We start from the raw sequence: 115343 nt of genomic DNA on the forward strand, positions 1-115343 counted from the left end.
CTGTTGATTGATTTACCGCTAGATAAACGGTTCATAGAAGTGTTCATTTTGTCTTGGTTTTGTCGCATGTACTCTTGCGTACGCATGCTATTAATATTTGTATTAATTCTCATGTTAAGAACCCCCATTTTTTTATATTGATTTTTCTGTTAATTGTTAAACGTAAATATGCAAAAAAATCAATTTCGAGATTAATTGTAATCCTTGGTATATATCGTGTCAACGAATAATTGTAATTAATGAATATAAAAAAATGATAATTTCCTATTTGTTCATTTTTTTATTACAATATTATCAAAAGGATTATTGCAAACTTTAAAAAAAAACTCTAATATTAGATTATCTTTGTTTACCGAAAAGGTGATATTATGATAGTTGGAAATATAGTAAAAGAAGTGCTTGCATATAAAAAAGGGCAAATTCAGCAAAAGTTAAGTAGTCCACAAGCATTTGTGAGTAGTCGTTTTCAAGAGAAGTTGCAAAGTGAACCTGCGAAGGAGACGAAAGAAACTACGCAGCCGGCAAAAGTAGAAGATATGAGTCAGCCGGTACAATCTACGAAAATAGAAGCGGTTGTTAATAAGCCGGTAGAAACTATTAATAAAGTAGAGGAAGCGAGTAAGTCTGAAGAAAAGGCTGAAGCGAAGAAAGCAGATGAAGTGCAAGTTGCGCAAAAAGAGTTTGAACGACGTTTCCCAGAAACGAAAAATGAGGCTGTTGATACGTGGGAATTAACGAAGAAGTATAATATTCAAAAAATACGTTCTTCCAATGAAGGGAAGTATGAGGATATTATTGATCGTGTAAGTCGTACATACGGAATTCCGAAAACGTTAATTCAAAAAATGATTGAAGTAGAGTCTAATTTTAATCCGAAAACGGTGTCACATGCCGGTGCGATGGGTCTTATGCAGCTTATGCCAGCGAATGTGAAGGAGATGGGTGTGAAGAATCCATTTTCACCAGCTGAAAGTATTGAAGGTGGCGTAAAAGAGTTAAGCGGTTATTTAAAGAAAAATAACGGCGACTTAGTATTGGCGCTTGCTTCTTATAATGCTGGTCCTGGGAATGTGAGGAAGTACGGAGGCGTACCGCCATTTAAAGAAACGCAAGGATATATTAAAAAAATATTAAATATCGACGTTTCAAAATAAGAAGTTTCATATATAGAGAGAACATGAAATTTTCGTGAACATGATATGGGAGTTGGCTAGATTTGAAATTACAAGATGATATTCCGTTAACAATTTATTTTGAAATCGGAAATACGAAAAAGAAAATTGAAGATCTGCTTCATATTACGAAAGGTACATTGTATCGTCTTGAAAATTCAACGAAAAATACGGTGCGTCTTATGCTTGAGAATGAAGAGATTGGAACCGGAAAGATTTTGACGAAGAATGGGAAGATGTACGTTGAAATCGTTGAATTGAAAAGGTAGGGAAGGGGATTGTCATGAGTGGCGAAAAATTAAGCCAAGAGCAAATTGATGCCCTGCTGAAGGCGGTAAATGAAGGCGAGGAAATGCCAGCTTTCGCACAAGAAGCAGGAAAGCAAGAGAAATTTCAAGAGTATGATTTTAATAGACCAGAGAAGTTCGGTGTTGAGCATTTACGTAGTTTGCAAGCGATTGCTTCTACGTTTGGAAAACAGACGTCACAGACGTTATCAGCGCGTATGCGTATTCCAATTGAACTAGAGCCTTCGACAGTTGAGCAAGTTCCATTTACGAGTGAGTATGTGGAGAAAATGCCGAAAGATTATTATTTATATTGCGTGATTGATCTCGGTTTACCAGAGCTTGGAGAAATTGTTATTGAGATTGATTTAGCATTCGTTATTTATATTCATGAATGTTGGCTTGGCGGAGATAGTAAGCGTAACTTTACGATGCGCAGACCGTTAACAGCATTTGAGTTTTTAACGCTTGATAATATATTCTTGCTTCTTTGTAAAAATTTAGAGCAATCATTTGAAAGTGTTGTTGCGATTGAACCAAAATTTGTAACGACGGAAACAGATCCGAATGCATTAAAGATTACGACAGCGAGCGATATAATTTCATTACTTAACGTAAATATGAAAACAGATTTCTGGAATACGACGGTGCGTATCGGGATTCCGTTCTTATCTGTTGAAGAAATTATGGATAAGTTAACGTCTGAAAATATTGTCGAACATTCTTCAGACAAACGTAGGAAGTATACGTCTGAAGTGGAAGTGAAAGTAAATCAAGTGTACAAACCTGTTCACGTTGCGATTGGTGAGCAGAAAATGACAATGAGTGAGATTGAACAAATTGAAGAAGGCGATATTATTCCGCTTCATACGAAAGTTTTGGATGAATTACTTGGTTATGTAGATGGAAAGCATAAATTTAATTGTTTTATTGGAAAAGATGGAACGCGTAAGGCGCTCCTATTTAAAAGTTTTGTAGAGTAGGAGGATCCATATGAAGCATGAAGTATCTCCTGTGTCATTAATGGGATTAGAAGATTTTGCAGGAAAGCGAAATGAAGCAGGCAAAGCACATATCGATACTGTTTCAGATATTTCGATTGAACTTGGTGTAAAGCTTGGAAAGTCATCTATTACGCTTGGTGATGTAAAGCAGTTAAAAGTTGGCGATGTTCTTGAAGTAGAGAAAAACTTAGGACATAAAGTAGATGTGTATTTAAGTAATATGAAAGTCGGCATCGGTGAAGCAATTGTAATGGACGAGAAATTCGGTATTATCATTTCTGAAATTGAAGCTGATAAGAAACAAGCGGCGCTTATGAAAGCGCAAAGTCAAATGCAAGATAAAGAGTAGAGGAGGAGTCATATGTCGTATATGACGACCTTATTTCAAGTCGTTTTACTGTTTGGTGCGCTCGGTTACGGTGCATATTATATGACGAAAAAGACGCGCAAACAGCAGTTTTTTAAGCAGGGTGAAAATGGCCATATTCAAGTAAAAGACGGCGTGTATTTAAATCATCAAACGAGTGCCTTTTTATTTGAAGTGGACGGAAAGCAAGTGTTCACTGTTATTAGTAATAACGGTGTACAGTCTGTGCAATTAACCGGAACAGGAAATCAGTTTCAACAAGCACTAGAAGACGCGGTGAAGACTGAAACGAAAAAAGTAGAGGATCCATCATGAGAATAAAGAGACAGTTATCATTATTAGCCGTTATTTTCGTATTTTCTATCGTTTTTTCAATTATTTTTGTAAATCCAGCGTATGCGGCCCCGAACGGTTTTATTAATTTCGAAAATGGAAAAGAGTTTACGAGTAATTCAAGTGTACAACTATTTGCGCTCGTTACCCTTTTATCATTATCTTCTTCTATCGTTCTATTATTTACACATTTTACTTATTTTATGATCGTTCTTGGGATTACACGTCAAGGACTTGGGGTAATGAATTTACCACCAAACCAAGTGCTTGTTGGACTTGCATTATTTTTGTCACTCTTTACGATGCAGCCTGTACTCGGGCAACTGAAGAGCGATGTGTGGGATCCGATGACGAAAGAGAAAATAACAGTAAGCCAAGCTGCGGAAACGACAGCTCCTATTATGAAAGAATATATGTCAAAGCATACGTATAAGCATGATTTAAAAATGATGCTGAAAGTACGCGGAGAAGAGTTGCCGAAAGATTTAAAGGATCTTTCCTTATTTACACTCGTACCATCCTTTACGTTAACGCAAATTCAAAAAGGGTTACTTACAGGGATGTTCATTTATTTAGCGTTTGTATTTATAGATTTGATTATTAGTACACTTTTAATGTACCTCGGGATGATGATGGTACCGCCGATGATTTTAAGTTTACCGTTTAAAATACTCGTTTTCGTATATTTAGGTGGATATACAAAAATCGTCGATATTATGTTTAAGACGGTCGCCTGAAGCGCTTGATGCTATGTGATAGGAGTCATATAAATGAATACGTCACCAATTATAGATATTTTCCAAACCTTTTTTTATAAAGGGGTTATGATTTTAATGCCGATTGCCGTTGTAAGTCTGATTGTCGTTATTATTATCGCGGTTATTATGGCAATGATGCAAATTCAAGAGCAAACGCTGACGTTTTTACCGAAAATGGCGAGTATTGTGCTCGTTATTATCATTTTAGGTCCGTGGATGTTCCAAGAGTTAACGATGCTTATTTTAGATTTATTTGATAAAATCCCATCGCTATTGCGTTCGTACTAAGATAGGTGAACTGAAATGAATATGGAATTATGGGCGGCGACGTTTTTTGCGTTTTGTCGCATTACTTCATTTTTATATTTTTTACCGTTTTTCTCAGGTCGATCAATTCCGGCGATGGCAAAGGTTACATTTGGACTTGCCCTTTCAATTACAGTGGCCGATCAAGTGGATGTCTCTCACATCAAGACAGTTTGGGACGTTGCAGCTTATGCAGCAACGCAAATTGTAATTGGTTTATCACTTTCAAAAATTGTAGAGATGCTGTGGAACATTCCGAAAATGGCAGGGCATATTTTAGACTTTGATATCGGTTTATCACAAGCAAGTTTGTTTGATGTAAATGCGGGCTCACAGTCTACTTTACTATCAACCATTTTTGATATATTTTTTCTTATTATTTTTATTTCACTTGGCGGCATTAACTATTTCGTTGCCACGATTTTAAAGTCGTTTCAATATACAGAGGCGATTTCAAAATTGTTGACGACTAGTTTTTTAGATAGTCTACTCGCAACGTTATTATTTGCGATAACATCAGCGGTTGAAATTGCTCTGCCGCTTATGGGAAGTTTATTCATCATTAACTTTGTTCTTATTTTAATTGCAAAAAATGCTCCGCAATTAAACGTTTTTATGAATGCATACGTAATTAAAATTACATGTGGTATTTTGTTTATTGCGATGAGTGTACCGATGCTCGGTTATGTGTTTAAAAATATGACGGATGTATTACTTGAAGAATATACGAAACTATTTAACTTTTTCTTAACGAAGTAGGGGGACGCGCATGGCAAAGGATAATAAAACAGAAAAGGCCACCCCGCAGAAGCGTAAAAAATCGCGTGAAGAAGGGAATATTGCCCGGAGTAAAGATTTAAATAATTTATTTTCCATTCTCGTATTAGCAGTTGTCGTTTACTTTTTCGGAGATTGGCTAGGTTATGAGATTGCAAATTCCGTAGCGGTGCTGTTTGATCAAATTGGAAAAAATACAGATTCAACCGAGTATTTTTATTTAATGGGGATTTTATTACTGAAAGTATCGGCTCCGATATTAATACTCGTATATGCTTTTCATTTATTCAATTATATGATTCAAGTCGGCTTCCTATTTTCTTCTAAAGTCATTAAACCGAAAGCGTCACGTATTAATCCGAAAAACTATTTTACGAGATTGTTTAGTCGTAAAAGTTTAGTAGATATTTTGAAATCACTGTTCTATATGGGATTAATCGGTTACGTTTCGTACGTTCTTTTTAAAAAGAATTTAGAGAAAATCGTCAGTATGATTGGTTTTAACTGGACTGCGTCACTTACTGAAATTATTAGGCAAATTAAATTTATCTTCTTAGCAATTTTAATTATTTTAATCGTTCTTTCTATTATCGATTTCATTTATCAAAAATGGGAGTATGAACAAGATATTAAGATGAAAAAAGAAGAAGTGAAACAAGAGCATAAAGATAATGAAGGGGACCCGCAAGTAAAGGGGAAACGAAAAAACTTTATGCATGCGATCTTGCAAGGGACAATCGCGAAGAAGATGGATGGTGCAACGTTTATTGTAAACAACCCGACGCATATTTCAGTGGTGCTTCGGTACAATAAACAAGTTGATGCGGCGCCTATTGTCGTTGCAAAAGGGGAAGATGAGCTCGCATTATATATACGAACGCTTGCCCGTGAATATGAAATACCAATGGTGGAAAACCGTCCGCTTGCTCGTTCTTTATATTATCAAGTCGAGGAAGATGAGACAATTCCTGAAGATTTATACGTAGCTGTAATTGAAGTTATGCGCTATTTAATTCAAACGAATGAACTTGAAGTATAATAGCGCGTTTGGAGGGGATCTCTTTGTTTAAGATGGATTCTGCAAGAACCTATTTTTCTATCTTTTTAGCAGCGTCATTCGTTGTGGCGCTCTTAATTCCACTTCCACCATTTATACTTGATATCGTTATCGTTTTTCTACTAAGTATGTCAGTGCTTATTTATATGCGAGCGACAAGTATTAACGAGTGGGATGAGTTAAAGTCATTTCCGACGATGTTGTTATTAATCGGGATTTTCCGCGTATCGATTAACGTTTCGACGACGCGAGCGATTTTAACAGACGGAAATGCGGGTCATGTTATTGAAGAGTTTGGCCAGTTCGTAATTGGCGGGAACTTATTAATTGGTATCGTTATTTTTATAGTTTTAATCATATTCCAGTTTATCGTTGCAAACGGTGCATCTCGTACAGCTGAAGTAGCAGCTCGTTTTACACTTGATTCTTTACCAGGGAAACAAATGTCTATCGATGCTGATTTAAACCAGCGTATTATTTCAGAAAAAGATGCACAGGCAAAACGTAAAAAATTAAATATGGAAACAGAGTTTTACGGAGCGATGGATGGTGCCGGGAAGTTCATTAAAGGGGACGTTATTTTCGGGATTGTCATTTTATTCGTAAACATTATTTTCGGTTTAATTGTCGGCATGATGCAGCAAAGAATGAGCTTTGCAGATGCAGCTCTTCATTATACACAGTTAACTGTCGGTGACGGAATCGTAAACCAAATCGGTTCGTTAATGCTTGCAATTTCAACAGGTATTATCGTAACGCGTGTATTTGACGGCTCACCGGATACAGTAACAGAAGGTATCTTTAAAGAGTTATTAGCACATGAAGTCGTTGTATATGCACTTGGTGGTTTATTTATTGCAATGGGTATTTTTACTCCGCTACCGTTTTTACCATTCGCACTCGTTGGTGGAACGATTATCTTCTTAGGCATTCGTAATAAAAATCGAATAAAGAAAGAAAAAGAAGACGAGCTTCAAAAAGAATTAGAAATGATTCAAGGCGAAGATGAGCAACTGCAACAAGTGGAAGATTCATTCGGAGTATTTACGGATAAATATCCGATTATTGTAGAACTCGGTTTAGATTTAGCAGCACTTGTAAAGCAGAAAATTAACGGGGAAACAGCTCGTGATAAAGTTGTTCTTATGCGGAAGTCGATTATTACTGACCTTGGTATTAACGTTCCTGGAATTAACTTTAAAGATAATACGAGCTTTAGACCACGTGGTCGTTACATTATTCGTATTAAAGGTGCGAAGGCGGCTGAAGGTGTTTTAAAATCAGGTTATTTATTAGCACTAAAAACACCGAACGTAATGGCTGATTTAGATGCAGAACCAGCGAAAGATCCAATTTTCGGCGAAGATGGATATTGGATTTTAGAGCATATGGTGCAAGATGCACAAATGAAAGGCTATCAAGTGTTAGAGCCACTTAGCATATTAATTACACATTTAGATGTTGTCGTAAGGCGTAATCTGCATGAATTAATTCAGCGCCAACATGTAAAAGACTTAATTAACTCGCTTGAAAATGATAATGGCGTTCTATTAGAAGAGATTAAGAAGAAAGAAATTGATTTATCACTCGTTCAAAATGTTATTAAACAACTTCTAAAAGAAGGTATTTCTATTCGTGATTTACCAACAATTATTGAAGGTATTATTGACGGAAAAGAAGTGTATCAAAATCACGTTGATGGTGTGACATCATTTGTTCGTGAATGTATTTCAAAAGTTATTTGTGAAAATGCGAAAAATCCGGACGGAAAAATTTATGCAGCGCTCTTCTCTGATTCAATTGAGTTAGATGCGGATGTTGTGAATAATTCATATCAAGGTTACTTATTAAACTGGGATTTAGATTTAGAAACACGTGTCGTTGAGCAAGTGCAGCGCGTCTTTAAGCAAGCACGTTTAATGGGAAGAGAACCAGTGTTATTAACACGTAGAAAAGATTTTAGATTTGCAATTGTAAGACTGCTAGAACGTTATCAAGTAGAAGCACAAGTACTTTGTATTAGCGAATTAGCACCAGAAATTGTTGTGGATCAAATTGCCTATATTGAATAGTAGGGGGTGAAGTAATGGAAAGTACAGAAAAGAAAGAAGCGTTAATGCGAATAAAAGCAGCTTCGAAAAATGAATTGTATCGAAAGTTATTTGACCAATATGGTACAGATTATTATTACGTTGTCGATGAAAGTGTAAAACGAAATATACCGTTTTTCTGGAAAAAGGATTATGAAATGTTAGTTGCTTTTCCAGAAGAAAAACAGGAAGAAGTGAATGAAGGTACAGCTCAATTTCATGAACAGTTAATGGATGTTGTGAATGATCCTTCAGAACAAATTGTGAAGGCGAATGGAATTCAATCAGTACTGCACAATTTAGAAAACGTAACGACTTCTATGTCATACGCGGCAATGCAAACAGGAAATAGTGAAGAATGGGCAAGAAAAAAAGAAAAACTATTAAAGCTGTTTGAAAAAGGAATTGTCGTGGTGAAACAGACGAAAGAAACGGAAGTACCGAAAAAGAAAAAAGTTGTGAAACAAGTCGTTCCGGTAAAGAAAGAAGAAGTAGTTCCAAAGAAAGAAAGTCAAGAATCTGTACCGTTTATTATTCAAAAGGTAATTCGGATGCTAGAACAAAACGATGTGGAACAATATTTCATTTATGCATATGCTGAAAAGTTAAAAATAAAGTTTGAAAATGCAACGATGATTACGGAAGAAGAAGTTATTAGGTACATATTGGAAGATATGAAATCTCATTTCAATACGGAAAACGTCTTTGAAAAAGAAGTACAAACAATTGCATTAATCGGTCCAACTGGTGTTGGTAAAACGACGACGCTTGCGAAAATGGCATGGCAATTTCACGGTAAGAAAAAAACAGTTGGTTTTATAACGACAGATCATTCGCGCATAGGGACAGTGCAGCAATTGCAAGATAACGTAAAGACAATTGGATCGGAAGTAATTGCTGTGCGTGATGAAGCTGCAATGACAAGAGCACTTACGTATTTTAAAGAAGAAGCGCGCGTCGATTATATTTTAATTGATACAGCCGGAAAAAATTATCGTACGACAGAAACAGTAGAAGAAATGATTGAAACGATGGGACAAGTAGAGCCAGATTATATTTGTTTAACGTTATCAGCTTCGATGAAAAGTAAAGATATGATTGAAATCATTACAAACTTTAAAGATATTCATATAGATGGTATTGTGTTTACAAAATTTGATGAAACAGCAAGTAGTGGTGAATTGTTGAAAATTCCAGCAGTATCATCAGCTCCTATTGTATTAATGACAGACGGCCAAGACATAAGGAAAAATATACATATCGCTACAGCTGAACATTTAGCGAAACAAATGTTACAAACATCGTAGAAAAGAGGTGAAGAATAAGGCGCTTGCCTTATTCAAACGAATATGAACGGTCTTTATATAGGTTCTATGGGTATGATGAACTACATGCAGCGAATTAATGTTCATTCGAATAACGTTGCAAATGCTCAAACGACAGGATTTAAAGCAGAAAATATGACGTCTAAAGTATTTGATGTACAAGACACATATCGCCGCGGAGATGGGGCGGTAACAAATATCGGTTCGGTCGATTATGCTGTAGTACCAGCTGCAACACATGTGAATTTAGTACAAGGAAATATACAAATGACAAATAGCGCTACAGATTTCTTTTTAGATGACGGCGCAGCCGGCACAACATCATTTTTCGTTACTTCTAAAAATGATGAAACGTTTTTAACGAGAGATGGTAGTTTCACATTAAATAGTGATCGTTATTTACAAACATCTTCAGGTGCTTTCGTAATGGGAGAGAATAATGAGCGTATTCGTATTCCGGAAGGAGCAAAGGTTGCTGTACAAGCAGACGGTACATTATATGATGAAGTAACACAAAATAATATTGCTCGTTTGCAAACAAAAACAGTAGATGCAGAAACGAATGCACGTCTCGTGCAACGTGAAAATAAAAGCTTTACACTAGCAGAAGGAAACATTGCTAATTTACCGAACGGAACAGGAATAGTAAAAAATCATATGCTAGAAAATTCAAATGTAGATATGACGAAAGAGATGGCCGATCTTATGACGGATCAAAAGATGATTCAAGCATCACAGCGCGTTATGACGTCATTTGATAAAATTTATGAAAAAGAAGCGAATGAAATATTGAGATAAAGGACTTCCAAAAGTGGGAGTCTTTTTTGTTATTGCTTTTATTACAGTTACACCATAAAATGATAATGATTATCAATATCATTTTATCCATTTTCATAAGAATAGAATTTCATAATGACAGCAACATTTGTTTAACTAAGTGAATTAAAAACAAGGGGATGGTGTATATATGTCTACAAAGAATCAACTTTGCATTGGATTATGTTTAATTTCTAGAAAGAAAGAAGATGGGAATGAGTTTAATTCCGGAATTGATGAACAAGTAGAGTTGGCACTACAGGCAGAAAAGGCTAAGTTAGATTTTGTTTTTAAAGCCGATTATTTAGTGGCGCACCCAGATTTAATTGCTCGTAATAAAGGGAGTGTCATTTTAGACCCGACGTTACTGTTTACTGCTATTGCTTATGCGACAGAAAAAATTGGAGTCGTTACAACTGCTTCAACTTCGTTTTATCCACCATATATATTAGCAAGGCAATTACAATCGTTACACTGGATTAGTAACGGCCGAGTAGGGTGGAATATTGTTACATCCATTGACGGTGCTGAAAACTTTGGTGAGGAAGGGATGCCATCATCTGAGGAACGATACGCGAAAGCGGCAGAATGTACAGAGTTAGTAAGAAAACTTTGGAGGAGTCACCCTAATGAAATATTGAAAGTAGATAATCCTGATGTTATTAGAGAGATGGTAAAGCCTATTGAGCATAATGGTGAGTACTTTAAGGTAAAAGGTCCACTGAATATCCCACAGCATATATCAGGAGAAATGCCATTATTTCAAGCCGGTGCTTCAGAGTCTGGTCGGAATTTTGCTGCTTCTGTTGCTGATGCAATTTTTGCCGCAACGCCTGATATAGAGTCAGGAATTGAACTTCGTCAAGATTTAAGAAGAAGAGCAGAACAGCATGGCCGCAAGCAAGATGCTATACGTGTATTACCTGGATTATATTTCTTTATAGGTGATACATATGAAGAAGCGTTAGAAATGCATAGGCAAGCTCATCAACATCTCACAAAAGAGAAGAGATATACGTTACTTGAAATGGTTCTCGGATTAGATGCGAGAGGGATTCCGCTAGAAAGTAAAATTACGGAAGAGATGCTGCCAAGTCGGAATCAAACTGTACGTAGTAAAACTCATGCCGAGTTATTACGGAACTTCATTATTAAAAATGAACCAACAGTTGAACAAATACTAGAACGACCAGAAGTTGTTGGATCGGCTCATTGGGTTGCGGTTGGTACACCAAAAGACGTTGCGAAGCAAATTATGGATAGGTTTGAGGCAGGGGCGTTAGATGGATTTATTGCCATTCCAGGAGGACCTCCAAAGTCACTAGATCTATTCTTTAGTGAAGTCATCCCTTTATTTGTGAAGGCGGGTGTATTTAGGGAAGAGTATACAGGTTCTACTTTACGGGAGCATTTGGCGGGGAACATATTAAATACTTTACAGTTAAAATAAATAATAGTATGTAGAAAAAAGCCTTATTGTAAAAGGCTTTTTTTGTTTAAAATTAAAAATTCTGAAATATAAGTTGACTGTATGAATGTTATTTTTTATATTAGTAGGTATAACTATAACTACTAAAGAGGTGAGAGTATGACAACGGCATTATATTTAGAAGATGCATACAAAACGAGTTGCGAAACAGAAGTGATAAAAGTAGAAGGGAATAAAATATTTCTAAAAGAAACAGTTTTTTATCCAACTGGTGGAGGGCAGGAATGTGATACGGGTGTCATTGTACAAGATGGGTCTGTATTTGAAGTTGAAAAAGTAAAGAGGGAGCAGGGAGAAATAGTTCACTATATAAAAGATGAAGCTCAAGTAAAATTAGGTCCAGTTAAATTAGAGATGAATTGGGAAAGACGTCATAATTTAATGCGTCATCACTCTTTACTGCATCTTATCGGAGCTGTGGTTTATGAAAAGTATGGAGCACTATGCACCGGAAACCAAATTTATCCTGATAAAGCCCGTATCGATTTTAATGAGTTACAAGAGTTATCGAGCGTGGAAGTAGAAGAAATTGTTGAGGAAGTGAATAAACTTATTGAGCAAAATAAAGAAATTTCCACTCGCTATATGAGCCGCGAAGAAGCAGAAAATGCTGTAGGAATGATTAAAACAGCAATAAATCTCCTGCCAACTACTATCCAAGAAATCCGCATTGTTACAATTGAAAATTTAGACGAACAAGCTTGTGGAGGCACACATGTGAAAAATACGAGTGAAATAGGAACACTTGTTATTGATAAAGTAAAAAGTAAAGGGAAGCAAAATCGTCGTTTTGAAGTAAGGGCGATTTAGATTGTGAGGGGTTACCGATGGATGAAATTATAAAGGAATTACAAAAGTTAGGATTTTCCCAGTATGAATGTAAAGCGTATATTGGATTGTTAAAACACTCCCCAGTAACAGGCTATGAAGTGAGTAAACAAACAGGAGTACCTCGTTCTATGATTTACGAGGTACTCGGTAAGTTAATGGATAAAGGAGCGGTGCATATTGTACCTTCTGAACCAGTTAAATATGTACCAGTACCAGCTACCGAATTAATGAATCGAATGCGAAAAGACTTTGAAAAATCCTTTGAATTTTTAGATGAGAAACTAAATTGTTTAGAACAAGAGCGACAAATAGATGTAATTTCGCATATTCGCTCAAATGATCGTGTTTTAAAAGAAATATGCAATATAATTAATAGGGCAAAGGAAGAATTATGGATTTCTGTATGGGAAGATCAAGTGCATGAAATTGAGCCATACATTCATCAAAAGAAAGAGGAAGGCGTACATATATTTTCAATCTTATTTGGAGCTCCAGAAACAAAAATAGGAGCGACGTTTCATCATAATTATATGACGCCCCACGTTGTTGAAAAGAGAATGGGTGGTCATTTAACTGTTATTGCTCGTGATGGAGAGGAAGTATTAATTGCGAACTTCTCAAATGATAGCACTTCATGGGCCGTTACAACGTATGACCCAGCGCTAGTTCTCGTTGCGACAGAGTATGTGCGGCACGATATTATGGTTGAAGAAATCACAAAGGAATTTGGAGCTGATAAGTTAGATACGTTATGGCGTGAAAATATAGATTTAGTTCATGTCGTAACAGGAAAACGAACTTTAGAAGGAATGGAGGATGATAGAGATGAGTAAAGCTGAGGCACATGTAGCTTTGCAGAGCGATGATACATTTCAGCAAGGAGTAAAAGATTGTTTACCAACTGTATTTGGTTATTTGAGCATCGGTATAGCAGCTGGTGTAATTGCAAAAACAGCAGGTTTTTCTATCATTGAAATTGCATTTATGTCCACTTTAATTTATGCAGGTTCTGCCCAATTTATATTAGCTGGTATGTATGCAGCCGGTGCTCCTGCTTCCGCAATTATTTTTACTGTATTTTTTGTTAATTTACGCCATTTATTAATGAGCGCAGCGCTTGCACCGTACTTTACGAAAATTCCTCTATTTAAAAACTTAATCATCGGTTCGCAAATTACAGATGAAACTTTCGGCGTTGCAGTGCAGCATGCAGCGCAAAAAGGATATTTAGGTGAAAGATGGATGATTGGGCTTAACGTAACAGCATATTTAAATTGGATACTTGCTACCATTATTGGTGGGCTATTTGGTGAGTGGATACCAGATCCACATACATACGGGATGGATTATGCATTACCAGCGATGTTTATCGGATTATTTGTTCTTCAGCTCATAAGTAGTAAACCAAAACTAGTAATTCATTTAAGTGTTGCAATTGTATCGATTATTATCGCATACGTTTCACACCTATTTATGCCAGATAGTATAGCGGTTATTATCGCAACATTACTAGCTGCGACGATTGGAGTGGTGATTGAAAAATGGAAATGAGATTAGATGTATTATTACTTTTACTAGCAGCAGGAGCTGTTACACTCGTGCCACGTATTTTACCTCTACTCGTATTTAGCAAACTACAAATTCCTGACTGGGGTTTAAAATGGTTAAATTACATACCAATTGCGATATTAGCAGCGCTTTTAGCACAAGTTTTATTTATGCATGAGACGATGCAGTGGGATTATCTTATTACAGCAATTCCAACATTTCTTGTTGCAATATATACTCGTAGTTTATTAGGTACAGTATTAACGGGAGTGGTTGTGATTATTTTGTTACGTTTCTTTTTCTAAAAAGGATTACGCTCATATAATAGCGAAAAGTGTAATAACATGAAAAATATAGGGGTGGTGTTATGATACTTTTAACGATAGGAGCAATTTTGTTAACGTTGTTTATTTTCTTTATTCTCGGTTTTATTACATTTATGATGTTTGTTGATAAGGCGACGCCTCAAATATATTATACACCTTGTGAATCAGTGACAGTGAAAGCTAAAGGTAAACATAGAAGGAAGAAAAGTTGAAAGTTGGCTTTTCTTCCTTCTTCTATTACATCCCCGAAAGAACTAACAACAACAGCCCAAATAGAAAACTAATAAAGGAAAGAAAAACAATACATATCGAGAACACACGATTATTTCTCCATTCGTGCCAAAAAGCGATAAATCCTAAAATACAAAGGAAAAACCAAATGGGCAGGAATAGGAACTCGCTAACTTTCTCGGGGAGTAATGAATAAAAAGTTGTTACATATAAGATCCAATTAGTAAAAAATAAAATGCAAAGGATAATAGATTGTAAGTAAGGGCGGTTGAAAAATCTCCCTTTTTTACGGTTTTAAAAATGATAGTTAGCGCTGAGATAAAGGCAATGAGTATGAAAATAAGTAAGAGTAATGTCAGCGTCATTTGATGCTCCTTTATAAGATTGTTTTTATCACGCATGGGCAGTAAGACCCACACCTTAAAACTCAACGTAAGAAAAGAGATTAGGTGGGGGATGAACATCCCCCATTGATTGAAGTTTTACTTTACAAGAAATGAATCTATTAAATTGTATGCTTGTTTTGTAGAGTGCCTGTTATATTTTTCAGTGTACGGATTTAGAAATCCATGTTCACCGTGTAGTTGTTTTATTTCTAATAAAGGATTTTTTTGTTGCTGCAATGTTTGAATTAAAGAGGATACTGAAAAACTAGCTTCTTTTTCAGGAAATATAAGTAGTGTAGCGCATGTAGGCTTTATGTGAACATAGTCGCGTATACGAGAACCGTAACATCCGATAATAAAATCTATTTTCGGATTGTTACTACATAGCCATGAGACGGTAGCTCCAACGCTAAAGCCGATAAGACCAATATGTGTATAACTACTAGAAAGATGAGAAATGAATTCTTCAATTTGCTTTTTTCCATAATCAAATCCAATATGATTTACAAAATGTTCATATGCTTTTTCTTCATCACTATAATGAAATGCATGTTGCGATTGTAGAAGGTTAGGACAGAATACGTCTATATGAGATGAAGTAAAGTAGTTGGTAACGTGATGCATATGGTCGTTCACACCATATATTTCATGAACAATAACGAGAGCTACTTTTTTCTTCATAGTTATATTGTGCCTCTTTGAAACTTAAATTCTTTCTCAACAAGGCAGATACGCAGGTGGAAGTTTTCATACCATTGCTCACGACCTCTTTTTTTCGCTTCTTTATGTAAGGCGTTCTTTTTCCAATTTTCAATCGCATCAAGTGATTCCCAATAAGAAATTGTTATTCCGAGTCCAGAATTACCTCGTGCACTTTCTACACTTAAAAATCCAGGTTGTTGCTTTGCAAGTTTCTCCATTTCTTCGGCAACGGTATTATAGTCAGTTGTATCATTTGATAAATTAGAAGTGAATATAACTGCATAATAAGGCTTGTTTTTTTCTAAATTAGATGCCATTATTTTTCCTCCTTAATGTATAGTACGAATAATTAATCCATAGTTTGTATTTTAGCAGGTCATAAAAAGAAAAGAAGTAGAAAATTCTTATTTTTTCAGCTCATGTAAAATAAAAGATTGAAGAAATTTATAATAAGTAATCTGAAATAAGAAAAATGCCACTTCAAAAGAGAAGTGGCATTTCTTATATTTCCTCTAAGCTATTAACTGGAACAGTTAATTCGCGTCCTGGGTTTTTTACTTCATATATGCGGGCGGTTTCATTGCTTTCATCGACGTGTTGAATCATAACAGGCATGCCTTGAAAACTGACATTGGCTTGTTCCGCTGACACAGAAAGCTCTATTGCACGTTGTATATTCATTTATATTCCTCCCATCATTATTATCTTTGCTAAAAAAGAGGAATAATATACCATTTAGAGACATTCTTAAAGTTTTTGTATTATTTGTAATGTTTCTTTAATAAATGAAGAAAAGATGGAATCAGGATAACCATCTATCGTTTGAACTGCTTCTTTTGCTTCTTTCAGAGCAGCTGGTTTATCTTGAAGTTCTATATGACACAGGGCACGATATGAGCCAGCTGTTAATAACCATGACTGATCAAGTGGATGACTCATATAATCTGGAATATTAGCACGTTTTAATGTTTCCAAAGCTTCCTCGTAACGTTTTAAACCATACAGAGATTTTCCTTTTTCAAGATAATACAATCCATCTTCTTGAAAAATCGGTACATCTTTTAGTTTTTCTCGGAATTGTTCTAAATGTTCTAATGCAATTGTATATTCGTTTGTAACGGTATTGTAGTAATAAGCTTTTAATATATCTATATTTGCAGCGGATAAAGTATCTTCTGTAAAAATGGCAAATTGCTCCGATTTTTTTATGTAATATAAATATCGTTCTTTATCGGTTGTAATGATTTTTTGATAAGATAAAATACGGTAAAATTCATCTGTTTTATAATACACTTGATGTTTTTTTGAAAATGCAAGTGCATCTAAAATGACTTTTTCACATTTTTCATAATTACCATATGCGAGTAAAATAATTGCTTCTTTTAAGTATAATTGTATATGTGTAATGAGATCCATTTCTAAATTCTTCGTTTTATATTCATCGCGAATTCTGCTAATCAACTGTAAACATTCTTTATATTTTTTCCGTTTGTAGAGCATATAGTAAAACAGTAGTTTCGTTTCAGTACTTTCACGATACAAAGTATATTTTTCAAATATAGAAACAGCTGTTTCTACGTAATATTCAATATTATAATCGTTCATAATGGCCGCTCCAGTTATGAACTGTTTATATAAACGTGCTGTGTTTAAAGTAAGGGGTAGTTCTTTTTGAACGATAGGTAGTAAAGTCTTGTATACTTCATCGCATTTATTTGATTTTATTAATGGCTCCATTTTTTGAATGAGTTCCACAATTTCTTCTTCATCTTCTTCTAATAAAAAGCTAGTTTCACATTCAAGTTTTTCCGCAATATATTGTAATGTTTTCATAGAAGGTGTAGCTTTTCCATTTTCAATTTGACTAAGCATACTTTTTGTCAGTTCCGAACCTGCCAGTGCTGTTTGCGTAAGCTTTTTATCTTTTCGTAATGCTTTAATTTTTTCACCGAGAGTTGCCATATTATTGCTCCTTTATATTTAAAAAGTTTAATTGTATTTAACTTTTTATTGTGAAAATTGGAAAGTTGATTATATAATAAGTTTAACACAATTTAACTTTTAAGGGGAGAGAGTCAAAAATGGGAGATATAAGTATAGGACAACATGATTCAAGAATGAAGATTGCAACTAGAAATATCATTTTAATGATGATTGGAAAAATGACGTCTTTATTAGGCGCAGGTATTTATACGTTCGCAATGGGGTTATATGTATTAAAGACTACTGGTTCAGGGATGGGTTTTGCAATTACGCTCGTTTGCGGATCACTTCCAAGGATGATCTGTGGCCCAATTGCTGGTGCTGTAGCAGACCGTGTGAATCGAAAATGGCTTGTCATTGGTACTGATTTATTAAGTAGTTTAACGATGCTTAGTATGTTTATTCTTGCTACTATATTTGGGCCATCACTTCTTTTTATTTATATTTCAGCAGCATTATTATCAATTTGTGCAAGTTTTTATTCTGTTGCATTAACTTCGTCTATTCCGAGTTTAGTAGATGAAGGACGTATTCAAAAAGCGAGTGCTTTAAATCAAACGGCGGCTTCTTTATCAAATATTTTAGGACCGATTATTGGCGGAGTTGTATATGGTTTCTTTTCAATTAAATCGTTTTTCCTATTGAATAGCATTACGTTCTTTTTAGCGGTTATTTTGCAATTATTTATCGTATTTGATTTATATAAAAAAGAAGTGGCTGAAAGTACAGAGCATTTCTTGACGAGTATAAAAGAAGGTTTTTTATATGTAAAAAGACAACGTGAAATATATGGTTTAATGAAAATAGCATTGTGGGTAAACTTTTTTGCGTGTGGTCTAACAGTTGCACTTCCGTACATTATCGTCCATACATTGCATTTATCTTCAAAGCAACTCGGTACTGTAGAGGGAATGTTAGCAGTCGGGATGCTAATGGGAGCGATTGCTTTATCAGTGCGTAAAGAAGTGAATAATCCGTTTCGTTCTATTTATACTGGACTGTTTTTGTTTGCAGGTTTAAGTTTATGTACAGTCTTTCCGTTGTTAGTTATCATTCCAAAAGTAGCAAGTTTTATTTACTATATTGCTTTTATGATGTTAACTGGTATAGCAATTATGATTGTAAACATTCCAATGCAAGTACATATGCAAAAAACGACAGATCCGAGCTACCTAGGGCGTGTGTTTGGCCTACTTGAAACAATTGCGACTGCAATCGCACCACTTGGTATGATTGTATATGGACTACTATTAGATATGTTGCCAACTAGCATTGTTATGATGACAATAGGCGGAGGGTTATTGTTAGTTGTATTAGTTGGAGTAAAGCAACATATGGCGAAAAAACAAGTAGATGTGTCCGCTTAAAAATAAGAAAATAATAAAAATTTGACTTATCATTATAAAAATGACTAAATTAGTATTTTAGTTTTTGAAACTCTTTTTCATGTATGTTAAAGTAAAGTGAGCTTGCAAAGAAAAGGAGACAACAGCATGAAAAAATTAAGTTTTGTTATGCTTTTTCTATTAGTCGTAATGGCTGGATGTAGCAATTATGACACATATATTGAAACAGGTATGCAATCATTGAAAGATGAAAAGTATAGTGATGCAACAATGTGGTTCGAAAAAGCAGAAAAAGAGAAATCAGGAAATGAAGCGAAATCATATAAAGAAGTTGCTGAGAAAATGGATCACGGAGCAACAGCATTAAAAGATGGTAAGTATTTAGAAGCGAAAGACATTGCAAATGAAGTGTTACAAAAGAAAAAAGATGATGAACTTGAAAAAGCTGTAACATCAAATGCAGAGAATATGCTTCAAAAAGCAAAAGATGTGGAAGAGAAAGTAAATGAAAGAGTGGCAAAGCGTAGAAAGGTAGAAGAAGAAGGAATCGATAAAATTATTAAAGCTGTCGATAGTATAGATGAAGTGAAAGAAAAAGAGAAGAAAGTATCAGAAGCATTAGATAAGGCTGAAGAGGCGCAAGCAAAAATTGAGGCAAAGAAAAATAAATAGATTTATAGTTTGAAAGGCTGTCGTGCATAACGACAGCCTTTTAATTTTTTGTTGCAAATGAAGTGATGCTCTGTAGTAAAAAAGAAATGATTTTAGAATTCCATCTGTCCTCATGATGAATCGTATAAATGTTACGCTGAAATTCAAATTCAGGGATTGGTATATAGCATAGCTCATTTCGTTGTATTTCTTGTTCGATAGCAAGTTTAGAAATAAAGGCAATTCCATTACCATATTTTAAAATTTGTTTCATCGTTTCTAATGAGTCTAATTCAATTTCAGATTGGAATGTAATGTTGTGCGCCAACGTCCATTGTGTAAGTAAATCTCTCGTTGTAGATGGATTACGATGCAATAGTATGCGTTCCTTTTCGATATTTTGTAACGATACATTGTCTTTCTTTGAAAAATGATGTTCTTTGGAAAAGGCAAGAACAAGTGTATCGGGCATTATATTCGTTTGTTTTAAAAGTGGTTCATCAAATGGAGCAGCGGAAATTATCCCAAGATCGATTTCGTGATTTTGTAGCATCATTCGAATTTCAGGGGCTGTTTTCACTAGTAGCGTTATTTTTATATTGGGAAATTCACATTGAAATTGATGAACGACTTCTGGTAAAAGATAAGTCGCTGGTACATAACTAGCGCCGATTGTTATAGCACCTTTATGAAAATCTTTAAACTCTTGCGTGACACGTCTGGCTTCTTTCATAAGTGCATCTATTTTACAAGCATAATGGTGCAAAGCCTCACCAGCCTCTGTTAAGAAATACCTTCCAGAACGTAATTCGAATAGAGATACACCGAGTTCTTCTTCTAAGCTTTTTATATGAAATGTAATAGTTGGTTGTTTAACGCCAAGTTTTTCTGCAACGATTGTAAGCTTTTTGTATTTCTTAATAAGTACTACAATTTCTAATTTTAAGAGATTCATTATGAATTGCCGCCTTTTTTATTTTAACTATAGAAAAAATCTATAGAAATAAATAGTTTATTAGAAGTTTTTTAATTTAATCTTTACAGTACATTAACATTCAGTATAAATCTTCCATATAGAATGAAAGCAGGTTAAGAATGAGGGGAGAGAGGTGAAGCAATGGATATTACAATTAGTGGATTAGAAAAGGCATTTGGAAAAATACAGGCGTTAAAGACGTTGCAGATTGTAATGAAACAAGGGGAATTCACTACACTTTTAGGACCTTCGGGGTGTGGAAAAACGACTTTACTTAGAATGATAGCAGGGCTTGAAGAACCAGATAAGGGAGAAATATATTTTGGAGACCAGTGCATGTATTCTGCTGCAAAAAAGATAAAGACATCTCCTCATGAACGGAATATCGGTATGGTATTTCAAGATTTTGCTTTATGGCCGCACATGACTGTTTTTGAAAATGTTGCATTTGGTTTAAGAGCTACAAAGCAAACGAATCAATTGCGAGAAAAAGTAGAAGATGCGATAAAGCGAGTTCGCCTGCAAGGTATGGAGAAAAGGTATCCACACGAACTTTCTGGTGGACAGCAACAACGTGTCGCATTCGCTAGAGCAATTGTAACAAAACCTCATTTTATTTTGTTTGATGAACCGCTAAGTGCACTCGATGCAATTTTGCGAGAAGAAATGAGAATAGAGCTTATGGATATCGTTCATTCCATTGGTTTAACTGCACTGTATGTCACTCATGACCAAACAGAAGCAATGTCAATGTCAGACCAAATTATTGTCATGAAACAAGGAGAAGTATTACAAAAAGGAACACCGGAAGATATTTATGTGAAACCGTCTCATGAATTTGTTGCCAAATTTGTTGGTAAGGCGAATTGGCTTGTAGAGGGTAAAAAAATGGTTCGTCCAGAGCATGTGAGCTGGACGAAAAATGAAGTGTGCGAAATGTATACAGGTGAAATTAAGCACGTTACATATGTAGGAGAACGGTATGAAATAAAAGTAAACATGGGGGCATTCGGAATATGGACAGCTTATCACAATAGTAAATTAAGCATCGGTAAACCAGTATCGTTATATGTGCCAAAAAAATGTATTCATCATATAGGGGGAGAATCATATGAAGAAATTCAGTTCGCTTAAGTCTTTATTTGTATGTACTTTATTATTTTCGGCTGTAGTAACAGGGTGTAGTTCAAAGACAGGCAATGCAGATGCAAAAAGTAAAAATACGACTGAAAAGAAAATTGTTGTATATAGTGCAGGGCCAAAAGGGTTAGCAGAAAAAATTCAAAAAGACTTTGAAAAGAAAACTGGTATAAAGGTGGAAATGTTTCAAGGGACAACTGGTAAAATTTTAGCGAGAATGGAAGCTGAAAAGAAAAATCCAGTCGTTGATGTAGTCGTACTTGCATCATTACCAGCGATGGAAGGATTAAAGAAAGAGGGTCAAACGTTAGCTTATAAAGAAGCGAAACAAGCTGATAAGCTGCGTTCTGAATGGTCAGATGATAAAGGACATTATTTCGGGTATAGTGCTTCAGCATTAGGGATTGTGTACAATACAAAAAATGTGAAGACAGCGCCTGAAGATTGGAGCGATATAACGAAAGGGGAATGGAAAGGAAAAGTGAATCTTCCAGATCCAGCACTTTCAGGTTCAGCTTTAGACTTTGTAACTGGATATGTGAAAAAGAATGGAAAAGATGGATGGAATTTATTTGAACAACTTAAGAAAAATGAAGTTACAGTAGCAGGAGCAAATCAGGAAGCGTTAGACCCAGTTGTAACAGGTGCGAAAGATATGGTAATTGCGGGTGTTGATTATATGACGTACAGCGCAAAAGCAAAGGGTGAACCTGTTGATATCGTATATCCAAAAAGCGGAACAGTTATTAGTCCACGCGCAGCGGGAATTATGAAGGATAGTAAAAATGTAGAAGGCGCAAAAGAGTTTATTGATTATTTATTATCCGATGATGTACAAAAACAAGTTTCTAAAGCGTATTTATTGCCTGGTAGAACAGATATAAAAGCTGAAAATAGACCAAATGTAGAAGAGATTCCAGTATTAAATATTGATTGGAAAACAGTTGAGAAAGAGCAAGATGAAATAGGAAAACAATTTAAGAAAGTATTTCAATAAGATGGTGATTCCATGGTAAATCGATTCGTATCAGTAAGACAAGTTGGAATGACGGTAGCGTTATTGCTTGTGGCGATGTTAATCGTCATTCCCCTTTTTCTTATTTTATTTTCTAGTATATATGAAAATAGCAGTTGGAACTTTTTAAAGCCTTTTGAAGTGATGCAGAGTGGTGGATTAGCTGGGATTTTTCTAAATTCGATGCTTCTAGGTGTACTCGTTGTAATAGGAGCTACAATATTTGCATTTCCATTGGCATTTATTATGAGCAAAACAGATGTAGGAAAGTATAGTAAGTTAGATATTGTTTTTATGATTCCATTTATGACACCGCCGTATATTGGATCAATGGGCTGGATTTTGTTCATGCAACCTAACGGCTATTTTGAACAATTTTTTCCGATGCTAAAGACAGTTTCATCATCGTTTTTTAGTTTAGGAGGTATGGTCTTAATTATGAGTCTGCATTTATTCCCATTCCTTTATTTCATGCTGAAAAACACGTTACTTCAGATTGGGAGTAGTAAAGAAGAAGCTGCAGCAGTTCATGGCGGAAGTTTTTTCTATCGTTTAAGAAAAATAATATTGCCGTTATTAGTATCAAGTTATGTAATGGGTGCTTTACTCATTTTCGTAAAGACGATTGCTGAATTTGGAACACCGGCTACATTCGGACGTAGAATAGGATTCCACGTGTTAACATCAGAAATCCATAAATTTATTTCGAGTTGGCCAATTGATTTTAGTAGTGCAACAGCATTATCTTCTTTATTACTTAGTGCTTGTATGCTTATTTGGTATATGCAAAATGTATTGAATCGAAAGTATTCATATGCAATGGTTAGTGGAAAAGGTGTGAAATCTAAAAGATATACTTTGTCTATATTTACGCGCGTTGTAGCATGGATGTATGTAATTGGTTTATTAATAGTATCAATTGGAATTCCATACTTTTCTATACTTATTGCTTCTTTGTCAAAATTAAGAGGCGGCGGTTTACATGTAAATAACTTTACAACAAGCCATTATGAGGCATTGTTTACAATAGGATCTCCGGGATTAGAGGCTTTATGGAATAGTTTTCTTTTTTCACTCGTAACAGCGATTATCGCGGTAATGATTGGAGTCTTTTTGGCACTTATGATTCGAAAGGGGAAAAAAACCTCTGAAAAATGGCTTGATATGTGCGGTATGTTACCGAATATGGTACCAGGAATCGTTATGGTTGTAGGTCTTATTCTATTTTGGAATTCACCATATATGCCTATGTCAATTTACAATACACCAATCATGGTTATCGTAACGTATGTTGTTCTGTTTTTACCTTACACGGTGCAATATGTAAAATCATCACTCGGACAAATTGATGATTCTCTCATGCAGGCAGGAAGTGTTTTTTCTGGAAATTATATTTATATTTTTAGAAAAATAATAATGCCTCTTATTATCCCAGGCATTCTTGCTGGATGGGCGATGACATTTACAATTTCGATAAGAGAGTTAGTAGCATCGCTTCTCGTATTACCTCCATCAGTAGAAACGTCAGCAACGTTTATTTTTGCTCAATTTGAACAGGGTGAAGTATCTATAGGCATGGCGATGGCCGTTGTTTCTGTTGGACTTACAACAATGTGCTTATTACTGCTGCAACATATGGAGCAAAAACGAAAAGGGGTAGCATGATGAGAGTAGAAGTATGGGGAGGAGCTGGAGAGTACGGTCGCTCCTGCTATTTTGTAAAAAATAAAGAGACGAAAATAGTATTTGATTGTGGTATTAATCGATCTTATGAGGATAGTTATCCAAAAATAGAGAGAGAAGCTGTTCCATTTCTAGATGCGGTATTTTTATCACATATTCATGAAGATCATACGATGGGTTTACCTTTATTAGCGAAGTATGGCTATAAGAAAAAAATTTGGACGACTCGTTATACGAAGGAGCAACTGCCGTTATATTATGAAAAATGGAGAAACTATAATGTGATGCAAGGGTGGGATTTACCTTATAGCGACCAACACATAAAAGATTTAAATTATGTATGTATTGATGAGATTAGCAATCCAAATGAATGGGTACAAATTACTCCTACATTGCGGTTTCAATGGGGATATAGTGGGCATGTATTGGGAGCTGTTTGGTTTTTAGTTGATATGTATAATACATACGTATTTTATTCAGGCGACTATTCAGCAGAGTCTAATATACTACGAGCTAATTTACCTGAGAAATTGGGCCACAATATAAAAGTCGCAATTGTGGATGCCGCTTATCACACAGATGATGTTTCGCAAAATGAACGTGTAAACGAACTATGTGCAGAAATTGAACGAGTTATGCAAAATAAAGGAATAGCATTATTACCGCTGCCACAACTTGGTAGGGCGCAAGATATAGTATTGTATTTATATGAACGATATAAAGAATTTCCTCTTATAGTAGATAAAGAAATCTTGGCTGGATTTGAAGAGATGTTCGCATATAAAGATTGGATAAAAAATAATAAAGAACTTAAATGGGTTATGAAGAGTCTAAAAAGAAACATAATAGTGATGGATAATGACATTAGTCTGCAAAATAGTTACGGAATAGTTGTAATGAGTGATGCGAATATGCAAACGAGACGAGCACAGTTATACTATGAACAGCTTCGGAATGAAAAGCGGAATGCCGTTATTTTTACTGGGCACATTGCGAAAGGGAGTTTTGCAGAAAGAGTTATGAAAGAACCTGTAAGGAGTACATGTAGGGTGAAGCGAGTTCCGTATAAAGTTCACCAAAGTATAAGAGACGTTAAAGAGATGTTAAATACATTATTACCAGAACATACGGTGCTAGTACACGCTTTGAAAGAGGATACAGATCGATTACAACAAAAGCTAAGTACAGCAGGATATGAAAATGTATATTCACTTGCAATGGAACGTATAGAAGTCATTTAAAATACAAAGGGGATAGGTATATGAAAAAAGTATTTGTATTCGTAAGCATTTTCTTTTGTTGTTTCCTTTATAACGTTAAGGAAGGGTCTACTGCTAGTCCAATGAAACCTAGTTTTGAAGTGAAGTTATTATTAAAGCCAGAACAAGTATTAGGTTATAACAAAGAGATGAAGCAAGAGGTGCTAGAACATTTCCAGGCTGGTACAAAATATGAAAGAATACAAGTGCAATTTTTAGATACTGCGAATAAAAGTTTAAGTGATGAAGGTTGGTTTGCTAGAATTCGAAAGAAAGAATTTAGTAAAGATTTTGAACTAACATATAAAAAAAGATATCCTATTCAAAATGGTGTAATTCAAGATGCACTAGAAGTAGCTAAAAAAGAAGGATTCGATAGTAATACGGATAGTTATGAGGCGGAAATAGATTGGGGATTTGAGAAGAAAACATTAAGCATTTCAAATAAGAAAAGTTACAGTGCTAAAGGATATGGGATACTTGATTTACCAAATGAACAAGCTGCTCAAAACATGTTAATAGAAAAATTACCAGGGAAAATGAACAAATGGTTGTATACAAATTGGGGAGAAGAGATGTTAAAGAATTCCCGTATTTACGGTCCTGTATTAATGAAACGATATACAGGAGAGTTTGAAAACATAAAAGCAAATATTGAAATTTGGCCATTAAGTAATACCGGAAAATTAGAAGATGACTTCGTAATAGAAGTGTCATTTAAAACAAATGAAGAAAGTATTGCGACAAAACAAAGGGAATTATTAATGGGGAGTTTAGAGAAAAAAGACTGGTTGTTACCGAAAGATAGTTTGAAGACAGAGCTTATTTTTCAGTAAATGAGAAAAAAGGAATCCATATTTCGTGGATTCCTTTTTATATATGAGTATTAAGCTAAATCATGTACAGAGATAATAAAGTTGTTTAATTTACAATAAAGTCATTTAAAAAATAATATAGTTGTTTAAAAATCCTTCTTCTACTAACGAGGCAGGTTAGTGGAAGAAATAGCAAGTGGGTTTAACTAGGAGAAGTGTCTTCTGTTTTTTAAATTGAAAATATCGATAAATTAGGATTTATTTACTTAACATTATACTTATTTTCGGAACGAGGCATCTAATCGGTGAGTATATACAAACCAAGTAATGCTTGCTGTTAATAATGTTGACGAAATTAAAGCTGTAAGAACACTATATGTTTGCCAAATAAGTATCGTTGACCAATCGAGGGCAAAAAACATTATACACTGGGCAATCGTAGCGATTAGGAAAATAATTGTTACGATTGTTCTCTTTTTTGTCATTGGCTGCTGCTCATTCGTTTTCCTTTTTCTTAATCCTAAGAAAAATAACAGAACGGCTAATAGGCAAAGAATAATTGTGGTAGACGACAAAATGATGTCCAAAAGCTGTGTGCCGCTTATCTCATATGACTGAGTTAGATTGCCGTGTAATATATTTTTAACTTTTAGTACCAGGTTTATATTGGTATTTGCGCCGTTGCTCAGTAAGCAGATGGCTGTTCTTTCATTTGGCAGTATGGCTACTTTGGTACTAAAATTTGGATTACCCCCAGTGTGTTCTATAAACGTTTGTTCGGCGTTTACCGACCAACCTGCCGCATAATACATATCATTGACAGCCGAAACAGACATATCACCCCTATGTGATTTTTCGATAGCCCTGTGAAATATTTCGGGTATGTCCTGCACAATACCCATCTGTATGCCCATCCAACGCGCCATATCTTTTGTATTAGAAATGATATAGCCGGCAGGTTTATTCCCAGCATAATCCGGAGCGTTAAATGGAGTTGTTATAAAAAAGGAAGAACGGTAGCCCTGTGCTAACTGTCCAGTGGCTTGAGCATCTTCTTTATAAACATACGTCTGGTGAAGACCTAAGGGTATAAATACCTGCTCCTTCATAAAGTCTTCATAGCTTTGTCGTGATACAATCTCAATAACCAAACCCAATACGTCATAATTAACGGTTCCATAGTTATATTGTTCACCGGGAGAGAACGCCAATTCTGCATCTACCAGCGTTTCCACGGTCTTTTGCAACATATCAGGCGTATTACCTTGTGGAATATTTTGAAGATGTCTAATATTTGTTAGGCCGCTGGTATGGTGAAGAAAGTTATTTAGTGTAAGGTTTTGCATATCAACAGGTTTACCTTGATACTTTAACGTAAACCAAGGTAAATATTTTTGGATAGGGTCAGTCATTGATAGCAGCCCTTGCTCTTCCAATAGCAAAATCCCCATACCAGTAAAAGCTTTACTCACCGAGGCCAACTCATAGAGTGTATTTTCACTTGCAGACAGTCCCTTTTCAAGATCTGCATACCCAGAAGAAAAGTAGAACACTTCACCATCAGCAAGTATTGAGAGTGACATTCCAGGCACACCTGACGTACGACAGGCATCATCTAGCAATGCTTGTATTGCCACAGATTTCGAATCTGACAACGCATAACTTTGTGTTGCGAATCCTGAGAATAATATAAATATCGTTAATACAAAAACAATAGTCTTTTTCATACACTCTCCTTTCTGAAGAATTATAAGGGTATAAATAACTTATTTTTATAACTATAAACTAAATTCTGATTTATATTTCTATTTATCTATATAATATCAAATAATTGTGAAGAGTTACACTTAAACTAACGGGGGCGTTAGTTTAATAAGAAGTAAACAACTTTATTATTCATTTTTTAAGCATTACATAAGCAGATGGATATAATTTGAAACAACTTTAAAGAGCCTTGCTGCATATAGAATGTAGTAAGGCTCTTATCTTTTTTAGTCAAAATTCAATAACTTTATTATCACTATACAAATCAGCTGATACGAACATATCACTGTTTTGAAGATTTTTAGAGCGTAAACTATAAGCAACTACCTTCTTTTTATATTGTTTTACAACATCAACATGCTCTTCATGACTGTAAATATAAAATGTGAAATCTTTTTTACCACGTTTTGCATTGATAATTAAAGGAGTGCCTTCATTATGGGGTGGTGCATAATAGCGATCTAAAAATAAACCTTCGTTAAAATCATGAATAATTTTTGATTTCTTTTCGCCTTCTACGTTATTTCCGTGAATTGTAATAGTCACATTCTCTTCGTCAAGTTGTGGATGTGTTTCGTACTTGCTAATAATGGATTCAATAACAGTGTTAGGAAGGCTAGAAACGATAATTTTAAATGCTCCAAATACAACTAACATCACAATAAACCAAGTCGTCATAGTATATCATCCCCTTTATTCTATTTAATAATATAACTCATATGGTAATAGTACATATGGTGAAGTTTTGTATAATTTGTGAAAAATATGCCATTTTTACGAACGAAATGTTAGAAAAATCAATTTTGTTACAAAAAGTTGAAATTGAAGTATTTTAAAAGAAAAAGGTTTATAATAAAAATATAACTAATAACCACATTACTAATTATAAGGAAGTGTAACTATGAGTACTGTAGCAATCGTATATGGTATTATTCTTTCCACAATTATTGTTTTGTTTTTCGTTGGGGTTTCACGTTATATTCATAAATGGAAAGAAGGCGTTGCGAAATTAAATCACATTGAAGAAGAACTTAGTGATTTAATGTTACATCATGGTAAATAAAAAGATAATTTTTTAACGAAACAATGTGAAGAATATCACAAAACATGCTCTCATCATGAAAGCATGTTTTTTTGTTATGTGAATGTTAGACATATTCATGAGATTTTTTCGTGCAATACAGTGTGAAATAAAATAATAATTCTTTATGTGTAGGAAGAGTTATTCTGTTTTGTATAATTTTGTAATTTAGTTCGGTATAATTATGATATAGAAGGAAATTTGTTAGAGGAGGTATATTGTGAACATATTAAAGATTATAGGAATTGTTGCAGGAGTGATTATAGTAGCAATTATAGCTTTCTTTGTCATAATGAAGTATTATTTGTCAAAAAAAGATTCTGATTACGTATTAACCTATATAAAAGAACATAAAGACGATGAGACATGTTCATTACTGATTAGAAAAAATGGTGAGATATTAACATCTATAAATGAAAATAAAAAATTGCCATTAGCGAGTACGGCAAAAATCGTAATAGCAGTTGAATTTGCTAAGCAAGTGTCAGAAGGAAAAATAAGTCGTGATGAACAAATTTCATTGCACGAGCTAGAAAAATATTACGTTAAAGATACTGATGGTGGAGCACATCCTAACTGGTTAGAAGATGCCAAAGCGAGAGAATTAGTGAAAAATGGACAAATCGCTTTAGAAGAAGTCGCTAAAGGAATGATTCATTATAGTTCTAACGCAAATACAACATATTTGTTAGATAAGCTTGGAATAGAAAGAGTAAATGAAAGTATAAAAGAGTTAGAGCTTACTAGTCATGATAAGTTCTCTTCGTATACAGCTTCACTATATATGAGAGGGTATGTAGAAAAAGAGCTTCATAAGCCAGAAAATCAATCATTAGAAATGATACGTAACATGTCAAAGGATGAGTATAATAAACATGTGTTACAAATTCATGAATGGATGAAAGGTGAAGAAGAATGGAAAAAACGTGAAATTCCATTAAAGGTAGATATGGAATTTCAGCGAATTTGGTCAGATCGATTAGTGAGTGCAAACGCTAAAGATTATATGAGTATAATGGGAAAAATAAATAGTAGAAATTATTTTCCTAAATTAATGCAAGAAGAAATCGAGAATATTTTCAAAGGAACAGTTAATAATAGTAAGTTAGAATTTGCGGGGCAAAAAGGTGGTTCTACCGCATTCGTATTGACAAAAAGCTTGTATACTACAGATAAGAAAGGGAATAAAGTAGAAGTTGTAATTATGTTTAACGATATAGAAGATCAAGTTGTATATCAAAAGCTGAGAAATAATATAAATTATTTTATTCAAGATGCTATAACAGATGAAGAGTTTAGAAATAAATTATAATAAAATAATTTTATTATGTAAACAACATGCTATTAAAGGTAGGTATTGAGATGAGGTTGAATGAGTATATGCTTGAAACGTTTCCGAATTTAGAACTTAGACCACCTCTATTTTATAATTGGGATATTGGTATTCGTTTTAGATTAGGTGTGGACTATGATTGTAATAACATTTATGAAAATTGTCTATATTTAGAAGGCGTTTATAAAAGGACGATTACTTTATTTCAGTCTTTACATTCAACAAAAGATGATATTTATATTGTAGTGGATGTAAATGACTATGCAAACGGTGAAATTTTCAAACAGAAATTGAATATCTTTTCTAAGTATGTCAAAGAGAAGTCCGATTTGTTTAAGTTACAGAAAAATACAATCCCTTATGTTTTTCCAGAAGAAGATGAAGATGGAGCATATAAAACACATAGATATACTTTGAAATGTAAAATCTCTGACTTTACATACATTCCTATGCTAAAAGCAATTTGTAATCAAGATATGGGAATAAAACCGAGTATTTTTCATAGGGTGTATTTTATAAATGTTAACAAGAATACTATATTTCACGTTTATGATGATAGAGGTTGTGATGTATTAGCTACCTCTCCTGATACAATTAGGGATATTTATAATACATATAATGATTGGATATTAGAATACGATAGAAATAAAATTGATAAAGTATTTAATTGAATGTAGTCTATTTTAAATGAGAGAAACACCATATGGGGTGTTTCCCTTTTATTAATATGAAAATCAACATTTAAATTTGAAAGCACTTATTATAAAGGTAAAGGGATTTGATGGTAATGTATTGAATTTGGGTAGAAACGGAAAAAGGAGATGAATAAATGACAACAATCTATTTCGTTCGCCATGCCCATTCTACCTATACAAAAGAAGAACGGGAGCGACCTTTATCTGAAAAAGGGTACTTAGATGCAGAGAATGTAACACGCTTATTAAAAGATAAACATATTGATGTTGTGATTTCTAGCCCGTATAAAAGAGCAATCCAAACTGTACAAGGAATTGCGAATACATATAAATTATCAATACAAACAGAAGAAGATTTGCGTGAAAGATTATTGAGCACAGAGCCGGTATCAAATTTTAATGATGCTATGCAGAATGTGTGGGAAGATTGGAGTTTTGCATACGAAGGCGGAGAATCGAATGATGTCGCACAAAGGCGCGCTGTAATATGTATGCAAAATATATTAAAACAATATGAAGGTAAGAATATTGTAATAGGTACGCATGGAAATATTATGGTATTACTCATGAATTATTTTAATTCGAAATATGATTTAGAGTTTTGGAAAACACTTCATATGCCTGATGTGTATAAATTAAATTTTGATAAAAATCGTTTCATTTCTGCTGAAAGAATAGAGAAAACAGGTCATCGGTTAAATATTTTGTAAAAGTTTATCAAAAAAAGAGGAAAGAGAGAAGTTATTGTAGAAGTATGACTTTGTAACATAAAAAATATATGTTAAAGGAGGCTGTTTACATGTTTGAGAAAGAGAAAGAAGGGCTTATTGAAGTTCAAAACGTATATGAAATTGCACCAGAAGATGGAACAATTATTGGTATGGCAACGGAAGAAGAAATGGAAATTGCTGCTGAACTAGAGTTACAGTACTATGCCCATTCTCGTTTGTTAGAAGCAAATATTCAGTTAGACGGTTCCTCCTACAAAGAGTTACTTCAGGAGTTCCAGGAGTACGAAAGAAAATCAATGAGCTTTTGGCGAGCGATACATAAACGTTTAGCTGTGCCATGGGCGTGGGTACTACGTATTGATGTTGCGAATGGCCCTATATATGTAAGTAATGGAAGTTCATATTACGAAGAAATCGATGATGAAGAAGATTATGAATAGATAAGTAAGGAAGCAGCTTTAGTTGCTTCCTTTTTTTATTTGTAAGAAATGAATCGCCTCAATAATAATATCTGGTCGATCATTTTCTATACCGTGACTCGCATGTTCGGCAAGAATATATTGGTTGTTAGTTGAGAGGTGTAATTGTTCGTGAATTAGTTCTTGCCACATTGCTTCAAGTTGTGTTGCTTCCTCTTTAGGCATGCCGCCATTAGTCAATTGAGTAATAGAATATTGAGGATCTCTACCGATAACGATTAATGGTATTTCTAATGTTTTACATAGCTCTTTTAGTGAGAGAGCACAGTTTTTCCACTCCGATAGTTCAGAAGCTGTCGCTTTATATAATGAAGGCGAGGTAGAGAATTCAATTTGCTGTTTTGATTGATCGGTGAGCATAGGTTTTAGTTCATTATAAAGTGTGTCTACATCCATTTTGGAATATATATTATATTTTTGAAACCAAACATCATCAGAATCAGTTTGATCAGAAATTGGTAAATGAAGTTCATCTAAACGGTGTAAGTTCATCGAAGTAGAATCAACTAAAATAAGTGCTTGCAGCTTATCTTCATGTAACATCGCAAAATGTTGTGCACATAATCCTCCATAGGAATGACCGATTAGAATAAATGGCTCTTGAATAGCTAGTTTGTTTAGTAACATATGTAGCTCTTTTGTAACTTGCCTTATTGTACGCGGCTGATTGCCTAAATCACTTTTTCCGTAACCTGGGCGATGGTATGAAACGACTGTAAAGTGCTCTGAAAGCTTTTCTATAATAGGAAACCAATCATAAAATGAGCAAGTCATTCCGGTTTGAATGACTACAGTTTGTTTACCAATTCCTTTTATATGTACTTCTATATTTTGCCCCATTATTTCTACAAATTTATGAATGTTAATTCCTCCTAAGCTTGAAATAATTTTTGACAAGCAAAAACGATACACCAAACACCTATACCAAGTAGGACAGATGTACTAAGTGTAAATGAATTTTTTAAACCAATATAGACGATAAATAATAGTAGTGCTGATGCGGGGAATCCATATAATACCCCTAAAGCAAATTGACTCAATTCTTGTTTATTTCCGCCTTCGAATGAAATCCAAAATAGACTAAGTAAACTCACGAGAGGAAGGGCAGCAATAAAGCCACCTATCGTACTGTAATGTTTAGCGACTTCAGTGATAATGCCAATAATAAGTGCCGAAACGATTACTTTAACGAGGAAATGCATATTTTGCCTCCTTCGCTAATAACGAAAATGCTTTTTCAATTAATTGTTGTTCTTCTTTTGATAACTGTGATTCTAATATTTTTATCTTTTCTTTATCTAGTAAAGTATGTTTTTCTAATCCTTCAATTCCTTCAATTGTTAAAGTAAGGTTTACCACTCTTTCATCTTTTTTATTTCTCTCTTTAACGATGAAACCCTTTTGAATAAGGCGTTTTATATGTTCAGACGCTGTGTTATGAGAAAGACTAAGCTCAGTAGCGACTTTTCCAATTGTTATATCTTTCTCACGAGAAACGATTTGTAAAATACGAATTGCTTGGTGGGAAAGGTTGTCCTCGTATTCGTATCGTAAGTGATAATAAATGCTCTCCCAATGTTGATTAATGTTGTTCATAATAATAAATCCCCTTTTTTATATCGTATAGTAAGATATATTCGTTGTTTTAGAAATAAAATCCTTTTATTTGGATAAAAAATGTTGAAAAAGTTTATTTTTATTGAAATATAAGGTAATCTATGTGTAAAGGTATACATTTAGCAAGAGAGAGGATGATAGCTGTGAATACATTCAAATGGATTAGTCATGAACAGATGTATGTAGATGAAATACATGTTGAAAAATGTGGTCCTCTTTCAGTCGGCGTATATGGGGGAAATCAAGAGAGTGATGCATATGAACGAGGAGATGCGGTGCTGGCTTGGTGGGATCCTGAATTACAATTTGAATTTGTTATGATTTTTGATACACATCACAAAACAAAAAATATAGATTATATAATAGAAGCGATTTCGGAAAGAAAAGAAAAACTAAAAGAGTTATTCTCATATCCAATACATTTAGCTTTCCATCATACACATATGTACCTATTAGCGTTATTTACAGATGAGTTATTTATTAAAAAGTGTGATCAAGATGATGAGGAACTCGCTTGCTTAATTTGTTTACGAAAAGGCGAATTTTTATATTGGTTATCAGTTGGTGATTGTTTCGCGTATTTATTCCATTCTGAGAAAACGAAAAATGGAAAAGGACGATTAAATAAACGGAAGAATTACGAATATATTGGCAGGAAAAATATTTTTGCAGCAAATACACCTTGCTTTACGTCAGGTGTAAGAGGATTAGAAAAAGGAATGAATCACATTGTAATGGCAACGGACGGTATTTTAGAGTGTGACAAACGAAGGTTTGATGATGATCAATCTTTAGTAGAAATATTACACGACGGAAATAGCTTGCAGATTGAGCCCGTATTAACAAATGTACTGCAGTGGAAAGGTAGAGACTGTGCCACGATTATTGGATGGTCTATTGATACTGATAATAAACAATGTGCTAATTAATATAAAAGGAGTTCAAGGTTTTTATCCTTGAACTCCTTTTTGTTAAGCAATATGGATGTGATATGTTTTCAACCATTCATTTACTTGTAGCATATACTCCATGGCACTTCTTGCCTCAAAATTGTTAATCTCTTTATTACTTTGATCAGCAATTGAAAGTAAGATGGAATGGTTAATAAGTGAGAAAATAGGATTGTTTTTATTGTTACACATATCAAGTGTTAAATTACGGATTGTTTGTAAGTAGAGTGGATCTTGTGAAGTTGGATAAGCGCTTTTTCTTCTATTGCGTACATCGTCAGGTAAAGCTGGTTGTAGTGCTCTACGTAAAATGCCTTTTTCAATATTATCAATACTTTTTATGTTGAAAGGAACATTCCATAAATATTCAACTAATCTATAATCACAAAACGGTACACGAACTTCAAATCCAACAGCCATACTCATGCGATCTTTACGGTCAAGTAAGAAAGGAAGGAATCGTGTTAAAAATAAATAAAACATTTGACGTTGTTTCGCGGATTTTTTACTTTCGCCTTCAAGAGTAGGTACTTCAAGTATCGCCTCTTGGAATCGTGTATCAATATAGTCTTCTAGATTACATTGGTTACTTACTTCATTTAGTAGAAGAGGAGATGTATTTTTCCAATTTTTTAGCCAAGGAAACTTATCTACATATAGTAGTTCTTCTTGATGAAACCAAGGATATCCACCGAATACTTCATCAGCCGATTCGCCGGATAAAGCTACGGTCGCATCTTTTTTCATTTCGCAAAATAGTAAATATAGTGAAGTTTCCATTTCACCAGCACTTGGTAAATCTTTTGCATGAAGGGGAACGAATAATTGATTTGCTAATTCTTCAGCATTCACAATAATATCATGATGCGCTGTCCCGACATGTTCAGAAACGCGTTTTACCCAAGGTGCGTCTAAACCAGTGCGAGCAAATGTCAGTTCGAAATCTTTTGCGCTATTTACAAAGTCAACAGAATACGTATGAAGTGTTTTATTTTCAGCAGCAAATTCTTTACCCGCAAGTGCAGTAATACCGCTAGAGTCTAATCCGCCTGATAACATACAAACGAGAGGAACATCGGCAATTAATTGTCTTTTTACTGTATCTTGTAAAATAGATAAAATATGCGAAGATGTATCTTCTATAGAGTCTGTATGGAACTTACTTTCTAAATTCCAATACTTCGTAACTCCTTTTTTATGACGTGTAAATGTTATAGAATGTCCAGCACGTACTTCTTGAATATGTTTAAAGACGCCACATCCTGGAGTGCGAAATAAGCCTAATCCAAATATTTCATTTATTCCATCCGCATCAATTTCAGCAGGGACAGATGGATGCGCTAATAATGCTTTAATTTCAGAGCCGAAAATAATACTGCCATTTCTTTCTGTAAAAAAGAGTGGTTTTACACCTAAATGATCTCGTGCTAAAAACAATTGTTGCTTCTGATCATCCCATAAGGCAAAAGCGAAAATTCCGTTTAAATGTCGTACGCAGTCTTCTTTCCATTCTAAATAAGCATGTAGTAATACTTCTGTATCTGAATGGGTTTCAAATGCATGCCCACATTTTTGAAGCTGCTCTCTAAGTTCACGGAAATTATAAATTTCTCCATTATAAGTAAGAGCATACGTATAATCACCAGCACGAAATGTTTTTGGCTGCGTTCCTCCTTTAGGATCTATTACGATTAATCGGCGGTGTGCAAAAGCTGCGCGAGGTGAAAACCAAAATCCTTCAGCATCTGGACCACGATGCTCAATACTATTTGCCATCTTTTTTAAAATAACATGTTGATTTGAAAGGTCTTCCTTCCAATCTACCCAACCTGTAATTCCACACATACACATCTCATCTCCTAAATTAAAATAGTAGATTAACGAAATAAAATGTACACTAAGTTAAAAAGTGACTATATAAATAGTGTACTACATGAATTAAATTACAGACTTGAGAAAATTTTCTTTGAACGCATAGTTATGTGAGACAATGGCTAAGGGAAAGTATGCCATTACATACAAAAAATAAAAAGATGAGAGAAAAAATTTTCTCAGACGTTATATAGGGTGTAAAAGCTTTTACAAAACAATAAGGGGAATCGCTACATGAAATCAAATGAGAAAAATTTTATAAAAAGATTACAGCGGCAAAAAGAAGACGCGTTAGAATTTGTTGTCGATACATACTTACCACTCATAAAGGGGATCACGCATAAAGTTCTACTTCCAATTCAAAATGATGGACTCATAGAGGAATGTATAAACGATATATTTCTTTCCATTTGGAATAACGCAAATAAATTTCATGGAGAGCCGAGTGATTTTAAAAAGTGGATTGCAGCGATTGCAAAGTTTAAAGCAATTGATTATTACCGGAAATCGACTAAAACAGTAGAAATCATTTCAGATGAGTTTCATATTAGTACAGAAAAATCAGCAGAAGACGAATTAATCGTTATGGAAGATAGGGAAGAATTATTGAAGCTCATTAATCAATTAGAACCGCTAGATCAAAAGGTGTTCATTATGAAATATTTACTTGGTATGAAGACAGAGGAAATAGGTGACAAGTTAGGATTAACTCGGGCAGCAATTGATAATCGAGTGTACCGTGGGAAAAAGAAACTACAACAAAATGCTACGAATATTAGTTTTGGAGGTAGTGCGATATGAAAGACATTTATGAACTGTTAAATGATATTGATATAGATGAAAAAGAACTAGAAGAAATTGAGGCTTCTGAAATTGAAAAGGAAAAAGTAAAACGAAATGTAAAACAATCGATACGTACGAAGAAAAAGATGAAAAGTTGGAAAAAAGGTGTCGCTGCTGCATCTATTTTAGTAGGATTATCAGTTGCAACACTCGGTATCGGATTTCCTACATATGCGGGGGGATTGCCAATTGTCGGTGACATATTCCGATTTTTAGATAATGGTAGAACAGGGTTATATGAAAATTATAAAGAATTTTCGACTGAGTTGAATATGACGAGAGAGAGTAATGGAGTTAAGGTTACCATTAATGATGCTGTGTTTGATGGTAGAACAATTACAATCACATATTCTATTGAAAGCGAAAAAGATTTAGGAGAGAAACCGTTCCCATTTGGAAGTCCGCAAGTTAGGGGCTTTAATGGCGGAGGAGGTAGTTCGAACGTTACAAAAGTTGGAGAGAAAAAGTACGTAGGTATGACTACGATGAGTGGTAATAGTAGTAAAAGGTTAGATGTTGCAAACGTTTGGTGGAATATGGAAGAGATTGAGTTGGATTATAAAGGTAATTCAATTAAGGGGAATTGGAACTTCGCACTTAGTTTAAAAGCAATGGAGAGTAAAGAAGTAAAGGTTAATAGGGTTTCTGAAAATGAATTAATAAAAGTAAATATAGACAAAATGGAAGTAACTCCGATGTCATTTATCGTTTTTTTCAATCAGGAAGAATCTAAAGTATTAAGAAGTATATGGGATAGCGCTGATGTGGAATTAGAAATAAAAGATGATTTAGGAAATAAATATGCTGGTGAAGGAAATGGCGGAACTAGTACAGTAGCAGAACCGCACAAAAGTAGTTGGAGTTCTACATTCCAAAAGTTAAACGAAAATGCAACAAAGCTTATCGTTACACCTCGCGTGCACTTGCGAGTACATACACCTGAAAATCATGGTGGAGTAGAGTATGTGAATGGGAAAGAGAAGAAAATAGAAGTGCCGAAAAAAGAAGCGAAGAGTAAAGATATTGTGTTAGATGATATTGTCATTGATTTAAAGAAATAAAAGAGAGACTGCCTAAAACCATTTAGGCAGTCTTTTTTTCGTTAAGAACTAGTAACGAGCAATGCATGCGGATGCTGCGTTTTGTATTCATCTTTCCACGGAATATTTAGTTGTTCCCACGATTCGCCGCTATCATTGGATTGAAAGACGCCATTGTTATTTAACGTGTAAAACGTATGTGGTTCAGCCTTGTTTGTCGCAAACATCGAAATGACTGTACCGATTGCAGATGGTAGTCCTTGTTGTACTTGCTGGAACGGAGTATCTTTCGTTTTTCGATAAATATAAGATTCATAAGGGATACGGTGATGAGCCAGATCAGCACTCGGTGCAGCTGAAACGAGAATCGTATTGCAATCAGCTGGATCAATTGCCATGCTGTATAAATAATGATGTTCAAGTCCTTCACTACATGAGATCCAGCTGTTTCCATTGTTATAACTTTCAAGATAAGCACGATCAGGTCCGCCCATAAATCCGTCACCACATGATGCATAAAGACGATTTGGTGCTTCAGGGTGCATAAGTAATTGATGAGCATCGATAGGAGCACCGAATTTTTTATCAATCCATGTATGCCCTTTATCATTACTTTGAATAACAGCACCAGCTTCGATTGAAACGTGTATTGTATTAGGGTTGTTTGGATCAACTGTAATCCAGCGTACGTGATGGGTAAAAGGTCTAGGCGGGAAAGCCCACGTATAAGAAGATAATAATGATTTCATATTTTTAAGTTCAGTCCACGTTTCACCACCATTTTCAGAGCGAAATAAAGCGCTCGGTTCTGTGCCGACATAAACGACCCCATATCCGTTCACTTGTTCATTTGAGCTTATTGTTATGGAAGTGATAGAGGAGTGTAAAATACCATCTTCTTTAGGGAAATCAAAGTAACGATAAGAATCTCCAATTGGTCTCCATGAATCCCCGCTATCGTCACTTAACCATAGACCTCGTCCAAATGTTCCGCAATATACACGGTTTGGGTGGAACGGATCAACAGCGATACAGGTAGGTTGCATATTTTGTAAGTGGTAAGTCGTTTCATAGTTATCATATTGTTCTTTCACTACAACAAGTTCACGTTCCATACAGAGAAATAAACGTTTCATTTAAGTAACCTCCTTAAAATTCTTTCATTAGTAAACAATATGAAAATAAAAAAGAAGTAGTCTTGTTTTATTTGAGAAAAAGGGATTGTCTAAAAAATAGCGAAGTGTGTATACAGAGGAAGCGGGCGTTTACAATCAGTCGATTCGGGATAAAGATGGGGAGTTTGTTTCATACTAACATACAGATATTGTACTTAAAGGAGTATAAGTATGGGACATTCGCATGATCATGGTCATTCAAAAAATAAAAAGGCGTTACTAATTGCCTTCCTACTAACAACAAGTTTTATGATTGCAGAAGTTATTGGTGGATTTGTAACAAATAGCTTAGCACTACTATCTGACGCGGGGCATATGCTAAGTGATGCAGTATCTTTAGCTTTAAGTTTACTTGCGTTTAAGCTCGGAGAAAAAACAGCAACAACTGTGAAAACATATGGATATAAGCGAGTCGAAATGTTAGCAGCATTATGTAACGGTGTCGTTCTTATTGTCATTTCGGTATACATTTTTATTGAAGCAATCCGTCGTTTTAAAGAACCAGTTGAGATTGCTAGTAATGGGATGCTCATTATTGCAGTCCTTGGTCTGCTTATTAATATTTTATCAGCTTGGATATTAATGAGAGGCGGAGATGTGAAAGGTAATTTGAATTTAAGAAGTGCTTTCCTGCACGTACTAGGCGATCTATTGGGTTCCGTCGGAGCGATCATTGCTGCGTTACTTATTAAATTTTTCGGATGGACTGCTGCAGATGCGATTGCTAGTATTCTTGTGTCTATTTTAGTCATTATTAGTGGATGGCGTGTAACACGTGATACGGTTCATATATTAATGGAAGGTGCACCACAGCACATAAATGTTGAAGAGGTAAAAAGTACGTTATTAAATATTCCGATTGTCAAAGAAGTTCATGATTTGCACATATGGTCTGTCACATCAGATTTTCAAGTATTAACATGTCATCTTATTATTAAAGGGAATGAAACGCAAAGTATATTAAAAGAGGCTACGTATGTATTAAAGGAGAAATTTCATGTAGAACATGTCACCATTCAAGTAGAAATAGATGGTGAATTTAATCATGATGAGACAACTTGCAAAGTATGAAAGAAAAAGGATAAGAAAAAGTGTCATAACATTTTTCGCACGGCATACATATATATAATGTGGCCACAAATACTTTGCAAGGTAAATATTTCATGAAATTACTTTACTTATAAAGAGTCATCTTTTATAATCAAAAGTGGTAATTGATAAAGATTATCATTTTCAACGATCGTAGAAAGGAGTTTTTTAAAAGATGAGTAGTCAACTCCGTTTTGCTGTTGAAAATCGTAAGAGGCATTTAATTGATGAGTTAATTGGAGCAGGTGTGTTTAAGATTCGCGACCGACAATTATACGAGCTGTCTTTAGAGGAATTGGAAAAAGAGTACGAAGATATGGAAGATTATGCGAATATCCAGGCATAGCTATATAGATTAGTAAAAGGAGAGCTGGTTACGATTTTGTGTAACCAGCTCTCTTTTTATTTCGTAGAAATTATTTTTTGTATTTCTTTCATGGGACGGAGCCAGTTTTGGGTCATTATTTGTTCCATTTGTTTTTCGTCCTGCTTCTGTAATGCTTGAATGATAGAGTGATGTTCTTCAATAGATTGACTTGCCGGAACAAAGTTTTGGAAAAACAAATATTCAAGACGTAAAACGTGAAGTTGCATATTTTCTAGAAAGGGTTCAATATATTGGTTTTTAGCAATAGAAGAAATTGTATTGTGGAATTGTATATCTAATTCTAAAGCTTGTTTTGCGTTTTTTTTCTCTATAGAGTGCTGAAAATGATCATTTATTTCAGAAAGTAGTTGAATATCAGCGTCTGTAATGTTTTGAAGAGCTTGCTTTCCTATAATAGAGTGAAGACCAGCCATCGTTTCATAAATGATAGATACGTCGTCTAACTTAATAGGAGCAATTTTCGTTTTTTGCCCTGGTACCATTTCCACTAATCCAGAAAGCTCTAATATTTGAAGTGCTTCTCTTACAGGTGTTCTGCTTACTCCTAGTGCCTCAGCCAATTCCCCATCATTAATTTTTTCATTGGGCTTCAGTACACCTTCAATAATCCAATTTTGTAGTTGATTTAAAACGAGTGATTTTGCTGAAATTCTTCCTGGTTTTTTATAATTTTGAGGGACAGGCATAGTGAATTCAATCCTTTCATTGTATATTTTCCTTTTTTGCATGAACAAGCTTTAATTTTTGTTTCCCTTCATCCGGTTTTTGGCTTAAGATGAGCACCATTACAATGACACAAAAAGCGCCTAATAACTGAAAAGATTGAAATGGCACGTGCAATATAAGTACAGAAGAAATAATAGCTGCGAGTGGTTCTGTGCAACCAAATAATGTTGTTTCTTTCGGAGTCAGGTATCGTATGCTGTCTAAGTATAAATAAAAGGCAATAAGTGTCCCGAAAATGACGACAAATGTGATGAGCGGTAGGGTACTTAGTTTTACATATTTCATAGTTGATAATAAAATGAATTCGTTTGTAGAAATAAAGTGTACAATCGTTACACCAATACCCCCAATAATCATGCCCCATCCAACGATAACGGAGGAAGACCATTTTTCTAACAATTCCTTTGAATATAAACTATAAAAAGCGAGAGATAATCCAGATAAAACACCCCAAATAATAGCTGGTGTAGAAACAGCCAAGTTATGAACAGACCCGTTTGTTAGTAAGAGAAAAGTACCTACTAATGAAAGGGTAATTGAAATGAAATCAATTTTTGATGGACGAACGTTCCATTTGAAAAGTAAGTATACAGTGATGAATATAGGAGCTAAATATTGTAATAATGTTGCCACGGCAGCATTTCCTTCTTTAATTGAAGAGAAATACGTATACTGTACAGCAAGCATACCGAATAGACCAAACAAAATCATTTTAATAGCATTAGATTTTTGTTTCCAAATGCCAAATATCTCTTTTTTTCTCGTTCCGAATGAGGAAATAATGAGCAAAATAATTCCAGATATAAGTAAACGGATCGTAACTAACCATTCGGTTGAAACATTGTCATATTGAAAAAGTTGTTGTGCAGCTGTACCAGACAAGCCCCATAAACAAGCACCGATTATGACCATTATAATTCCTTTTAATCGATTTGAATCCATATGATCTAAAATTCTCCTTTCTAAAAATATAAATTGAATACAATATGCAATATATCACAGAATGACTCGTTAATAAACTGAAATTTCTAATTTTTTATGTATAGTAAAATATTGTAGAGGAGGGGGAGTATATGTTAGCTGGATTTTTAGTTTGTTTATTTGTTGGGTTACTTATCATTTTTTTAGTGTATCAAATACATGTGAAAAAGAGGTTGTTTTTGTTAGCAGGATATCAAGAAGAAACGTTTGTTGGAGATAAAAATAAATTAGCGAAGCTTTCAGGAGCATTTTCTTATATAGTCGGAGTTGCTACTATAATATTATCGCTTAGCTTAGAAAAAATAGGTGATGTAGTTAGTATCATATATGCTATATTAATTGTTTTAGGTACAGTTGTATTTATAATTAAAGCAAACCTATTAAATAAGAGTGCTATAAAATAAAAAGGCTTCATTCTACTGAAGCCTTTTATTAATTATTATGAAGTATAAGTAAAAGCCGGAATAGGATCAATAAATGTATTCCACTTTTGTCCCATTTCCTTTTCTGTTAATAGACAATCATCTAATGATTGTTCAATCACAGAACGATTCATATCAATACCGATAAATACGAGCTCAGTTATTCGATCTCCATATCGCTCGTCCCAGTTTTTTAATACTTCTGGTTCTTCTGCAATCATTTGATTTCTTTCAGTTTCAGGTAATGCGGCTATCCATTCACCGGCTCCTTGAATTGTAATAGAGGAACCTGCTTGAGATAGAAGCCCTATCATATTATTACGAGATGCGAGCCAGAAGAATCCTTTCGCTCTTACAACATCTAAAGGCCATTTTTCTAGCCAATTCATAAGGCGCTCGGGATGGAAAGGATATTTGCGACGGTAAACAAAGGAATTGATACTGTATTCTTCCGTTTCCGGTGTATGATGTTCACTATTTAATTCTTGTATCCAGCCGGCCGATTGACTAGCTTCTTCATAATTAAATAGATTTGTGTTTAAAATTTCTTGTAATGGTACTTTGCTAAACGAAGATTCAAGAATTTTTGCATTAGGATTTAATTTTTTTAGTAAATGATGAAGCTCTATCACATCTTCTTTTTCTAGTAAATCTATCTTATTAAGAATAATTACGTTTGCAAACTCAATTTGATCTATTAATAAATCAATAACTTCCCGGGTATCATTTTCATCGATTGCTTGTTTTCGGTCTAATAAACTTTCTCCGTCTGCAAAATCATCCCAAAATCTATTTGCATCTACAACTGTAACCATCGTATCGAGGCGGCAATTTTTCGTTAAATCAATGTTAAGAACTTCGTCTGTATAAGTAAACGTTTGAGCAACTGGAATAGGCTCACTTATACCAGAAGATTCAATAATAATATAGTCAATATCACCATTTTCAACAAGACGATTCACTTCTATCATTAAATCTTCTCGTAGTGTACAACAAATACAGCCATTTTGAATTTCTACTAGTTTTTCCTCCGTACGTGAAAAACCACCCTTTTTTATAAGAGATGCATCAATGTTTACTTCGCCCATATCATTAACGATGACAGCTACTTTTAAGTTATTCTTATTAGTCAAAATGTGATGTAGTAAGGTAGTTTTTCCAGATCCTAAAAAACCACTTAATACAGTGATAGGTACTTTTTTCATGAAATGATCTCTCCTTTAAATCGTAATGATTACGCTTTATGTTAAACGATGGGAAAAGAAAAAGCAAGAATAAATCATAATGATTACGATTTAAGAATAGAAATAGACTATAAAATTTGTGCTGTAGTATGAAGCATTTGGACAAGCACATGTTTACATATAAATAAAATGGAGGCGAGAAGCTTGGTCTTTAATAGAGTTTCAAAAGAATTAGTAGGCATAGCTCTTATCGCTATGTTTCTCTTTTTATTATTTTTTGTAGATTTTACAAGTCTAGCAAATTTGCACAAAAATATGCCACAGGAATGGTTAAATGTGAATACAGTATTTTTAAGTATCATTTTTGAAGCAATACCCTTTATTTTATTAGGGGTAATTGTTTCTTCATGTATTCAAGTGTTTGTGACGGAAGATATGATTCAAAAAGTAATGCCGAAATCTCCGATTGTTGCAATGATTCCGGCAGTATTTGTGGGAGTTCTTTTTCCAATGTGTGAATGTGTCATTATACCAATTGTAAGAAGGCTCATTCAAAAGGGGTTACCACTTCATGTAGGCATTGTTATTTTACTGAGTGCACCCATTATGAATCCAGTTGTTCTTTTATCTACTGTATATGCGTTTCCAAAAAATGATTACGTAGTATATGCACGCTTTGGGATAACAATTTTAGTTGCTCTATTCATAGGTCTAATTGTGTATTATTGCTATCGCGAAAGAAATGTTTTAAAAGACGTAGAGGTTTCAGTTCAAACAAGCAATAAAAAGAGTTGGAAAGATGTTATGAATCATATTGTAGATGAGTTTTTTGATACTGGTAAGTATTTATTGATTGGTGCTTTTTTAGCAAGTGTATTTCAAACGTTTTTTGATCGGAATGTACTGGATGCAGTAGCACATAACGAAGTAATTGCCCCCTTTATTATGATGGGATTTGGTTATGTTTTATCAATTTGCTCTGCAGCCGATGCTTTTATAGCGGCATCTTTTGGACATGTTTTCTCGGTAAAGGCACTTCTCGCATTTCTTGTATTTGGGCCTATGCTTGATATGAAAAATACGTTAATGCTATTTGCATATTTTCAAAAGAGATTTGTATTCTTTTTGATAGGAATTGTCATTGCATCTGTGTATACCATCCTGCAAATCATAATGTTATAGGAGGTGAGAAAGAATGGAGAAAGAGGAGCAGAAGGCGTATCATCGCTATATACGTGGCATTATTTTAATTGGTTTAGCAATGCTCTTATTTAAACTACTTGTAACAGGTAATATTTATAATTTTATCGCTCCAAAAATGATCAAATTTACGTATATAGCTTTTGTAGTAATTTTAATTTTTGGTACTGTACAAGTTTGGGGAGATGGAAGAGAGAAACAGCATGATTGTAATTGTTGTAAACATCATACAACATCAAAATCAGGGATAAAAAGTTTCTTTGTATATGTTTTATTTGTCGTTCCGATAGTTAGTGCTTTTCTCTTTGGAAGTGTAACAATTGATGGAAGTTTAGCAGGAAAAAGGGGTATGAATCAAAGTGTACAGTCGAGAAGTCTGGAAAGGAATGAAAAAGAGGGGGAACAGGTTAATTTTGATGGGCGAGAAGTATCCGTTGATCCAGAAGAAACATCAAATTTATCAACGACTTATAAAACGGAAGAGCAAGTAGTAAAAAGTATGTTAGGACAGCGTAAACTACAAGTAAAGGATAAGGACTATGTTCAAACAATGAATGTAATTGGTCAAAATGTTAATTGGTTTAAAGGGAAAGAAATTACATTCTTAGGGTTTATATATAAGGATAAAGATGTGACGGGTAATAAAACAGTAGTGGCTCGATATGGCATAACTTGTTGTATTGCGGATGCATCAGTCTGGGGGATGATTGTTACCGGGCAAAATGTTGAAAAAATTCCAGAAGAAACATGGGTGGAAATAACAGGATTATTAGGTGGAACGACATATAAAGGAACAGTCTTTCCACTTGTAAAAGTAAACAAAATCAAGAAAATTAATAAGCCAACTGACCCATATGTATATGATGCTTTACCTCAATAGAAAAGAATAAATTCTTCATATTTTCATGAAATAGAATCATAATCATGGCGATAAAAAAATAAAGATAAGAGTAATTTGGTTTGTTAAAAATATGTGCAGAAGGAGTTATGCGATGAACTGGGTTACTCATAAACCATCATTTGAATTTGAAACATTTAGTCCTATTATTCGGTCACAATCTGCGTGGAGTGGACATTTAGATTTTGCATATGACTTAGTACGATTTGAAAAACCAGAAACTTTAGTTGAGTTAGGTACACATCTAGGTGCTTCTTTCTTCAGTTTTTGTCAAGGAGTAAAAGATGGAGGGTTATCGACTAAATGCTTTGCAGTAGATACTTGGGCTGGAGATGGGCATACAGGTCCATATGGAGAAGGGGTTTTTCAAATAGTAGAAAAAGTAGTGAGCGATAACTACCTTAATATAGGAAATTTAATTCGATCTACTTTTGATGATGCTGTAGAGCGGTTTCAAGATGAAACGATAAATCTTTTGCATATTGATGGCTATCATACGTATGAAGCTGTTTCTCACGATTATAATACATGGCTACCGAAAGTCGCGAAAAACGGTATTGTATTATTTCATGATATTGAAGTTAGAAGTGGTGATTTCGGCGTATATAAGTTTTGGGATGAGGTAAAAGCGAAGTATCCTCATTTTCAATTTGCGCATTCATATGGACTGGGAGTGTTATTTCCGAAGGGTTGTAGTGATAAGTTTGAAGAAATACTTAAAAATAAAGAAGAAATACAAAATATGTATAAATAAAGGTAGGGCATGCATCATTTTTATGATGTGTGCCCTATTTTTTATGTAGAAAATAATGGTGTGAATTAAAAAGTTAAGATAGTTGTAAAAAGTTTTGTTGCAGCAAATATTAAAAAAGTTAGTATGGGATTGTTCCTTGTAAATAAAATAAAGCTTTAATACGTTCATATCAATCCGGGATTTTATAGTAGTTAATTTCTTAACTAGGTACTTTGCACTTACTAAATTTTGATACAAGGGTCTTATTGACCGAAAATATCGGGATAAATAAAAATACAACATTTTTTATATTTTTCATTGCGAAAAACGTAATCTACTTTTACAATAGAAAGGGTTGTGAATATATTATACTGGAAAAATAAATCGAAATAATATGAAAATTTTGTTTTGTCTTCGCTAATTGTATATTACATACATGTAAGACGACATACGTCATGTTATCGACTTGTAAGGAGAGAAAAAAATGAAAAGTGTAAGATTACCATCGATGCTAGAAATCATAGTTCTTTTATTACTATTTCTTGCTGTTGTCTTTTCCTTCCAAACGATTTTTGATCTCCCAATTCAATTAGCGCTATTTATTTCATGGTTTTTAGTAATTGCGCTTGGATTAAGATTAGGATTTCGTTATCAAGAATTGCAAGATGCAATTACGAAAGGGATTTCTAACGGATTAGAAGCAATACTGATTTTAGTTGCAGTAGGTGCTTTAATTGGAACATGGATTGCTGGTGGGGTAGTACCAACATTAATCTATTATGGATTAGAATTTATTCACCCTAGCATATTCCTATTAGCAACATTAATTATTTGTTCTATAACTTCTATCGCAACAGGAACATCTTGGGGAACAGTGGGAACAGCAGGTATTGCTATGATGGCGATTGGTGAAGGACTTGGTTTACCACTTCCGCTTGTTGCTGGTGCAGTTCTTTCAGGAGCTTATTTCGGCGACAAATTATCACCACTTTCTGATAGCACAGTTCTTGCAGCTTCTATGGCGAAAGTAGATGTTATTGCTCACGTTCGAGCTATGCTCGTATTAGATGTTCCGGCTTATATTATTACTAGTATTATGTTTACTGTAGCTGGTTGGATGTATGGCGGCGATAATGTAGATTTGAATCGAGTAGAATTTTTAAAAGAAGCTTTATTAAAGCAATTTGATATTAAAATATGGATGCTTATTCCAGCGGTCATTGTTATCGTTCTATTAGCGATGAAGAAACCGTCTATGCCAACAATTGCAATGGGAGCTTTAATTGGTGCAATTTGGGCAACTCTTTTCCAAGGGATGAACTTTGGAGAGGCGATTGGAACAGCTTATAACGGATTCTCAATTCAATCTGGTGTTGAGTTTGTTGACAAGTTATTAAACCGTGGTGGAATTAACGGCATGCTTGGCTCAGTAGCCGTTATTATTTTCGGTTTAGGATTTGGTGGATTACTTGAAAAACTAGGTGTTTTAAAAGTAATCGTATCAAAATTTGAGAAGAAATTAAATTCTGCAGGTAATGTAACATTGTCTACATTAATCGTGGCATTCTTAGCTAATATATTTGGTTGTGCGATGTATGTATCACTAATTTTAACACCAAAAATTATGGAAGATAGCTATGATAAATTAAAAATAGACCGTCGTGTATTAGCACGTAACTCAGAAGTAGGTGGAACGTTAACTTCAGGTATGGTTCCATGGTCTGATAATGGTATTTTTATGGCTGGTATTTTAGGTGTAGCAACGTTCTCATACGTTCCGTTTATGTGGTTAAGCTTCGTATCGTTAATTTTAGCAGTTATTTACGGATATACAGGCAAATTCATCTGGTATGTAGATGATGCAGATAAAGGAAAGCAAGCATCATAAAATAAAAATCACCTTCTACAATATGTAGAAGGTGATTTTTTTATTTTTTAATAGCATTTTCTGAAGTTATTTCATTCTCATATTTAGCAATTTTTTGTTGTATCTTTTTTAAGTTTTTTTCAGTGTCTTGAATGAGCTGTAAGACATTGGTCTCCTGTTGTTTCATTAATTCTAACCTTTGAAGGATGGTAGATTCTCCTTCCATAGACCAGTCGATAAATTGTTTTATTTTTTGAATTGGCATACCAGTGTTTTTTAAACACAAAATCATCTCTAAATATTTCAGTGCTTCTTCATCAAAAACTCGATCTCCTTTTTCGTTTCTTTGCAGAAAAGGAAACAGTCCTTGTTTATCGTAATAACGTATTTGAGAAATAGTTAAGTGTTGCATTTTGGCGACTTGCCCAATTGTATAATACATATCATTCATCCTTTTATTACCAAGGTATAATGCCATCTTTGTTAAATATTTTACCATTATAGTTTGTTTCACTTAATGCATATTTAATAATAATTTTAGCACTTTCAGTGGTTGTATGGCCACCGGGGGAATTTCCATTAAGATCCGTAGTTGTAAAACCAGGAGTTACTCCAAATACTTCTGGACCGTTAGTGGCAAATTCTTTACTAAAAGCTAATGTTAAAGCATTAATAGCTGTTTTGGAAGAATTATATCCTAGTGTATTAATTGGATGTGTTTCACCATTAGCAAACATTGTTAGTGAGGCCATGTCAGTTGTTACATTTATGATTTTACTGTTGCTTGATTTCTTTAATAATGGTAAAAAGGCTTGCATCATTTGGAAAGTTCCAAAAAAGTTAACTTCAAATCCTTGGCGTAAAGTTTCAATATTTAATTCACTAGGTAGCGTATTGAAGTCTAGCGCTATGCCTGCGTTATTAATTAATAAATGTAAGTGGTCAGTCGTTTCGTAAATTTTCTTTGTTGCTTCTTGAATGGATTGTGAATTTGAAATATCTACTTGAATATAGGAAACGTTTGAAACATTTAAAGATTCTACGGCTTGTTGTCCAAGTTGTTCATTACGAGCACCTAAAAATACGTGGTAATCTTTTTCTGCTAATTGACGAACAAGTTCATATCCAATTCCTTTATTCGCACCTGTTATAAAAGCATATTTTTTCATATTGAATTCCTCCAGTAGTGTTATAGTAGGTTACAATGGAAAGGATACAGCCTAAACTTAAGTTTAGGTCAAGAGGAATTTTTTAAAATAAATATAGAATATCTATATATAAGAGTGAGAATTCTTATCATTTAAGAGAAAGTCTGTTATTATAAGAGATGTAGGTATTATATTTTCAAGGGGATGAAAACATGGAGTACAGAATTGAAAGAGATACATTAGGAGAAATAAAAGTTCCAGCTGATAAATTATGGGCAGCACAAACACAACGTAGTAAAGAAAACTTTCCAATTGGAACAGAGCAAATGCCGCTTGAAATTGTAAAAGCATTTGCAATTTTAAAGAAGAGTGCAGCGCTTAGCAATCAAAAATTAGGAAAGCTATCAGAAGAAAAAGCAGAAGCAATTGTAGAAGCTGCGGATGAAGTGATTGCAGGGAAATGGAATGAACATTTTCCGCTTGTCGTATGGCAAACAGGTAGTGGTACACAGTCAAACATGAATGTGAATGAAGTAATTGCAAATCGTGGGAATCAAATTTTGAAAGAGAAGGGATCTGACGTACATATTCATCCGAATGATGATGTGAACATGTCACAAAGTTCAAATGATACATTTCCAACGGCGCTTCATGTAGCTTGTGTAATCGCAGTAGAAAATCACGTATTACCAGCAATTACGAAATTAAAAGAAACTTTAGCAGAAAAAGTAACTGCATTTGAACATATTATAAAAATTGGTCGTACACATTTACAAGATGCAACGCCGTTAACTTTAGGGCAAGAAATTAGCGGATGGCACCGTATGCTTGAAAAAACAGAGCGTATGATTGCAGAGAGCAATACATATATGAAAGAGTTAGCAATTGGTGGAACTGCGGTTGGAACAGGTATTAATGCTCATCCTAAATTTGGTGAGATGGTATCAGAGGAAATTAGTCAATTTACAGGTAAACAATTTGTTTCTGCACCAAATAAGTTCCATGCATTAACGAGCCATGATGAAGTTGTATATACTCACGGTGCATTAAAAGCATTAGCTGCGGATCTAATGAAGATTGCTAACGATGTACGTTGGCTTGCAAGTGGTCCACGTAGTGGTCTTGGAGAAATTATTATTCCAGCAAATGAACCGGGAAGCTCTATTATGCCAGGTAAAGTAAATCCAACGCAAAGTGAAGCGTTAACGATGGTTGTAGCGCAAGTAATGGGGAATGATGCAACAATCGGATTTGCTGCGAGCCAAGGTAACTTTGAGTTAAATGTATTTAAACCTGTTATTGCTTATAACTTCTTACAATCAGCTCACTTATTAGCGGATGCAATTGTTTCGTTTAATGACAATTGTGCAGTTGGTATTGAAGCAGATGAAGAAGTAATTAATGAAAATGTGAATCGTTCACTAATGCTTGTAACAGCGCTAAACCCACATATCGGATATGAAAATGCAGCGAAAATTGCGAAGCATGCTCATAAAGAAGGATTAACTTTAAAAGAAGCAGCGTTGCAATCTGGACTACTAACAGAAGAGCAATTTAATGAAATTGTAGATCCAAAGAAAATGATTGCTCCAAAAGAGTAATAGAAAAAGCCAAGATTCTTAGTATAGAATCTTGGCTTTTTTGATGTTCATTTTTAAGTTTCATCTACTTGCAATAATGCAAGCTTCAAAATATATTATTTGTTAGCAGGCGTATTCATTACTTTCATCTGTGGGCAGTTCTCTTTTAAGAGTGAAATGAATTTTTCTTCTTCTTGTGGTACGAAAGTGGTCACTGAGTCAAATAAATTATAATTAATTTCTAATTGTTGCCTAGTCCATTTTTTTGAACGAAGTTTTTTGCCAGAGTACTTAATATGGCGAATGTCTTTAAATGGGATTTCAGTACGAAGTATGAAACCGTGTTTTACAACAAGAGATGATTCCGTTACGTTGTAGTGAGAGAAATAGAATGAAGAAAGGTTCACGATATTTAATAGCATCATGAGAGTGAAAAAAATAGAATTTTCATTTTGGAAGAATAACGAAACGAAAAAAATAATTATAAATAATGTAATGAAAATGACGTGGAATGGATTTTTTTTCGCTTTAAACTTCAAGTTAGTCACCTCGGTATACTTGTTCTTTAACTAAATTAAATCATAACATTGTGATAAAACGTGTGAATATGCAGAATTGCATATTCACACGTTTTATTATTCATGTAAAATTTCTTGATGGGATAAATTCAAAAGAAGTTTTGTAATAGTGGAGTGGCATGAAGTGACTTACAAGAATAGAAAGATAGCGTTAGTCATAATTAGTTGTATGATGATTATGAGTAGTTGTGCTAATAAATTTGTTGAAGATAGAAATCGAAAGCATACATTTGTACAAGCAAGTAAGGTTTTAGTAGAGACTGTAAATAGAATATATAAAAAGTAAAGGATGTTTTCTTATACGAAAACATCTTTTTTGTAGTTAAAATTGAATACTGAAGTTTTGGAATGAGTGAATACCAGTTCCATATTCACTAATCGCATATGTATTCTGTGCAATTTGTTTAACGGTAAACTAAGGGTCTTGAAGAATATTTATGTTCTATTTCACATCCTATAAAATGAATTTGTATAAACATATTCGCTTTTCGTTGTATTAAACCCTATTGTTAGATGTTTTTATAAAAGTTTATAAAATGGGTAAACGAAACATTGAAATGTTTGTTTGCGTTGTGATAAGATAGTGAAGTGGTAATAAACGTTATGCTGATTTGTTTGGTTTTAAATAAACATTTTAAAGGAGTGTTTAGTATGAGTGATATTTCAGAGAAGTTTTGGGATGCGTCAATAGAGGAATTAAAGAAAGGGTATGTGTTTGATGAAGAAAAAGAGGAGTACATTTGCTTAGCTTGTGGTGAAACATTTATTAAAGGTGTTATTTATCAAGATAACCAAATTTTGTATGAAGCAGAGAAGTTCGTCCAATTGCATATTCAAAATGAGCATACGTCTATGTTTGATTATTTGTTAAATATGGATAAGAAATTTACTGGTTTAACGGATTTACAAAAGAAAATGGTTCAGTTTTTCCATATGGGACTGAATGATAAAGAAATTGTAAAAGAGATGGATGGCGGAAGTACATCAACAATTCGTAATCATCGATTTACACTGCGAGAGAAAATGAAGCAATCAAAAGTATTTTTAGCGCTAATGGAATTATCAGAAGAAAAATCAAAAGTACAAACGAAATTTGTGCCAATTCATAGAACAGCAACGATGGTGGATGATCGATACAATATTACGGAAGAAGAAAATGATGAAGTATTAAAAGCTCATTTTACAGAAGGATTAGATGGACCTCTCTCTAAATTTCCGAAGAAACAAAAGCGTAAATTAATTATATTGCGCCATTTAGTGAAGAAGTTTGATAGTAATAAAAAGTATACTGAAAAAGAAGTAAATACAGTGATAGAAAATGTATACCCTGATTTTGTAACATTAAGAAGATATTTAATCGAATATGGATTTTTAGATCGAACAGCCGATGGAAGTCAATATTGGGTGAAGTTATAATCATACGAAAAGAAAATGAATAGAAGCACAGTATTATAACAACTATACAAAGAGATAGAGATTGAAAATAGATGTTTAATAAAAGGAGAAATGAAATTTGAAACCACCTGCAGATAACAATAAAGAAGGTGCGGAGTCACATAAGTTGGAAAGTGAGAGTAAACCGATTTGGAAATCGATGTCGATGTTTTTAGTACCGTTATTATTAAGTAATGTACTACAATCAGTTGGACAATTATTTGGTATGGTAGTAGTAGGAAGATGGCTTGGAGTTAATGATTTAGCGGCTATATCAGCATTCTTCCCATTATTTTTCTTGCTCGTTTCATTTGTAATTGGTATCGGTTCAGGAAGCTCTATTTTAATTGGTCAGGCGTTTGGTGCTAAAAACGAAGATCGTTTAAAAGCTATCGTTGGTACGACGTTGACGTTTACCTTTATTATTGGAGTTGTGTTGGCGATAATAGGCAGTATTTTTGCGATGGATATTATGCGTCTAATGGGAACGCCAGAAAATATTATTGAAATAAGTGTACATTATGCACGGATTTTATTTATATCGATGCCAGTATTATTTTTATATTTCGCATATACAACATTTATGAGAGGTACAGGAGATTCTAAAACGCCATTTTACTTTTTAATTGTAAGTACAGCGCTAAATATGATTTTATTACCAGTTCTTATTTTTGGATGGTTAGGAGCTCCGAAATTAGATGTGTATGGAGCGGCCTATGCATCTGTTATATCTACAGTTATTACGTTTATTGTCATGCTTGTGTATTTAAAGAAGAAAAATCACCCATTACAACTAGATGGCACGGTTAGAAAATACCTTCGAATGGATGGGGAGTTATTAAAGCTATTGCTAAGGCTCGGTATACCAGCAAGTATAAATATGATATTAGTATCATTATCTGAGATTGCCGTAATCGCATTTGTAAATCGTTACGGTTCGGATGCAACAGCTGCTTACGGCGTTGTGAATCAAGTTGCAAGTTATGTACAAATGCCAGCAGTTAGCCTTGGTATTACAGTTTCCATTTTTGCGGCACAATCGATTGGTGCGAATCAATTTGATCGATTGCAGAAAGTTGTGAAGGCTGGAATTATTATGAACTACGTCATCGGTGGTGTGTTAATATCTCTTATTTACTTATTCTCAAGAGACATCTTATCACTATTTTTAACGAGTCAAACTACAATTGAAATTGCTCATAGCTTAGTTATGATTACGTTATGGAGTTATTTAATTTTCGGTCATGCACAAATTATTAGTGCGACAATGCGAGCGAGCGGTACAGTACTTTGGCCAACTGTTATTGGAGTTGTTTCAATTTGGCTTGTAGAAGTACCCGTAGCATATTATCTTTCTTACCATACAAGTCTTGGAATAGAAGGCATCTGGATCGGGTATCCAGCAGCATTTATTGTCAGCTTAATATTACAGTATGCATATTATAAGCTTTCATGGCAAAAGAAACGAATTACACGATTAGTTAGTTAAATAGAAAAAATGTCCCTAAGTTATTAGACTTAGGGACATTTTTTCGTAAGTGCAGGTTTACAAATAGCTTTTTAAAGTGATATCAAAATGTTGTCTAATGAGTGTTTTATCACTCATATAAAACTCCCACGCTTTTTCCGGTTCACCGATAATCTCAAAGGATTCTTCTGTAATATATAAAGCGCAATTATCCTCGAGTGCAATTCCTTCTATATTCCCTTGATGATTTTGTAAAAAGGAATGGAAGGCGTTCATTCTGTTTAATTGATTATAATGTGGACAAAATCTTTTATTAACAATCCCCCATCCGTTACTTTCTATATAACCAGAACCTTCATAATCTGATCGGATACTAGACGTGAACCAACACATAGCACCAGCGCTATAACCAGCAATAAGTGTTCCTTGTTGCAGAGCCAATAATAATTTTTCATCGAGTCTATGTTCTTTCCATTGCGTAAGCATGTGAATATAGTTCCCGCCACCTAGATAAATTAAATCGGCTGAATGAATCATCTCGTCTATTTCATACTTAGAAGGTGAATCTGTTGTAGTACGTAAAATTTGTACTTCACAATGTAATTGTTTTTCAAACGTGTCTAAAAATAATTTTATATAGCTTTCATCATCATGACTAGCCGTTGGAATAAACAATATTTTTGGGTACTGTTTATTTGTTAATTCTATAAGGCGTTCATTAATAGGCAAGTGATTTGAATCTTGTAAATCACCGCCACCAATGACAGCTAATTTCATAGTAAAGCACCACCTAATCATTTTTGTTATATAAAAATTCGATAGAAGAGAGTTACATTCCTTCCGTAATGTAATCAATAATTAGAAAATATAGCTTAAGTATATCGGAATAGTAAAGAAACTACTGACTATATATACCAATGCATTAGAAACCATTCATTGATATATAATATTTCATACTAATGTTTCAAAATATGGAAAAAATATGTTTAAATAGATATAATGACGCATTCATTCATATTGAATTTATACTTATATTTTAAAAAGGTATCGGAAATAATAGCGATTTTCTAAAACAGTTTTTACTTTTAATAGGAAGTTGTATTACAATATGGTAAAATTATTTCAATATATTTATTTAATATGAAATACAAAGAAGGAGCGTGAAAAAAGTGGATTTTCGATTTGAATTTACAACGAAGCTGAAAGAATACTTAGACGATGAGAAGGATGAAAAAATAATAAAAGATGGACATAGAGATGTAATTTTTCACTATTTATATGCGTTAGAGACTGAAATTGGCGTTGTTAAAAATCCTAATTTTACTTTTTTTGCATCAGGAAGACGTTCACATATAGTGTTAGAAAACGTTGAATTTAAAACAGAAGTGAATGTGAAAAGTAATATAATCGAAATTGTAAAAATAGTGGATAATGTAGTTATTCCGTTAGATACTATCGTAGCGAAAGATCGGGAATTATTTGCCCTTGGGCGTAATGAGAAGTTTAGTGTACAAATATTAGAGCAGTACCTTTTTGATACATTTGGAGAAAAATTAGGTTTAAAATGAATGGAATAGCCTATGTATTTATAGGTAGTTAATTTTCGTATATATCATTTACGTTTGACCTTTCATTTAATTTATACTACAATTCGTAGTGTGAAGGGAGTTGCACAATGTTTACTCAAAACTATAAGTTAAATGAGCACGGGTTAAATCATTTCTTTGGACCGCTTGAAGCAAAAATTATGGAGATTGTTTGGTCTAGCGATGGTATTACGATTAAAGAAGTGCAGCAGAAATTAAGTGAAGAATCACCTGTGAATTTTAACACTGTTATGACAGTTATGAACAGGTTAGTAGAGAAATTACACTTAGAAAAACAGACTGTGAAAAGAAGTGGCATATATCGTGCTGTACAAACGAAAGAAGAATTCTTATCCAATCAAACGAAGAAAATGACACAGGAATTGATGGGGGAATTTGGAGATTTAGTTGTAAATCATATGTTAGATGAGTTAGAGCAGGCTGATCCGACTTTAATAAAAAAGTTAGAAGACAAATTGAGTCAGTTAAAAAAAGAGGATTAATGAAATGAAATGGCAAATGCGTAAAATCGTATTGTTAGCAGTAATTGTTAGTACCCTCTTTTTCAGCTTGTTACTGTATTACGTTACATATCCATTTCTGTTTCAAAATAAGATGTTCCTTCTTTCAAAATTTTGCTTGTTCCAGTTAGAAAAACATATGAAAGAATTATCGCTGATTCGTATAATAATCGCTGGATTATTATTACTTACTGTATTAATCGTGTGCAAAAGAATTTGGCGACAATTTTTCTATAGTAAAAAATTACAAAAAGTACTTATCCCTTTCATCCGAAAAGGAAAACAAATATATATATTGCCGACTACGGAAGTTGCGGCATTTACAATTGGGCTATTTCGTCCGAAAGTTGTCATGTCAGAAGGGATGCTTCAAACATTTTCAGATGAAGAAATGGATGCAATTATTTTCCATGAAGAATATCATCAAAAGAATTGGGATCCGCTAAAATTATTTTGTTTTACGCTATTAGCAGAAGGAATGATGTACATACCAATATTAAAAGGGTTGTTACAGCGATATCATACGTATCAGGAACTAGCTGCTGATAAATATGCGATGCAAAAAATGGAATCCTCACTTGAGTTAGGTAGCGCGTTATTAAAATTAATTAAAATAAAGACAATGGAAAATCGATGTGTTACAGCTTTATTTGCAAAAACAGCAATAAATTTACGAATCGAGCAAGTGTTAAATGAAAAGGTTGTTAAGCTTACTATTCCGTTACATACGAATTCGGTATATGTAACAGTAGGTTTATTCTGTATGTCGGTTGTACTTATTGTCGGAGAGTGCATATAGCCTCTTTTTTTTAGAATAAACACTACTCGTTGTAGTGTTTCAGGGGGAATAAAATGAATGCAGCAGATTTAACAATTTGGCTTGTGGCTGGGGCGGGAGTATTGTCATTTATATCACCGTGCTCTTTACCGCTATATCCATCTTATTTATCTTATATTACAGGTGTGTCTATTCAAGATTTAAAAGAAAATCGTGGGATTATGCAAAAATCAGCGATTATACATACAGTATTTTTTATGATCGGATTTTCGGTTATATTTTACGCGTTAGGTTTATCGGTAAGTTGGATTGGAGTAACATTTTCATCTAACCAAAAATTGATTCAACAAATTGGTGGGATTTTTATTGTTTTAATGGGGCTATTTATGACGGGCTTGTTTCAGCCTCAGTGGCTTATGGCAGAGAAAAAGGTGCAGTATAGAAGTAAATCGACTGGATTTATTCGCTCGATTTTAGTCGGTATGACATATGCAGCGGGTTGGACGCCATGTGTTGGACCGATATTTTCAGCTGTACTCATGCTTGGCGCGACGAATCCTGAAGGGGCACTTCTTTATATTACAGCGTATACTCTTGGGTTTGCGGTTCCATTTTTCGTGATGGCGTTCTTTATTGGGAAGGTAAAATGGATTGTTACATATGCCAATGTCATGATGAAAATTGGCGGTGGAATGATGATTGTAACGGGTATTTTATTGTATACAAATCAAATGACGAAAATTACAGCATTCTTTATTCGTCTATTCGGTGGATTTACAGGTTTTTAAAAATGAGGAGGAAGAAAAGTGAAGAAAATAATTGCTATTATATTAGTAGGGGCACTCGTTTGGGCGGGGGGTAACTTTTATAATTCAAAGAAAGAAGAGAAGGAAAGAAAAGCGAAACAAGCAGAGTTACAGGAGAAAGAAGTATTACCACAAGTCGGTTTTAAAGCACCTAGCATTACATTAAAAGGATTAGACGGAAAGTTGCAGTCGTTAAATGATGCTAAGGGAAAACCATATATTATTAATTTTTGGGCATCATGGTGTGGGCCGTGTGAAATGGAGGCACCTGATTTAGTTCATATGTATGATAAATATAAAAAGGATGTTGAAATTTTTGCGGTGAATGCAACTGTTAGTGACCCAGTACAAGAAGCAAGCGCATTTGCTAATCGCTATGGGTTTGAGTTTCCTGTTCTATTAGATATGGACGGAGTAGCTGGACTAGATTATAAAGTATTCTCTTTACCGACGACATTTTTTGTTAATAAAGATGGAATTATAGTAGATCATGTACGAGGTGTATTACCACCAGATCAATTAGAAAAGAAATTTAAGAAATTGATTGAGAATTAAAAGGAGATTTCGTGACGATGGAGTGGATCGTGAGGTTACAACCCATATCTCTTATAATTGGAAGTCTATTTGGATTTGTGTTGATGAAACGAAAGATGAGGCATCAAAATGTATCATATGAAAAAATGATGGATGCCGTAACAAATGCTTTTCTTATCATCGTATTTGTATGGAAGTTTGCACCATCAATTTTAAATCCTGTATGGGCCTTTGGGGCGCCAGTGCAAGCAATATTAGCTGTTGGAAGTATGCAACATATTGTAGTAGGATGCGTGATTGCGAGTGTATACATTGTTTGGAAAAGTAAAAAGGAGCAATTTTCGCTTCGTATTTTACTTGATGCATTGCCTTTTGGTCTGTGTGTGAGTATTATCTTTTATTTTCTATTACATCATGAAGTAGGTGCACAAACGACACTACCATGGGGAATGAAAATATATGAATCTAAACTTTTATATCACCCTATTTTCGTATATGAGATCAGCCTTGCTCTTTGTATAATGGGCTTGTTATGGATGAAAAATGAAAGGCTCGGAAATGGAAAGAATATAAGTGTTTTTCTAATTATTGAGGGGTTTGCTCATATTATTATTTCGCTTGTTAGTGAACAAAATTCGGTTCTGTTTGGTCTATCAGCAGAGCAAATAATGAGCTTTTGTATTATTAGTTTAGGGATTTTGTTGGTGCCGAAAAAATAAAAGATAGCCATGTACAGAGAGTATCTGTATGGCTATCTTTTATAAGCATATTTCTTCATCATATGCTAAATCATTATATTGTAGAAATCTAAAAACCCCTTTATTAGGGGTTTTTAGGTTTCTATAGGTCTGCATGTGTTTCTTGTTTATCTGTATCCCATTTTGGAAGTTGTTTTGCTTGTTGACTTTCAGTAAAATTATTAAATCCAAAAGCAAGTATGCATGTAAAGGTTAAAATAGCTAAACTAATCTTTTTCATTATCTTAGTGCCTCCTTAGTTAATAATTTTTGTTTTGCTTCGTAAGTTTTGAAAAAATATTTTTGAGATTTCTCTATTTTATTCACTTTATGAAATTCTACTGCTAATAATTCGTAATATTCTTGTACATAATCGTATAATTCTTTACTGTTAAAATATGTAGTGCCTGCAATGATTGCGTTTTCTAAGTCGTCTAGAATACCAGTGTGTTGTGTTTTTAAGATAGTGAAATGGTGTTTATATTCTTGATTATTTAATTCATTACAAATTTCTAAGCCTTTTTGAACCCAATCGTTTGCAATTTCTTTTTCATTTAAACTAAAATGTTCTTTGGCTTGTAGAAAATTGGCTTTTAGGTGTTTAGGTAATTTGTTTGTAACTATTGTAAGATGTCTAATAGCAAGGGTTGATAGATTTTGAGAAGAGTAGAGCCAACCTAAGTTATTTCGGACTTTTAAGATTAGTGTATCGTCTTTCAGCTTTTGTAAAATATTGATTGCTGAATTATAGTTCTCTTCGGCTTGTTCGAATTGTTTTAAATAAACAGAACATGAGCCTAAAATGTTTTCGCATAGAGCTATTTTAATTTCATAACGTGGATATTTTGAGAAAATCTCTTTAGCTTGATTTGCATAATTGATTGCTGTAAGTGGTTTGTTTGTATGGTGATTAAATATAGCAAATTTATATTTATATTCAGCTTCTTCTAGTTCGCCTGGTACATGTTTTAAAAGGGATTCAGCTTTTTCGTATTCTTTTTTTGCTTCATCATAATTTCCAATAATGGTAGCATGTTCAGCTTTAAAAAAGTGATAATAATAAGTAATAAAGTCTTCAGTTATTGGATTGTCTAAACGAACAATTTGACTAAAAGTATCATACTTAATGTTTGTCCAATCGGTTAGGACCTTATATTTAAAGTTTAGTAGGGAGTAGTAAAGCGATAGATTTTGATCAGCTTCAATTTTATTAATCTGTTTCTCTATTTTTTCTTTTAATTGTTTCGCTTCAATTAATTGCTCCGCTACCATTACTTGATATAAAATGTTTAATTCGTTGACAATCTGTTCATGCCCTTTTAATAACACACTCATTATATATTCCCCCATTCGATAAAAGTATCCTAATTTAATTATTTCTATAATAGCAAAATAGAAGAAGTATAAGAGTGATTTTACCATATTTTTCAACAAAATTCTGAAAAATTAATTAATTTTTTCGTATTTCTTATTTTTATGTGAATATTACAAGTGCCTCTGGTAGTGGTGGGATGAATCTGACTCATGATACGTTAGCATCAATGGGAGGGATAGTTTCACTTGTAAATATGTTATTAGGAGGATTGTTCGGATTGGGTCCAACTGTTAAGTTTTTAACAAAAATTTCACTTTCTTATTTAATAAAAACAGGATAATCCTCATTTTATAAGAATCATCCTGTTTTTATTGATATATTAAAAAATCGGCGGAGTAACAGAAAATAAGACAATCGCGTTTTTTTCAAAATGATTCACCCATTTATGCTTTAAATAAGCAGGTATTTTTACACTGTCGCCAGTTTCTAATACGTATTCTTCCGCATTTAAATATAGTGTGATTTTCCCATCTAAGACAAATGCTAATTCTTCTCCTTTATGTTCTAGCACATTTTCTGATGAAGCTGTATTAGGCGGGACGGTCATAATTGCTGTTGCTAAATTTCCAGTGAAATCAGGTGAAAGCATTTCATATGATAAATTATCAATAATCATTTTCTTTCGTTTATGGGAACGTACAATTAAATCGTCTGTATTTGTATCTTCAAGTAAAAAGCTAAATGTTGGCACATCAAGAGCTTTAGCAAGTACTTTTAATGTTTGGATAGAAGGGTTAGCGGACCCGCGCTCAATTTGACTTAACATTGATGGTGTAATATCGGCCATCTTTGCTAGTTCTTTACTAGTTAAACCTTTTTCTTTTCTTTGTTTTTCAATTTTTTTACCAATATCTATATTTTCCATAATGAAAATCTCCTTAATAATTATTAAATTATATTTAAATAAATTAAATTTAAATTAACTTAATGGGATTATTTGTGTTAAACTATATTAAAATTAATTTAATTATAATTTATTGTATGGTGAGCTACAAGGATATAAGGAGGAAACAAAATGAAAGAAATAGGGGCATTACAAGCAGAATATCCATTAGTGAATAAGCTTATTGCAACAGAAGAAGTATTTTGGATAAATCCAAACATAGAAAAGTATGAAACAGCAATAAAAGATTCACCAATTAATGAAGAGAATGTAAAAGATGCGGAAGAGAGATTAAAGCGTTTTGCACCATATATTGCGAAAGTTTTTCCTGAAACGAAAGGGACGAATGGCATAATCGAATCACCTTTAGTGAAAATATCTTCTATGAAAGAAGCTTTAGAGACAAATTACAAGCAACCTATTTTAGGAGAATTATTATTAAAATGTGATAGTCATCTTCCGATATCAGGATCAATTAAAGCTAGGGGCGGCATTTATGAAGTGTTGAAACATGCTGAACAACTAGCTTTGCAGCACGGTATGTTAACAGAAGAAGATGATTATTCCATTTTAGATAGTGATACATGTAGAGAGTTTTTTGCCAAATATTCAATTGCGGTCGGTTCAACAGGAAATTTAGGGCTAAGCATTGGGATTATGAGTGCGAAACTAGGTTTTAACGTAACGGTTCATATGTCAGCAGATGCGAAACAATGGAAAAAAGATTTATTAAGAAGTAAAGGTGTAAACGTTATTGAGTATGAAGCTGATTATAGTAAAGCAGTAGAAGAGGGGCGTCAGCAAGCAGATGCCGATCCTAGCTGTTATTTTGTAGATGATGAAAATTCCCATGATTTATTTTTAGGATACGCAGTAGCAGCATCAAGATTACAAAAGCAATTAGAAGAGTTAGAGATTGTAGTAAATGAAGAGCATCCTTTATTCGTTTACCTTCCGTGCGGAGTAGGAGGCGGACCTGGCGGCGTCGCATTTGGTTTAAAGTTATTGTATAAAGACAATGTTCATTGTTTCTTTGCAGAGCCAACACATTCTCCTTGTATGTTACTCGGCTTAATGACCGGCCTTCATGACAAAATTTCCGTTCAAGATATCGGAATTGATAATGTAACAGACGCGGACGGACTAGCGGTAGGAAGACCGTCTGGATTTGTCGGTAAAACGATGGAACCATTTTTGAGTGGGAATTACACAGTAAGCGATAAAGAGTTATATAGATTGTTAAAAGAACTAGCTGACACGGAGAATATTTATTTAGAGCCTTCTGCACTAGCAGGTATGATAGGGCCAGTGAAAGTATGTAAAGAAGATGAGTATTTACAAAAGCAACAGTTAACAGAGAAGGTGAAAAAAGGTACTCATATTGTGTGGGGAACGGGTGGAAGTATGGTTCCAAAAGATGTAATGAATGAATATTATAGGAAAGGTTTGGAGTTAACGGTATAAGAAAAATGAGGCTAATTGTAGCCTCATTTTTTCATGTACATAAAAATCTTTGTTATTTTCACAATAGTTCTTTATAGTATATATAAAGGATAACTAATATTGAATAAATACAACAAAAAAGCTTTATTTTACATAATAAGAGGATGTGTATACGATGTCATTACAGACTAAATATATAGCGGGTATTTCGCTTGGGGTTATGGGTGTAGGCTTTGCGGCTTCTATCCCTTTTCAAGGAACGGTAGCAGGAGAGATTATACAAGGGGGGTTTGAAGCTGGATTGGTTGGCGGGCTTGCAGATTGGTTCGCGGTTACTGCTTTATTCCGTCATCCGATGGGAATACCAATTCCGCATACAGCTTTGTTACCTAAAAACCGTAAACGGGTAACGAAAGGGCTCATCAATACGTTAGAAAATGAATGGCTGACGAAAGAAAGTATTACGAATAAAGTAAAAGAGATGCAGTTAGCACAAATGGTACTGCAAATTGCTGAGAGAGAAATGCAGTCTGATGCTGTGAAAAAAGGCATTGTAACGATTGCTGAGAAAGCGATTGTTTCAATCGATACGGAAAAATTAGCGGTTATTATTGAAAAAGAATTAAAGACGTATTTACATACAATTAATACAAGTAACATTTTACAAGTGCTTGTTGATCAATTAGTAGTGCAAGAATATGATGAAAAGACACTTGATTACATATTAGTAAAAGTGAAAGAATGGACAGCGCAAGATGAAGCTCGATACCAGCTCGGAAGCTTAGGTATGAAGGCGATGGAAAATATAAAAGTAGATGGATTTTTACAGTTTACATTGAAATCGTTTATGAATATTGTAGATGAAGATAAAATTGGCGGCATTTTGCAGAAATTTATTATTAGAAATATTAACAGCTTACAAGATGCAGATAATAGTACGAGACAACTTATTTTATCGAAAATTCGTCAAGAAATTATCAATGTAAAAGAAAATGAAGCGTTACTACAAGAATTAGAAAATTGGAAAGAAAAATGGATTGCCAATTGGGATGCTACTGACAAAATAAAAGAGATGCTAGAGCAAGTACAGCAAAGAGCAGTTGCTTTTGTAAATAATGAAGAATTTGCTGATAAATATGTTATTCCATTTTTACAAAAACAAATGAATAAAATAAAAGAAGATGAACAGACAGTTCAAAAAATAGAAGATTGGTTACAAAAGCAAGTTGTAAGTCTTGTTGAGAAGAACCATTCGAAAATTGGTAAGCTTGTACAAGAAAACCTTGATAAGTTAGATGATAAGACGTTAATCGAAATGATTGAAAATAACGTGGGTAAAGATTTACAGTGGATCCGAGTGAACGGGGCGGTTTGCGGATTTATGATTGGATTAGTGTTAGAAGGAATTAAAGCGATTATATGAGAAAAACCTTCCGCAATTGCGGAAGGTTTTTTATTTTTCGAGAACACTCATATTCAAATTATAAGCTTTCTCAATATTTAACTTGTACGTCCCATTTCCAGTTTTAATCGAATTTTTATACCAATGTTCTTGGTTGTTTAATTCTGGATGTTCTTCTGAAGAAGTATTTTCGTTTTTCGTTAAATCTTCTACTTGTTCCCAAGGTGTACTTCCATGTGTTTCTTTTTGATTCGTTACTGCTGTTAAAGATACATCACTTTCTTTTGCAAGATGGACAGACACTCTTGAGCTTTCCTGTACAAACCAATTATTTTGTAATTGACCTGGATAAAGAGATAGTTCGTTATTTGAAGCACGGATTTCCACATTTTTATTTTGCGGAAGAACAAGCGTTGGTTTCACCTGTGGTGCTGAATTAAATAACGTATGCTGAACAGGTAATGATTTTAAAGTGATATACATCGTTTCTCCAGCCGTTTGAACTGAAAGGAAATCATCTCGTTTTAAATTGAGTTTTTCATTTGCTTTCGTTGTCATTTCATAAGTTCCCAAAAGATGAATTTGATTTGTATTATTTCCCTCTATCGTTAGAGGTTGATGTCCTGCATCTACTACGATTTTTTTGATAGATTCAGGTATATCAAATTGTCCGTCTGGAATATTACTCGTTTGCCTCGTTGTGTTAATAGAGTGACGAACTTCTTCTAGTAATCCAGTTGATAATAAACAGTAAAAAGCAATTCCGACGCTTCCTAAAACGCCGATAAAGAAAATACTAAAAATATCATATTTAATAAATGATTGTTCCTTCTTAGAAAATAGAAGGTATAGTAAAACTTCGGCTCCAAGTATGATGAGTAAAACTGGCCACCATGCAGTTAGTGTATCTAATACTTGGATTCCTTTTACGACTGAAAATAGTAAAAAGCATCCTAACGATATAATAGAAAGCCCCATTGAGAATGTTCCAACACGCCAAGTCCTCATTCGCTTGTCCCACCTTTGTTTTCTTTATTTCCAAGTAACAATTTAAAGCCGCCGCCAATTAAAAGGAGCGCAACGATAGATGTTTGGAAATAGCGATAATATAGTTCACTAAGATGAATATTAAATATAGTTACAAAATAATCATTCAAAATAGGAAGGACTGTTTGATTTAATAAATAATAACCACCGAGTGTAATTAATCCGATACCGATCCATCTTTGATGATTTATAAAATAATCGATAATGGGTTCGTCTTGTACTCGTTCTTTTCCGTATTTTGCTGTTTGCTGTAACGCATCAAAAAAGCTATAGAACCAAATGATTGGTACTAAAAATAAAAACGCAGAAAGTCTTAATAAGTCGAGTAAATAAATAGATAGTAAAAAGGCTGCCATAAGCTGAAGACCACGGCGTTGTAAACCTAAATACATATGACCTGCTCCAGGGAACATCGCTAAAATAGAAGCAAATGTTTTACTTTTCTTTCCTTGCTCTCGATGTTCTTCAAAATCTTCGAAAATAGTACGGTCATCTAGTTGCTCGCCACGTTCTTTTTTCTGGAGTTGCTGAACAACATCGAAGAAATTGTAAATCCATAAAACAGGTAATGTAATAAGGAAGATAAGAAAACTTTCTTGCGATGTTAAAAGTGCAACGAAAATAATCATACTTCCGATTCCTGTGCAAGCTACTAAAAACGTAAGACCACGTTGCATAAGCCCTAATTGGAAATGGCCAAGTCCAGGGATGATAGATAGGAGAATGATATAAAATCGTTCGCTCTCTTTAGAGGAATTTATCAATTCTCCAGCTTCTTGTTTTTTCGTTTGTTTTATAATGGTGATAACTAAATCTAGTAAGTTAATTACCCATAGAACAGCTAGTAAAAATAGAGAAAGAAAAGCAATATCACGTTCTCTTACTACTATGGTACAGAATACTGCAAAGGAGAATAGAAATAAAGATCCTCCGCTATATAAAATAAACCGTCCTAGCTTTTTTAAGTATAAATGTCCAAGCCCAGGAATTAGCCCTAATACAAGTGCTAAAAAGGGGTTTTTATTCATGCTTTAAACCTCCGTCCTTTTTTGATGTATCTACCGATTTGTTTACAATTTGTTGTGAGATAGAAGACTCGTTATGTTTTGAAGATTTCTCGAAATTTGATGTCGCTGTAAAAATATATTGGAATAAACCACTTACCATAAAAATAATTGTAGCTGCAGTCGCAATTATGTAGTGAATAATTGTGCGTTTTAGTGAGTTTGTTTTTATATTTTCATTAGGTTGTAGCGTTTCAAAATTAATTTGCGTCATAACTTCGTTCGTAAATGAATCATCATTTATCATTGGAAGGTTTTCATGTTGTTCATCAATACTTTCCATATAAAGTGTTAAACAATGATCACATTCGTAAAGATGTTCTTCCATAGATTCACGTTCATTGCTTTCTATAAAATCTAATGTATAATTGCGCCAATCTTCTTTTGAATAATGCATCATAGAAACTCTTCCTCCTTCCAATGTTTTTTAATCCATTTTCGTGCCCGATACAGTTTCATTTCAACTGTTTTCACTTCGATGTTTTCCTGTAAAGCAATTTCTTGATAGCTTTTTTCTTCTAAGTAATGTGCGAGAACGACGTCACGGTAATTTTCCGGAAGTTCTCTCAGTTTTTGAGCGATGAGTAATTTTTGCTCTTTCGTCAATAATAAATCCTCAATATTATGAGAGGATTTTATATTTCCCTCAGTTTCTTTACATAAGGAGAGTTCTTCGTTTTCTCTAGCTTTCTTCCTCTTATAATCAATAGCGTGATTGGTGGCAATACGCGCCATCCACGTTTTTAATCCGCGAAATTGATAATTAGGGAGAGAGGCGTGAATTTTTACGAATACTTCTTGTGTAACATCTTTCGCATCTTCTTCATGTCTTAAAATAGAAAAGATAACTTGGAAAATATAATGACGATATGTTTGCACAAGGATACGAAAAGCATGTTCGCTTCCTTGTTGTGCTTTTTCAATTAATTGTTTTTCCTCAATGGGTCTCTCCCTCCTTTTTGACGCATTCTATTATATAGACGTAAAGAATGATAAGTCACCCTACACATTTTATAAAAAAAGAATAATATATTTTTTGTAGGAGAGCTAGATGAAAAAAGGTGTGAAAAAATGGTAAAGAGAAGTATATAATGAGCAAGTGGGAAATGTTACACGTAGAAAGGATGTGAATGTTAGTAGGAGGAAGGTCCATACTAACAAACATGAAAATTACAATATTGATAGCAGATGATAACTCTTTTATTAGAGAGGGCATGAAAATTATTTTAAATACATACGAAGAGTTTGAAGTAGTAGATACAGTAAATGATGGGAAGGAAGCAGTGGAGTATTGCAAAAAGAACGACGTTGATATCGCTCTATTAGATGTTCGCATGCCAAATATGAACGGGGTAGAGGCGACGAAATTCATTTGTGAAGAGACGAAAACAAAACCGCTTATTTTAACGACGTTTGATGATGATGAATATATTTTGGATGCAGTAAAAAACGGAGCTAAAGGTTATTTATTAAAAAATAACGATCCGGAGCGGATTCGTGATGCGATAAAAGGAGTATATAACGGTCAAACTGTTATGCAAGATGTTGTCCTCGATAAAATTAAGTCTAATTTAATGGAAAGTAAAGAGGAAGAATGTAAAATTGATAAGAGTCTTTTCACAGAAAGGGAGCTTAGTATTATCGCATTAATTGCAAAAGGTTTCTCAAATAAAGAAATTTCGAAACAGCTTTTTATATCTGAGGGAACAATTGCAAATTATATTACGTCAGTTTTAGGGAAAACTGGACTTGAACATCGCACACAAATTGCGATTTATTACTTAACAGGGAAAGTAGATTAATGATATGGAATTTTGGTTAACTGTAAGTAAATTAATTGTCTTTTTATATATTGTGTTTAGTTATATTTACGCAAATGTAGCAAATTTACCGTGGGTTATATTTACTTTACTTATTTACCTCTCTGTAAACGTAATGATTTCTATATTTAAAAAAGATACGTATAAAAAAATATTAATCTGTATGTCCATTGGCGTAGTTATGTTATTTACATGGAGGATTCATCCATTTTTTATTTTGTTTTTACCTTTGAACTTATACGAAATTATATTCTATTACATAGAAAAGAATTGGCCACGCTTTGTCATTATGATGCTCCCAATTACAATTGCAGATGAAAGTATTCGAATGACTTATGGATTAATTGTTGCATTTTCTTTTCTCGTTTTAACTATTGCAGATCGATATATATCGCGTGTAGTAAAGCTTGAATCGCAAAATGATAAGATGCGAAAAGATATGCAACGACTTACGAAAAGCTTACATGAAAATAAAGAGTACATAAGACAATCAGAATACACGTTTAAGTTAGAAGAAAGAAATCGGTTATCACAAGAAATTCATGATAAAATTGGCCACTCGATGACGGGTGCACTAATTCAAATGGAAGCAGCAAAGAGATTAATGGGGATAGATAAAGAAAAATCAGCGGAGTTATTACAAAATGCAATTCACATTTCAAAAGATGGAATTGAAAGTATTCGCATTACGTTAAAAAATATGAAGCCACCAACAGAGCAAATTGGCATTCATCGTATGAAATTATTCATAGAGGAATTTGCCGGTAAGAATGATGTGAATATTCCTTTCGTGTACAAAGGGAACTTAGATATGATTTCTCCCATTCAGTGGAAAATTATCGGTGAGAATGTTACAGAAGCACTAACAAATGCAATGAAATATGCTGATGCGACAGTTATTTCTATAGATATTCATGTGCTTAACAAGATGGTTAAGGTGCAAGTGAAGGATAACGGAAAAGGGGTAGCTCTTGTTAAAAAAGGTCTCGGTATTATGGGGATGGAGGAGCGAACGGCGTCTGTAAACGGAAAAATTATTGTAGATGGGACAAGTGGTTTTTCAGTAACGATGTTGTTGCCAATATAAAGAGAATGGTACGAGGATGAACCATCTCATATGAAAAAAGTGAATATTCTCATGTGAAAAGAATGAACTTCTGCACTGAGCAGGTTCATTCTTTTTGTTTATACTAAAAGCAGAGAAACCGAAATAGGGGTGAAAATGATGAATACATTAGAAATTAAAAATTTAACGAAAAAATTTGGTGATTTCATCGCAGTTGATAATATGTCTTTATCTATTAAAGAAGGAGAAATATTTGGCTTTTTAGGATCAAATGGTGCTGGTAAGAGTACAACGATAAATATGATTGCTGGTTTGTTAAGAAGTAATGAAGGTGAAATTAGCATACTAGGAAAAAATATAAAGAAACATAATCGATTTGCAAAGATGAATATCGGTATTGTTCCACAAGATATTGCGATTTATGAAGAGTTAACTGCCTATGAAAATGTGAAATTCTTTGCTGGATTGTACGGATTACGAGGAGCTGAATTAAAAGCTAGGGTAGAGGAAGCTCTTCAATTTGTAGGACTTAGTGATAAACAGAAAAGCTATCCGAAGAACTTTTCTGGTGGGATGAAAAGAAGACTAAATATTGCTTGTGCAATTGCACATAGACCGAAGTTAATTATTATGGATGAACCGACAGTTGGAATTGATCCGCAGTCAAGGAACTATATTCTTCAGTCTGTCCGGAAGTTAAATGAAATGGGAAGCACTATTATTTACACGAGCCACTACATGGAAGAAGTAGAAGAGATTTGTACGAAAATCGCAATTGTCGACCACGGTAAAGTGATTGCAGAAGGTACGAAAGAACAGTTAAAAGCGATTATTACAGATACGAAAGATATTTGGATTGAAGTGAAGTCAGTAGAAAATTTAGATGTAGAAAAGTTAAAAGAGATAAACGGTGTGAAAGCTGTTCAGATTGAAGAGAACGTAATCAAGGTAAACTCGGATGCAGGATTAAATAATTTAAATCAAATTATTCAGCATTTCATTAATCATGACATTGAAATTCGTTCGTTAGAGGAGCAGGCTCCAAACTTAGAAACAGTATTTCTTACGTTAACCGGAAGAAACTTACGAGATAAATAAAAGGTAAATGAAGAAAAGGTAAAGGGAGGTTCATCAATTGAACATCTTCAATATTGCAATTATGCATATTAAAAGAGATTTCAGAGACGTAAGAACTTTAGTTTTTATGTTAGCATTTCCGATTGTGCTTATGCTTGTGTTAGGAACAGCGTTAACCAACGCATTTAATAGTGATAGTCATTCGATTAAAGATATACAAGTGCTATATAAAGATGAAGCGAGTAGCACGTTTTCTCAATCATTTGAAGCATTTACGAAAGAAGTGGATAAATCAGGTATTCATTTAAAAAAAGCTTCCGAAGGTATAGATGGGAAAGAAGAAGTGAAGAAAAATAAATATGCTGCTTATGTAGAGTTAAATAAAGATGGTGCAAAATTTTACGGAAGTGACAAAAGTAGTATTGAGGGGAGTATTGTGGAAGGAATGCTTACAACATTTGTTGATAAGTACAATGTAGCGGTCGAAGTTGCAAAAGTAGATCCTACTAAGGTGAGCACAGTTATTTCAAACGGAAATCATAATGATTATATAAAAGAAACATCCTTACAAGCTGCGAAAAAACCAGGTTCTATGGATTACTATGCGGTTGTAATGACAACGATGATTGCACTATATGCTGCGATGGGAGCGAGTTCTTTAATTCGAGGAGAACGAATACGTAAAACAGGAGATCGTCTCATTGCTGCACCTATAAGTAAAGCTGAAATATTCATTGGAAAAGTACTTGGTAGCCTAGTAGCAAATGCCCTGTGCATATTACTCGTCATGTTATTTAGTAAATTTGTTTTTCAAGCGAATTGGGGCGACCATCTTGGAATCATATTTCTTATTTTATTAACACAAGTTTTTCTAGCAATTAGCTTCGGTTTAGGAATCGGATATATTACGAAAACAGCTGAAGCGTCTAGGGCAATTATTATGGTTGTTGTGCAATTAGCTTCTATTTTTGGAGGTGCATATTTCGTAATAGAAGAAAATTTCGTTACGAATTTATCACCATTAACTTGGGCAAATACAGCTGTTATGAAAATTATTTATGCAAATGATGTAGGGGCAGCATTATCAGTCATTTCTTTAAACCTTGGAATTTCAGCACTCTTTTTATTAATTGCAATTATTGCATTACGTAGACGGGAGGGGCTATAGTATGAAGGATATTTTATGGCTCATACAAAAAACGTTATCTGTGCTTTTGAAAAATAAAAAAAGTTTACTCATTATAATTAGCTTGCCGATAATAGGGACGCTCATTTCCTTCTCGATATATGGAAATGCAGGGCAAGGAACGTTAAATATCGGGATTGTAAATAAAGAAAATGAGCCGATAACAAATGATACGATAAAGTTTTTAGAAGGATTAAATCATGTGAATGTGAGTAAGGTTAAGGAGTCTGAAGTAGAAGATAAACTCACTTCCAAAAAACTTGATGGAGTTATTACATTGGATTCTGGTTTTTCAAAAAGTGTTCGAGAAGGGAAACCAGAGCATATTGAAATTTCATCGATTAAAGGTGATCAAGTAACAGGATTTATAAAATCATATTTATATAATTATATTGATAATATAGCAGCTATTAGTAAAGTAGCAGGAACAGATCAAAGTACATTCGACAATATGTACGCAGGGTATCAAAAAGGTTCATTTAAAATGAAAACTGAGACGCTAGAAGATACTTCGAAAAATAAAGATATGACAAATCAAACGATGGGTTACCTTATTATGTTTATGCTGTTTTCAGCAGCTAACTTATCAGGTCATATTTTAAAAGAAAAAGAGAATAGAACGTACTTTAGACTATTATCAACGCCGATAGATGGGAAGAAGTTCATATTATCTAATGTCGGGGTAAATATGATAATACTAACAGTACAAATTTTGATTACAATCCTATTCCTAACGAATGTTTTTCATACGAATATCAATATGCCTTTTATAGTGATGATGGGCGTACTAATGCTATTTGCATTAATCGCAATTGGAATATCATTAGTTCTTGTAGCTTTTTCGAAAAACTCAGCATCGGCAAATGCGATGCAAAACATGGTCATTGTACCAACATGCTTACTTGCTGGATGTTATTTCCCATATGATATTATGCCAAGTGCAGTACAAAAAGTAGCTAATTTTCTTCCACAGCGCTGGTTGTTAGACACAGTATCGAAACTACAGCAAGGAATTCCATTCTCTGAGTTGTATTTAAACATTTTAATTTTATTCGCTTTCGCGATTGCATTCTTCTTAATTGCGATTTATAAGTTTGGAAGAAATAATGATGCGAGGAATTTTGTTTAATGTGAAAAGGATGTGACGTTAAGTCACATCCTTTTTTGTATGAAGCATGAAATCTAAACTTGAATGACAAAATAGAAAGGTGGAAAGAAAATGATCGGAAGGAAATCAAAATGATTAAAAAAATATTGCGAGTTACTTCTATTGCTATTGCTATTTTCGTTTTTATTTTAATATGGATGCATATCGATGTTACCTTAGGTAGGAAAATGGAAGCTGGGAAAAACATGCCGACAGAGTATGCGCCTCATTATAGTGACTTTCAATTATATGTAGAAGGGAAGCCTTTTTATAAACAATTATTTACTGATATAAGAGAAGCCAAAAGCTCCATCTACACTTATTTCTTCATTTTGTCGGATGATAAAAGTAGTCATACTTTTTTAAACTTATTAAAAGAGAAGGCAAAAGAAGGAGTAAACGTCTATTTATCAGTTGATCGCATGAATGATTTATCATTTGAAAGAAAGATGATAAATGAATTGAGGGAAAGTGGTGTGCATTTTACATATAGTAGAAAACCTGCATTGCCATTCGGATTTTATTCACTTCACCATCGTAATCATCGCCGTATTACGACGATTGATGGGGAGATTGGCTATACAGGCGGATTTAATATAGGAGATGAGTACTTAGGGAAAGATAAGCGATTTGGATATTGGCGTGATTATCATGTACGGCTTAAAGGAGAAGGAGCAAAAGATTTAGAACAGCAATTCGCTTTAGATTGGAAACGAGATACGAAAGAAGAGATAAAGAGGAGTACGAATAAAGCTAGTAAAGGGAATACATTACATACTATGACTAGTTACAATGGGCATTACGTTGCTGAAAAATATATAGAGCTCATAAAACAAGCTCAGCACTCCATTGTAATTGCAACACCGTATTTTATAGCGAAAAATAAAGAATCTATGAATGCTTTAATCGCGGCGCAAAAGCGTGGTGTTACAGTAAAAATACTTTGGTCATATAAACCGGATCTACCTCTTATAAAAGAAGCGGCGTATCCATACATACGTCAAGCTGTTAATAATGGGATTACTGTATATGGTTATAAAAAAGGAATGTTCCACGGTAAATTAATGCTTATTGATAATGAATTAACCGTTATTGGTACAACAAACTTTACTTCGCGTAGCTTCAATATAAATGATGAAATGAATTTTTATATTTATGGTGGTCCTATTGTAGGACAAGTTAATAAGGCGTTAACAGAGGATTTTCATGATTCGAAAGAAATGACGAAAGAGTTTTTTGAAAAGTTATCTTTTTGGGAGCGTTGTAAGGAGAAAGTGGCAGGATTGGTTGACTTCTATTTGTGATGATGAATTAGGAAAGGGTGCCTACAAAAGGCACCCTTTTTGGTGGGAAATCATTATTTTTCATGCACCAGCATCGTAACATCATCATTGATCAACGTCCCCACATGTTCGCCTAAACATATTTTCTTCATGACCCCAGGCTCATCAAAGTTAAAGACATGCGTTGGTAAATTGTAGTCCCTGGCAAGCAGTAATGCCGCTTGATCCATGACTTGTATATTTTGTCTAACGACATCATTATAGTTTAGTTTGCTGTACATTTTTGCTGATTTATTATGCTTTGGATCACTTGTAAAGACGCCATCTACCCCTTGTTTTGCGACTAATATGGCATCACTATTCATCTCGATGGCTCTTTGTACACTTGGATAATCTGTTGTCACGAACGGTTGGCCGTTTCCGCCTCCAAAGATAACGATATAGCCGTTATCTAAATGGTGGACTGCACGCAAGCGAATGTATGGTTCAGCTACTGCATTAAATGGAATGGAAGTCATAACGCGTACTTCTCTATTTGTTTTACTTGTTAAAACACCGCGAAGCATTAAGCTGTTAATAATTGTACCTAACGTACCGATATTATCAGCTTCCACGCGATCGATTCCCCATTCTTCAGCTAGATGCCCCCTAAAAATGTTACCGCCACCGATGACGATGGATACTTCGATACCTAAATCAACAATGGATAAAATTTCGTTTGCGATATGTTCTAATCGTTTGGAGTTAAAGCTATTTCCAGTTTGATCGGCAAGTGCACCGCCGCTTAATTTAATTAAGACACGTTTATATGGTCTCATAACAATTCCCCCTATATAGATCGCAATAAAAAAGGAACAAAGGCGAATGCCTTTGTTCCTTTTTAAGAAAATGAAAAAGAAAAGAAGAAGATAGGACGAATTGCTTTGTATAGTTTTTCATAACATCCACTCCTTTTCATTTTGATTTGTTTTAAGTATATATCTTTTTGATTATACGAAACAATCTGATTACTTATCAAGTTTATTTTATCGTTTTTTAACAAAATGGTGTCAATGAAAAAAAGAAGAAAAATATTTGAATTTTTTGTGACGAACTTGTAGGTTTTTGTATGATTTTGTAGGTTCGCTTATAAGATGTGTGAGTAGCTTTTATAAATTCAAATTGAAAGCGTTCGCATGAAGGGGATGAACATAAATGAAAAAATTCGGATTGGCAACACAAATTTTTGTCGCGCTTGTTTTAGGGATTGTAGTAGGGGCAGTCTTTTATGGCAATAAAACGGCGATTTCTTATATCACACCAATTGGGGATATATTTATTCACTTAATTAAGATGATTGTAGTACCAATTGTTATTTCAGCATTAATTGTTGCGGTAGCTGGTGTAGGAGATATGAAAAAGCTTGGGAAACTGGGCGGTAAGACAATTCTTTATTTCGAAATTATTACGACGATTGCTATTTTAATGGGATTACTTGCAGCGAATATATTCCAACCAGGTACTGGTGTTGATATGAGTAATTTACAGCAAAGTGATATTTCTTCTTATAAACAAACAGCAGATGCAACGGAGAAGAAAGGTTTTGCTGAGACAATTGTTCACATTGTACCAAAAAACGTATTTGAATCGATTGCACAAGGTGACCTATTACCGATTATATTCTTCTCAGTATTATTCGGCTTAGGAGTTGCGGCAATTGGGGAAAAAGGAAAGCCTGTTTTTAACTTCTTTGAAGGCGTACTCGAAGCAATGTTTTGGGTTACAAATCAAGTTATGAAATTTGCACCATTTGGTGTATTCGCATTAATTGCCGTTACAGTTGCAAAATTTGGTGTAGCAACATTACTTCCGCTAGGAAAACTAGTGCTAGCTGTATACGTAACTGTTATACTATTCGTTGTGATTGTATTAGGTATTAATGCAAGAATGGTTGGCGTAAACATTTTTACATTAATAAAAATTTTAAAAGAAGAACTGATTCTTTCGTTTACGACAGCAAGTTCAGAAGCTGTTTTACCTAATATAATGAGAAAAATGGAAGAGTTCGGTTGTCCAAAGGCAGTTGCCTCTTTCGTAATTCCGACAGGTTATACATTTAACTTGACTGGATCGGCTATTTATCAAGCGTTAGCGGCATTGTTTGTTGCACAAATGTACGGTGTGCACATGTCACTAACGGAGCAAATAACGTTATTATTCGTTCTCATGTTAACATCCAAAGGTATGGCGGGAGTTCCAGGTGCATCGTTCGTTGTTGTATTAGCAACGTTAGGTTCAATGGGGCTACCACTAGAAGGTATCGCGTTAATTGCGGGAATTGACCGCATTTTAGATATGATTCGCTCATCTGTCAATGTATTAGGAAATGCATTAGCGGCCATTGTTATGTCGAAGTGGGAAGGCGAATTCGATAATGAGAAAGCAAAACAATATGTAGAAACAGTCAAAGAAACAAAAGCAGCATAAGAAATCGTTAAGGAGTGAATAATCATGGCAACATTAACTGAAGTTAAAAATGGTGTTCGAATTGAAAAAGATTTTTTAGGTGAAAAAGAAGTACCAAACTATGCATACTACGGCGTACAAACGATGCGTGCAGTTGAAAACTTCCCAATTACAGGATACAAAATCCATGAAGGCTTAATTAGAGCGTTCGCAATTGTAAAAAAAGCAGCAGCGCTTGCTAATACAGATGTAGGAAGATTGGAATTGAACAAGGGTGGCGTGATCGCAGAAGCTGCTCAAGAAATTCTTGATGGAAAATGGCATGATCATTTCATCGTAGATCCAATTCAGGGCGGAGCAGGTACTTCAATGAACATGAATGCAAATGAAGTCATTGCCAATCGTGCTCTTGAATTATTAGGAATGGAAAAGGGAGACTATCACTATATTAGTCCAAATAGTCATGTAAACATGGCGCAATCAACAAACGATGCATTCCCAACAGCGATTCATATCGCTACATTAAACGCATTAGAAGGTTTATTACAAACGATGGGTTATATGCACGATGTATTTGAATTAAAAGCAGAACAGTTCGATCATGTGATTAAAATGGGTCGTACACATTTACAAGATGCTGTGCCAATTCGTCTTGGACAAGAGTTTAAAGCATACTCTCGTGTACTTGAACGTGATATGAAACGAATTCAGCAATCACGTCAACACTTATATGAAGTGAACATGGGAGCAACTGCAGTTGGTACAGGCTTAAATGCAGACCCAGAATATATTGAAGCAGTTGTAAAACATTTAGCTGCAATTAGTGAACTACCACTAGTTGGTGCAGAAGACTTAGTAGATGCAACGCAAAATACAGATGCATACACAGAAGTATCTGCAGCACTTAAAGTATGTATGATGAATATGTCTAAAATTGCGAATGACCTTCGCTTAATGGCATCAGGTCCACGTGTTGGTTTAGCAGAAATTATGTTACCAGCTCGTCAGCCAGGTTCATCTATTATGCCAGGGAAAGTAAACCCTGTTATGCCAGAAGTTATTAACCAAATTGCGTTCCAAGTAATTGGTAATGACCATACAATTTGCCTTGCTTCAGAAGCAGGACAATTAGAATTAAACGTTATGGAACCAGTACTTGTTTTCAACTTACTGCAATCAATTAGCATTATGAATAACGGTTTCCGTGCCTTTACAGATAATTGCTTAAAAGGAATTGAAGCGAATGAAGATCGCTTAAAAGAGTATGTTGAGAAAAGTGTAGGAATTATTACAGCCGTGAACCCTCATATCGGTTATGAAGCTGCAGCTCGCGTTGCGAAAGAAGCAATCGCGACAGGGCAATCCGTTCGAGAACTTTGTGTGAAAAATGGTGTACTGTCACAAGAAGACTTAGAGTTAATTCTAGATCCATTCGAAATGACGCACCCAGGGATTGCAGGAGCAACTCTTTTAAAGAAAAATTAAAAGAAGAGGGGGGACAAGCCCCTCTTTTTTGTTTACAATATAGAAATGCTATATATGAATAGAGGTAGGGATGTTATGAGCAAGTTTACAGTAGCTTCTAATGGTGCATTAGAAACAACATTAAGAGGAGCAGAAGTATTATCAACACCACTTTTAAATAAAGGGGTAGCTTTCACACAAAATGAAAGAGAAGAGTTAGGTTTAAAAGGGTTATTACCGCCAGCGGTTTTAACGTTAGAAGAACAGGCACGCCGAGCATACGAACAATTTAGTTCTCAGCCGGATGATTTATTAAAGAATGTATACTTAACTGCGTTACATGATCGAAATGAAGTATTATTTTATCGTATATTAACAGATCATTTACGTGAAATGTTACCGATTGTATATACACCAACTGTCGGTGTAGCAATTCAAAGATATAGTCATGAATATCGTAAACCACGTGGTGTTTATTTATCGATTAACGATCCATCAGGTATTGAAGAAGCATTCACCAATATTGGTGCAACAGCTGAGAACATTGATTTAGTCGTTGTAACAGATGGAGAAGGCATATTAGGAATTGGTGACTGGGGCGTTGGTGGTATTAACATTGCAATCGGAAAGCTAGCTGTTTATACGGCCGCAGTTGGAATCGATCCTAGCCGCGTATTACCGGTAATTTTAGATGTAGGTACAAACCGTGAGGAACTATTAAACAATCCATTTTATATTGGAAATCGTCACCCTCGTATAACAGGTGAAGCTTACGATGAATTTATTGATACGTTTGTACAAGCGGTAAATAAACAATTCCCGAAAGCACTTTTACATTGGGAAGACTTTAGCTCTCGTAACGCACGAAAAATTTTAGATAAATACCGTCATGACGTTTGTACGTTTAATGATGATATTCAAGGTACAGGTGCAGTTTCACTTGCGGCAGTATTATCGGCAGTGAAAGCTTCTGGTGTACCGCTAAGTGAACACCGCGTTGTTGTATTTGGTGCTGGTACGGCTGGAATCGGTATCGCAGATCAAGTTAGAGATGCGATGGTCCGCGTAGGTGTATCTGAAGAAGAATCATATAAGCGTTTCTGGTGTATTGATCGTAACGGGTTAGTTACAGATAATATGGAAGATCTTCTTGATTTCCAAATTCCGTACGCAAGAAAAGAAGCAGAAGTAAGTGAGTGGAAAGAAAATGATGTGATCGGACTTGCTGAAGTTGTGAAACATGTAAAACCGACAATTTTAATTGGTACATCTACTGTTGCAGGTGCATTTAAAGAAGAGATTATTAAAGAAATGGCTTCTCACGTAGAAAGACCAATCATTTTACCAATGTCGAATCCGACGCCACTTGCTGAAGCAAAACCAGCAGATTTAATCGAGTGGACAGAAGGAAGAGCGTTAGTTGCAACAGGAAGTCCATTTGAACCAGTTACATATAACGGTGTAACGTATGTGATTGGACAATCAAATAATGCACTTATTTTCCCAGGGCTTGGTCTTGGAACAATTGTAGTACGAGCAAGCGTCATGACGGATGGAATGTTCGCAGCGGCTGCTGAAGCAGTTGCAAGTATGGTAGATACAAGTCAGCCAGGAGCACCTATTTTACCAGAGGTCGAAGAATTACGTAATATCTCAGAAATGGTTGCAATTGAAGTAGCGAAAGTTGCAGTTGCAGAAGGTGTTGCAAGAGTGAACTTAAGTGATAACGATATCAAGATGGCAGTGCAAGAAGTAATGTGGAAGCCAGAGTATCGCCAAATAAAAGCGGTAGAAAAGGTTAGAATATAGAAAAAAAGCCCGTTTATAACAATAAGCGGGCTTTCACTTTTACTACTGAAAAAAAGTATAGGAAGTGTCACCTTTGAATTGGAATCAATTATGGAAGAAAGATATGTCCCTTTTAATTATATTAATGGTCGTTGTTCCGATTGCTGGGGAGCTGAACTTTCATCCCTTTAATGATACATTTCGAGTTAGCTTCGGTACACCGCTATTCTTCTTTTTATTATTATTTTTAAGAAGAGCGCCAGCAGGAGTTGCAGGTATTCTTGTTGGTATATCTGTAGTCTTATTCCGAGTATGTCTTGACTGGATCATGCAAGGTTCATTTCATATGACAGAATCATTTTATTTGCGTTATCCTGTGTTCTTCTATTATTTTATTTATGGCAGTTTTTTTTCGCTTTGTAGGGTAAATAAGTTCCATCAGAAACCAATCATTATTGGATGCCTTGGAATTTCAATTGAAATTGTTGCAAGTATGTCAGAACTTGCGTTTTATCACATGTTAGTACTAGGTACAACAATAACGATTTCTGAAGTGAATAAACTTATTATTATTGCTATTTTTCGTAGTTTCTTTGCACTTGGTTTTTTAAATATGATGAATTTATATGAAACGAAATTAAAAGAATCGCAAGTTCGAAAAGAAAATGAAAATATGTTAATGCATCTTTCTAATTTATATGTGGAATCTGTTCATTTGAAAAAGACGTTACAAAATGCGGAGTTAATTACACAAGAAGCATATCAACTATATCGAAATTTACAAGTAAGCGCTGATTCAAGTAGTAAAACAGCATTGAAAATAGCGGGGGAAGTGCATGAAATAAAAAAGGATAATCAAAGGATATTTGCAGGGTTATCTAAACTGTTATTAGATAAAAATGTGGCTGAATATGTAGAAGGACATGAGTTAGCAGAGATGATTGTTAGAATAAACGAGAAGTATGCTGAAATGCTAGAAAAGGATATACGTTTTTCTAAACATATAGAAGGTGAGCATGCTGCATACCACGTGTATACAGTGCTATCAATTTTTAATAACTTAGTTGCAAATGCAGTTGAAGCAATTGAAGATAAAGGTTTCGTTATTATTAAGCTATATAAAAGAAATCAGCATATATTTTTTGAAGTAATTGACGATGGGCCTGGTATTACACAAAAGTATAAGAAATTAGTATTTAAGCCAGGATTTACTTCCAAGTATGATCAAACGGGAACACCGTCAACTGGTATTGGGCTTTCTTACATAAATGAAATGGTAACAGAGCTAGGCGGAGAAGTGAGATTAGAAGGCCGAGAAAATAAAAGAGGATGTAAGTTTATCGTTTGTTTACCAGAGGGTAGTTTAAAGCGGGAAGGGGAATAGATTTGTTTTATTATATCGTAGACGATGATGAAGTTTTCCGTTCGATGCTTTCGCAAATTATTGAAGATGGAGATCTTGGAGAAGTAATTGGTGAGGCGGATGACGGAGCTTTTATTGAAGCGGATCAACTAAATTTTAAAAAAGTAGATATTTTATTTATTGATTTGTTGATGCCGATGAGGGACGGAATTGAAACAGTTCGTCACATTGCGTCAACTTTCACGGGGAAAATTATTATGATTTCTCAAGTGGAATCGAAGCAGCTTATAGGTGAGGCATATACACTTGGTGTAGAATATTATATTACAAAACCATTAAATAAAATCGAAGTTGTATCTGTTGTACGCAAAGTGATGGAGCGTATTAGATTGGAGCGTTCTATACATGATATTCAAAAATCATTGAATAACGTGTTTCAGTGGGAAAAACCGCAATTGCGTACTGAACCAGTGCAAGAAGGAAAAAAGATAGGGGATTTAGGACGCTTTTTACTATCAGAACTCGGTATTGCGGGAGAGAATGGAAGTAAAGATTTACTTAGTATGCTGGAATATTTATATGGTCAAGAAAAGGCACAGACATTTGAGTTTGGCTTTCCTGCGTTAAAAGAAATTTTTCATCATATTACGATAAGGAAATTAGGGGATCTAGCTTTAGGTGCGGATATTGATAAAGAGAAAAAAGCGTCTGAACAAAGAGTACGTCGAGCTATTTATCAGTCGTTAAATCATTTGGCTTCTTTAGGACTAACAGACTTTTCAAATCCAAAATTTGAAAGCTATGCTCCAAAATTTTTCGATTTCACCGTAGTTAGAAAACGGATGACAGAAATGACGAAAGATGAACTCGCATCTTCTGGTCATACGCGAATTAATACGAAGAAGTTTATTCAAGTGTTGTATTTTGAGGCGAAGAGGTTGATGGAGATAGAGTGAAGAAGATGCTTATAAATAAGCATCTTTTTTTGTTAAATCAACATTTTATATTTTCTCGTGGAGCATGTAAAATGTTAAGTAAGAGAAAATGGTTTTATATTAAGGAAGTGTCAAAGCGATGAGTTTCACATTGAATAAATCGATTATTAAAGAAGTGTGCGGAGAGACCTCATATAAAAGAGGTGAAACCTATTATAAATCAAATAAAGTGATAATAGATCATTACGATGAAAATAAAGAGATTTGTGAGGCGACAGTAAAAGGGAACGAGGATTTCCATGTTACAGTAGCAAAAGCCAAAAAGGGTGATGTTGTTGCAAAATGTAGTTGTCCTTCATTAGCGTCTTTTCAAACGTACTGTCAACATGTTGCAGCAGTATTAATACAAATAAACTATAATCAACAAACAGGTGGAATGAGCTCCACTAGTAACAGAAATGATCAATTGACAAGTGGTATGTTTCAGCTGTTTGCAGACAAACCACTGAGGCCAAAAAGTAAACAACACCGTTTTGATACACGTGAAATATTAGATGTTGAGTTTATATGTACACCAGTAGCTACGAGAAGTGGTGGTGCTCTTCTTGGAATTCAATTGAAACTTGCCAAGTTGTATTTCATAAATCATATTAGAGAATTTCTTTCTAAGGTGGAGAAAAGAGAGTCTTTTCATTGTTCAAATGAATTTACATATACACCAGATGTACATAGTTTTAAACAAGAAACGGATGCAATTATTCAGCAGCTCATTAAAATGTATCATAACGAAAAAATGTATGAGGATGCGCTAGAAGTACATGCGAAACAAGATGAAAGTATGATATTTATACCACCAGCTTCATGGAAAGATATGCTCTCTTCACTTTCTAAAGTTGAATATGTACAGCTGAAACAAAATAAACAACTGTTTCAGGGATTACAAGTTTCAAAAGGTTTGTTGCCGTTACACTTTGAATTTACGAAGGGAAATAATGGCGGATTTACACTTCATATAGATGGTCTAAATCGTGTACAAGTTATGGATATGTATAACAATGCACTTTATGGTGGGAAATTATATCACTTACACATTGAAGATTGTATGCGACTTATTGAATTACAAAAGATGATGAGTCGCTCAAATAGTAATCAGTTTTATATTCCAGAAAGTAAGATGGAACATTTCGTCGCGAAAGTTGTACCAGGCTTAATGAAGCTCGGAACGGTACACATTGATGAAGTAATATCGGATCGTGTTGAAACACCTTCGCTAAAAGCGAAATTGTATTTAGACCGCGTGAAAAATCGCTTATTAGCAGGTCTTGAATTTCACTATGGGAACGTCATGATTAATCCGCTAGAAGAGGATGGACAGCCGTCTGTTTTTAATCGTGATGAGAAAAAAGAAAAAGAGATTTTAGACATTATGAGTAAAAGTGCCTTTGCAAAAACAGAAGGCGGTTACTTTATGCATAATGAAGAAGCTGAGTATAACTTTTTATATCACGTCGTGCCAACATTAAAAGGTTTAGTTGATATTTATGCGACGACAGCAATCAAATTGCGAATTAGTAAAGGGGATGCAGTTCCTCTTATTAGAGTGAGAAGAAAAGAAAGAATTGATTGGTTGTCATTTCGTTTTGATATAAAAGGAATACCAGAAGCAGAAATTAAAGGTGTATTAGCGGCCCTTGAAGAGAAACGTAAATATTATCGATTGGCGAACGGTTCGTTTTTGTCGCTAGAGAGTAAAGAGTTTAATGAAATTAATCAGTTTATAAAAGAATCAGGTATTCGGAAAGAATTTTTACATGGAGAAGAGGTAAATGTTCCGCTTATTCGGAGTGTAAAATGGATGAACGGACTTCACGAAGGCAATGTTTTAAGTTTGGATGATTCAGTTCAAGAGTTAGTAGAAAACATTCAAAACCCGAAAAAATTAAAGTTTGCTGTGCCAAATACTTTAAATGCAGAAATGAGAAAGTATCAAGTATATGGGTTCGAATGGATGAAAACACTTGCTCATTACCGTTTTGGCGGTATTTTAGCAGATGATATGGGACTTGGAAAAACGTTGCAAAGCATTGCTTTTATAGATTCTGTTTTGACTGAGATTCGAGAAAAGAAACTGCCAATATTAGTCGTTTCACCATCATCTCTTGTTTATAATTGGTTTAGTGAATTGAAAAAATTCGCCCCGCATATTAGAGCAGTTATTGCAGATGGAAACCAAGCAGAGCGCCGGAAAATTTTGAAAGATATAACGGAATTTGATGTCGTAATCACGTCATATCCATTACTGAGAAGAGATATAAGATTATATGCAAGACCATTTCATACACTATTTCTTGATGAAGCACAGGCGTTTAAAAACCCTACAACGCAAACGGCAAGAGCTGTGAAAACAATTCAAGCTGAATACCGTTTCGGACTAACTGGTACACCTGTAGAAAATTCATTAGAAGAGCTATGGTCTATCTTCCATGTCGTCTTCCCGGAATTATTACCAGGAAGAAAAGAGTTCGGTGATTTAAGGCGTGAAGATATAGCGAAGCGAGTGAAACCATTCGTATTAAGACGATTAAAAGGGGACGTATTAAATGAGTTGCCAGAGAAAATAGAGCACTTACAATCATCGGAGTTATTACCCGATCAAAAGAGTCTCTATGCTGCTTATTTAGCGAAGTTAAGGGAAGAAACGTTAAAGCATTTAGACAAAGACACGTTACGTAAAAATAAAATTAGAATTTTAGCTGGTTTAACGAGATTGCGACAAATTTGTTGTCATCCCGCTTTATTTGTTGATGATTACAAAGGAAGTTCAGCTAAATTTGAACAACTGTTAGAGATTTTAGAGGAATGTAGAAGTACAGGGAAGAGAATATTAATTTTTTCTCAATTTACGAAGATGCTTTCCATTATTGGTCGGGAGTTAAATCGACAAGCAATTCCATACTTTTATTTAGACGGGAGTACACCAGCGCAGGATCGTGTAGAGCTGTGCGATCGGTTTAACGAAGGAGAAGGAGATCTATTTCTCATTTCTTTAAAAGCTGGTGGTACCGGACTTAATTTAACTGGTGCAGATACAGTAATATTATATGATTTATGGTGGAATCCAGCTGTTGAACAACAAGCGGCCGATAGGGCGTATCGAATGGGACAAAAAAATACAGTGCAAGTTATAAAGCTAGTAGCTCAGGGAACAATTGAGGAGAAAATGCATGAACTGCAAGAAAGTAAGAAAAATTTAATCGCTGAAGTGATTGAGCCGGGAGAAGAGAAATTGTCCTCAATCACAGAGGAAGAAATTCGAGATATTTTAATGATTTAATATAAAAAAGCTATGCCTTCAAATTTATGAGGGCATAGCTTTTTTGTTGTAATAATTATATTTTGTTTTGTACAAAGTAAAGAAATCAAATGTTATTTAAATTACTTCTTTGTACCTTTACTTTTGTATGGTTTGGCAGCTGCCTTTTTCTTTGCACTTGATTGCCAACGGTTCCATCCTTTACTTCCTGTACCTTGTCCTACACCTTTTTTCGGTTTTGCTTTCGTTTTACTCATATGATCACTCCGTTATATAAAAATCTTATTTGATAATAGTCAATGATTTAGAAAATACTCTTTATAAATGACTATGATTGCTTTAAGTAAAAATAAACTGCTTGAATGCTATAGTATATCATGAAATTGCAAGTAAACTGAAAGGAATTATAAAGAAAATGAAAATAATAAGAAATACTGCGGATTCTATATTCCGAACGATCACATTAATTGTTGTGTATACGTTAGTTTCGGTCAGTGAAACATTTTTTGGATTGACGAGGCAGAAAAAGTAAAGATGTTAAATTAACAACAATCAATAAAGCCGTAAAATAAAGAATTTAAAAACATTTTAAAACTTTTTGTTGACTTTCTTTATTTTTTGTATAGAATAATCATTAATAAAATGTTTCAGAGATGTGACAACAAAACGACTATGAAAGGACGAGTAGTAGTAGGACGTAGTTTAAGCGAGTCAGGGGTGGTGTGAGCCTGATACGAAGCCTATTATGAAGAACCTCCTGGAGTTGCTAACCGAAATCCTTTATAGGAAAGTAGACTTAGCCGGGAACTTCGCCGTTACAAGAAGAACAGTATCGAGATATTTCATCTCCGTATTGTATAAGTGAGCAACCTCTGTTGCTAATTTGGGTGGTACCGCGGAACCAAAGCCTTTCGTCCCAGTTTTTTGGGAAAGAAGGGCTTTTTTTGTTGGCTTCTTTTCACAACATCCAAACATTTTAGGAGGAAACCACCATGTATCAATCATTAATGACAGTAAGAGAGACTCAAATCGCAATTAAGGAAGTTAAAACATTTTTCGAGGACCAATTAGCAAGACGCCTTGAACTATTCCGCGTATCTGCACCATTATTCGTAACGAAAAAATCAGGATTAAACGATCACCTAAACGGTGTAGAACGCCCAATTGAATTTGATATGTTACATTCAGGAGAAGAATTAGAAATTGTTCATTCACTAGCGAAATGGAAACGATTTGCATTACATGAATACGGATACGAAGCTGGTGAAGGTTTATATACAAACATGAACGCGATTCGTCGTGATGAAGAACTTGATGCAACGCATTCCATTTACGTTGACCAATGGGATTGGGAAAAAATCGTTCAAAAAGAATGGCGTACTGTCGATTACTTACAAAAAACAGTACAAACAATTTATGGAATATTCAAAGATTTAGAAGATCATTTATTTGAAAAATATCCGTTCCTTGGAAAGTATTTACCAGAAGAGATTGTTTTCATTACTTCCCAAGAACTAGAAGATAAATATCCAGAATTAACACCGAAAGATCGTGAGCATGCAATTGCAAAAGAACACGGTGCAGTCTTCATTATCGGAATTGGTGATGCACTTCGTTCAGGTGAAAAGCATGACGGACGCGCAGCTGATTATGACGATTGGAAATTAAACGGTGACATTTTATTCTGGCACCCAGTACTACAATCTTCATTTGAGTTATCATCAATGGGAATTCGTGTTGATAGTAAATCGCTTGATGAGCAGTTAACGAAAACTGGTGAAGACTTCAAACGTGAGTATGATTTCCATAAAGGTATATTAGAAGACGTACTACCATTAACAATCGGCGGTGGCATTGGACAATCAAGAATGTGCATGTACTTCTTACGTAAAGCACATATCGGTGAAGTTCAATCTTCTGTATGGCCTGACGATTTACGTGCAGCTTGTAAAAAAGAAAACATTCATCTGTTTTAATAGAAGTGAGGGAATAGCTTAAATATAGAGCTATTCCCTCTTTTTTAAATTGTGTAAACGAATGGTTTACAGAGAGTTTTACTAATGGTTTCTTTCATTTATATCTCTTTTTATGTAATAATTTGTTAAAGGAGGGGACGTTATGAGCATAGGAGAGCAGCTAAAAAAACTACGAGAATCAAAGGGGTTTTCGCAAGAGGATGTTGCTAAAAAGATTGGTGTGACGAGGCAAGCAGTGTACAAATGGGAAAATGATAAAAGTTATCCTGATATTGATAATCTAATTTTACTAAGCGAAATGTACAATGTTACGCTTGATGAGTTAATAAAAGGGAAACAGAATATTAAAGAAAAAATACATATTGATGAAGAAGATGAGGATTTTGAGAAAGAGAATGATTTTGGTTTTTATATTGGGTTTGGATTGCTAATTATGAGTGCATTCATTGATTATGAAGGAATACAAGTATTTGTATTAGGAGTTGCACTATTCATGATGGTTTTTTATTCGAATGTGAAGAAAGTTATTTTGAATGAATATAGATCGTTTTTTCAAGAGAAAGAGCGAAAAGATATATGTGATAAAAAGTGAGAAGAGTTAGTTATATTTCCTAGGAAAGGGTATAACGAATATTTTCATTGTATTATAATGATTTTGGGATATCGGTAATATGAAAGCTATTTGGGTAGATCCTTGAAATCTATATGTAAAATGATAATAAAGTTATTTAACTTTAAAAGCTCAAACAAGCATAACCCCGTTCTAAAGCTAGGACGGGGTTCAAAATATAATAATAAAATCGCTTAAGAGTCTACGTTTTATTCAATGATAGTGCCTTTTTATAAAACGTCACTTGCTTATTTATTACCGAGTTCTTCCGCTAAACCGATTAAAATTCCTTCGACTCCACGAATGTAGCAGAGACGATACGAGTTCTCGTACTGAACTACTTCGCCAACGAGCTCTGCACCATGCTTAGTGAGTCTCGATACCATTTCGTCAATATCTTGAACGGTGAACATGACGCGTAGATAACCGAGGGTGTTTACAGGAGCTTTTCGGTGATCTGCTATAGTAGGAGGGGTGAGAAATCGCGAAAGTTCAATTCGGTTGTGGCCATCTGGAGTGACCATCATAGCGATCTCTACGCACTGAGAACCGAGTCCAGTTACGCGACCAGCCCATTCACCTTCGACATTGGCTCGACCTTCGAGATTCAAGCCAATCTCCTCAAAGAAAGAGATTGCGTTATCAAGAGATTTTACAACGATGCTGACATTGTCCATTCGTAATAATTTGTTTTTTGCCATAGTCTTATCTCCTTATGTATAAAAGTTCATTATTTAATCATCCTCATAATTATACTACTAAGTAGTTACAAATTCCTTTCAGTCAAAAACACCTTGTCGTAGTATAGGAAAATGTGACAAGGTGTTTTTTTATATGTCATATAGCATCTTGTTAACGAACAGCTTTTATTTAATAGGAAGGAAGTAGATTAATATGATTTTTTTATAAGTGTTACTGAGCATATCAAATTAGCTCATTTGCACTAAAGGCTCAATTTTCGCCATAAATGATTGATGCAGTGCCTCAACACCTGTTACTAAATGAAGGCGGTCAATAACGACAGACACTTTAATTTCTGATGTACTTACCATTTTAATATGAATATCTTCTTCTTTTAAAGTAGTAAACATATTTGCAGCGACACCAGGGTTAGATACCATGCCAGATCCTACGATTGATACTTTTGCTAAGTGATTTTCATGTTCTACAGATTCGTAGTGAAGAGTTTCTTGATTGTGTTCCAAAACTTTTAAAGTTTCTCTTAAATCATTCGAGTGAATGGAGAAGGAGAGATGTACAGTTCCTTCATTTGTAATACTTTGAATGATGATATCTACATTAATGTGTGCTGCTGCTAATGTAGAGAAAACTGTTGAAAGCGATCCTTGTTCTAGTCCTTTAATTGTGACACGTGTAATGTTATCCTCAAATGCAATACCTTTAACGATTGATTGTTGTTCCATGTTACATTCTCCTTTTACAATTGTTCCGTTTTCTTGTTCCATACTTGAGCGAACTTCTAAAACTACGTTATGATTTTTAGCAAACTCAACAGCTCGCGGGTGTAATACGCCAGCACCGAGATTAGCAAGCTCTAACATTTCGTCATAAGAAATTTCGTCTAATTTGTAAGCATCTTTTACAACTCGTGGGTCCGTTGTATATACGCCTGTCACATCCGTATAAATATCACATTTTTTTGCTTTAAGTGCAGCGGCTAGTGCGACAGCAGTCGTATCAGAACCACCACGGCCAAGCGTTGTAATTTCATTTTCTACACTTATACCTTGGAAACCAGCTACGATAACAATCGTGCCTTCAGCAAGATAAGATTGAATACGATCTGTATGAATGTCAGTAATCCGTGCACTACTATGTACAGATTCTGTCGTAATACCAGCTTGCCACCCTGTTAATGAAATTGCATGATAGCCTTTTGCTTGCAGTGCCATTGTTAATAATGAAATAGTTACTTGTTCTCCTGTAGATAGAAGCATATCCATTTCACGTTTACTTGGGTTTTCTGTAATAACGTTAGCGAGTGCGACAAGTTCATCCGTGCTTTTTCCCATTGCTGAAACGACAGAGACAACGCTATGACCTCGTTCATATTCTTCAATGATTAAATTTGCTACATGTTGAATGCGTTCGACGCTTCCGACAGAAGTGCCACCAAATTTTTGAACAATTGTTTCCATTACAAATTCCTTCTTTCGTCTATTTTTAAGAATAGATTAGGAAATATATAGATCCCAATACTCCTGTAGTTACCAGAAAGACAAACAAAAAACACCATCTCAAATAAGTGAGGATGGTGCTATTACAGGAAAAGGGAAACAGAAAACGGAGCTAATAAAAAAACCGCCAAAAAAGGAATATCATAAAAAATGATATCTCTTTTTTGTAGATAGCTCTTCATACATACACGTCTGTACATATGACAGTTCTGTTTCTATTCGAAAACAGCCCCAATTGATAAATGCAGAGAAACTTATCAATTTCGGCAATACTTCCTTTCATCTAAGTTCATAGACATCTCTGTGTCTCCATTAGAATACTCATAAGTATCGCAACCTCTATCTCACGTTTTAGGCGAGAGTGTTTGATTTATGTAGTTGTTGGTAACATTTGTTTTATAATAATTTAAATTTTTCGGGGAATCAAGTGTTTTATATATATTTTTAAAATTCTTTCTTTTTCCAGGAAAGTTTGTGAAAAATGTAGCAAAATAAATTCATTGCATGTACATTAAACTTATAGTGCATAGGAGGTGGGAGAATGAAAAGGAAACAGCCTATTTATGTTGCGACAAAAATGAAAACGACGATGGAAAAATTATGGGAATATACGCAAGAACCAGATATACATACAGAGTGGGATGCTCGCTTTACTGAAATTTCGTATTTAGAGAAAAAAGAAGGAGAACCACAGAAGTTTTTGTATAAAACAAAGATTGGATTTGGGTTTGAAATAGCTGGAGAAGGGGAATCAATAGGTGAAATAAGAAAAGATATTTTAATGCAGTTATGCAATTGGATGGAAACGAAAATGAAATTGTAGATTATTTTGGCGAACCACATTTACTCGTTTCTACACTGCATTTTCATATCGATGAGTTAGGGGCAATGCATATTTCTTCAAAGAAACAATGGTTTTATATGTTTGGAAGAAAAATTCCGTTACCAAAATTTTTGTATGGTGAGGCAAAAATTGTTGAAAGTTATGATGATGAACTACAATGTTTTCGAATTCACGTACAAGTACGAAACCCGTTAATTGGCTCGCTTTTTTCATATAAGGGAACATTTTTGGAAAGGAAATAAACGATATGAAAAATATAATATTTGGGCTTGCTTGTTATGTTGTTTTTCTAATATATGAGTGGTCGAATGTAAATCCTGTTGAAGCAATTATATTATTATCTGTTTTATTATTTATACCAATGTCACTTTGTATTATTGATAAAAGAAAAAGAGATGGATCGTATTTATTATTTTATAAATTCGTATCGTTTTTATATCCAATCGCAGCAATTTGTGCAATGCTAGCTTTCGTCACAAATCACTATGTATTTGCGCTAGTTTGGTTTGTATATACAGGAATTGTTGCGTTATTTGGTGTAAGTAGATTGCTAGAAAGAGGATGGAAGCCGCTAGAAGAGAACGCCATAGATAGTGCGTATATTTATTTGTTTTTAGGTGGTTTTTGGTTTTTTGCTTCAGTAGCAAAACTTTCAATTATGCATTTTAGCTCTGACATTGTTTTACTCACAGCAGCGCATTTTCATTATTCGGCGTTTCTATTGCCATTATCAGCTGGTTTAACAGGGAGAAAAAGAGAAAAGAGAAGTAAAGTATATGATGCTATTATGTTTATCATCATGATTTCACCTATGACAGTTGCAATAGGAATTACATACTCGAGAATATTTGAATTTTTTGCAGTGCTCCTATATTTATGTGCGATTTATGGATATGGATTTTACGTTTGGAGAGCAAAATTTAATGCTATCAGTGCAAAGATTCTTTTAATCGTTTCGTCTAGTACACTCATGGTTACAATTATGTTCTCACTTATATACTCATACGGGAATTTGAAGCATGTAATGACGATTACAATTGCTCAAATGGTTTGGATTCACGGTGTTGTCAACGGAATTGGAGTAGCGTTACCGGCATTTGTCGGCTGGATGATCGAAAAGAGTGTTCCGAATTATAAATACTATGGGAAACCAATGAGTAAATTAAGAGGAAGTGTGGCAATTGGTGAGGCTTTTTTATATAGCGGCAATTTAGTAGGCAGTAAGGAATACAACGGTTTAGTTGATCAAATAACTGATTTTCATAGTGAGTCATTTGACGTGACGAAGGTACCTTTAAGTATTATTCGTTTTTATGAAAATACAACAGAGTATGAGTTGCAATCAAATATTAAATGGGCTCGTTGGTTCCGCCTATTTGCATTTTGTTATGAGAAAATGAGCAAGCATGTAGGACAAATACATTTAGGAATGGGCGACAAGTGGGAAACGATGCATGGCTCTATCATTGGTGTAATGGATGAGGAAGATGGAAGAGAGAATGTAAGGGCTTGGCTAAGGAAAAATGAAGCAGGTGAATCTATTTTTGTAGCTCTTTATTCAAAGCATACAGATAAGGATGAGACATATATGAATATCGCCTTGCCTTTACCTTATTCGAATATTACTGGTATTTTGAGGCTATGTAATGATAATCATGATTTAATCATTACTAGTAAGTTAAGAGAAAATGGCCAGGGAGATGAGGGGATTTATTTACATACTCGGTTTTTAACAATCTGTTTACCGTTAGCAGAGACTTTCATCATTACAGAGGGTAAGGATAAAATGTTAACAGCTCATCATAGCATGTGGCTATTTGGACTTGAATTTTTACATATTCATTATAAGATTGAAAAAATTGCACAGAAGTAAGAAAGGCTTGGATGGGTTTCCAAGCTTTTTTATGTATGGGTAATTGTCATAGAAATTTGTTTATTTAGCTCATTATCCCAAACACGTTGAATTTCAAAAGTGCCTGTTTCAAAAAATAATGGGAATCTTTCTTTAAACTAAGTTTGCATAGGTAGCTTTAGTGCTGTATCGATTGGTATCCATAAGAAAGAATAAGCCCTAAAGAAATTAGGACTTATTCTTCATTAAATACAAATGTTTGTTTCATTTTTTTACCTTCATTTACCGGATGGCCGTTATAAGAGAAATTCTTTTCTTCCCAAGTGATCACAACTTTAAAATTATGACTATTAAAGTCTAATGGGAATACCATGTAGTCAAAGCTTGTATGCCTTTTAGAAATGTTTCCATTAGATGTAGTAGGTTTAAAGGTAGCTTTAGAGGTAGGGTTGTTATCAAGTATTTCCACAGATACGTTTGATACATCATGACCGATGTTTTTTACGAGTAAACTATACGTATCAAATACACCTTGTTTCGGCTGGATTGCTTGCTTGTTTGAGTTATGAGATTTATCAATTTCGACATACCATTGTTTAGACTTTGACGCAATCGGCAGTGACTGAAATGTGTAAGCACTAGCTTGCATTGGTAGTGCTAAACATATAAGCGTAAAGAGAGTTAATATTTTTCGTTTCATTTTTTTTAGAGCTCCCATTCTTTAATGGATTTACTTGTTATTATCTTCTTTTTACGAGTTAATATACCATATAATGTAAAGTGGTTATTGTGAGTAGTGAATCAATATCTTATTCACTACTCTTATAGCTAGCATAATTACGTATGAAGTAAGAAAGAATAAATTTGTTTTTTCTATACTTAGATTACTACCCTTTTTAAAAGGGCTATTTTTACGTTTTAATAAAAAGAATATACTAAGAATTCCGTATAAATTATTTGTTTTAATGTAGTTAAATGTGCTTGTATATGTGAAATTAGAGAGGGAAGCTGTGTAGAGATGTTTCTACACAGCTATTTAGGATATGAAAAAATTACCAAAAATATGTTAAAATAACATTGTCATACAACAAGGGGGATTTGTTTTATGGAAAATGGACATCTTGCTAAAGTAGACTTAACGAAAAAAATTGAATCAAAATCTAAGTACAACAAGAAACTCGAAAAATATCAAAGGCGCTTATTAGCATTACAACAAATTTTGAAAGAAGAAAAAATCGCGGTTATGCTTGTTATGGAAGGATGGGATGCGGCTGGTAAAGGTGGGGCAATTAAGCGGGTGACGGAACATCTTGACCCACGTGGGTTCCAAGTAAATCCAATTGGAGCACCTGCACCTCATGAAAAACGTTACCATTATTTGCAACGTTTCTGGCGCAAAATTCCACAGTACGGGCAAATTACTATTTTTGATCGCTCATGGTACGGTCGTGTGTTAGTTGAGCGTGTTGAAGGTTTTGCTACAAAGGAAGAGTGGATGAGAGCATATGATGAGATTAATGATTTTGAAAAACTACTAACAGATGACCATTACATAATAGGGAAGTTCTTCTATCATATAAGTAAAGAGGAACAGTTAAAGAGATTTAAAGATAGAGAGAAAAATCCTTTGAAAAGATGGAAAATTACAGACGAAGATTGGCGTAATCGTGAAAAATGGGATGAGTATGTTGAAGCGATGGAAGACATGTTTGAAAGAACAAGTAAGCCAAATGCGAAGTGGCATATTATTGAAAGTAACGATAAATTGTATGCCCGTGTGAAAACGTTAAAAATCATTATTTCATTCATTGAGGATTATTTCTTAGAACATGGTATAGAATTGCCTTCTTATTATTATGAAATGAAAGAGGATATTGAAGTTTTGCAAGATGTAGGTGTTAAAGAGTAAAAAAGAAAATGGTCCTGTGAATTGGTGAAACCAAATTATGGGGCTTTTTTATTTGGAAACATTTTACAATTAACAGAATAAGGTATATAATCAATAATCATATTAACAATGTTAATATGATTATTGATTATATTATATGTGGGGGTTTTACTTTGAAGGGAAGAGATGTTGTTTTAGGTTTATTAATGCAAAAGGAATTGTCTGGTTACGATATTAAAATTGTGTTTGAAGACGTATTTACTCATTTTTTTGATGGAAGTTTTGGAATGATTTATCCAACGTTACGACAATTGGAGAATGAAGGGAAAATAAAAAAAGAGGTTGTCATGCAAGAGGGAAAACCGAATAAGAAAATGTACTTTATTACAGATGAGGGGCGTGAAGAATTTTATCAATACATGCAGACACCTGTAGAGAAGGATGTTTTACGTTCGGATTTTTTAATGAGAATGTATTTTGGTAACTATAGTGATGATGTAACAATAAAAAAATGGATTAAAGATGAAATTGAAAGAAAAGAAGCGTACATTGCAGATCTTCGATTGAAATATGAAAAGTGGAGAGTAGGTATTACTTTCGTCGAAGAAATTTCACTAGATGTAGGTATTGCATCGTATAGTGCACAAGTGGAGACTTTGAAGAAAAAATTAGAAGAGTTAGAGGCGAAAGAAAACAATAAAACAGAAGAATGAAAAACGCGTTCACAATAAATAAAGGGGTATATAAAGATGGAGCAATCAAAGGGTATTAAGATTGTCTTTTTAATGTGTCTAGGTATCTTTCTTTGTATGATTGATACGACAATTATGAATATAGCTTTACCGGCAATACAATCGAGTGTAAATACTTCGTTAGAAAAGATGTCTTGGGTATTAAATGTTTATACAATGACGATTGCAGTACTTGCCATTCCGTTAGGGCGGATAGCTGATATCTATGGAAAAGCAAAGATGTATATTCTTGGTCTGGTGATTTTTGGTGGTGGATCGGTACTTTGCGCTTTTGCTAATACAGGTGATTTTCTTATTTTTTCTCGTTTTATACAAAGTATTGGGGCAGCGATTTTATTTCCAACAAGTATGGTAATTGGTGTATCAGCTATGCCATTAGAGCTAAGAGGCATGTTGCGCTTGCAATTTTAGGAGTAACACAAGGATTGTCAGCTGCTATGGGACCAGTAATAGGTGGAATTATTACGCAAAATTTAGGATGGAGATGGGTGTTCTTCGTTAATGTTCCGGTTTGTATAATAGGAATCGTGTTATGTTGCATCATGCTACAAATAAAAAATGAAGAACGTATTATCTCAAAAATAGATTGGATAGGACTACTATTAAGTAGCACAGCAATTTTTTCATTTACTCTCATATTAGTAAAAGGTAATACATGGGGATGGCAAAGTAATATTGCTTTGTCTTGTTATGCAATTAGCACTATTTCTCTTATTCTATTTGTTTTAGTAGAACGAAAGATTCATAATCCAATGGTGAATTTAAAGTTATTTCAAGATCGAATGTTTGTCGGAGCGTCTATCGTTGTTATATTAAGTAATTTATTTTTAATTGGAGTTACTGTATTGCTTCCAACGTTCTTGACGAAACTACAAGGTCGAACGGAAATTGAAGCGGCTTTTTTAGTGACACCTATTTCAGCAATGATATTTTTTGTCTCACCAGTTGCAGCAACTTTAATTAAAAAACTCGGAAAAGTAACTATTATTTTGTCAGGATTTCTTATTATGGGGCTTTCCTACTATTGGTTGCAAATGATTGATGTGCATTCAACAAATATAGAAATTATTATTCCATGTATGATATTAGGTGTTGGATATGGTTTAGTAGTGGGGCCAATTACAGTTTTAAGTGCGTCTTCGTTTGAAGGAGAATTGTTAACTGCTTCTCAAAGTGTTGTATCAATGTTACGACAAGTCGGAATTGTATTGGCAGTCGCAATATTTGTCTCTAACTTAACTCACAATTTAACTGTAAATAAAGAAAAAATATATCGTTATGCAGAAGAAAAGGTGCGTACTATTCATGTGAATAGTACTGAGCAAACTGAAATTTTACAAATGACTAAAGAGAAAATAGAGAATCAAAGTTTAGAGTCGAATATAAATAAGAAACAAAATGCAATGACAATGGGATTAAGTAAAGAGAAAAAGGAAGAATTGATTCGCGACAAGACGGATGAAATATTAAGAAAAGTTCCAGTAGAATATAGAGATGTAAAAAGAGAAGAAGTTATGAGGCAAGTGACAAAAGAAGTTGAAAAACAAGAGGAAAGTATAAAGAAAGAGGTACTCACATTTTCAAATGATGTGAATCATTATGCCAAGAATCAGATGGCTATGAGTTTTACAGATTTATATAAAGCAAGTGTGCCAATTATTTTAATTTGTGCTTTCGTAAGTTTGTTGTTTTGGGAAGGGAAAGCTTTGAGTAAAAAGAGAAGGGGAAGATTAGTAGAAGAAGCGTAAAGAAAAACAGGCTATAGCAGCCTGTTTTTTTCATTGTTTTCTCCTTGCATATTGTGAATAGTAGTATTTTTAATATAGCATGGGATAAGTCGAGTATGATTAGAAAGTTTTTTAGAATGAAAGGAAGGAATGGAAAATGCCATTGAATATGTAACGTTATACATAGTACATTAACAAGAGGAATTAATTTTAAAAGGAGGATGGGGAATTGCTAGATAAGGCAGGGGCTTTAATAGATAATCATGTGTACACAGAAGAAGAGCAACAAAAACTATACAAACGAACGTTAATAATCGTCAGCATTTCACAAATGTTTGGCGGTGCAGGACTAGCTGCTGGTATTACAGTGGGAGCACTTCTTGCGCAGCAAATGCTTGGAACAGATGCATTTGCAGGATTACCAACTGCTATGTTTACATTAGGATCGGCATTCGCAGCTTTCATAGTAGGGAAGCTTTCGCAACGATATGGACGCCGGATAGGTCTTGCAACAGGGTTTATAGTAGGCGGATTTGGAGCAATTGGTGTTGTAATGGCAGCTTTAACAAATAGTATTATTCTTTTACTTATTTCTTTACTTATATATGGTGCCGGTACAGCCACGAATCTACAAGCTCGTTATGCAGGTACAGATTTAGCAGATAAGAAGCAGAGAGCAACGGCTGTTAGTATTACGATGGTAATGACGACTTTCGGTGCAGTTGCAGGACCAAATTTAGTAGGGGTAATGGGAAGTTTTGCTCATTCAATTGGAGTTCCTAAACTTGCAGGTCCGTTCATACTATCGGCAGCAGCATTTATACTGGCGGGTCTAGTTCTTTTTGTTATGCTTCGTCCAGATCCTTTGATTATTGCTAACATAATAGAAAGATATAAACAGGAACATACATATAAAGGACAACCAATAACAGAAGAAGCGAAAGAAAATAAACGAGGTATTACAGTTGGAGCAATCGTAATGATACTTACGCAAATAGTGATGGTTGCGATTATGACGATGACGCCAGTTCATATGGGACACCACGGTCACGGTTTAAGTGCAGTAGGACTTGTGATAGGTTTTCATGTAGGTGCAATGTATCTTCCATCTCTCGTTACAGGAATGTTAATTGATAAAATTGGCTGAACTACAATGAGCATAGCTGGTGGAGTGATTTTACTTGCAGCGGGTGTCATAGCTGCGACAGCGCCAAGTGATTCTTTATTATTATTAATCGTTGCTCTGTCTTTACTTGGGCTAGGATGGAACCTCGGATTGATAAGTGGTACAGCACAAATCGTTGATTCCACAACACCGTCTACACGTGCTAAAACACAAGGGAAAATAGATGTTTTTATTGCGCTAGCTGGAGCTTCTGGTGGAGCAATGTCAGGTATGGTAGTAGCGAATTCAAGTTATGCGGCATTGTCATTGGCTGGAGGGGTGTTAGCGTTATTACTTATTCCTGTTGTGATATGGTCTCGAAAAGGGGCAAGAAATTAAATGAAAAAGAGGTTCTAGTTACTGACTAGAGCCTCTTTTTATACACTTAAATTAAATTCCACTCTACAATAAGCCCTAAATGCGTAAGTCCGCCACCAAATCCGTATAGTAAAAGTGTGTCTCCGTTATTTAATTTCCCTTCTTTTATAGCTAAATTTAAAGCGAGTGGAATGGTGACTGAAGAGGTATTCCCCATATATTCCACGCTCGTTAATGTTTTTTGTATTGGAATTTGAGATTTTTCGCAAATAGATTCGATCATTCGTAAGTTAGCGCTGTGGGGTATGAACCAGTCTATATCATCTACTTGCATATTTACGGTATGTAATAAATTTTTTATGCCTTTTGGTACTGTGCGTGTTGCCCATTTATATACTTCTCTTCCATTTTGAACGATTTTTTCATTTGTTTGCAGTGGTGTGCCATTCATAGTAGTAGATAAGTTTGTTCTATATAGATGAATGCCGCCATCACCGTTTGTTCCCATGTGAGCAGCGATAAAGCTTTGGGTGTTTTCATCTCTTTCTAATAAAATAGCTCCAGCACCATCACCGAATAAAATACAGGTCGTTCTATCGGTATAATCAGTAACTTTAGATAATGTCTCTGTCGCTACGACAAGTACTTTTTCATGTGATCCAGAAGTGATTAAGCTATTACCGATGTGTAGTCCATATGTAAAACCAGCACAAGTTGCATTTAAATCAAAAGCTAGTGTATGAGGTATGTTGAAGTATTGTTGTATTTGGCAAGCAACACTAGGGAAAACGTAATCAGCAGTAGTAGTAGCGACAATGATACAGTCGACATCTTCTAAGTTTTTCTTATATGTTGTACATAAATTTTCAATTGCTTTAATGGCTAAGTTTGAGGAGTATTCTTCGTCGCTAGCGATTCTTCTTTCCTTCATTCCTGTTCTTTGTACAATCCATTCATCATTCGTATGGACCATCTTTTCTAAATCGTTATTAGACAATATTTGATCTGGAACATAAGTACCAATTGCAGTAATACGAGATTTAGAATGCATAGGAACATCTCCTAACTTTTATCTTTATAACCTGATACTAATATTAGGTTATAAAAATGTCAATAAAGATTTTTGTTGTATTAAAACGATAATACTTAACTTACTATGAAGGAATTTGGCGAGTGCTGTAAAAATAATATACGAGAAGTTTCTAAAATTGATAATTGCTTTTGTTATTTTTATTGTGAGAAAAATTCGCAAAAAATGACGATTAAAGTAAAAATATAAAGATTTTCTTTAGTGTGATATAGGTTGTTAAACCTTGTGAAAGCGAATTACTTATGCTACACTTTATGTAACTTAAAATGAACGGAGGGGCTTCCTTTGATCTTAATCAGATTACGTCTCAATACTTTGTGCCAATAATTGAATAGCGCTCAAAGGCTCTGTCTGTGTACAGAGTGAACGGGATTGGTCTGCCTATTTTAAAGGAACCCTTTATTAAGCTTATATGTGAAAAAGAGGGAGGGACGAATACGCCCTCTTTTTGTTTTGCCTTTATAAATAGAATGGGATTGTATAAGTGAACACTTACTGTGGATACGTATACAATCTTGGGACTTTTTGACTATAAAATAGGATGAAAGCATAGCTTTCTTCTATTTCTTTGGTGAACCCTTATCCGTTTACGAAAACACAGGCAGCGACCTGTGTTTTTTATTTTACGTAATCGAAATGGAGGAATAAATATATGGAAGAAGTATTACAAAGAGCAGTTTTAGTTGGAGTAAATTTAGGTAATGAAGATGATTTTGCATATTCGATGGAAGAGTTAACAAATCTTGCGGAAGCTTGTGATGTAGAGGTAATTGGGCAAGTAATGCAAAATTTACAACGAGTAAATCCATCGCATTATATCGGAAAAGGAAAGATTGAAGAAGTTGCAGCGTATGTACAAGAAATAGATGCGAATATGGTTATCTTTAATGATGAATTATCTCCTTCACAAATTCGAAATTTAGAAGAGGATTTAGATTGTAAGGTAATTGATCGTACCATTTTAATTTTAGATATTTTTGCGCAACGTGCGAAAACGAAAGAAGCACAGCTACAAGTAGAAGTAGCACACCTTCAGTATATGATGCCTCGTTTAATCGGTCTTCGTGAATCGTTAGGGAGACAGAGCGGCGGCGTTGGTACGAAAAATAAAGGTGTCGGTGAAAAGAAGTTAGAGTTAGACCGTCGTAAAATTGAAGAACAAATTTCAGTTTTGAATAAAGATTTAGAAGCGCTCGTTGCCCAGCGTCAAACGCAGCGAAAGCAGCGTAAGAAAAATGAAATACCTGTTGTAGCATTAGTAGGTTATACGAATGCAGGAAAGTCAACGACGATGAATGCAATGCTTGAAATTTATAATGGTACAGAAGAAAAACAAGTATTTGAAAAAGATATGTTATTTGCGACGTTAGAAACATCTGTACGAAATATTGATTTGCCAGATAATAAATCATTTTTATTAACAGATACAGTTGGATTTGTAAGTAAATTACCACATCATCTTGTGAAGGCGTTCCGTTCAACGTTAGAAGAAGTAGCGGAAGCAGACCTACTTATTCACGTTGTAGATTACGCAAATCCAAATTATGAACAATTAATTGATATTACAAATGAAACGTTAAAGAAAATTGGAGTAGAAAATATTCCAACGATCTATGCTTATAATAAATCAGATATGGTAGATGTTGAAATTCCGAAAGTGCAAGAAGATCGCGTTTATTTATCAGCGAAGAAACATGTTGGAATTGAAGAACTTGTAGAAATGATTGGCTCACACATCTATAAAGAATATACGAAGTGTGAAATGTTAATTCCATATGATCAAGGACAGGTAGTTTCGTATTTCAATAATCATGCACACGTTTTATCTACGAGTTACGAAAACGAAGGTACCAAATTACAAATAGAATGTAAGACGAGTGATTATGAGAAGTATAAGCATTTTGCAATTTAATGTAAGAGGCAACCCAGTATGTGATTGGGTTGTCTTTTTTTTGTACTGTTTTACCGCTGAAAGTTACAAGGATGCAAGCCAATGACGGGAGTTAAGTTATATTTCTGGAAAAAGAAATGAAAGCAGTATAGAATAGAAATGTTTCAAAAGTCAGAATTTATTACACCTACTGTAATAAATATATATTTTGTACAGAAAGGGGAGATTCACATATGCAGGCAGTTTCACACAAAAAAACTGTAGAAACACCGACAATATATCGAATTTTATTTGCGATTAGCTTTGGGCATTTTTTAAATGATTCGATGCAAGCAGTTGTGCCGGCGTTGTTTCCTATTTTGGAAAAAACGATGAATTTATCCTATATGCAAGTAGGGTGGATTGCGTTTGCATTAAATATGACGTCATCGATTATGCAACCGGTGTTTGGTATGTATTCAGATAAGAAGCCGTCACCATTTTTATTACCACTCGGCATGTTTTCAAGTATGCTTGGAATGATTGGACTCGCGTTTGCACCAAACTTTATTATTGTTATTATTTCTGTTTTATTTATTGGTTTAGGTTCCGCGGTCTTTCATCCAGAAGGCGCTCGTGTTGCGTATATGGCGGCAGGTGCAAAACGAGGGTTAGCGCAAGCAATTTATCAAGTTGGGGGAAACACGGGGAATTCTCTAGCTCCTATTTTTACAGCGCTAATTTTCGTTCCACTCGGTCAAATTGGTTCGTTAGGTTTTACAGCATTTGCAGCAGTAGGAATTGTATTATTAATTTTCGTATCGAATTGGTACAAAAATGAATTAGCAACGGGTGCTGTAAGAAGGAAGAAGAGGGCTGCACTTGAGGCGGAAAATGCAATTGTAAGTACACACATTAAATTCGTTATTATACTTCTTGTTTTTCTTACTTTTGTACGCTCTTGGTACGGTGCTGGTATCGGGAATTTCTATCAATTTTACTTAATAGAGCATTACGGTTTATCTATAAAAAATGCCCAGTATTTCGTATTCGCATTTATGATTGCTGGTGTGTTAGGAACTTTCTTCGGAGGACCGTTAGCAGATCGATTTGGTAAGAAAAATATCATCGTATTTTCAATGTTAGGTTCAGCGCCACTTGCACTGTTATTACCACATGTCTCACTTGTGTGGGTCGTACCGTTATTTTTATGTATCGGTTTTATTAGTTCAAGTAGTTTTAGTGTAATTGTTGTATATGCACAAGAGCTTGTACCTGGAAAAGTGGGAATGGTGTCAGGATTAATCGTAGGTCTTGCGTTTGGACTTGGAGCATTAGGTGCTGTAGTTCTTGGGAAATTAGCAGATATATATAGCCTGCAATTTATTATGCTATTATGTAGTTGTCTACCATTAATTGGACTCACTTCATGGTTACTGCCAAGTGATAAGAAAACGATAGAATAGGGGATGCGCTATGAAATTGTGTGAAAACGTTACGGAATTAATAGGAGATACACCTGTCGTCCGATTATCTAAATTTATTCCGGAAGACGCAGCAGATGTGTATGTGAAACTAGAAATGTTTAATCCATCGCGCAGTGTGAAAGACCGTGCTGCTTATAATTTACTTCACGTTGCAGAAGAAAATGGTCTCATCAAACCAGGAGATACAATTATTGAACCGACAAGCGGGAATACAGGGATTGGTTTAGCGATGAATGCAGCAGCTAAAGGGTATAAAGCGATTTTAATTATGCCAGATAATATGTCAAAAGAGCGTATTAATTTATTGAAAGCATACGGAGCAGAAGTAGTTTTAACACCAGCAGAACAAAGAATGCCAGGAGCAATTGCGAAGGCGTTAGAATTGCAAAAGCAAATACCGAATAGTTTTATTCCGCAACAATTTGAAAACCCAGCTAATCCGAATATTCACCGTTATACGACTGCGCTTGAAATTTACGAACAAATGGATGGAGAGCTGGACGCTTTTGTTGCAACGGCAGGAACAGGCGGAACGATTACAGGGACTGGTGAAACGTTAAAAGAGAAATTACCAAACTTATATATTGCAGTAGTGGAACCGAAAGGATCACCCGTTTTATCAGGTGGTGTGCCAGGTCCTCATAAACTAGTAGGAACAAGCCCAGGGTTTATCCCGAAAAACTTAAATACAGAAGTGTATAACGAAATTATTCAAATTGCAGACGAAGAGGCTTTAACGACAATGAGAAACTTAGCTAGACAAGAGGGATTATTAGTTGGGCCGTCTTCTGGAGCATCTGTTTATGCTGCAATCATGATAGCGAAACGTCTAGGCGCTGGTAAAAAAGTTTTATGTATTGCGCCTGATACAGGTGAACGTTATTTGAGCATGGGGTTATTTGAATAAAAAGGATAGAAACACCTTAATAGTGAATAGCTGCTATTAAGGTGTTTGTTTTATGGAATGAAGAGGGGGAGAAGAACAATGAAACTATTAAAACCAACCCATGAATATAGTGAGCATATTACAGCGTATAGACACGCGTTTTTACACTCAGGGGAACAACCACATGGAAGTAGTTCTTTACAAAACTTTGATTCTCTTGATGAATGGTTTGAAAAAGTGAGTAAACAAGAACTAGGAGAAAATTTACTAGCTAATCGAGTGCCATCTAGTCAGTTTTTAAGTTTTGAAAAAGAGGAACTTATAGGTTTTGTGAATATTAGACATAGATTAAATCCAGAATTATTACGGGAAAGCGGTCATATTGGATATAGTGTCCATCCAAATAAACGTCGCCACGGTTACGCTACGAAACAATTACAACTTGCATTAGCTGAAGCACAAAAATTAGGATTGCAGAAAGTATTAATAACTTGTGATAAATCCAATATCGGTTCTGCTAAAACGATTCAAAAGGTTGGCGGTGTGTTAGAAAATGAAATAGTTTCTTCTCGTACTGGTGAAGTTATTCAGCGCTTTTGGATAGAAATATGATGTAGTAGGAATTTGAAAAGGTAATGCAAGCTGTAATATCGAAATAGATAAATGAAATATAGGGGATTACTGCAATTTTAGGGGGAAATGAAATGAGATTAAAAGAGAAAGCAATAGAGATGTCAGAGATCTACAGGCAAAATCCGAAAGTAGAAGCCATTATTTTAGCGGGTTCAGTAGCTAGAAAGCTTGAAGATGAACATTCAGATATAGAATTACATATTTTATGGTCAACACCGCCAGAAGATGAGGATCGTAGGGCCCCTATTCATCATATTGATGGGACAATATTATCGTATTATCCGTATGAGGAAGAAAAATGGTCGGAAACGTATTTAACGAAAGAGGGAATTAAATTAGAGATTAGTAACTTTTTAACAGAGACAGTAGAGAAAGTGATTTCGGATGTGGTGGATCAATATGATATAAGTTATGAAAAACAATGTATTGTATCATCCGTTCATGATGGTGTTAGTTTGTATGGAGAAGAGAAAGTGAATGAATTAAAAGATAGAGTAGTGGTATATCCAGATGAACTAGTAAAACGAATGATTTCAGAAAATCTATGGTTAAGTAATCGTTGGCAAAATCGAAAGGCGCTTTTAAAACGGAAAGATTGGCTTATGCTTTATGATGTTATTTGCGAAGTACAAAGGAACGTATTCGGTGTTTTATTTGGTTTGAATAAAATGTATGTACATCATCCAGCGTTTAAATGGATGCCTAATAATGTGGAACGAATGACTATTAAACCTGAAAATTTATATGAACGTATGGCGGACACATTAATAGGGAGTCCAGAAAATAGTGTGCAGGAGTTAGAGTTGCTAATAGAAGAAGTGTTGCAACAAGTTCATACATACGCGCCAGGAGTAAATGTGGATGAGCAAGAAAAATCTATTTTTTATTTTGTGAAATAGAAAACAGTAATAAGGGGGAAGTTATGGGTTTTTTTAATAGGTTTTTTAAAAAAGTTGAAAAAGTAAATGAGCAAGAAGCCACTCTTCATGAATTAAGTGAAGAATTGTATGTTGAATCACCGATAGAGGAAGCGACTAGTTACTGGGTATCAATGGCACAAAATATAATTGTTAATGCTGTAAAGGCGGCTGACAATGATGTAGAACGTGCCTTCGTATTATTGAATTTGAAGAAAGGTGAGGCTTCATTTGATATTTTCTATCAAATAAATGGGCAATTGTATTTCTGGGATCAGCTAGAAAATGAGACGATAAGAAATAGAATTCAGAACGAGTTGTTACCGCAAGCTACAGAAGTTTCAAATGCAGTAAATGAGCAATTTCATGAAGCTGATCACCCTATAATTTCGTTTGCGCAATTGCAGTTTGAATGGGAAACGAAAGCCTGGTTTTCACATATAATTTGGGAAGATAACCTTGCTGCTCAATTGCCCAAAACTCAAATTCTAAATGAATGGTTTCGTGTAATTAAAGAAGAAATGAAAAATAGACCACTGGATAGTGATGCGAAATTTTCTTGGTATCCATCAAACTCTTAAAAAATTAATACAGAGAGACAGGTTATGTTTCTAGATGATTTGTATTATTGAATAAGTATCAATAATACGTAATTCTTTTTCTATTGCCTGTTAGAATTCGTTATGTACTAATCCACTTGTTTTCTAAACTAAAAACTTATATTTCGAATTTTGAAATAGATTGTAATACATAAAAATTCGAAATATAAGTTGACACTATTTTTAATGTGTGATAAAAATGATAGTAATCAATTCGGAAAATAATATTTGGGCAATGAAAGGGTATAGTAGTGAATATCTCCCTATTTCAGAGAGCTGATGGTTGGTGTGAATCAGTATATAGATTATTCATGAAGTTCGTCCTGGAGCATCTTTCATAAATCTCGCATTATGAGGAAATGAAAGACGGTAGTTTATACCGTTATCAAATAAAGTGGTGAAGATTTTTTCACAACTAGGGTGGTACCGCGATATTTATCGTCCCTACGTATTTACGTAGGGACGTTTTTTATTTAGGTCCTAACTTTGGTGTGTCTTCATAACTAGGGTGGTACCGCGATATTTTATCGTCCCTACGTTTTTGCGTAGGGGCGTTTTTATTTAGGTGGTTTCTTAGTGTTCTTCACAACTAGGGTGGTACCGCGATATTTTTGTCGTCCCTACGTATTTACGTAGGGACGTTTTTTTATTAGGGAGGAAGTGAACGTATTAGAAAAGAGTATTGATAGAACAATATAAATACCGAATTGTAACAAAGAAAAAGAGATAGAGAGGAGATTAACAAATGAATTCACAGCAATGGACATCGAAATTAGGTTTCGTATTAGCTGCAGCAGGTTCGGCAATTGGTCTTGGAGCGATTTGGAAATTCCCATATATGGCCGGCATTGGAGGAGGCGGAGCGTTCTTCCTAATTTTCATCGGTTTCACATTATTAATTGGTTTACCGCTATTATTAGCTGAATTTGTTATTGGAAGAAGTACACAAAAAGAGGCTGTCGATGCATATAGAGAGATTGCTCCTAAAACGTTATGGCCGTGGTTAGGTAAATTAGGAATTGTAACATGTTTCATATTACTTTCTTTCTACAGTGTTGTAGGAGGCTGGATTTTATTATATTTATGGAATGCAATTACAGGTAGACTATGGGAAGGAAATGGAGCATACGAAGCTACGTTTGGTGAAATCATTTCCAATCCATATTTAGCAGTTGGATCACAGCTATTATTCATCCTTATTACTATTTTCATCGTAAGTAAAGGTGTACAAAATGGTGTTGAAAAAGTAAATAAATATTTCATGCCAGCATTATTCGTTTTATTCTTTGTATTAATCGTTCGTGCACTTACATTAGATGGTGCTGGAGAAGGCGTTCGTTTCTTCTTACAACCTGATTTCTCACATGTAACATCAGAAGTTATATTATACGCAATGGGGCAATCGTTCTTCTCATTATCTGTCGGGGTAGCCGTTATGGTAACGTATAGCTCATACTTACCGAAAGAAGAAAGCTTACCACGTTCAGCATTTTCTATCGTAGCCTTAACTCTTGTTATTACATTACTTGCAGGACTTGCAATTTTCCCAGTTGTGTTCGCATTTGGAATGGAACCATCTCAAGGGCCGGGACTATTATTTATCGTGTTGCCAGCTATTTTCAGTAAAATGGCATTCGGAAAATTATTCTTCATTGTTTTCTTATTACTATTCTTCTTCGCTACGATTACATCAGCAATTTCGATGTTAGAAATTAGTGTTGCATCGTTAACATCAAAAGGTAAAGGAAAACGTGAAAAAATGGCCTTAATCGTAGGGTTATTAATCTTCGTTGTTGGGGTACCATCAGCATTATCATTCGGTATATTAAGTGATCTGAAGATTTTCGGAAAGACAGTCTTCGATTTAGCGGACTATGCAGTAAGTAACGTTTTAATGCCACTTGGTGTATTATTAGTTTCTATCTTTGTTCCTTTAAAAATGAAGAAAGATGTATTAATGAAAGAGCTAGGTGTAAGTAAAAATAAAGGATACAAACTATTTGTGTTATGGTTATTCTTACTTCGTTATATCGCACCAATTGCGATTATTATCGTATTCTTAAATGTACTTGGCATTATATAAAAAGAAAGGTAGCGTATCATACATAGATACGCTACCTTTTTATTTTGCTCTTTTTTGCAATTCATTTACTGTTACGAACTGATAGCCCTTCTTAGATAAAGAATCTAAAATACCTTCAATCGTTTTAAAATTTTCATTAGACTCATCATACATAGAATGCAGTAAAATGATAGAACCTGGTTTTACATTTTTATTAACATATTCAATTTTATCAGCTGCAGATTTATAAAAAGTATCGGGCTCAAGATCCCATATAATGGTTTCGATATTATTTTTATTTAAATAATAGGGTAGTCCAATTAATTTTTTTCCGTTAGGGGGCCTAAAATCAATTTTGTCTGTAAATCCTGTTTGGCGGATTAATGAATTCGTTTTTTCTATTTCATCTTTAATAAAAGAAGGTGTTTTGAAAACCATTCTATTATGAGAATATGTATGGTTTCCAAGTTGGTGCCCAGATTGCGCGATAGCTTCTCCTAACGATAAATTTTGCTCTAATTCATTTCCAATTAAAAAGAAAGTAGCTTTAGCGTTGTATTTATCTAGTAGCGGTAATATTTGTTTTACATTGTTAGTAGGGCCATCATCAAAAGTTAAAGCAATCACTTTTTCATTTGTTTCTACGCGTTGTGTTAAATCTCCAAATAATTGAAAGCTTCTTGCGTTCATCAATTTGTATGTTCCGAATAATGCCGTGATAATAAAGAATAGTGTAACGATTGTAATGATAATTTTTTTCTTCATAATGTAACCTCACAATGATTTTTAATTCAGTTAAAAAGTATTATATCAAACTAAGTAATTTCGTGCTTTAAGAAGGGTGTGGATGCAAGGAGAAGGAATTTATCATATAATAAAATGCAAAAGGTATATTAGGAGGTGTTTATATGGCGATTATAATTCAATTGCCAGACACTGCAACGTCTCATGCAAAGCCAAGTATGGAAATGGCGATACTTTGCGTGAGGTAGACAAGTAATATACAATCGCCTATATGAGCTCGTATCATTTTTTATATTTGGCTTTGCACCTTATTGAAATGAAGCATAAAAAATAAGGGGCGAGCAGAAATGAAATACGTAAAAGCTAATGCTGTTTTACCAGAGAGTTTAATTACTGAAATTCAAAAGTATATACAAGGTGAAACAATTTACATTCCGAAACAAGAAACGAAACATTATAAATGGGGTACACGATCTGGCGGAAGAAAACAACTAGATGAAAGAAATAAAGCAATTAAAGAAGCGTTTAAAAGTGGGATTGCTATTCATCAACTTGCAGAAGAATATTTTCTTTCTGGGGAAACGATTAAAAAGATTGTGTATTCTAAATAAGAGGAAAAGAGTCTGATTCATATATTACTTTGAATCAGACTCTTTTTGTTTTATGTGTATTGGATATATGAGGTGTGAACGGGCATGATAATAGAAAAAATGTGCCGTTTTTTTATTAAATGGTATACAGAGCACTTGAAAAGTAGAAAGGTGAACATATATGAATCATATTGGACAAATAACGATAGAGCTTTTAGTTGGTTTTTTTGTTCTATTAATTGCTACAAAAATATTAGGGAAAACACAAATATCTCAGCTAACGCCATTTGATTTTATTTCTGCAATCGTCCTAGGTGAGCTCGTTGGAAATTCAATATATGATCCTAAAATTAAAGTATGGTCTATTTTATATTCAGTATTTGTTTGGGTAATTTTAATTTATACTATAGAAGTGATAACACAAAAAGTAAGAGGAACAAGAAGGTTTTTTGAAGGGTATCCTTCAATTATTATTCGTAACGGAAAGATTGATCGTGAACAATTAAGCGTAAATCATTTGGATATAAACCAATTACAACAAATGCTTAGGCAACAAAAAGATATATTTTCAATCCGAGAAGTTGAATATATGATATTGGAACCGAACGGAAACATAAGCGTTCTGAAAAAAAGTAAATACGAATCTCCTACTATAAATGATTTAAGTTTAAAACATAAGCCTGTATACTTACCAATTTCATTAATTAGTGATGGAAAAGTAGTTAAGGATAATTTGAGGGAAGCGGGATTTGATGAAGGATGGCTTTATAAACAAATAAAGCAAAAAGGAATTACTAAATTTGAAGACGTATTATATGCGGAATGGAAAACAGATGATGGCTTCTTTTGTCAGGAAATGCAGCGGTAGAGAATAAGTGATATATGTAATGTTTGTTTCTAAGTTATCTTTTACATATCAAAAAACGTAATCATTGTATACAATAAAACTAGATCAACAATTTGTATGGAGTGATAAAGATGGAAGCGTTTATTAGAAGTGATCAATATAATTTTATAAAATCACAAGCTTATATTTTAGCAAACGGGCATACAACGGCAAATGATAGAGGTGTAATTCAAGCGTTAAAATCGCTTGCGATTGAAAAGATAATACATGTATTTGAGAATTTAACGGATGAACAGAAAGAGTTAATTGATACGGTATTAACAGTTCAAAATAGAGAAGATGCAGAGTCATTTTTAATGAAAATAAATCCGTATGTAATTCCGTTTCAAGAAGTTACAGCACAAACATTAAAAAAGTTATTTCCTAAGGCGAAAAAGTTAAAACTTCCTGATATGGAAGAAATGGATATGAAAGAAATATCTTATTTAAGTTGGATTGATAAGGGATCAAGCAGGAAATTTATTATAGCGAAAAATGATAAAAATAAATTTGTTGGTCTGCAAGGAACGTTCCAAAGTTTAAATAAAAAAAGCATTTGTTCATTATGTCATGGGCATGAAGAAGTAGGAATGTTTTTAGTTGAAATTAAAGGCGATGTACCAGGAACTTTCGTTAAAAAGGGAAACTACATTTGCAAAGATGGTGTAGCTTGCAATCAGAATATGAAATCGCTAGATAAATTGAACGATTTTATTGACCGCTTGAAGAAATAACGAGAAAACCTCTAGTATTTAAACTGGAGGTTTTTATTTTTTGAAGAAGTAAAATAAGCTTTCTTTGTAAATGTAGATTTATAATGAAATTTGATAAAAATATCTATTATGATACAGTTGCTTATATGCAAGGAGGTAAAACATGGATTACCTTTTATCGAAAGAAAAAGTGAAGCGATGGCCCAAAGATATGATAGCGGCGGGGCGTTGTCATACTGTTGGCCTTAAATAGGATGGCACGGTAGTCGCGGTAGGTAATAATGAATTTGGCCAATGCGATGTAGGCAGCTGGCGCGACATTCGGTTGCCTGGCAAATAGTCAATTTACAATAAATCATTAGTAATATTATTCTATTTTAGGAGTAATTATGGAATAGGATATGTAGAAAATAATTAAACTTAAATCTGCTGAATAAGAATCTCTTTTGAAAAGGGATTCTTATTATTTTTCATAAAATGAGGGTGTAAATGGAATTTTTGAACAAATTTTATTTCAAAATTACAGTAGAAGATATAAATTAAAAAGTATAGAGGAGATAAAGGAATGCTTAAAAGGTTTTTACTTTCTTTACCGGATGTTTTACTTATATGTATCGTTCTCTACATAATGTACACAAATTCTTTTAGTTTTGGACAGATGCTAGTAATTTCCATTGCAATCGGAATTATTGGTGGTCTTGCTATTAGAATTTGTAAGGATGTATTCACGTATATAAGATGGACAATTAAACAAAGAAAAAATTGAATATGTTTAATAGTTATTAGGAGGGAATGAAATGACTAAGAAAAAGAATAGAGTGAAAAACGAGATAGTACTTTGGTCACTAACAGCAATTGTTCTATTAATTGTATGGTACTTTTATCAAAAATAAAAACGCATCGTATTAAAAAAGCACGATGCGTTTTTATTATTTTTTTTGCCAATTTTCTTTAATAAAGTCTTCACGACCAGATTCCTTTTGCTCAGTAGCATATTTCTCTGGATTCTTTTTATAGAAATGTTGGTGGTATTCCTCTGCTTCGTAAAAAGGTGCAGCAGGACGAATTTCAGTCACGATTGGATCTTTAAACATACCGCTTTCTGCAAGAGCTTGTTTTGATTTTTCAGCAAGCCCTTTTTGTGTTTCGTTATGATAAAAAATAGCGGTACGATAAGATGGACCACGGTCAAAAAATTGTCCGCCATCATCAGTTGGATCGATTTGTGGCCAATATAAGTCTAGTAATTTCTGATAAGGAAAAATAGAAGGATCGAATGTAATTTGAACAACTTCTAAATGTCCAGATGTTCCAGCTTTTACTTGTTCATATGTTGGGTTTTCTACATGACCTCCTGCATAGCCAGAAAGTACTTTATGAATACCAGGAAGTTCATCAAATGGTTTTACCATGCACCAAAAGCAACCGCCTGCGAAGGTTGCGAGTTCGTATGTTTTTTCGGACATTGCTGTAATCCTCCTAAATGTATATGTTTTATATAGTATTATATAAATTGTTTTATTGCGCAATAAAAAAGATTTGAAAATATATGTTTTTTATAAACAAGATCCTCCGCTCACATCAATTAATTGTCCAGTAACCCAGCGGCTGTCTGGAGAAGCAAGGAATGCAGCAGTATCGGCAATGTCTTCTACTTCACCTAAGCGATTGAAAGCGGAAATAGTAGTAGCGTACTGCTTCATCATTGGGTCGCTCAAGAGTTCTGCATTCATATCTGTTTTGATAAATCCTGGAAGTATTGCATTCACCGTTATTCCTCGTGCTCCAAGCTGTTTTGCTAGCGTAAAAGTCATTGTATTAATAGCGCCTTTCGTCATACTATATGCAACAAAATCAGGTAAAGAAATGCGGGTGGCAGCGGATGAAATATTAATAATTCGGCTATTGTCACGTAAACGTGGTAGTGCTAGTTGAATGATAAAGAATGGAGCTTTTGCATTTACTGAAACCATTCTATCAAAAAATTGTTCAGTCGTTTCTTCAATAAAAGCACCAGGACCAATGCCAGCATTGTTTATTAAAATATCAAATTGTATTTCACCAGTGCGCTTTTGTAATTCAGTATCTAAAGCTTTATAAAGGTTTTCTACACCGTGTAAGGATTCTAAATTTGCGCCGATAGAAAAAGCTTGGCCACCATTTGATTGAATTTCATGAACAGTTTCTTCAGCGTCATCTTTTCGATTACCGTAATGAACAGCAACCAATGCACCGTCATTTGCTAAACGTTTAGCGATTGCTCGTCCAATTCCTCGGCTTGCTCCTGTAACTAACGCTACTTTCCCTTTTAACATAGTTTCCTCATCTCCTCATAAACTTTATAAGTTTTTCTTTATGTAGTAATGCAAACATACTTAAGTAATATATGAGTGTATGTAAGTAATGCATTCCAATTTTGATTTGAGAAAAAATAAATAGAATTAATTTTGATTTTTTTGAAAAAACATGTTGACAAGGAAAAGAACAACGTCCTATAATACGTGTAACAAATAAAAGTTAATTA

117 protein-coding genes, 8 pseudogenes, 1 riboswitch and 2 other annotated features are annotated in these 115343 nt (G+C 34.3%); of the genes and pseudogenes, 87 read left to right on the forward strand and 38 right to left on the reverse strand.

The window, feature by feature from the left end:
• Window positions 1-113: flagellin N-terminal helical domain-containing protein (locus ATL10_RS31710; RefSeq protein ID WP_481747225.1), on the reverse strand; the 113-nt coding region annotated here is incomplete at its 3' end.
• A gap of 732 nt (window positions 114-845) precedes the next feature.
• Here ATL10_RS31710 and ATL10_RS32275 point away from each other — a divergent pair.
• The 18 genes and pseudogenes from ATL10_RS32275 to ATL10_RS02785 all read left to right on the forward strand — a co-directional run.
• Window positions 846-1133 (forward strand): annotated as a pseudogene (locus ATL10_RS32275) (lytic transglycosylase domain-containing protein); the annotation flags it as partial.
• Between the two features lie 83 nt (window positions 1134-1216).
• A complete protein-coding gene (locus tag ATL10_RS02705; protein ID WP_000775712.1) occupies window positions 1217-1441 on the forward strand; it encodes a flagellar motor switch protein FliN in 225 nt (74 codons plus the stop codon).
• A 14-nt stretch (window positions 1442-1455) separates the two neighbouring features.
• Window positions 1456-2442 (forward strand): flagellar motor switch protein FliM, encoded by a 987-nt coding sequence (gene fliM / locus ATL10_RS02710; RefSeq protein WP_097924276.1) that lies wholly within the window; start codon window positions 1456-1458, stop codon window positions 2440-2442.
• A gap of 10 nt (window positions 2443-2452) precedes the next feature.
• Window positions 2453-2812: a flagellar motor switch protein FliN gene (fliN, locus tag ATL10_RS02715; RefSeq protein ID WP_000680010.1), complete on the forward strand. Its 360-nt coding sequence runs from the start codon at window positions 2453-2455 to the stop codon at window positions 2810-2812.
• 12 nt (window positions 2813-2824) lie between these two features.
• Window positions 2825-3145, forward strand: coding sequence for a hypothetical protein (locus tag ATL10_RS02720; RefSeq protein WP_000121178.1), 321 nt, complete (start codon window positions 2825-2827; stop codon window positions 3143-3145).
• Entirely contained in the window at window positions 3142-3900 is a 759-nt protein-coding gene (locus tag ATL10_RS02725; RefSeq protein ID WP_097924278.1) for a flagellar type III secretion system pore protein FliP, read from the forward strand. Before ATL10_RS02720 ends, ATL10_RS02725 begins: the two co-directional genes overlap by 4 nt.
• A gap of 33 nt (window positions 3901-3933) precedes the next feature.
• The gene (locus ATL10_RS02730) at window positions 3934-4209 is read left to right on the forward strand and encodes a flagellar biosynthetic protein FliQ (RefSeq protein ID WP_001098080.1); all 276 of its coding nucleotides are present in this window, start codon (window positions 3934-3936) and stop codon (window positions 4207-4209) included.
• Between the two features lie 15 nt (window positions 4210-4224).
• Window positions 4225-4986 carry a flagellar biosynthetic protein FliR gene (locus tag ATL10_RS02735; RefSeq protein WP_001055695.1) on the forward strand — a complete coding sequence of 254 codons (762 nt, stop codon included), beginning with the start codon at window positions 4225-4227 and terminating at the stop codon, window positions 4984-4986.
• Between the two features lie 10 nt (window positions 4987-4996).
• A complete protein-coding gene (gene flhB, locus ATL10_RS02740) occupies window positions 4997-6043 on the forward strand; it encodes a flagellar type III secretion system protein FlhB (protein WP_110496393.1) in 1047 nt (348 codons plus the stop codon).
• Between the two features lie 23 nt (window positions 6044-6066).
• On the forward strand, window positions 6067-8133 hold the full coding sequence (flhA, locus tag ATL10_RS02745; RefSeq protein WP_000475626.1) for a flagellar biosynthesis protein FlhA: 2067 nt from the start codon (window positions 6067-6069) through the stop codon (window positions 8131-8133).
• A 14-nt stretch (window positions 8134-8147) separates the two neighbouring features.
• Window positions 8148-9458, forward strand: a complete 1311-nt coding sequence (gene flhF, locus ATL10_RS02750; RefSeq protein ID WP_095691124.1) for a flagellar biosynthesis GTPase FlhF — start codon at window positions 8148-8150, stop codon at window positions 9456-9458.
• Between the two features lie 42 nt (window positions 9459-9500).
• A complete protein-coding gene (locus tag ATL10_RS02755) occupies window positions 9501-10274 on the forward strand; it encodes a flagellar basal-body rod protein FlgG (protein ID WP_001013934.1) in 774 nt (257 codons plus the stop codon).
• A gap of 169 nt (window positions 10275-10443) precedes the next feature.
• Complete coding sequence (locus ATL10_RS02760; RefSeq protein WP_098284398.1) at window positions 10444-11742, forward strand: NtaA/DmoA family FMN-dependent monooxygenase; 1299 nt, start codon at window positions 10444-10446, stop codon at window positions 11740-11742.
• Between the two features lie 138 nt (window positions 11743-11880).
• Window positions 11881-12591 carry an alanyl-tRNA editing protein gene (locus ATL10_RS02765; RefSeq protein WP_097924282.1) on the forward strand — a complete coding sequence of 237 codons (711 nt, stop codon included), beginning with the start codon at window positions 11881-11883 and terminating at the stop codon, window positions 12589-12591.
• A 17-nt stretch (window positions 12592-12608) separates the two neighbouring features.
• The gene (locus tag ATL10_RS02770) at window positions 12609-13445 is read left to right on the forward strand and encodes a TrmB family transcriptional regulator (protein WP_048656976.1); all 837 of its coding nucleotides are present in this window, start codon (window positions 12609-12611) and stop codon (window positions 13443-13445) included.
• On the forward strand, window positions 13438-14163 hold the full coding sequence (locus ATL10_RS02775; protein ID WP_016082166.1) for an AzlC family ABC transporter permease: 726 nt from the start codon (window positions 13438-13440) through the stop codon (window positions 14161-14163). The genes ATL10_RS02770 and ATL10_RS02775 overlap by 8 nt, the downstream gene beginning before the upstream one ends.
• A complete protein-coding gene (locus ATL10_RS02780) occupies window positions 14154-14465 on the forward strand; it encodes an AzlD domain-containing protein (protein WP_023521614.1) in 312 nt (103 codons plus the stop codon). The genes ATL10_RS02775 and ATL10_RS02780 overlap by 10 nt, the downstream gene beginning before the upstream one ends.
• 62 nt (window positions 14466-14527) lie before the next feature.
• Window positions 14528-14698 (forward strand): DUF3951 domain-containing protein, encoded by a 171-nt coding sequence (locus tag ATL10_RS02785; RefSeq protein ID WP_000602245.1) that lies wholly within the window; start codon window positions 14528-14530, stop codon window positions 14696-14698.
• Between the two features lie 25 nt (window positions 14699-14723).
• Here the strand turns inward: ATL10_RS02785 and ATL10_RS02790 are convergent.
• The 5 genes and pseudogenes from ATL10_RS02790 to ATL10_RS02810 all read right to left on the reverse strand — a co-directional run bounded on the left by ATL10_RS02790 (window position 14724) and on the right by ATL10_RS02810 (window position 17767).
• Window positions 14724-15082: pseudogene (locus ATL10_RS02790) on the reverse strand (hypothetical protein).
• A 117-nt stretch (window positions 15083-15199) separates the two neighbouring features.
• Entirely contained in the window at window positions 15200-15784 is a 585-nt protein-coding gene (locus tag ATL10_RS02795) for a dienelactone hydrolase family protein (RefSeq protein ID WP_110496395.1), read from the reverse strand.
• Window positions 15785-15786: 2 nt separating this feature from the next.
• Entirely contained in the window at window positions 15787-16122 is a 336-nt protein-coding gene (locus ATL10_RS02800; RefSeq protein WP_097924283.1) for an antibiotic biosynthesis monooxygenase family protein, read from the reverse strand.
• Window positions 16123-16306: 184 nt separating this feature from the next.
• Window positions 16307-16486 (reverse strand): H-type small acid-soluble spore protein, encoded by a 180-nt coding sequence (locus ATL10_RS02805; protein ID WP_001025734.1) that lies wholly within the window; start codon window positions 16484-16486, stop codon window positions 16307-16309.
• A 66-nt stretch (window positions 16487-16552) separates the two neighbouring features.
• Window positions 16553-17767, reverse strand: coding sequence for a helix-turn-helix domain-containing protein (locus tag ATL10_RS02810; protein ID WP_053564823.1), 1215 nt, complete (start codon window positions 17765-17767; stop codon window positions 16553-16555).
• Between the two features lie 119 nt (window positions 17768-17886).
• Between ATL10_RS02810 and ATL10_RS02815 the strand changes: the two genes are divergently transcribed.
• Window positions 17887-19155 carry an MFS transporter gene (locus tag ATL10_RS02815; RefSeq protein ID WP_029441922.1) on the forward strand — a complete coding sequence of 423 codons (1269 nt, stop codon included), beginning with the start codon at window positions 17887-17889 and terminating at the stop codon, window positions 19153-19155.
• Between the two features lie 126 nt (window positions 19156-19281).
• Window positions 19282-19806, forward strand: coding sequence for a COG3014 family protein (locus tag ATL10_RS02820; RefSeq protein WP_000736437.1), 525 nt, complete (start codon window positions 19282-19284; stop codon window positions 19804-19806).
• 40 nt (window positions 19807-19846) lie between these two features.
• Here ATL10_RS02820 and ATL10_RS02825 read toward each other — a convergent pair whose 3' ends face one another.
• On the reverse strand, window positions 19847-20740 hold the full coding sequence (locus tag ATL10_RS02825; protein WP_001050611.1) for a LysR family transcriptional regulator: 894 nt from the start codon (window positions 20738-20740) through the stop codon (window positions 19847-19849).
• Between the two features lie 162 nt (window positions 20741-20902).
• Here ATL10_RS02825 and ATL10_RS02830 point away from each other — a divergent pair, with 162 nt between their 5' ends.
• The 5 genes from ATL10_RS02830 to ATL10_RS02850 are packed head-to-tail and all read left to right on the forward strand — an operon-like array spanning window position 20903 to window position 26694.
• Window positions 20903-21895, forward strand: a complete 993-nt coding sequence (locus ATL10_RS02830; RefSeq protein ID WP_110496397.1) for an ABC transporter ATP-binding protein — start codon at window positions 20903-20905, stop codon at window positions 21893-21895.
• On the forward strand, window positions 21873-22898 hold the full coding sequence (locus ATL10_RS02835; RefSeq protein ID WP_000714686.1) for an ABC transporter substrate-binding protein: 1026 nt from the start codon (window positions 21873-21875) through the stop codon (window positions 22896-22898). The genes ATL10_RS02830 and ATL10_RS02835 overlap by 23 nt, the downstream gene beginning before the upstream one ends.
• Before the next feature lie 12 nt (window positions 22899-22910).
• Window positions 22911-24581 carry an ABC transporter permease gene (locus ATL10_RS02840; RefSeq protein WP_006923285.1) on the forward strand — a complete coding sequence of 557 codons (1671 nt, stop codon included), beginning with the start codon at window positions 22911-22913 and terminating at the stop codon, window positions 24579-24581.
• On the forward strand, window positions 24578-25840 hold the full coding sequence (locus ATL10_RS02845) for an MBL fold metallo-hydrolase (RefSeq protein WP_065228584.1): 1263 nt from the start codon (window positions 24578-24580) through the stop codon (window positions 25838-25840). Before ATL10_RS02840 ends, ATL10_RS02845 begins: the two co-directional genes overlap by 4 nt.
• Before the next feature lie 20 nt (window positions 25841-25860).
• A complete protein-coding gene (locus tag ATL10_RS02850; protein ID WP_065228585.1) occupies window positions 25861-26694 on the forward strand; it encodes a hypothetical protein in 834 nt (277 codons plus the stop codon).
• Between the two features lie 257 nt (window positions 26695-26951).
• Here the strand turns inward: ATL10_RS02850 and ATL10_RS02855 are convergent, their stop codons facing one another.
• Together ATL10_RS02855 and ATL10_RS02860 are read right to left on the reverse strand one after the other, a co-directional pair.
• Window positions 26952-28400 (reverse strand): serine hydrolase domain-containing protein, encoded by a 1449-nt coding sequence (locus ATL10_RS02855; RefSeq protein WP_097924287.1) that lies wholly within the window; start codon window positions 28398-28400, stop codon window positions 26952-26954.
• Window positions 28401-28668: 268 nt separating this feature from the next.
• Complete coding sequence (locus tag ATL10_RS02860) at window positions 28669-29115, reverse strand: YfmQ family protein (RefSeq protein ID WP_029441929.1); 447 nt, start codon at window positions 29113-29115, stop codon at window positions 28669-28671.
• 41 nt (window positions 29116-29156) lie between these two features.
• Here ATL10_RS02860 and ATL10_RS02865 point away from each other — a divergent pair, with 41 nt between their 5' ends.
• From ATL10_RS02865 to ATL10_RS02890, 6 genes are all read left to right on the forward strand, one after another.
• The gene (locus ATL10_RS02865; RefSeq protein WP_001987133.1) at window positions 29157-29273 is read left to right on the forward strand and encodes a hypothetical protein; all 117 of its coding nucleotides are present in this window, start codon (window positions 29157-29159) and stop codon (window positions 29271-29273) included.
• Between the two features lie 65 nt (window positions 29274-29338).
• Window positions 29339-29500: a hypothetical protein gene (locus ATL10_RS02870; RefSeq protein ID WP_000108701.1), complete on the forward strand. Its 162-nt coding sequence runs from the start codon at window positions 29339-29341 to the stop codon at window positions 29498-29500.
• Window positions 29501-29738: 238 nt separating this feature from the next.
• Window positions 29739-30830 (forward strand): serine hydrolase, encoded by a 1092-nt coding sequence (locus ATL10_RS02875; protein WP_098284401.1) that lies wholly within the window; start codon window positions 29739-29741, stop codon window positions 30828-30830.
• 68 nt (window positions 30831-30898) lie between these two features.
• Window positions 30899-31522, forward strand: a complete 624-nt coding sequence (locus ATL10_RS02880) for a DUF3885 domain-containing protein (protein ID WP_065486054.1) — start codon at window positions 30899-30901, stop codon at window positions 31520-31522.
• A gap of 158 nt (window positions 31523-31680) precedes the next feature.
• Window positions 31681-32256 carry a histidine phosphatase family protein gene (locus tag ATL10_RS02885; protein WP_098250977.1) on the forward strand — a complete coding sequence of 192 codons (576 nt, stop codon included), beginning with the start codon at window positions 31681-31683 and terminating at the stop codon, window positions 32254-32256.
• 89 nt (window positions 32257-32345) lie between these two features.
• The gene (locus tag ATL10_RS02890; RefSeq protein WP_000461779.1) at window positions 32346-32717 is read left to right on the forward strand and encodes a hypothetical protein; all 372 of its coding nucleotides are present in this window, start codon (window positions 32346-32348) and stop codon (window positions 32715-32717) included.
• Window positions 32718-32735: 18 nt separating this feature from the next.
• On the opposite strand, the gene ATL10_RS02895 is transcribed toward ATL10_RS02890, so the two are convergent.
• Genes ATL10_RS02895 through ATL10_RS02905 form a run of 3 tightly spaced genes read right to left on the reverse strand, consistent with a single transcriptional unit; the run spans window position 32736 to window position 34352 of the window.
• A complete protein-coding gene (locus ATL10_RS02895; RefSeq protein ID WP_141548268.1) occupies window positions 32736-33668 on the reverse strand; it encodes an alpha/beta fold hydrolase in 933 nt (310 codons plus the stop codon).
• Window positions 33629-33958, reverse strand: a complete 330-nt coding sequence (locus tag ATL10_RS02900; protein ID WP_000545616.1) for a DUF3147 family protein — start codon at window positions 33956-33958, stop codon at window positions 33629-33631. The genes ATL10_RS02895 and ATL10_RS02900 overlap by 40 nt, the downstream gene beginning before the upstream one ends.
• Window positions 33942-34352: a MarR family winged helix-turn-helix transcriptional regulator gene (locus ATL10_RS02905; RefSeq protein WP_001059782.1), complete on the reverse strand. Its 411-nt coding sequence runs from the start codon at window positions 34350-34352 to the stop codon at window positions 33942-33944. Before ATL10_RS02905 ends, ATL10_RS02900 begins: the two co-directional genes overlap by 17 nt.
• Window positions 34353-34474: 122 nt before the next feature.
• Between ATL10_RS02905 and ATL10_RS02910 the strand changes: the two genes are divergently transcribed.
• A complete protein-coding gene (locus tag ATL10_RS02910; protein WP_002040904.1) occupies window positions 34475-35302 on the forward strand; it encodes a PP2C family serine/threonine-protein phosphatase in 828 nt (275 codons plus the stop codon).
• A gap of 42 nt (window positions 35303-35344) precedes the next feature.
• Here ATL10_RS02910 and asnB read toward each other — a convergent pair whose 3' ends face one another.
• Entirely contained in the window at window positions 35345-37168 is a 1824-nt protein-coding gene (gene asnB / locus ATL10_RS02915; RefSeq protein WP_110496399.1) for an asparagine synthase (glutamine-hydrolyzing), read from the reverse strand.
• Window positions 37169-37429: 261 nt separating this feature from the next.
• On the opposite strand from asnB, the gene ATL10_RS02920 reads away from it, so the two are divergent.
• Together ATL10_RS02920 and ATL10_RS02925 are read left to right on the forward strand one after the other, a co-directional pair.
• Window positions 37430-37996: a sigma-70 family RNA polymerase sigma factor gene (locus tag ATL10_RS02920; protein WP_000840007.1), complete on the forward strand. Its 567-nt coding sequence runs from the start codon at window positions 37430-37432 to the stop codon at window positions 37994-37996.
• A complete protein-coding gene (locus ATL10_RS02925) occupies window positions 37993-39099 on the forward strand; it encodes a DUF4179 domain-containing protein (RefSeq protein WP_097821573.1) in 1107 nt (368 codons plus the stop codon). The genes ATL10_RS02920 and ATL10_RS02925 overlap by 4 nt, the downstream gene beginning before the upstream one ends.
• 41 nt (window positions 39100-39140) lie before the next feature.
• On the opposite strand, the gene ATL10_RS02930 is transcribed toward ATL10_RS02925, so the two are convergent.
• Window positions 39141-40214 carry a WD40/YVTN/BNR-like repeat-containing protein gene (locus tag ATL10_RS02930; protein ID WP_000825318.1) on the reverse strand — a complete coding sequence of 358 codons (1074 nt, stop codon included), beginning with the start codon at window positions 40212-40214 and terminating at the stop codon, window positions 39141-39143.
• Between the two features lie 210 nt (window positions 40215-40424).
• Between ATL10_RS02930 and ATL10_RS02935 the strand changes: the two genes are divergently transcribed.
• Together ATL10_RS02935 and fbpA are read left to right on the forward strand one after the other, a co-directional pair.
• Complete coding sequence (locus ATL10_RS02935) at window positions 40425-41324, forward strand: cation diffusion facilitator family transporter (protein WP_090976037.1); 900 nt, start codon at window positions 40425-40427, stop codon at window positions 41322-41324.
• A 193-nt stretch (window positions 41325-41517) separates the two neighbouring features.
• Window positions 41518-41688: a Fur-regulated basic protein FbpA gene (fbpA, locus tag ATL10_RS02940; RefSeq protein ID WP_000098302.1), complete on the forward strand. Its 171-nt coding sequence runs from the start codon at window positions 41518-41520 to the stop codon at window positions 41686-41688.
• A 56-nt stretch (window positions 41689-41744) separates the two neighbouring features.
• On the opposite strand, the gene ATL10_RS02945 is transcribed toward fbpA, so the two are convergent.
• A complete protein-coding gene (locus ATL10_RS02945; protein ID WP_002023787.1) occupies window positions 41745-42416 on the reverse strand; it encodes a GntR family transcriptional regulator in 672 nt (223 codons plus the stop codon).
• A gap of 16 nt (window positions 42417-42432) precedes the next feature.
• Entirely contained in the window at window positions 42433-43398 is a 966-nt protein-coding gene (locus tag ATL10_RS02950; RefSeq protein WP_065228593.1) for a DMT family transporter, read from the reverse strand.
• A gap of 131 nt (window positions 43399-43529) precedes the next feature.
• Between ATL10_RS02950 and ATL10_RS02955 the strand changes: the two genes are divergently transcribed.
• Complete coding sequence (locus tag ATL10_RS02955; protein ID WP_110496401.1) at window positions 43530-43841, forward strand: DUF3784 domain-containing protein; 312 nt, start codon at window positions 43530-43532, stop codon at window positions 43839-43841.
• A 35-nt stretch (window positions 43842-43876) separates the two neighbouring features.
• Here the strand turns inward: ATL10_RS02955 and ATL10_RS02960 are convergent, their stop codons facing one another.
• Window positions 43877-45064 carry a GTP-binding protein gene (locus ATL10_RS02960; RefSeq protein ID WP_075717962.1) on the reverse strand — a complete coding sequence of 396 codons (1188 nt, stop codon included), beginning with the start codon at window positions 45062-45064 and terminating at the stop codon, window positions 43877-43879.
• A gap of 168 nt (window positions 45065-45232) precedes the next feature.
• Here ATL10_RS02960 and ATL10_RS02970 point away from each other — a divergent pair, with 168 nt between their 5' ends.
• The 4 genes from ATL10_RS02970 to nhaC all read left to right on the forward strand — a co-directional run bounded on the left by ATL10_RS02970 (window position 45233) and on the right by nhaC (window position 49762).
• Window positions 45233-46225: a permease gene (locus ATL10_RS02970; RefSeq protein ID WP_175495679.1), complete on the forward strand. Its 993-nt coding sequence runs from the start codon at window positions 45233-45235 to the stop codon at window positions 46223-46225.
• Between the two features lie 13 nt (window positions 46226-46238).
• The gene (locus ATL10_RS02975) at window positions 46239-47123 is read left to right on the forward strand and encodes a TIGR03943 family putative permease subunit (protein ID WP_097821574.1); all 885 of its coding nucleotides are present in this window, start codon (window positions 46239-46241) and stop codon (window positions 47121-47123) included.
• Between the two features lie 112 nt (window positions 47124-47235).
• Window positions 47236-47895 (forward strand): class I SAM-dependent methyltransferase, encoded by a 660-nt coding sequence (locus ATL10_RS02980; protein ID WP_089148932.1) that lies wholly within the window; start codon window positions 47236-47238, stop codon window positions 47893-47895.
• A 463-nt stretch (window positions 47896-48358) separates the two neighbouring features.
• On the forward strand, window positions 48359-49762 hold the full coding sequence (gene nhaC / locus ATL10_RS02985) for a Na+/H+ antiporter NhaC (RefSeq protein WP_000843986.1): 1404 nt from the start codon (window positions 48359-48361) through the stop codon (window positions 49760-49762).
• 40 nt (window positions 49763-49802) lie between these two features.
• On the opposite strand, the gene ATL10_RS02990 is transcribed toward nhaC, so the two are convergent.
• Together ATL10_RS02990 and ATL10_RS02995 are read right to left on the reverse strand one after the other, a co-directional pair.
• Complete coding sequence (locus ATL10_RS02990; protein ID WP_002153132.1) at window positions 49803-50183, reverse strand: MerR family transcriptional regulator; 381 nt, start codon at window positions 50181-50183, stop codon at window positions 49803-49805.
• A 16-nt stretch (window positions 50184-50199) separates the two neighbouring features.
• Window positions 50200-50910, reverse strand: a complete 711-nt coding sequence (locus tag ATL10_RS02995; protein WP_000759552.1) for an SDR family NAD(P)-dependent oxidoreductase — start codon at window positions 50908-50910, stop codon at window positions 50200-50202.
• 191 nt (window positions 50911-51101) lie between these two features.
• Here ATL10_RS02995 and fumC point away from each other — a divergent pair, with 191 nt between their 5' ends.
• Window positions 51102-52490, forward strand: coding sequence for a class II fumarate hydratase (gene fumC, locus ATL10_RS03000; protein ID WP_053564799.1), 1389 nt, complete (start codon window positions 51102-51104; stop codon window positions 52488-52490).
• 95 nt (window positions 52491-52585) lie between these two features.
• Here the strand turns inward: fumC and ATL10_RS03005 are convergent, their stop codons facing one another.
• Complete coding sequence (locus tag ATL10_RS03005) at window positions 52586-53008, reverse strand: PH domain-containing protein (protein ID WP_000669072.1); 423 nt, start codon at window positions 53006-53008, stop codon at window positions 52586-52588.
• Between the two features lie 163 nt (window positions 53009-53171).
• On the opposite strand from ATL10_RS03005, the gene ATL10_RS31080 reads away from it, so the two are divergent.
• From ATL10_RS31080 to ATL10_RS03020, 3 genes are all read left to right on the forward strand, one after another.
• On the forward strand, window positions 53172-53333 hold the full coding sequence (locus ATL10_RS31080) for a hypothetical protein (RefSeq protein WP_000221432.1): 162 nt from the start codon (window positions 53172-53174) through the stop codon (window positions 53331-53333).
• Between the two features lie 365 nt (window positions 53334-53698).
• Window positions 53699-54463: a DUF2087 domain-containing protein gene (locus ATL10_RS03015; protein WP_110496403.1), complete on the forward strand. Its 765-nt coding sequence runs from the start codon at window positions 53699-53701 to the stop codon at window positions 54461-54463.
• Window positions 54464-54560: 97 nt separating this feature from the next.
• Window positions 54561-55970, forward strand: a complete 1410-nt coding sequence (locus tag ATL10_RS03020; RefSeq protein ID WP_000804127.1) for an MATE family efflux transporter — start codon at window positions 54561-54563, stop codon at window positions 55968-55970.
• Window positions 55971-56027: 57 nt separating this feature from the next.
• On the opposite strand, the gene ATL10_RS03025 is transcribed toward ATL10_RS03020, so the two are convergent.
• Entirely contained in the window at window positions 56028-56726 is a 699-nt protein-coding gene (locus ATL10_RS03025; protein WP_000762116.1) for a peptidase E, read from the reverse strand.
• A 392-nt stretch (window positions 56727-57118) separates the two neighbouring features.
• Between ATL10_RS03025 and ATL10_RS03030 the strand changes: the two genes are divergently transcribed.
• The 6 genes from ATL10_RS03030 to ATL10_RS03055 all read left to right on the forward strand — a co-directional run bounded on the left by ATL10_RS03030 (window position 57119) and on the right by ATL10_RS03055 (window position 60893).
• Entirely contained in the window at window positions 57119-57517 is a 399-nt protein-coding gene (locus ATL10_RS03030) for a DUF3942 family protein (RefSeq protein WP_000347529.1), read from the forward strand.
• Window positions 57518-57624: 107 nt separating this feature from the next.
• Entirely contained in the window at window positions 57625-58038 is a 414-nt protein-coding gene (locus tag ATL10_RS03035) for a BlaI/MecI/CopY family transcriptional regulator (RefSeq protein WP_000495052.1), read from the forward strand.
• A gap of 4 nt (window positions 58039-58042) precedes the next feature.
• Window positions 58043-58855 carry a M56 family metallopeptidase gene (locus ATL10_RS03040; protein WP_065228601.1) on the forward strand — a complete coding sequence of 271 codons (813 nt, stop codon included), beginning with the start codon at window positions 58043-58045 and terminating at the stop codon, window positions 58853-58855.
• A gap of 53 nt (window positions 58856-58908) precedes the next feature.
• Window positions 58909-59622, forward strand: coding sequence for a cytochrome c-type biogenesis protein CcdA (gene ccdA / locus ATL10_RS03045; protein ID WP_098235547.1), 714 nt, complete (start codon window positions 58909-58911; stop codon window positions 59620-59622).
• Window positions 59623-59640: 18 nt separating this feature from the next.
• Window positions 59641-60195, forward strand: coding sequence for a TlpA family protein disulfide reductase (locus ATL10_RS03050; protein ID WP_069355370.1), 555 nt, complete (start codon window positions 59641-59643; stop codon window positions 60193-60195).
• Window positions 60196-60212: 17 nt separating this feature from the next.
• A complete protein-coding gene (locus ATL10_RS03055; RefSeq protein WP_069355371.1) occupies window positions 60213-60893 on the forward strand; it encodes a prolipoprotein diacylglyceryl transferase family protein in 681 nt (226 codons plus the stop codon).
• A 121-nt stretch (window positions 60894-61014) separates the two neighbouring features.
• Here ATL10_RS03055 and ATL10_RS31085 read toward each other — a convergent pair whose 3' ends face one another.
• Window positions 61015-61152 carry a hypothetical protein gene (locus ATL10_RS31085; protein ID WP_000724012.1) on the reverse strand — a complete coding sequence of 46 codons (138 nt, stop codon included), beginning with the start codon at window positions 61150-61152 and terminating at the stop codon, window positions 61015-61017.
• Window positions 61152-62246: a response regulator aspartate phosphatase gene (locus ATL10_RS03060; RefSeq protein ID WP_097821577.1), complete on the reverse strand. Its 1095-nt coding sequence runs from the start codon at window positions 62244-62246 to the stop codon at window positions 61152-61154. The genes ATL10_RS31085 and ATL10_RS03060 overlap by 1 nt, the downstream gene beginning before the upstream one ends.
• Before the next feature lie 143 nt (window positions 62247-62389).
• Between ATL10_RS03060 and ATL10_RS03065 the strand changes: the two genes are divergently transcribed.
• On the forward strand, window positions 62390-62566 hold the full coding sequence (locus tag ATL10_RS03065; protein ID WP_098236624.1) for an ATPase: 177 nt from the start codon (window positions 62390-62392) through the stop codon (window positions 62564-62566).
• 39 nt (window positions 62567-62605) lie between these two features.
• Here ATL10_RS03065 and ATL10_RS03070 read toward each other — a convergent pair whose 3' ends face one another.
• Window positions 62606-63151: a helix-turn-helix domain-containing protein gene (locus ATL10_RS03070; protein WP_098127817.1), complete on the reverse strand. Its 546-nt coding sequence runs from the start codon at window positions 63149-63151 to the stop codon at window positions 62606-62608.
• 150 nt (window positions 63152-63301) lie between these two features.
• Here ATL10_RS03070 and ATL10_RS03075 point away from each other — a divergent pair, with 150 nt between their 5' ends.
• Together ATL10_RS03075 and ATL10_RS03080 are read left to right on the forward strand one after the other, a co-directional pair.
• The gene (locus ATL10_RS03075) at window positions 63302-64633 is read left to right on the forward strand and encodes a D-serine ammonia-lyase (protein ID WP_098289398.1); all 1332 of its coding nucleotides are present in this window, start codon (window positions 63302-63304) and stop codon (window positions 64631-64633) included.
• 154 nt (window positions 64634-64787) lie between these two features.
• A complete protein-coding gene (locus tag ATL10_RS03080) occupies window positions 64788-66035 on the forward strand; it encodes a DUF445 domain-containing protein (protein ID WP_098289397.1) in 1248 nt (415 codons plus the stop codon).
• A 30-nt stretch (window positions 66036-66065) separates the two neighbouring features.
• On the opposite strand, the gene exsE is transcribed toward ATL10_RS03080, so the two are convergent.
• From exsE to ATL10_RS03100, 4 genes are read right to left on the reverse strand one after another with little or no spacing between them, the layout of a single operon-like run.
• Window positions 66066-67022, reverse strand: coding sequence for an exosporium protein ExsE (gene exsE / locus ATL10_RS03085; protein ID WP_001261427.1), 957 nt, complete (start codon window positions 67020-67022; stop codon window positions 66066-66068).
• Window positions 67019-68089: a hypothetical protein gene (locus ATL10_RS03090; protein WP_097821582.1), complete on the reverse strand. Its 1071-nt coding sequence runs from the start codon at window positions 68087-68089 to the stop codon at window positions 67019-67021. The genes exsE and ATL10_RS03090 overlap by 4 nt, the downstream gene beginning before the upstream one ends.
• Entirely contained in the window at window positions 68082-68525 is a 444-nt protein-coding gene (locus ATL10_RS03095) for a hypothetical protein (protein WP_065228606.1), read from the reverse strand. The genes ATL10_RS03090 and ATL10_RS03095 overlap by 8 nt, the downstream gene beginning before the upstream one ends.
• The gene (locus ATL10_RS03100) at window positions 68522-69004 is read right to left on the reverse strand and encodes an RNA polymerase sigma factor (RefSeq protein ID WP_232339738.1); all 483 of its coding nucleotides are present in this window, start codon (window positions 69002-69004) and stop codon (window positions 68522-68524) included. Before ATL10_RS03100 ends, ATL10_RS03095 begins: the two co-directional genes overlap by 4 nt.
• A 284-nt stretch (window positions 69005-69288) precedes the next feature.
• Here ATL10_RS03100 and ATL10_RS03110 point away from each other — a divergent pair, with 284 nt between their 5' ends.
• From ATL10_RS03110 to cls, 6 genes are all read left to right on the forward strand, one after another.
• Window positions 69289-69927 carry a response regulator transcription factor gene (locus tag ATL10_RS03110; protein ID WP_000704780.1) on the forward strand — a complete coding sequence of 213 codons (639 nt, stop codon included), beginning with the start codon at window positions 69289-69291 and terminating at the stop codon, window positions 69925-69927.
• Window positions 69928-69931: 4 nt separating this feature from the next.
• A complete protein-coding gene (locus ATL10_RS03115; protein WP_110496407.1) occupies window positions 69932-71032 on the forward strand; it encodes a sensor histidine kinase in 1101 nt (366 codons plus the stop codon).
• A gap of 138 nt (window positions 71033-71170) precedes the next feature.
• Window positions 71171-72109, forward strand: coding sequence for an ABC transporter ATP-binding protein (locus tag ATL10_RS03120; protein WP_001093820.1), 939 nt, complete (start codon window positions 71171-71173; stop codon window positions 72107-72109).
• 37 nt (window positions 72110-72146) lie between these two features.
• A complete protein-coding gene (locus ATL10_RS03125; protein ID WP_110496409.1) occupies window positions 72147-73256 on the forward strand; it encodes an ABC transporter permease in 1110 nt (369 codons plus the stop codon).
• 1 nt (window position 73257) lies between these two features.
• Window positions 73258-74403, forward strand: a complete 1146-nt coding sequence (locus ATL10_RS03130; RefSeq protein ID WP_090976120.1) for an ABC transporter permease — start codon at window positions 73258-73260, stop codon at window positions 74401-74403.
• Between the two features lie 110 nt (window positions 74404-74513).
• Complete coding sequence (gene cls / locus ATL10_RS03135; protein WP_141548267.1) at window positions 74514-75725, forward strand: cardiolipin synthase; 1212 nt, start codon at window positions 74514-74516, stop codon at window positions 75723-75725.
• A 53-nt stretch (window positions 75726-75778) separates the two neighbouring features.
• Here the strand turns inward: cls and pyrH are convergent, their stop codons facing one another.
• The gene (pyrH, locus tag ATL10_RS03140; RefSeq protein ID WP_001248061.1) at window positions 75779-76522 is read right to left on the reverse strand and encodes a UMP kinase; all 744 of its coding nucleotides are present in this window, start codon (window positions 76520-76522) and stop codon (window positions 75779-75781) included.
• Window positions 76523-76898: 376 nt separating this feature from the next.
• Between pyrH and ATL10_RS03145 the strand changes: the two genes are divergently transcribed.
• The 6 genes from ATL10_RS03145 to ATL10_RS03170 all read left to right on the forward strand — a co-directional run bounded on the left by ATL10_RS03145 (window position 76899) and on the right by ATL10_RS03170 (window position 87033).
• Window positions 76899-78170, forward strand: coding sequence for a cation:dicarboxylate symporter family transporter (locus ATL10_RS03145; RefSeq protein ID WP_000713291.1), 1272 nt, complete (start codon window positions 76899-76901; stop codon window positions 78168-78170).
• Between the two features lie 24 nt (window positions 78171-78194).
• Complete coding sequence (gene aspA, locus ATL10_RS03150; protein ID WP_000224200.1) at window positions 78195-79634, forward strand: aspartate ammonia-lyase; 1440 nt, start codon at window positions 78195-78197, stop codon at window positions 79632-79634.
• 75 nt (window positions 79635-79709) lie between these two features.
• Window positions 79710-81422, forward strand: a complete 1713-nt coding sequence (gene malS, locus ATL10_RS03155; RefSeq protein WP_065228756.1) for an oxaloacetate-decarboxylating malate dehydrogenase — start codon at window positions 79710-79712, stop codon at window positions 81420-81422.
• A gap of 64 nt (window positions 81423-81486) precedes the next feature.
• A complete protein-coding gene (locus ATL10_RS03160; RefSeq protein WP_110496411.1) occupies window positions 81487-82785 on the forward strand; it encodes a sensor histidine kinase in 1299 nt (432 codons plus the stop codon).
• A gap of 2 nt (window positions 82786-82787) precedes the next feature.
• Complete coding sequence (locus tag ATL10_RS03165) at window positions 82788-83720, forward strand: response regulator (protein WP_006918521.1); 933 nt, start codon at window positions 82788-82790, stop codon at window positions 83718-83720.
• Window positions 83721-83838: 118 nt separating this feature from the next.
• On the forward strand, window positions 83839-87033 hold the full coding sequence (locus tag ATL10_RS03170) for a DEAD/DEAH box helicase (RefSeq protein WP_098235550.1): 3195 nt from the start codon (window positions 83839-83841) through the stop codon (window positions 87031-87033).
• 101 nt (window positions 87034-87134) lie between these two features.
• Here ATL10_RS03170 and ATL10_RS03175 read toward each other — a convergent pair whose 3' ends face one another.
• Complete coding sequence (locus tag ATL10_RS03175; protein WP_000047588.1) at window positions 87135-87269, reverse strand: DUF3934 domain-containing protein; 135 nt, start codon at window positions 87267-87269, stop codon at window positions 87135-87137.
• Window positions 87270-87675: 406 nt separating this feature from the next.
• Window positions 87676-87934 (forward strand) — a binding site (T-box leader).
• A 70-nt stretch (window positions 87935-88004) separates the two neighbouring features.
• On the opposite strand from ATL10_RS03175, the gene asnA reads away from it, so the two are divergent.
• Window positions 88005-88988, forward strand: coding sequence for an aspartate--ammonia ligase (asnA, locus tag ATL10_RS03190; protein WP_000284919.1), 984 nt, complete (start codon window positions 88005-88007; stop codon window positions 88986-88988).
• A 142-nt stretch (window positions 88989-89130) separates the two neighbouring features.
• Window positions 89131-89580 (forward strand): helix-turn-helix domain-containing protein, encoded by a 450-nt coding sequence (locus tag ATL10_RS03195; RefSeq protein ID WP_023521645.1) that lies wholly within the window; start codon window positions 89131-89133, stop codon window positions 89578-89580.
• Window positions 89581-89846: 266 nt separating this feature from the next.
• On the opposite strand, the gene ATL10_RS03200 is transcribed toward ATL10_RS03195, so the two are convergent.
• Together ATL10_RS03200 and ATL10_RS03205 are read right to left on the reverse strand one after the other, a co-directional pair.
• Window positions 89847-90299, reverse strand: coding sequence for a VOC family protein (locus ATL10_RS03200; RefSeq protein WP_090976126.1), 453 nt, complete (start codon window positions 90297-90299; stop codon window positions 89847-89849).
• A 228-nt stretch (window positions 90300-90527) separates the two neighbouring features.
• Window positions 90528-91757 (reverse strand): aspartate kinase, encoded by a 1230-nt coding sequence (locus tag ATL10_RS03205; RefSeq protein ID WP_065228611.1) that lies wholly within the window; start codon window positions 91755-91757, stop codon window positions 90528-90530.
• A gap of 202 nt (window positions 91758-91959) precedes the next feature.
• A riboswitch (Lysine riboswitch) is annotated at window positions 91960-92146 on the reverse strand.
• A gap of 191 nt (window positions 92147-92337) precedes the next feature.
• Here ATL10_RS03205 and ATL10_RS03215 point away from each other — a divergent pair.
• The 3 genes and pseudogenes from ATL10_RS03215 to ATL10_RS03225 form a co-directional block, all read left to right on the forward strand.
• Window positions 92338-92616 (forward strand): annotated as a pseudogene (locus ATL10_RS03215) (hypothetical protein); the annotation flags it as partial.
• A pseudogene (locus ATL10_RS03220) lies at window positions 92559-92882 on the forward strand (DUF4166 domain-containing protein); the annotation flags it as partial. The pseudogenes ATL10_RS03215 and ATL10_RS03220, both read left to right, overlap by 58 nt.
• A gap of 5 nt (window positions 92883-92887) precedes the next feature.
• Window positions 92888-94513, forward strand: coding sequence for a YndJ family protein (locus ATL10_RS03225; RefSeq protein WP_065228614.1), 1626 nt, complete (start codon window positions 92888-92890; stop codon window positions 94511-94513).
• A 29-nt stretch (window positions 94514-94542) separates the two neighbouring features.
• On the opposite strand, the pseudogene ATL10_RS03230 reads toward ATL10_RS03225, so the two are convergent.
• Both ATL10_RS03230 and ATL10_RS03235 read right to left on the reverse strand, forming a co-directional pair.
• Window positions 94543-94698, reverse strand: a pseudogene (locus ATL10_RS03230) (DNA mismatch repair protein MutT); the annotation flags it as partial.
• Between the two features lie 29 nt (window positions 94699-94727).
• Window positions 94728-95192: a hypothetical protein gene (locus tag ATL10_RS03235; RefSeq protein ID WP_065228615.1), complete on the reverse strand. Its 465-nt coding sequence runs from the start codon at window positions 95190-95192 to the stop codon at window positions 94728-94730.
• Between the two features lie 405 nt (window positions 95193-95597).
• Between ATL10_RS03235 and ATL10_RS03240 the strand changes: the two genes are divergently transcribed.
• From ATL10_RS03240 to ATL10_RS03255, 4 genes and pseudogenes are all read left to right on the forward strand, one after another.
• The gene (locus ATL10_RS03240; RefSeq protein ID WP_016082097.1) at window positions 95598-96401 is read left to right on the forward strand and encodes a polyphosphate kinase 2 family protein; all 804 of its coding nucleotides are present in this window, start codon (window positions 95598-95600) and stop codon (window positions 96399-96401) included.
• Between the two features lie 152 nt (window positions 96402-96553).
• A complete protein-coding gene (locus ATL10_RS03245) occupies window positions 96554-97093 on the forward strand; it encodes a PadR family transcriptional regulator (RefSeq protein WP_000678346.1) in 540 nt (179 codons plus the stop codon).
• A 36-nt stretch (window positions 97094-97129) separates the two neighbouring features.
• A pseudogene (locus ATL10_RS03250) lies at window positions 97130-98880 on the forward strand (MDR family MFS transporter).
• A gap of 208 nt (window positions 98881-99088) precedes the next feature.
• Window positions 99089-100363, forward strand: a pseudogene (locus ATL10_RS03255) (MFS transporter).
• Between the two features lie 46 nt (window positions 100364-100409).
• Here the strand turns inward: ATL10_RS03255 and ATL10_RS03260 are convergent.
• The gene (locus ATL10_RS03260) at window positions 100410-101393 is read right to left on the reverse strand and encodes a ketoacyl-ACP synthase III (RefSeq protein WP_090976140.1); all 984 of its coding nucleotides are present in this window, start codon (window positions 101391-101393) and stop codon (window positions 100410-100412) included.
• Window positions 101394-102084: 691 nt separating this feature from the next.
• On the opposite strand from ATL10_RS03260, the gene hflX reads away from it, so the two are divergent.
• The 7 genes from hflX (at window position 102085) to ATL10_RS03295 (ending at window position 109907) form a co-directional block, all read left to right on the forward strand.
• Window positions 102085-103344, forward strand: coding sequence for a GTPase HflX (gene hflX / locus ATL10_RS03265; protein ID WP_000393275.1), 1260 nt, complete (start codon window positions 102085-102087; stop codon window positions 103342-103344).
• 212 nt (window positions 103345-103556) lie between these two features.
• Window positions 103557-104768 (forward strand): MFS transporter, encoded by a 1212-nt coding sequence (locus ATL10_RS03270; RefSeq protein WP_001149399.1) that lies wholly within the window; start codon window positions 103557-103559, stop codon window positions 104766-104768.
• Between the two features lie 10 nt (window positions 104769-104778).
• On the forward strand, window positions 104779-105696 hold the full coding sequence (cysK, locus tag ATL10_RS03275) for a cysteine synthase A (RefSeq protein WP_000762271.1): 918 nt from the start codon (window positions 104779-104781) through the stop codon (window positions 105694-105696).
• Between the two features lie 78 nt (window positions 105697-105774).
• A complete protein-coding gene (locus ATL10_RS03280) occupies window positions 105775-106287 on the forward strand; it encodes a GNAT family N-acetyltransferase (RefSeq protein ID WP_000771301.1) in 513 nt (170 codons plus the stop codon).
• Window positions 106288-106379: 92 nt separating this feature from the next.
• Entirely contained in the window at window positions 106380-107207 is an 828-nt protein-coding gene (locus ATL10_RS03285) for a DUF4037 domain-containing protein (protein WP_110496413.1), read from the forward strand.
• 23 nt (window positions 107208-107230) lie between these two features.
• Entirely contained in the window at window positions 107231-107806 is a 576-nt protein-coding gene (locus tag ATL10_RS03290) for a hypothetical protein (RefSeq protein WP_110496415.1), read from the forward strand.
• Between the two features lie 244 nt (window positions 107807-108050).
• Window positions 108051-108273: a binding site (T-box leader), on the forward strand.
• Window positions 108274-108569: 296 nt separating this feature from the next.
• The gene (locus tag ATL10_RS03295) at window positions 108570-109907 is read left to right on the forward strand and encodes a sodium-dependent transporter (RefSeq protein WP_001088187.1); all 1338 of its coding nucleotides are present in this window, start codon (window positions 108570-108572) and stop codon (window positions 109905-109907) included.
• Between the two features lie 39 nt (window positions 109908-109946).
• Here ATL10_RS03295 and ATL10_RS03300 read toward each other — a convergent pair whose 3' ends face one another.
• A complete protein-coding gene (locus ATL10_RS03300) occupies window positions 109947-110651 on the reverse strand; it encodes a polysaccharide deacetylase family protein (protein WP_110496417.1) in 705 nt (234 codons plus the stop codon).
• Between the two features lie 326 nt (window positions 110652-110977).
• Here ATL10_RS03300 and ATL10_RS03305 point away from each other — a divergent pair, with 326 nt between their 5' ends.
• The 5 genes and pseudogenes from ATL10_RS03305 to ATL10_RS03330 all read left to right on the forward strand — a co-directional run bounded on the left by ATL10_RS03305 (window position 110978) and on the right by ATL10_RS03330 (window position 113585).
• The gene (locus ATL10_RS03305) at window positions 110978-111241 is read left to right on the forward strand and encodes a CD3324 family protein (protein ID WP_000878325.1); all 264 of its coding nucleotides are present in this window, start codon (window positions 110978-110980) and stop codon (window positions 111239-111241) included.
• Between the two features lie 160 nt (window positions 111242-111401).
• Window positions 111402-112088 carry a DUF421 domain-containing protein gene (locus ATL10_RS03310; RefSeq protein ID WP_001015543.1) on the forward strand — a complete coding sequence of 229 codons (687 nt, stop codon included), beginning with the start codon at window positions 111402-111404 and terminating at the stop codon, window positions 112086-112088.
• A gap of 110 nt (window positions 112089-112198) precedes the next feature.
• Window positions 112199-112840 (forward strand): FusB/FusC family EF-G-binding protein, encoded by a 642-nt coding sequence (locus ATL10_RS03320; RefSeq protein WP_110496419.1) that lies wholly within the window; start codon window positions 112199-112201, stop codon window positions 112838-112840.
• A 142-nt stretch (window positions 112841-112982) separates the two neighbouring features.
• Window positions 112983-113141, forward strand: a pseudogene (locus tag ATL10_RS03325) (RCC1-like domain-containing protein); the annotation flags it as partial.
• 243 nt (window positions 113142-113384) lie between these two features.
• A complete protein-coding gene (locus ATL10_RS03330; protein ID WP_000919314.1) occupies window positions 113385-113585 on the forward strand; it encodes a hypothetical protein in 201 nt (66 codons plus the stop codon).
• A 163-nt stretch (window positions 113586-113748) separates the two neighbouring features.
• Here the strand turns inward: ATL10_RS03330 and msrA are convergent, their stop codons facing one another.
• Both msrA and ATL10_RS03345 read right to left on the reverse strand, forming a co-directional pair.
• Window positions 113749-114285 (reverse strand): peptide-methionine (S)-S-oxide reductase MsrA, encoded by a 537-nt coding sequence (gene msrA / locus ATL10_RS03340; RefSeq protein ID WP_001291883.1) that lies wholly within the window; start codon window positions 114283-114285, stop codon window positions 113749-113751.
• 90 nt (window positions 114286-114375) lie between these two features.
• A complete protein-coding gene (locus ATL10_RS03345) occupies window positions 114376-115134 on the reverse strand; it encodes an SDR family oxidoreductase (protein ID WP_000911801.1) in 759 nt (252 codons plus the stop codon).
• Window positions 115135-115343 lie beyond the last annotated feature (209 nt).

The organism is Bacillus sp. 196mf (assembly GCF_003217275.1).
Lineage (GTDB): Bacteria > Bacillota > Bacilli > Bacillales > Bacillaceae_G > Bacillus_A > Bacillus_A thuringiensis_S.

Bases quoted from the DNA above. Each gene is read 5' to 3' on its own strand.
- fliM (WP_097924276.1), top strand. From the start codon at position 1,456: ATGAGTGGCGAAAAATTAAGCCAAGAGCAAATTGATGCCCTGCTGAAG.
- fliN (WP_000680010.1), top strand. From the start codon at position 2,453: ATGAAGCATGAAGTATCTCCTGTGTCATTAATGGGATTAGAAGATTTT.
- ATL10_RS02720 (WP_000121178.1), top strand. From the start codon at position 2,825: ATGTCGTATATGACGACCTTATTTCAAGTCGTTTTACTGTTTGGTGCG.
- ATL10_RS02725 (WP_097924278.1), top strand. From the start codon at position 3,142: ATGAGAATAAAGAGACAGTTATCATTATTAGCCGTTATTTTCGTATTT.
- ATL10_RS02730 (WP_001098080.1), top strand. From the start codon at position 3,934: ATGAATACGTCACCAATTATAGATATTTTCCAAACCTTTTTTTATAAA.
- ATL10_RS02735 (WP_001055695.1), top strand. From the start codon at position 4,225: ATGAATATGGAATTATGGGCGGCGACGTTTTTTGCGTTTTGTCGCATT.
- flhB (WP_110496393.1), top strand. From the start codon at position 4,997: ATGGCAAAGGATAATAAAACAGAAAAGGCCACCCCGCAGAAGCGTAAA.
- flhF (WP_095691124.1), top strand. From the start codon at position 8,148: ATGGAAAGTACAGAAAAGAAAGAAGCGTTAATGCGAATAAAAGCAGCT.
- ATL10_RS02755 (WP_001013934.1), top strand. From the start codon at position 9,501: ATGAACGGTCTTTATATAGGTTCTATGGGTATGATGAACTACATGCAG.
- ATL10_RS02760 (WP_098284398.1), top strand. From the start codon at position 10,444: ATGTCTACAAAGAATCAACTTTGCATTGGATTATGTTTAATTTCTAGA.
- ATL10_RS02765 (WP_097924282.1), top strand. From the start codon at position 11,881: ATGACAACGGCATTATATTTAGAAGATGCATACAAAACGAGTTGCGAA.
- ATL10_RS02770 (WP_048656976.1), top strand. From the start codon at position 12,609: ATGGATGAAATTATAAAGGAATTACAAAAGTTAGGATTTTCCCAGTAT.
- ATL10_RS02775 (WP_016082166.1), top strand. From the start codon at position 13,438: ATGAGTAAAGCTGAGGCACATGTAGCTTTGCAGAGCGATGATACATTT.
- ATL10_RS02780 (WP_023521614.1), top strand. From the start codon at position 14,154: ATGGAAATGAGATTAGATGTATTATTACTTTTACTAGCAGCAGGAGCT.
- ATL10_RS02785 (WP_000602245.1), top strand. From the start codon at position 14,528: ATGATACTTTTAACGATAGGAGCAATTTTGTTAACGTTGTTTATTTTC.
- ATL10_RS02795 (WP_110496395.1), bottom strand. From the start codon at position 15,784: ATGAAGAAAAAAGTAGCTCTCGTTATTGTTCATGAAATATATGGTGTG.
- ATL10_RS02800 (WP_097924283.1), bottom strand. From the start codon at position 16,122: ATGGCATCTAATTTAGAAAAAAACAAGCCTTATTATGCAGTTATATTC.
- ATL10_RS02805 (WP_001025734.1), bottom strand. From the start codon at position 16,486: ATGAATATACAACGTGCAATAGAGCTTTCTGTGTCAGCGGAACAAGCC.
- ATL10_RS02810 (WP_053564823.1), bottom strand. From the start codon at position 17,767: ATGGCAACTCTCGGTGAAAAAATTAAAGCATTACGAAAAGATAAAAAG.
- ATL10_RS02815 (WP_029441922.1), top strand. From the start codon at position 17,887: ATGGGAGATATAAGTATAGGACAACATGATTCAAGAATGAAGATTGCA.
- ATL10_RS02820 (WP_000736437.1), top strand. From the start codon at position 19,282: ATGAAAAAATTAAGTTTTGTTATGCTTTTTCTATTAGTCGTAATGGCT.
- ATL10_RS02825 (WP_001050611.1), bottom strand. From the start codon at position 20,740: ATGAATCTCTTAAAATTAGAAATTGTAGTACTTATTAAGAAATACAAA.
- ATL10_RS02830 (WP_110496397.1), top strand. From the start codon at position 20,903: ATGGATATTACAATTAGTGGATTAGAAAAGGCATTTGGAAAAATACAG.
- ATL10_RS02835 (WP_000714686.1), top strand. From the start codon at position 21,873: ATGAAGAAATTCAGTTCGCTTAAGTCTTTATTTGTATGTACTTTATTA.
- ATL10_RS02840 (WP_006923285.1), top strand. From the start codon at position 22,911: ATGGTAAATCGATTCGTATCAGTAAGACAAGTTGGAATGACGGTAGCG.
- ATL10_RS02845 (WP_065228584.1), top strand. From the start codon at position 24,578: ATGATGAGAGTAGAAGTATGGGGAGGAGCTGGAGAGTACGGTCGCTCC.
- ATL10_RS02850 (WP_065228585.1), top strand. From the start codon at position 25,861: ATGAAAAAAGTATTTGTATTCGTAAGCATTTTCTTTTGTTGTTTCCTT.
- ATL10_RS02855 (WP_097924287.1), bottom strand. From the start codon at position 28,400: ATGAAAAAGACTATTGTTTTTGTATTAACGATATTTATATTATTCTCA.
- ATL10_RS02860 (WP_029441929.1), bottom strand. From the start codon at position 29,115: ATGACGACTTGGTTTATTGTGATGTTAGTTGTATTTGGAGCATTTAAA.
- ATL10_RS02865 (WP_001987133.1), top strand. From the start codon at position 29,157: ATGGTAATAGTACATATGGTGAAGTTTTGTATAATTTGTGAAAAATAT.
- ATL10_RS02870 (WP_000108701.1), top strand. From the start codon at position 29,339: ATGAGTACTGTAGCAATCGTATATGGTATTATTCTTTCCACAATTATT.
- ATL10_RS02880 (WP_065486054.1), top strand. From the start codon at position 30,899: ATGCTTGAAACGTTTCCGAATTTAGAACTTAGACCACCTCTATTTTAT.
- ATL10_RS02885 (WP_098250977.1), top strand. From the start codon at position 31,681: ATGACAACAATCTATTTCGTTCGCCATGCCCATTCTACCTATACAAAA.
- ATL10_RS02890 (WP_000461779.1), top strand. From the start codon at position 32,346: ATGTTTGAGAAAGAGAAAGAAGGGCTTATTGAAGTTCAAAACGTATAT.
- ATL10_RS02900 (WP_000545616.1), bottom strand. From the start codon at position 33,958: ATGCATTTCCTCGTTAAAGTAATCGTTTCGGCACTTATTATTGGCATT.
- ATL10_RS02905 (WP_001059782.1), bottom strand. From the start codon at position 34,352: ATGAACAACATTAATCAACATTGGGAGAGCATTTATTATCACTTACGA.
- ATL10_RS02910 (WP_002040904.1), top strand. From the start codon at position 34,475: ATGTGTAAAGGTATACATTTAGCAAGAGAGAGGATGATAGCTGTGAAT.
- asnB (WP_110496399.1), bottom strand. From the start codon at position 37,168: ATGTGTGGAATTACAGGTTGGGTAGATTGGAAGGAAGACCTTTCAAAT.
- ATL10_RS02920 (WP_000840007.1), top strand. From the start codon at position 37,430: ATGAAATCAAATGAGAAAAATTTTATAAAAAGATTACAGCGGCAAAAA.
- ATL10_RS02925 (WP_097821573.1), top strand. From the start codon at position 37,993: ATGAAAGACATTTATGAACTGTTAAATGATATTGATATAGATGAAAAA.
- ATL10_RS02930 (WP_000825318.1), bottom strand. From the start codon at position 40,214: ATGAAACGTTTATTTCTCTGTATGGAACGTGAACTTGTTGTAGTGAAA.
- ATL10_RS02935 (WP_090976037.1), top strand. From the start codon at position 40,425: ATGGGACATTCGCATGATCATGGTCATTCAAAAAATAAAAAGGCGTTA.
- fbpA (WP_000098302.1), top strand. From the start codon at position 41,518: ATGAGTAGTCAACTCCGTTTTGCTGTTGAAAATCGTAAGAGGCATTTA.
- ATL10_RS02945 (WP_002023787.1), bottom strand. From the start codon at position 42,416: ATGCCTGTCCCTCAAAATTATAAAAAACCAGGAAGAATTTCAGCAAAA.
- ATL10_RS02950 (WP_065228593.1), bottom strand. From the start codon at position 43,398: ATGGATTCAAATCGATTAAAAGGAATTATAATGGTCATAATCGGTGCT.
- ATL10_RS02955 (WP_110496401.1), top strand. From the start codon at position 43,530: ATGTTAGCTGGATTTTTAGTTTGTTTATTTGTTGGGTTACTTATCATT.
- ATL10_RS02960 (WP_075717962.1), bottom strand. From the start codon at position 45,064: ATGAAAAAAGTACCTATCACTGTATTAAGTGGTTTTTTAGGATCTGGA.
- ATL10_RS02970 (WP_175495679.1), top strand. From the start codon at position 45,233: ATGGAGGCGAGAAGCTTGGTCTTTAATAGAGTTTCAAAAGAATTAGTA.
- ATL10_RS02975 (WP_097821574.1), top strand. From the start codon at position 46,239: ATGGAGAAAGAGGAGCAGAAGGCGTATCATCGCTATATACGTGGCATT.
- ATL10_RS02980 (WP_089148932.1), top strand. From the start codon at position 47,236: ATGAACTGGGTTACTCATAAACCATCATTTGAATTTGAAACATTTAGT.
- nhaC (WP_000843986.1), top strand. From the start codon at position 48,359: ATGAAAAGTGTAAGATTACCATCGATGCTAGAAATCATAGTTCTTTTA.
- ATL10_RS02990 (WP_002153132.1), bottom strand. From the start codon at position 50,183: ATGTATTATACAATTGGGCAAGTCGCCAAAATGCAACACTTAACTATT.
- ATL10_RS02995 (WP_000759552.1), bottom strand. From the start codon at position 50,910: ATGAAAAAATATGCTTTTATAACAGGTGCGAATAAAGGAATTGGATAT.
- fumC (WP_053564799.1), top strand. From the start codon at position 51,102: ATGGAGTACAGAATTGAAAGAGATACATTAGGAGAAATAAAAGTTCCA.
- ATL10_RS03015 (WP_110496403.1), top strand. From the start codon at position 53,699: ATGAGTGATATTTCAGAGAAGTTTTGGGATGCGTCAATAGAGGAATTA.
- ATL10_RS03025 (WP_000762116.1), bottom strand. From the start codon at position 56,726: ATGAAATTAGCTGTCATTGGTGGCGGTGATTTACAAGATTCAAATCAC.
- ATL10_RS03035 (WP_000495052.1), top strand. From the start codon at position 57,625: ATGTTTACTCAAAACTATAAGTTAAATGAGCACGGGTTAAATCATTTC.
- ATL10_RS03040 (WP_065228601.1), top strand. From the start codon at position 58,043: ATGAAATGGCAAATGCGTAAAATCGTATTGTTAGCAGTAATTGTTAGT.
- ccdA (WP_098235547.1), top strand. From the start codon at position 58,909: ATGAATGCAGCAGATTTAACAATTTGGCTTGTGGCTGGGGCGGGAGTA.
- ATL10_RS03055 (WP_069355371.1), top strand. From the start codon at position 60,213: ATGGAGTGGATCGTGAGGTTACAACCCATATCTCTTATAATTGGAAGT.
- ATL10_RS31085 (WP_000724012.1), bottom strand. From the start codon at position 61,152: ATGAAAAAGATTAGTTTAGCTATTTTAACCTTTACATGCATACTTGCT.
- ATL10_RS03060 (WP_097821577.1), bottom strand. From the start codon at position 62,246: ATGAGTGTGTTATTAAAAGGGCATGAACAGATTGTCAACGAATTAAAC.
- ATL10_RS03070 (WP_098127817.1), bottom strand. From the start codon at position 63,151: ATGGAAAATATAGATATTGGTAAAAAAATTGAAAAACAAAGAAAAGAA.
- ATL10_RS03075 (WP_098289398.1), top strand. From the start codon at position 63,302: ATGAAAGAAATAGGGGCATTACAAGCAGAATATCCATTAGTGAATAAG.
- ATL10_RS03080 (WP_098289397.1), top strand. From the start codon at position 64,788: ATGTCATTACAGACTAAATATATAGCGGGTATTTCGCTTGGGGTTATG.
- exsE (WP_001261427.1), bottom strand. From the start codon at position 67,022: ATGAGGACTTGGCGTGTTGGAACATTCTCAATGGGGCTTTCTATTATA.
- ATL10_RS03090 (WP_097821582.1), bottom strand. From the start codon at position 68,089: ATGAATAAAAACCCCTTTTTAGCACTTGTATTAGGGCTAATTCCTGGG.
- ATL10_RS03095 (WP_065228606.1), bottom strand. From the start codon at position 68,525: ATGATGCATTATTCAAAAGAAGATTGGCGCAATTATACATTAGATTTT.
- ATL10_RS03110 (WP_000704780.1), top strand. From the start codon at position 69,289: ATGAAAATTACAATATTGATAGCAGATGATAACTCTTTTATTAGAGAG.
- ATL10_RS03115 (WP_110496407.1), top strand. From the start codon at position 69,932: ATGGAATTTTGGTTAACTGTAAGTAAATTAATTGTCTTTTTATATATT.
- ATL10_RS03120 (WP_001093820.1), top strand. From the start codon at position 71,171: ATGAATACATTAGAAATTAAAAATTTAACGAAAAAATTTGGTGATTTC.
- ATL10_RS03130 (WP_090976120.1), top strand. From the start codon at position 73,258: ATGAAGGATATTTTATGGCTCATACAAAAAACGTTATCTGTGCTTTTG.
- cls (WP_141548267.1), top strand. From the start codon at position 74,514: ATGATTAAAAAAATATTGCGAGTTACTTCTATTGCTATTGCTATTTTC.
- pyrH (WP_001248061.1), bottom strand. From the start codon at position 76,522: ATGAGACCATATAAACGTGTCTTAATTAAATTAAGCGGCGGTGCACTT.
- ATL10_RS03145 (WP_000713291.1), top strand. From the start codon at position 76,899: ATGAAAAAATTCGGATTGGCAACACAAATTTTTGTCGCGCTTGTTTTA.
- aspA (WP_000224200.1), top strand. From the start codon at position 78,195: ATGGCAACATTAACTGAAGTTAAAAATGGTGTTCGAATTGAAAAAGAT.
- malS (WP_065228756.1), top strand. From the start codon at position 79,710: ATGAGCAAGTTTACAGTAGCTTCTAATGGTGCATTAGAAACAACATTA.
- ATL10_RS03170 (WP_098235550.1), top strand. From the start codon at position 83,839: ATGAGTTTCACATTGAATAAATCGATTATTAAAGAAGTGTGCGGAGAG.
- ATL10_RS03175 (WP_000047588.1), bottom strand. From the start codon at position 87,269: ATGAGTAAAACGAAAGCAAAACCGAAAAAAGGTGTAGGACAAGGTACA.
- asnA (WP_000284919.1), top strand. From the start codon at position 88,005: ATGTATCAATCATTAATGACAGTAAGAGAGACTCAAATCGCAATTAAG.
- ATL10_RS03195 (WP_023521645.1), top strand. From the start codon at position 89,131: ATGAGCATAGGAGAGCAGCTAAAAAAACTACGAGAATCAAAGGGGTTT.
- ATL10_RS03200 (WP_090976126.1), bottom strand. From the start codon at position 90,299: ATGGCAAAAAACAAATTATTACGAATGGACAATGTCAGCATCGTTGTA.
- ATL10_RS03205 (WP_065228611.1), bottom strand. From the start codon at position 91,757: ATGGAAACAATTGTTCAAAAATTTGGTGGCACTTCTGTCGGAAGCGTC.
- ATL10_RS03225 (WP_065228614.1), top strand. From the start codon at position 92,888: ATGAAAAATATAATATTTGGGCTTGCTTGTTATGTTGTTTTTCTAATA.
- ATL10_RS03235 (WP_065228615.1), bottom strand. From the start codon at position 95,192: ATGAAACGAAAAATATTAACTCTCTTTACGCTTATATGTTTAGCACTA.
- ATL10_RS03240 (WP_016082097.1), top strand. From the start codon at position 95,598: ATGGAAAATGGACATCTTGCTAAAGTAGACTTAACGAAAAAAATTGAA.
- ATL10_RS03260 (WP_090976140.1), bottom strand. From the start codon at position 101,393: ATGCATTCTAAATCTCGTATTACTGCAATTGGTACTTATGTTCCAGAT.
- hflX (WP_000393275.1), top strand. From the start codon at position 102,085: ATGGAAGAAGTATTACAAAGAGCAGTTTTAGTTGGAGTAAATTTAGGT.
- ATL10_RS03270 (WP_001149399.1), top strand. From the start codon at position 103,557: ATGCAGGCAGTTTCACACAAAAAAACTGTAGAAACACCGACAATATAT.
- cysK (WP_000762271.1), top strand. From the start codon at position 104,779: ATGAAATTGTGTGAAAACGTTACGGAATTAATAGGAGATACACCTGTC.
- ATL10_RS03280 (WP_000771301.1), top strand. From the start codon at position 105,775: ATGAAACTATTAAAACCAACCCATGAATATAGTGAGCATATTACAGCG.
- ATL10_RS03285 (WP_110496413.1), top strand. From the start codon at position 106,380: ATGAGATTAAAAGAGAAAGCAATAGAGATGTCAGAGATCTACAGGCAA.
- ATL10_RS03290 (WP_110496415.1), top strand. From the start codon at position 107,231: ATGGGTTTTTTTAATAGGTTTTTTAAAAAAGTTGAAAAAGTAAATGAG.
- ATL10_RS03295 (WP_001088187.1), top strand. From the start codon at position 108,570: ATGAATTCACAGCAATGGACATCGAAATTAGGTTTCGTATTAGCTGCA.
- ATL10_RS03300 (WP_110496417.1), bottom strand. From the start codon at position 110,651: ATGAAGAAAAAAATTATCATTACAATCGTTACACTATTCTTTATTATC.
- ATL10_RS03305 (WP_000878325.1), top strand. From the start codon at position 110,978: ATGAAATACGTAAAAGCTAATGCTGTTTTACCAGAGAGTTTAATTACT.
- ATL10_RS03310 (WP_001015543.1), top strand. From the start codon at position 111,402: ATGAATCATATTGGACAAATAACGATAGAGCTTTTAGTTGGTTTTTTT.
- ATL10_RS03320 (WP_110496419.1), top strand. From the start codon at position 112,199: ATGGAAGCGTTTATTAGAAGTGATCAATATAATTTTATAAAATCACAA.
- ATL10_RS03330 (WP_000919314.1), top strand. From the start codon at position 113,385: ATGCTTAAAAGGTTTTTACTTTCTTTACCGGATGTTTTACTTATATGT.
- msrA (WP_001291883.1), bottom strand. From the start codon at position 114,285: ATGTCCGAAAAAACATACGAACTCGCAACCTTCGCAGGCGGTTGCTTT.
- ATL10_RS03345 (WP_000911801.1), bottom strand. From the start codon at position 115,134: ATGTTAAAAGGGAAAGTAGCGTTAGTTACAGGAGCAAGCCGAGGAATT.